This is a genomic window from Geodermatophilus sp. SYSU D00965 (assembly GCF_054050075.1).
In genome coordinates, this window is the sequence record NZ_JBJGYQ010000019.1 from 1 (window position 1) to 104,442 (window position 104,442).

Genomic DNA, 104,442 nt, shown 5'->3' on the forward strand with positions numbered 1-104,442 from the left:
GGCGACGACATAGCCACACTCGACCGACACAGATGCCGGCTCACCGCCGCCCGCCGCCGCGCGGCGCCCGCCGCGGGCCCCGCCCGCGCCCCCCCCCCCCCCCCCCCCCCCCCCCCCCCCCCCCCCCCCTCCGCTCGGGCTCAGCCGGTGGAGCGGGGCTGGGCCGGGTTGGTCGGGTCGCCCTGGGACGGCGGGTTCACCGGCGGGCCGGACGTCGCCTCGGAGACCTTGGAGCCGGCCGCGGCGTGCACCGGGTCGTCGGCGGCCGCGGCCGCCGGGTCCCCACCGGAGGGCTGGGCGCCCTCACGGAGGGAGGACAGCCGGTTCTCCATGATCGTCACAACCTGCAGCCGGTTGGCGTGGGCGCGCTCGTACTCGAGCAGCGTCTCCAGCCCGGCCGCGTCCAGCGTGCGGATCCGCGAGGTCAGGCCGTCGACCGGCAGGTGGTCGTAGTCGGGCAGCGGCAACTGGTCGTGCTCGGTCATGGGGCCCCGCCTACCCGTTCCCGCGGATCCGACACCGGGTGTGAGGCCACGGTCGGTGGGTAGGCGGGCGGAGGCGGGAGCGCCCACCACGGGCCCCGCCGTTCGTCATCGACAGTGATCGAGGAGTGGTCCCCACCTCATGGACGTGTCCTTCCTGGAGCCGGTCTTCAGCGCCTCCGGGCCCTACGCCACCGTGTGCGCCGACGTCACGCACACCACCGAGAACGCCGACACCGAGGTCGAGCTACGGGTCCGCGCCATCACCGAGCGGCTCAGCGAGCAGGGTGCGCCGGAGACGGTCGTCGAGGCCGTCCGCAGCCGGCTGCTCGAGGCGAACGACGGCGGGGAGATCGCCACCCTGCGGGGCCGTGCCCTCGTCGTGGCCGCCGACGGGACCGTCGTCCTGGACCAGCCGCTGGTCGACGTGCCGCGGCAGGAGGTCGCCGAGTACTCACCCGCGCCCGACCTCATGCCGGTGCTCCGGCAGCTGCCCGGCCGGGTGCCGCACATCGTCGTGGTCACCGACCGGGTCGGTGCCGACATCTCGGTGGCCAGCCTCGTCGGCCGGCCGGAGATCGAGGACGAGGTCGAGGGCGACAGCTTCCAGATCCGCAAGTTCCAGGGCGGCGGCTGGGCGCACCACCGCTACCAGCACAACGCCGAGAACAAGTGGGTCCACAACGCCGACAACGTCGCCGAGCGGATCGCCTCGCTGGTCCGCCGGCTGCACCCGCAGTTCGTCCTGGTCGCCGGCGACGTCCGGGCCCGGCAGATCCTCACCGACCGGGCCAGCGACCTGTGGTCGGACCTCGTGGTGTCCATGGACGAGGGCGGCCGCGCGGCCGGTGCCGACCGCGAGCCGGTGGACCGGCGGGCGGCCGAACTGGTCGCCGAGCACGAGGCCCGCGAGGAGGCCGACGCAGTCGAGAAGCTCGCCTCGGCCGGCGCCCACGGGCTGGCGGTCACGGGCAAGGCCTCGGTGGTCGAGGCGCTGCGCAAGGGCCAGGTCGAGACGCTCGTCCTCGCCGACCAGCAGGACGCCGACGACAGGCTGATCGTCGGGAACTCGCCGCTCGAGCTCGGTGTCGACCAGCACGACATGGACGCGCTGGGCACGCACGGCACCGTCGTCCCCGCTCAGGCCGGACTGCTGGCGGCCGCGGTGGCCAGCGCGGCCGGCGTCGTGGTCGTCCCCCGGGCGGCGATGCCGGGCGACATCCCGGTGGCCGCCGTCCTCCGCTACACCGACGAGTCCACGCCGCAGCCCCAGTGAGGAGCTCCTGATGACCGACCCGCACCAGCCCGCCACCTCTCCCGGCACCTCCACCGCTGACGTCGAGCACCGCGCGGCGATCGCCGAGGCCCTCGGCAAGGAGGTGTGGCCGGCCGACCGGGACACCCTCGTGGCCAAGGCGGAGGAGGCGAACGCGCCCGACCGGGTGCTCGGCGACCTGCGCCGGCTGCCCGCCGGGCAGCGGTTCGACAACGTGCAGGACGTCGCGCGGGCGCTCGGCATCGGCACCGAACAGGAGCGGTTCTGACATGACGACGCAGAAGAAGCCCAGCGACGAGGCGCTGGCCAACGTGACCGAGGACAACGTCCGCACCCGCTCGCAGCTGCTGCCCGAGGAGGAGGGGATGCAGGGCAGCGGCATGGAGGAGGTGGCGGCCGAGGTGATCCTGGCCGAGTCCGAGGAGCGGACCGTCCACGCCGACCCGGACGACGCGCAGGGGGCGCACCGGCGCTCCGAGGACACCGCGGACCTGCCCTGAGCGGGTTCTTCCCCGGCTTTCCCGAGCAGCGGGTCGACGTCGCCGACGGGGTGACGCTGCGGGTGCGCAGCGGCGGGTCGGGGCCGCCGGTCGTCCTACTGCACGGCCACCCGCGGACCCACACGACCTGGCACCGGGTCGCGCCGCGGCTGGCCGAGGCCGGGCACACCGTCGTCTGCCCCGACCTGCGCGGTTACGGGCAGTCCACGGCGCCGCCGCCGGCCGACGACCACGCGCAGGCCTCGAAGCGGGCGATGGCGAGCGACGTCGTCACGCTGATGCGCCGCCTCGGCCACGAGCGCTTCGCCGTGGTCGGGCACGACCGGGGCAGCTACGTGGCACTGCGGACGGCGCTGGACCACCCGGGGGTGACCACGCACCTGGCCGTGGTCGACTGCGTCCCGATCGTCGAGCACCTCGACCGCGCCGACGCCCGGTTCGCCGCCGCCTGGTGGCACTGGTTCTTCTTCGCCCAGCCCGACAAGCCCGAGCGGGCGATCACCGCCGACCCCGACGCCTGGTACGGGGCCCTCGACCCGGGCCGCGCCGAGCGCATGGGGCCGGAGAACCACGCCGACTTCCGCCGGGCCATTGCCGACCCCGGCACCGTCCGGGCCATGCTCGAGGACTACCGGGCCGGCCTGACCGTGGACCGCGCCGCCGAGGAGGCCGACCGCGCCGCCGGACGGCGGGTCGGCTGCCCGACGTTGGTGCTGTGGTCGGCCCGCGACGACCTCGAGGACCTGCACGGCGACCCGCGGGCGATCTGGGCGGCCTGGACCGCCGACCTGCGCGGCGGCGGGCCGATCGACAGCGGCCACCACGCGGCCGAGGAGGCGCCCGACGAGCTGGTCGCGGCCCTGGTCCCGTTCCTGCGCATGTGATCTTGAGGCCCCGCCGGGGTAGGGGCAGGCCATGCCGAAGACGACGAAGAGCGGGAAGGCGAAGAAGGACGAGATCCCGAGCACCCTGGAGCGGTCCGACGAGAAGGCGCAGCGGACCTTCGCCAAGGCGCACGACTCGGCGATGGACTCCTACGACGACGAGCGCCGGGCCAACCAGGTGGCGTGGGCCGCGGTGAAGCACACCCACGAGAAGGTCGGCGACCACTGGGAGCCGAAGGACCACAAGGGCCCCAGCGACCCGCAGGCCGAGGGCGGCCGGGACACGAACCGGGAGACCAAGGGTGGCGTCGACGCCAACGCCTCCAAGGAGCACCTCATGAAGATCGCGAAGGAGCTCGACGTCCCCGGTCGCTCCACGATGACCAAGGACGAGCTGGTCGACGCCATCCGCAAGGCCAACGACCGGGAGACGCGCAGGGCTCGCGAGAAGTGAGCCGGACGCGTTCCCTCCCGGCCCGGCGCGGGTAGCCGGGGCAGGTGACCGGATCCCCCCGCCCTGTCAGCGAGCAGGTGGTCGTCGTCCTCGGCGCCTCCAGCGGCATCGGCCGGGCGGTGGCCCTGGAGTTCGCCCGGCAGGGGGCGAGGCGGATCGTCGTCGCCTCCCGCGGCGAGGAGGCGCTCGGCACCCTCGTCGACGAGCTCACCCGGGCCGGGGCCGAGGCGGTCGCCGTCCCCACCGACATCACCGACGCCGCGGCCGTGCAGGCGCTGGTGGCGGCCACCGAGCGGCGCTTCGGCCGCATCGACACGTTCGTCACGGTGCCCGGCGTGGGGATCTGGGGCTCGGTGCAGCAGATCGACCTCGACGAGTTCCGCCGGGTCATGGAGGTCAACTTCCTCGGCCACGTCGCCGCCGCGCAGGCCGCCGTCCCGGCACTGGAGCGGGCCGGCGGAGGGGTGCTGATCGGCATCGGCTCCGTCGAGAGCTACCGGGCGGTCCCGCTGCACGCCCCGTACTCGGCGAGCAAGTTCGCCCTGCGGGCCTTCTACGACTGCCTGCGGATGGAGCTGGTCGAGGCCACCTCACCGGTCGCGGTGGCCACCGTGCTCCCGGCCGGCATCGCCACGCCGTTCTTCGAGCACGCGCGCACCAAGCTCGGCTCCATGCCCAAGCCCCCACCGCCGGTGTACGCACCGGAACTCGTGGCCGAGGCGATCGTGCGGGCCTCGACGCACCCGCGGCGGGAGATCCCGGTCGGCGACGCGGCGCTCGGCTTCCTCGCCGGCCAGCGGCTCAGCCCGGCGCTGACCGACGCCGTCCTGGCCGTCACCGGCCGGCAGCTGCAGACCACCGACCGGCCCGACACCGGCACAGACATCCTCGACACCCCGACGTCCGGGCCCGGGCGGGTGCGCGGCGAGTTCGCCGACCGCGTCCTCGAGTCCAGCCCGGTCACGCGGGTGGCCGGAGCGGTCGTGCGGCCAGGGGAGCTGCTGCTGCGGGCGATCCGGCGGCGTCCCTCGGCTGGCTCCGACGTCAGCGAGCGGGGATGAGGACCAGCTCGGTCTGCCGGTCGCCCAGGTACGTCACGCCCTCGTCGGTGAGCGCGATGCCCTCCTCCAGCGCCATCCGCACCGGCTGGCCGCCCCACTCGGGCACCGGCACGCGGACGCAGAGCTCCAGGGCGTAGACGGTGTCGGGGTGCAGCGCGCGGTCCCCGGCACCGGGGACGCCGCGCTGGTCGTCCCACATGCCGATCACCGGGCCGGCGCCGTGCCCGTGGAAACCCACCGGGTGGGAGTAGACGTCGCCGTCGATCCCCTCGGCCGCGGCGGCCGACCGCGCGGCGGCCAGCACCTCGTTGCCGGTGCGGCCGGTGACGAACTGCGCGGCGGTGAGGTCCTGCAGCCGGTTGCCCGTCGCCAGCGCCGTCCGCAGCCCCGCCGGGGCGTCGGTCTCGCCGGGCCGCAGGACGTAGCCGTTGCGCTGGCTGTCGGTCTTCAGCCCGAGGCTGGACACGCCGACGTCGCAGTGCACCAGGTCGCCGGCCTCGACCGGCACGTCGTAGGGGACGGCGGGCAGCAGCGCACCGCGCTCCGCGGCCGGCGGCACCCCGGCCCGCTGGAGGTCGACCACGGGGTGGAACCAGGGCCCGACGCCGAGGTCGGTGAACCGCTGCCGCAGCCACCAGGCCAGGTCGGTGGCGGTGGTCTCGCCCACGGTCAGGACGGCGGGGGAGAAGGCCTCCTCGACGACGGTGCGGACCAGCCGGTTGAGCCCGTCGAGCGCGGCGATCTCCTCCGGCAGCCGCGTCTCCAGCCAGCCGACCGCCAGGTCCTCGGCCGGCACCAGCCGCTCGGCGAAGGGGCCCAGCGCCTCGGTCAGCTGCCGGTGCTCGGTGTGCGAGAGGCCGTCGGCCAGCGCGAAGTCCGCCGACACGTCGATCCCGATCCGCCGGGGGTCGGCCTGCTCCACGAGGCGGCGCACCTCGGCCCACTGCGCCGCCTCGGTGGCCGGTGCACCGTCGTCCTCCGGGGACCAGGCGGGCAGGAACTGGCCGACGGGGTAGCGGGAGACCGCGACCGCGGTGACGCCGTCGTCGCTGCGGTGCAGCGCCAGGACCGTGCGGCGCCGCGCGGACAGCCAGGTCGCAGGCAGGAGCGTGGCCAGGACGGGGTCCTCGTTGTACTCCCGGCCGACCACCAGCCACAGGTCGATGCCGGCGCGGTCCATGAGTCCGGGCAGCAGGTCCAGCACCCGCTGGGTCAGCCACCGGTCGCGGACGTCGGCCTGCACCCGCAGCGGCAACGGCCCCGTGCGGAGCGGGTCCGGCGCGACGAGGGTCACGAGGACAGGGAACCAGACAACCGGCGTCCGCACCGGTCGAGCCGCACGACCCCGGCGGGGGCCTCCTTCAGGCCGGTTCGCCGGCGGGCGCGCCCTCCTGCGGGTGGTTGTCCCGCAGCCGCACGCTGCGCTGGCGGGGGAGGACGGCGACGACCCGGTCGCGCCCGGCCTGCTTGGCCTCGTACATGGCGCCGTCGGCCTGGTCGAGCAGCCGCCACATGGCGTCGGCGGCGTCCTCCCCGTCGCTCGGCCGGACCAGCGCGATGCCGATGGACGCCGTCACCGCGTGGCCGTCCACGGTGCGGCTGCGGGCCACCGCGCCGCGCAGCCGCTCGGCCAGCCGCGCGGCCTCGGCGGAGTCGCTGACCAGCCCGAGCACGACCAGTTCCTCCCCGCCGATGCGGGCCAGGACGTCGCTCGGCCTGACCGTGGCCGACAGGGACGCCGCGACCGCCTGCAGCACCGCGTCCCCGGCGGCGTGCCCGTGGCTGTCGTTGAGCTGCTTGAAGTGGTCGAGGTCGAGCACCATCGCCCCGACCCGGGAGCCCTCGCGGCGGGCCTGGCGCCACACGCGCGGCGCCTGCTCCACCAGCGAGCGCCGGTTGGCCAGTCCGGTGAGCGGGTCCAGGTTCGACAGCGCCTGGGTGGCCTCCAGCAGCCGCTGCACGCGGCGGCGCAGGACGTAGACGCCGAGCGAGGCGCCGTTGAGCGCCCCGGCGGTGACCGCCACCCCGACGAGCAGCCCCAGCAGGGACTCCGTCGCCTCGTGCACCAGCGCGATGCCGCTGGACAGGACGGTCATGAACATGCTGACGCCGACCATCCACGGCCCCAGGAACCAGGCCGCGACGAAGCACGGGAAGAGCAGCAGCAGGGGTGGCGCGTGCCGGGGCTCCTCGATGCTGAGGACGGAGACCACGTAGACGACGTGGCCGAGGAGCACCAGGCCGAAGGTGGCCCAGGGGCCGGCCCGCTGGCGCACCGCCAGCGGCAGCGAGACCGCCAGGCAGGACAGCATCACGACCGCGTACCAGATCCGGGCGGTCCCCGGGTGCACGGCGCCCTCGACCATCAGGGTCACGCAGCCGACGAGGCCGCCGAGGAAGGTGAGGATCGCGAGGGTCATGACGGCGACCCGGTGCTCCGGCCCGCGGCTGGCCGCCGTGCTCGGCGCGCTGCCCGGTGTGTCGGTCTCGTTGCGTCGCCGCACGGTCACGGTTGCAGGATGCCGTACCGGAGCGGCCAGCGGGAGGTGGTGCGCGGTGCGAGTCCGGCGAGTTCCGCGGGCGGCGGCTCCGGTCGACGCCGGCCGGACGCCGGTGCCAGGGTGGCGGTCATGTCGCACCCCGACCCCGGCCGGGTCGTCGTCCGCACGCTGACCGACCACCCGCTGGTCCCCAACGGGCCCACCAGCTCGCTGCGCATGGTCGCCCCCGGCTCGGAGACCGCCGGGCGCTACGGCCTGGTCGAGTACACCGTCGGGCCGCGCAGCGCCGGGGCCGCGCCGCACTACCACCAGACGTTCTCGGAGTCCTTCTACGTGCTCTCCGGGGAGCTGACCGTCTTCGCCGACGGCGCCTGGCGGCCGCACCGCCCCGGTGACTTCGCGCTGGTGCACGAGGGCGGCGTGCACGGCTTCCGCAACGACGGCGACGAGCCGACCTCGTTCCTCATCCTGTTCGCGCCCGGCATCGCCCGGGAGCAGTTCTTCGCCGAGATGGCCGAGCTGCGCCGCAGCGGGCGGCAGCTGTCGCCGGAGGAGATGACCGCGTTCTACGCGCGTCACGACCAGGTGATGGTCGACGTGTGAGGGTGGCAGGGTGAGCTGCCCAGCCCGCGATCGCGAGGAGGCGCACATGCCGCAGGGGCCGTGGTTCTACTGCCTCAAGCACCACACCGTCGAGGACCGGGACGGCTGCGCCGAGCGGCACCGGCTCGGTCCGTACGCCACCCGCGAGGAGGCCGAGCACGCGCTGCAGTCGGTGGCCGACCGGGAGGAGAAGCTGACCGCCGAGGACCGCGCCTGGGAAGGGGAGTGAGCGCAGAGCCCGGCGAGCGCCCCGGCATGATCGGCTGAGGGACGCCGGGCGGTCCGGCGGTGTGGGAGGTGGCCACGTGACGGACGGACGCTCGGTGGAGGACCTGGTCGTCGGGGTGGTCGGCGGCACCGGTCCGCAGGGCCGGGGGCTCGCCGTGCGGCTGGCCGCGGCCGGTCAGCGGGTGCTGCTGGGCTCGCGGGACGCCGAGCGGGCCGCCGCGGTGGCCGAGGAGGTCGCCGGCCGGGCCGCGGTGGCCGCCGGGGGCGTCGAGGTGTCGGTGCGGGGCGGGTCGAACGTCGACGTCGCGGGCGCGGCGGACCTGGTGATCGTCGCCGTGCCGTTCGCCGGGCACGCCGACACCCTCGCCGACCTGGCCACGCCGCTGGCGGGGAAGGTCGTCGTCGACTGCGTCGTCCCGATGGCGTTCGACGAGCTGGGGGCCTACGTCCTCGACGTGCCCGAGGGGTCGGTCGCCCAGCAGGCGGCGGCGCTGCTGCCCGACTCGCACGTCGTCGGCGCGTTCCACCACCTGTCCGCCGTCCTGCTCGAGGACCTCTCCCGGCCCACCCTCGACGGCGACGTCATGGTGGTCGGGGACGTGCGCGAGGCCACCGACACCGTGCAGGCGCTGGCCGGCCGGCTGCCCGGGATGCGCGGCGTCTACGCCGGCCGGCTGCGCAACGCCCGCCAGGTCGAGGCGCTGACGATCAACCTCGTCTCGGTCAACCGCCGGTACAAGGCGCACGCCGGCATCCGCGTCACCGACGTCTGAGCGAGCCCCCGGCCCCATCCCGTCGTGATGTCCCGACGAGTGGGGGCCGGAGGCCTCCGCGAGGAGGGACGCAGCGGCTCCGCGCAGCAGGGGACGGCCGTTGGCCGCGGTCGATCGTCCGGAGGACGATCAATCGAAGGAGTGCTCGGGGCCGGGGAAGGCGCCGCTGCGGACCTCGTCGGCGTACTCCCGCGCCGCCCGCAGCAGCTCGCCCCGCAGGTCGGCGTACTTCTTGACGAACCGCGGCACCCGCCCGCCGGTCATCCCCGCCATGTCCGGCCAGACCAGCACCTGGGCGTCGCAGTCGACGCCCGCGCCGATGCCGATCGTCGGGATGGCCAGCTCCTTGGTCACCTGCGCGGCCAGGGACGCCGGGACCATCTCCATGACCACGGCGAAGGCGCCGGCCTCCTGGACGGCGTGCGCGTCGGCGAGCAGCTGCTCGGCGCCCGCGCCACGACCCTGCACCCGGAAGCCGCCCAGGGCGTGCTCGCTCTGCGGCGTGAAGCCGATGTGCGCCATCACCGGGACGCCGTTCTCGGTCAGCGCCCGGATCTGCGGCGCGACCCGCGTCCCGCCCTCGAGCTTGACCGCCTGCGCGCCGCCCTCCTTCATCATCCGGACGGCGGTGGCCAGCGCCTGCTGCGGACCGGCCTCGTAGCTGCCGAACGGCAGGTCGGCGACGACCAGCGCCCGCTTCGTCGACCGGGTGACCGCCTTCGTCATGAGCAGGATGTCCTCGACGGTCACCGGGACCGTGCTGTCCAGGCCGAGGACGACGTTGCCGCCGGAGTCGCCGACCAGGAGCACCGGGATGCCGGCCTCCTCGAACACCGACGCGCTGACCGTGTCGTAGGCGGTGAGCATCGCCCACCTCTCGCCGCGCTCCTTGGCCTGCTGCAGGTGGTGCACGCGGACCCGGGCGGTCGACCCCCCGCCGTACAGGACGGATTCCGTCATGAGTGTGATGCCGCTCCCTCGCGGACGCTGGGCAGGCTCTCCCGCCAGCGGTTGGTGATCGGCAGACGCCGATCCCGGCCGAACGCCTTCAGGCTGATCTTCGTTCCCGGGGCCGACTGCCGGCGCTTGAACTCCGCGGCGTCCACCAGCCGCAGCACCCGCGCCACCACCTCCGGGTCGTGGCCGCGCTCCAGCAGCTGGGCCATCCCGAGGTCGCGGTCGACGTAGTCGGCGACGACCGCGTCGAGCTCCTCGTAGGAGGGCAGCGAGTCGGTGTCCACCTGACCGGGGGCCAGCTCGGCCGACGGCGGCTTGTCGATCGAGTTCTGCGGGATCGGCTCGGTCTCGCCGCGGTCGCGGGCGTACGCGTTGCGCCAGCGGGCCAGCTCCCACACGAGGGTCTTGGGCACGTCCTTGATCGGTGCGAAGCCGCCGGCCGAGTCGCCGTAGAGCGTCGAGTAGCCCACCGCGATCTCGCTCTTGTTGCCGGTCGTGAGCAGCAGGTGGCCGTGCTGGTTGGACAGCCCCATGAGCAGCGTGCCCCGCACCCGCGCCTGCAGGTTCTCCGCCGCGACGCCGGAGAGCTCCACCTGCGAGTGGTAGGCGTCGACCATCGGCGCGATCGGGACGACGGTGTAGTGCAGCCCCGTCCGCTTGGCGAGGTCCTCCGCGTCGGCCAGCGAGTGCTCGCTGGAGTACTTCGACGGCAGGCCCACGCCGAACACGCGGTCGGGGCCGAGGGCGTCGACGGCGAGCGCGGCGCACACCGCCGAGTCGATGCCGCCGGACAGGCCCAGCACGACCGAGGGCATGCCGTTCTTGTCGATGAAGTCGCGCAGGCCCAGAACCAGCGCCCGCCAGACCTCCTCGCAGTCCTCCAGCGGCGCCGCGATCGAGGCGGTGCGCGCGTCGAACGCGGGCACCGGCTGCTCGGAGACCACGTGCCGGGTGACCGTCATCGGCCCGATCCGGCCCTCGCGCCGCTCGGGGACCGAGGCCGGGTCGATGGTCAGGTCGGCGGTGAGCAGGTGCTCGACGAACTGCGGCGCCCGGCCCAGCAGCTCCCCGTCCGGCGCGACCACCATCGAGTCGCCGTCGAAGACCAGCTCGTCCTGGCCGCCGACCTGGTTGCAGTAGACGATGCTCGCTCGCGCCTCGGCGGCACGCCGGCGGACCAGCGGCAACCGCAGGTCGTCCTTGGCCCGCTCGTAGGGCGAGGCGTTGGGGGAGACGACCACGTCGACCCCGGCCTGCCCGGCCACGCCGCACGGGCCGCCCTCGACCCAGAGGTCCTCGCACACGGTGAGTGCCACGTCGACCCCGTGCAGGCGGACGACGGGCAGCTCGGTGCCGGGCACGAAGTACCGCGCCTCGTCGAAGACGCCGTAGTTGGGCAGGTGCCGCTTGTAGTAGCGGACGACGACCTCGCCGCCGTGCAGCAGCGCGGCGGCGTTGCGCGGGGCGCCGCGGCGCGGGTTGGCGTCGGCCGGGCGGTCGTCGTCCGTGGGCGGCTGGTCGACCGGCGCCGGTCCGCTGCCCTCGGTGTGCGCGAGGTAGCCGACGACGACGGCGGTCCCGCCCAGCCCCTGGTCGGCCAGCGACTCGGCCAGGTCGACGAGCGCGTGCTCGCTGGCGGTCGCGAAGGACTCCCGCAGCACGAGGTCCTCGGGCGGGTACCCGGTGAGGGTCATCTCGGGGAAGACGACGAGGTGCGCGCCGGCCGCGGCGGCCTGCGCCGTCCAGCGGGTCACCAGTTCGGCGTTGCCGGAGAGGTCCCCGACGCGGGTGTCGACCTGGGCCAGGGCCACCCGCAGCTGTACCTGCTGTCCAGTCACCCGGCCAGTCTGGTCGCCGTCCGGGGTGTCCGGCCACGCGGGGGAGGGGTCAGCCCGGCTCGGGCACCGTGGTCGACGGCCGGGGGGCGGGGACGCCGTTGACCGCGGCGGGCGCGGGACCCTCCGGCGTGGCCCGCTCGAGGAAGCGCAGCAGCTCCACGGGGAAGGGGAGCACGACCGTCGAGTTCTTCTCCGCCGCGACCTCCACCATCGTCTGCAGCAGCCGCAGCTGCAGCGCGGCGGGCTGGGTGCTCATCACCTGGGCCGCCTGGGCCAGCTTCTGCGAGGCCTGCAGCTCGCCCTCCGCGGTGATCACGCGGGACCGCCGCTCACGCTCGGCCTCGGCCTGCCGGGCGATCGACCGCTTCATCGTCTCGGGCAGCGCGACGTCCTTGATGTCGACCCGGTCGATGTGGATGCCCCAGTCGACGGCGGGGCTGTCCATCATCAGCTCCAGGCCCTGGTTGAGCCGCTCGCGGTTGGACAGCAGGTCGTCGAGGTCGCTCTTGCCGATGATCGAGCGCAGCGACGCCTGGGCGACCTGGCCGATCGCCGCCTGGTAGTTCTGCACGTCGATCACCACGCGGGCGGGGTCGAACACGCGCCAGTAGACGACCGCGTCGACCTTGACCGTCACGTTGTCGCGGGTGATGCCCTCCTGGGCCGGCACCGGCATGGTGACGATCTGCATGTTGACCTTGTGCATGCGGTCGACGGCCGGCCGGATGAAGGTCAGGCCCGGCGGCCGGGGTTCGCCCTGCAGCCGGCCGAAGCGGAGCACCACCCCCCGCTCGAACTGGGTGACGACCCGGACGCTCGCGCCCAGCAGCACGAGCAGCCCGACGACGACGATGACGAGGAGTCCCAGCACGGCGTCCATCTCGCCCTCCGCCGGCGGCGTCGGGGCCGGACGCGCAGGTCGCGCCCGTGGCCGCGGCGCCCTCGTGACGGCGACCACATGCTAGATCGCCGATCGCGGCGTGGCGGCCGCTCGCACGCGCGGATCAGTCGCCCATCGCCGCGGTGGTCCGCAGCACGAGGCCGTGGTGCTGCGGGCAGTAGGCGGTGACCGCGAGGTCGACGAACTCCCAGGCGGCGCCGACCGGCAGCCCGTGCGGCTGCTCCAGGTCGCCGGCCGCCCGCCAGACGGCGTCGGCGTCCCCCGCGGCCGCGATCGTGCCGCAGGTCTGCTGGGCGAGGGCCGGCACCTGCTCGGCCGGGAGGGCGTACCCCCGGACCTGCGCGGCGAGGGTGACGAACGCGGCGCGCACCTGGTCGTCGCTCATCGGCGCGGTCACCGTCACCGTCGCGGGGGACGGCGGCGGCGGGGACGGCGAGGTGGAGGCCGCGACCGGGGCGGCGTCCCGGCCGGTGGTCGACGTCAGCAGGTAGGCCAGCCCCGCGCCGAGGGCGAGCACGGCCAGGACGGCCGCGAGGCGGCGTGGCCAGGAGGGCTGGGAGGGCCGTTCGTGCGCGCCGCGTCGGGTCATGGCGGCCTCTCGAGCGAGGAGCCGGGACAGTGCGCGGGGCTGCGCCCGGCGACTGTAGTTCGGCGCGCTCGGCCGGTCGATGCGCCGCGTCGCGCCTCGCCCGACCCCGCCGGGCAGGGTCAGCCGCGCAGCAGGGCGGCCAGCTGGTCGGCGTGGTCGCGCTGGTGCGCGGGGAGGAACGCGACCAGGTCGCCGAGGGTCACCGGCCCGTCGACCTCGTGCACCCCGGCGCGGTCGAGGTCGGCCTCCGCGAGGCCGGCGACGCTGTCGAACAGTGCCGCCTGGGCCCGGCGCAGCTGTTCCAGCAGCTGCACCGGCGGCACGTCGCGGTAGCCGGCCACCCGCTGCGGCTGGTCGGGCACGAAGTCGGCCAGCAGCGGCTCGGCCTCCGTGCGCAGGCGGTAGATGCGCTCGGTGAACACCAGGGCGCTGTCCCGGAGGTGACCGGCGACCTCGCGCGGCGTCCAGTCCAGCTCGGAGGCGTACGCCGGGAAGTGCCCCTGGGCGACCAGCCGCTCGCGCTCGCCGGGGGACAGCCGCGCCCGCCACGCGTCGCCGGCGACCGCACGGGCCAGGAGGAGGTCGACGCGCGCCTGCTGGCGCGCGAGGCTGTCGGCTGCCGCGGCCGTGCGGCCCGGTACGAGGGTGGTCATGCCGCAGCCTGGCCCGGCGGCGCACCGCTGACCAGGGACCTTCTGCCGTGCGGGGCTGTGGGCCTCGTCTCACCCGGCCGGTGGTCCCCCGGGCGAGGGCCGGGCCCGCACCCTGCATCGCCCGACCGAGGAGGTGTCATGGGTATCCGGCTCGCCCGGGTGTACGACCCCGAAGCGGTCCACGGACCGCGCTTCCTCGTCGAGCGGCTGTGGCCGCGGGGCGTCCGGCGCGAGGACCTTCCGCTCGACGGCTGGCTGCGCGAGGTCGCGCCCAGTCCGGAGCTCCGCCGCTGGTTCGGTCACGACCCCCGGCGCTGGGCCGAGTTCCGCCGCCGGTACCTCGCCGAGCTCGCCGCGGCACCCGCGGAGGCGTGCCGGCCGCTGCTCGACGCCGCCCGCGCCGGGGCGGTCACGCTGCTCTACAGCGCCCGCGACCGCGAGCACAACAGCGCCGTGGTGCTGCGGGAACACCTGCTCGCCCTCCTGGCGGACGAGGACTCTTCCGCCAATGGGAGTCGGTCCTAGAATCTCGGGCATGGACGACCACGTCGCCGCGGTCGCCGCGCTGGCCGAGCCCACCCGCCGCCGGCTCTACGACCACGTCGTCCGGCAGCCGGCCCCGGTGAGCCGGGACGAGGCGGCGGCCGCCGTGGGCGTCCCGCGCGGCACGACGGCCTTCCACCTCGACCGCCTGGTGGCCGACGGGCTGCTCGACGTCCACTTCGAGCGACGGACCGGCCGCACCGGCCCCGGTGCCGGCCGCCCGGCCAAGCTCTACCGGCGGGCGGACTGCGCGGTCGAGGTCTCGCTGCCGGGCCGCCGCTACGACCTCGCCGGTGAGCTGCTCGCCGGGGCGCTCGAGGAGGCCGACGCCTCGGGGGAGTCCCCCCGCGAGGTGCTCGGCCGGCGGGCTCGGCTGCGCGGCCGGGACCTGGCCGAGGGGGCCGGCGCCGCCGGCGGGCGGGCCGACGACGAGGGCGGGCGGGCCGCCGTCCTGCGCGTCCTGGAGGAGCACGGCTTCGAGCCGCGGGCCGAGGACGACGGCGCCGTGGCGCTGGCCAACTGCCCGTTCCACGCGCTCGCGGCGACGCACACGGCCCTGGTCTGCGGCATGAACCTGGACCTGCTCGCCGGGCTGGTCGAGGCGGTCCCGGGGTCGGGGCTCGCCGTCCGGCTCGCGCCCGCGCCCGGCCGGTGCTGCGTGCGCCTGGAGACCGCGGCACCGCAACCGCCGCCGTTGACAGGGGTGTGACGCGGGTCTCTACTTCTAGCCACCGTTGGTTTTAGAAGGAGGGTTCCCATGACGACGCACCTCCCGCGGTCCCGGACCGACGCCGCGGTCGACCCGGCCCACCAGGCGTTCGTGCTGCTGAGGACCGTCTTCACCGTCGCACCGATCGCCTTCGGCCTGGACAAGTTCGCCAACCTGCTGACCGACTGGCCCGGCTACCTCGCGCCGTGGATCGACGGCCTGGTGCCCGGCACCGCGCAGCAGGCGATGTACGCCGTCGGCGTCGTCGAGATCGTCGCCGGTGTCGTGGTCGCCGTGGCGCCGCGGATCGGCGGCTGGCTGGTGGCGGCGTGGCTCGCCGGGATCATCGTGGACCTGCTGACCGTCCCCGGCTTCTACGACGTCGCGCTGCGCGACGTCGGGCTGCTCGTCGCGGCGGTCGCGCTCGCCCGGCTGGCGGCGCTGTACGCCCCGGCCCGCCGGCCGGGGGCCGGCGCGTGACGGCGGCGGAGGTCGTCGGGACCGGCCCGCAGCGGGACACCCCGCTGCGGGTGGTCCACCCGCGCGGGCAGGTCGACCTCCCGGCCGCGCGGGACGCGGTCGCCGCCCTGCTCCGGGCGCTGGGCCGCGACCCGTCGTCCCCGCACCTGGCCGGCACCCCGCGACGGGTGGCCGAGTCCCTCGCCGAGCTGCTCACCGGCCGGCCGTTCGAGCTGACCACCTTCCCGAACGACGAGGGCTACGACGAGCTGGTCATCGCCCGGGACATCCCGTTGCAGTCGCTGTGCGAGCACCACCTGCTGCCGTTCTCCGGGGTGGCCCACATCGGCTACCTGCCCGGCGAGCGGATCCTCGGGCTGTCCAAGCTGGCCCGCGTGCTGGAGCTGTTCGCCCGGGACCTGCAGGTGCAGGAGCGGCTGACCCAGCAGGTCGCCGACTGGCTGCAGGAGCACCTGGCGCCCCGCGGCGTCGGGGTGGTCATCGAGGCCGAGCACCTGTGCATGTCCCTGCGCGGCGTCCGCGCACCCGGCGCCCGCACCGTGACCTCCGCCCTGCACGGGGCGCTGCGCTCCGACGCGCGGTCCCGTGCCGAGTTCTTCGCGCTCACCGGAACGACCTGACCCCGCTCCCTGGAGGAGGACCCCGTGCCCGCACAGGACCCGTTCGTGATCGTCGGCGCCGGGCTGGCCGGCGCCAAGGCCGCCGAGACGCTGCGGGAGGAGGGCTTCGACGGGCCGGTCGTGCTCGTCGGCGCCGACCCCGAGCGCCCGTACGAGCGACCGCCGCTGTCCAAGCAGTACCTGCTCGGGCGCGCCGAGCGGGACACCGCCTTCGTCCACGACCAGGGCTGGTACGCCGCCCACGACGTCGAGCTGCGTACCGGCGTCCGGGCCACCGGGCTGGACCCGGCCGTGCACCGGCTGGCGCTGGACACGGGCGAGGAGCTGTCCTACGCCCGCCTGCTGCTGACCACCGGCGCGTCGCCGCGGCGGCTGCGGGTGCCCGGCGCCGACCTCGACGGCGTCCACTACCTGCGCACCCTCGCCGACAGCGACCGGCTCAAGGCCGACCTGACCCCGGGCGGGCGCCGCGTGGTGGTCGTCGGCGCCGGCTGGATCGGCATGGAGGTCGCCGCGGCGGCGCGGACCCACGGCAACGACGTCGTCGTGGTCGAGCCGCAGCCCGCGCCGCTGTTCGGCGTCCTGGGCCGCCGGATGGGGACCCACTTCTCCCGGCTGCACCGCAGCCACGGCGTGGACCTGTTCACCGAGGAGACGGTGCGCGAGCTGCGGGGGGAGGGGGGCCGGGTCACCTCCGTCGTCACCGACCGGCACGAGGGGCTGGCCGCGGACCTCGTCGTCGTGGGCATCGGCGTGGTGCCGGAGACCGGCCTGGCCGCCGCGGCCGGGCTGGAGGTGGACGACGGCGTGGTCACCGACGAGCGGCTGCGGACGTCGGCGCCGGACGTGTTCGCCGCCGGCGACGTGGCGCGGTGGTTCGCGCCGTTCTACGACCGGCACGTGCGGGTGGAGCACTGGGCCAACGCCCTCAACGGCGGCCCGGCCGCGGCGCGGTCCATGCTGGGCGGCGAGGCGGCCTACGACCGGCTGCCCTACTTCTTCACCGACCAGTACGACCTGGGCATGGAGTACTCCGGGCTGGCCTCGCCGGAGGACGACGTCGTCTGCCGCGGCGACCCCGAGGACGGCGCGTTCACCGCCTTCTGGACCGCCGATGGCCGGGTCACCGCCGCGATGACGGTGAACGTCTGGGACCTGACCGACGAGGTCCAGGCGCTGATCCGGTCCCGCCGCCCGGTGGACCCCGCCCGGCTGGCCGACCCCGACGTCCCGCTGCGGGAGCTCGCCGAGGCGGGCTGATCGCGATCTCGCGGAGGGAGGCGGGCGGGTCCTCGTGTCACCGTCGCCCCGAGGGGGCAGGCTTGGGGCGACGTCACACCCCGGAAACGACTGGACGCGATCATGGCGAGCATGGACCGACAGCAGGAGTTCGTCCTGCGCACCCTCGAGGAACGCGACATCCGCTTCGTGCGGCTGTGGTTCACCGACGTCTCCGGCTACCTCAAGGCCGTCGCCGTGGCGCCGGCCGAGATCGAGGCGGCCTTCGCCGAGGGCATCGGCTTCGACGGCTCGGCGATCGAGGGCTTCGCCCGCGTCTACGAGTCCGACATGCTGGCCAAGCCCGACCCCGCGACCTTCCAGGTCATGCCGGCCACCGAGGGGCGGCCCAGCGACACCGCACGGATGTTCTGCGACCTCACCCTCCCCGACGGCTCGCCGTCCTGGGCCGACCCGCGGCACGTGCTGCGCCGGGCGCTGTCCAAGGCCGCCGACATGGGGTTCACCTTCTACACCCACCCCGAGGTCGAGTTCTTCCTGCTCAAGGACCTCCCGACCGACGGCAGCCCGCCCGAGCCGGCCGACACCGGCGGCTACTTCGACCTGTCCACGCACAACGTGGCCCACGACTTCCGCCGCGAGGCGGTCTTCGCGCTGGAGGCGATGGGCATCTCGGTGGAGTTCAGCCACCACGAGGTGTCACCCGGCCAGCAGGAGATCGACCTGCGGTACGCCGACGCGCTGTCGATGGCCGACAACATCATGACGCTGCGGCACGTCGTCCGTGAGGTCGCGCTGGCCCAGGGCGTGCACGCCACGTTCATGCCCAAGCCGTTCACCGACCTGGCCGGCTCGGCGATGCACACCCACCTGTCGCTGTTCGAGGGCGACCGCAACGCCTTCCACGACCCGTCGGACCCGATGAAGCTGTCGGCGACCGGCAAGCAGTTCATCGCCGGCCTGCTCGCCCACGCCAGGGAGTTCACCGCCGTCACCAACCAGACGGTCAACTCCTACCGGCGGCTGCTCGCCGGCACCGAGGCCCCGACGGCGGTGACGTGGGGCCGGGCCAACCGGTCGGCGCTGGTGCGGCTGCCCTCCTACAAGCCGAGCAAGGCGCAGTCGGCGCGGGTGGAGGTCCGCTCGCCGGACTCCGCGTGCAACCCCTACCTCACCTTCGCCGTCCTGCTCGCCGCCGGGCTGCGCGGCATCGAGAAGGGCTACGAGCTCCCGCCCGAGGCCGAGGACGACGTCTGGTCGCTCACCGACACCGAGCGCCGGGCCGCCGGCTACGAGGACCTGCCGGTGTCCCTCGGCGAGGCGCTCACCGCGATGCAGGGCAGCGAGCTGGTCGCCGAGACCCTCGGCGAGCACGTGTTCGAGTTCTTCCTGCGCAACAAGTGGGAGGAGTTCAACGCCTACCGGCGCAACGTGACGCCGTGGGAGCTGACGACCTACCTGCCCGGCCTGTAGGAGCCGTTCCGGTGGGTTGCCGCGGAAACCGACGGGAGCGGACGGGTCACCCGGGGCCGCGAACTACGCTCGGCGGCGTGGCCCGCCTGCTCGTCGTCGTCCCGCACGAGACCGATCCGCCCGCCCGCCTCGCCGTGTGGTTGCGCGCGGCCGGGCTGGAGCTCGACGAGCGGCACCTCGGCACCGGCGACGACCTGCCCGAGACGCTCGACGCGGCCGACGGGCTGCTGGTGCTCGGCGGCCCGCAGTCGGCGATGGACGACGAGGCGACCAGCCCCGAGCTCGGCGGCGTCCGCCGGCTGCTGACCGAGGCGCTGCGGGCCGACGTCCCCACCCTGGCCGTCTGCCTCGGCGCGCAGCTGCTGGCCGAGGTCGGCGGCGGCAGTGTGCGCAAGGGCGTCGAGGGTCCCGAGGTCGGCGCCCTGCTGGTCGCCAAGCGCGACGCCGCCGACGCCGACCCGCTGTTCCGGCCGCTGCCGCTGAGCCCCGACGTGATCCAGTTCCACCACGACGAGATCGCCGAGCTGCCGACGGGCGCCACGCTGCTGGCCAGCAGCCCGGTGTACCCGCACCAGGCCTTCCGGGTGGGCCGGCACGTCTACGGCATCCAGTTCCACATCGAGACGACCCCGGAGATCGTCGCGGAGTGGGCGGAGCACGACGTGGTCGGCGTGGCCGCCAGCGGCCTGGACCGGGAGACCATCAGCGCCCGCGCCGCCGCGGTGCACCCCGACCTCGAGGAGGTCTGGGCGCCGTTCGCCGCGCGCTTCGCCGACCTGGTGCGCACCCGCGCTCGCGCGGCGGCCTGAGCCGGTGACGACCAGCGAGCAGCGGGAGGTCCCGCGCCGGGCGGTGGTCCGGCTGGTGCGGTTCGGCTTCCTCGACGGTGAGCGCGCCGCGCGGATCCTGTCCGAGCCCGAGATCGGCCTGTGGGACCTCGAGCGCAACGAGCCGGCCGACCCGGAGGCCGGACCGGTGGTCTCGGCCCTGGCCCGCAGCGGCGACCCCGACCTGGCGGTGCTCTCGCTGCACCGGCTGATCGAGGCCCTCGACCGGGCCGACCCCACCGGCGGTTCGGCCGCCACCCTGCTGGCCCGGCTGCGCGGCTCGGCGCTGCTGCGCGCCCGGCTGCTCGGCGTGCTCGGCGCCAGCTCCGGCCTGGCCGACCACCTCGCCGCGAACCCCGGCGACTGGACGGCCCTCGACGGCGACGGGCGGGGCTCGGCGCGACCGACCGCGCACGCACTGGAGCGGCAGATGCTCGTCGCCGTCGGCGCCGACCCCGACGACCCGCCCTGGGGCGTGCGGCTGGGCAAGGCCGCGCCGGACGCCTCCCCGAAGCGGGTGGCCGACCTGCGGCTGGCCTACCGCCGCGCGGTGCTCTCCGTGGCCGGCCGCGACCTCGGCGAGAGCCTGGCTGCCGAGGACGTCGCCGCGGAGCTGGCCGACATCGCCGCCGCCGTCATCACCGCGGCGATGGCGGTGGCCGTCGCCGAGCAGCCGGCCGACGCCGCGGCCTGCCGGCTGGCGGTCATCGGCCTGGGCAAGTGCGGCGGCCGGGAGCTCAACTACGTCAGCGACGTCGACGTGGTCTTCGTCGCCGAGGCGGTCGACCCCACCGACGAGGAGGGGCCGGCGATCCGCAGCGCCACCCGGGTGGCCGCCGCGCTCATGCGCATCTGCCACGAGGCCGCGTGGGAGGTCGACGCCGCGCTGCGGCCGGAGGGCAAGGCGGGGGCGCTGGTGCGCACCCTGAACGGGCACGCCGCCTACTACCGGCAGTGGGCCAGCACCTGGGAGTTCCAGGCGCTGCTCAAGATGCGCCCGGTCGCCGGCGACCCCGACCTCGGCCGCGCCTACGTCGAGGAGCTGTGGCCGCTGGTCTGGCAGGCCGGCGAGCGGCCCGGCTTCGTCGCCGAGGTGCAGGCGATGCGCCGCCGGGTGCTGGAGAACATCCCGCCGGCGCAGGCCGAGCGGGAGCTCAAGCTCGGCCGGGGCGGCCTGCGCGACGTGGAGTTCGCCGTCCAGCTGCTGCAGCTGGTGCACGGGCGGGTCGACGTCCGGCTGCGGGTGGGCGGCACGCTGCCGGCCCTCATGGCGCTGTCGGCCGGCGGCTACGTCGGCCGGGACGACGCCGCGACCCTCATCGCCTCGTACCGCTTCCTGCGCACGGTCGAGCACCGGCTGCAGCTGTTCCGGCTGCGCCGCACGCACCTGCTGCCCACCGACGACCAGCAGCGCCGCTGGCTGGCCCGCACGCTGGGCTACAAGCCCGACGCCCGCGGCGACGCCGCCGCCGTCCTCGACGCGGAGCTGGCCCTGCACACCCGCGAGGTGCGCCGGCTGCACGAGAAGCTGTTCTACCGGCCGCTGCTGTCGGCCGTGGCCAAGGTCCCCGCCGAGGCCGCGCAGCTGGGCTCCCAGGCCGCGGCCGACTGGCTGCGGGCCCTCGGCTTCGCCGACCCCGACGGCGCGCTGCGGCACATGGCCGCCCTCACCGGCGGGCTGTCCCGCTCGGCGGCCATGCAGAAGTACCTGCTGCCGGTCGTGCTGCAGACCCTCGCCGACTGCGCCGACCCCGACGCCGGCCTGCTGGCCTACCGCAAGGTCAGCGAGGCACTGGGCGGCAACCAGTGGTACCTGCGGCTGCTGCGCGACGAGGGCCAGGTCGCCGAGCGGCTGGCCCAGCTGCTGGGCTCCAGCCAGTACATCGCCTCGCTGCTCACCCGCACCCCGGAGGCGCTGCGGATCCTCGCCACCGACGACGAGCTGCGGCCGCGCAGCGCGGCGACGCTGGCCGGCGCGTGGCGGCAGGCGGCCGGGCGGGCGGCCGACCCGCAGGACGGCGTCCGGGTGCTGCGCGGCCTGCGCCGCTCGGAGCTGCTCCGCGTCGCCGCCGCCGACCTGCTGGGGATGCTCGACGTCGACCAGGTCGGCCGGGCGCTCACCGACATCGCCGTGGCCACCCTGCGGGTCGGCCTGGACGCGGCGGTCCGCGCGTACGCCGCCGAGCAGGGGATCGAGCCGGCCGACGTCCCGACCGACGTGGCGGTGATCGGCATGGGCCGGCTCGGCGGCGGCGAGATGGGCTACGGCTCCGACGCCGACGTCCTGTTCGTGCACCGGCCCCGGGAGGGGGCGGAGGACACGAGGGCGACCGCGGCGGCCAACGCGATCGCCCACACGCTGCGGCGCCTGCTCGGCGAGCCGGCGCCCGACCCGGCCTTCGAGGTCGACGCCGACCTGCGCCCGGAGGGGCGGCAGGGCGCGCTGGTCCGCAGCCTGGACTCCTACCGCGAGTACTACGAGCGGTGGATGTCGGTCTGGGAGGTGCAGGCGCTGCTGCGCGCGGTCCCGGTCGCAGGGGACGAGGCCCTCGGGACGGCGTTCGTCGAGCTCGTCGACCCGATCCGGTACCCGGCCGACGGGCTCGACGACGGGCAGGTCGCCGAGATCCGCCGGATCAAGGCCCGGGTGGAGCGGGAGCGGCTGCCGCGCGGCGCCGACCCGAAGACGCACACCAAGCTGGGCCGCGGCGGGCTCGCCGACGTCGAGTGGACCGTGCAGCTGCTCCAGCTGCAGCACGCCGCCGAGGTCCCTGCCCTGCAGGTGCCCTCCACCGTCGGCGCGCTCGAGGCGCTGCGGGAGGCCGGGCTGCTCGACGCCGACCAGGCCGACGCGCTGCGGACGGCGTGGGAGCTGGCCACCCGTGCGCGCAACGCGGTGTTCCTCGTCCGCGGCCGGCCCAGCGACCAGCTGCCGCGGCCGGGCACGGAGCTGTCCGGGGTCGCCCGCGCCAGCGGCTACGGCCCGGACGCCGACCCGGGGCAGTTCCTCGACGACTACGGCCGGGCGACGCGGCGCGCGCGGGGCGTCGTGGAGCGGGTGTTCTACGGGCAGGCGCCGGCCGGCTGACCCCCTACGGTGCCGGGTCCGCGCCGGGTGCCAGGAGCCGCTCGGACTCCGCCTGCAGCAGGTCGTAGCACTCGCAGGCGACCTCGTGGAGCCCGTCGGCGTCCACGACGGTGGTCCGTCCTCGGGTGTACCGGATCAGGGCGCGGACACCCCCGGCCGAGGCCGCGAGGACGACGACGTCGAACGGCGATCGGTTCCCGCCCGGCGCCGCCACGACGGCCGGGCCACGCCTGTGTCAGGTGCCTGACACATCAGCGACACGGCGGCCCGCCGAAGGGCCCTGGCGGTCGGGCACCCGACGGGCCAGCCTGGGACCGGAGCCCGCATCGCGGCCGCCACGGGGATGGCGCGGGGGAGCGGATGCGGTCGTCCCCGGAGGTCGTCCCGTGACCCCCACCCTCGCCCGGCAGGTGCTCGCGGAGTTCGTCGGCACCGCGGTGCTGGTCTTCGTCGCCGTCGGCTCGGCCGTCGCCGGGATCGACCAGCTCGGCCCGACCGGCGTGGCGCTGGCGTTCGGACTGGTCCTGCTGGGCCTGGCCTACGCCCTCGGCCCGGTGTCGGGCTGCCACGTCAACCCCGCGGTCACCCTCGCGGTGCTGCTCGCGCGCGGCATGACCGCGGCCGAGGCCGGCGCGTACTGGGTCGCCCAGTTCGCGGGCGGGATCGTCGGGGCCGCGCTGCTCGCCCTGCTCACCAGCGGCTTCGGCGGGCTGTTGGACCAGACCGGCGCGCTCGGCAGCAACGACTACGGGGCCACGATCAGCCTCGGCGGCGCCTTCGTCCTCGAGGTGCTGCTCACCGCGGTGTTCGTCCTGGTCATCCTGCTGGTGACCGGGCGGGCGGCCGCTCCGGGCTTCGCCGGCCTGGCGATCGGGCTCACGCTGACCGCCGTCCACCTGATCGGCATCCCGCTGACGGGGACGTCGGTCAACCCCGCGCGGTCGCTGGGGCCGGCGCTGTTCGCCGGCGGGGAGCCGCTGGCCCACGTCTGGCTGTTCATCCTGGCGCCCCTCGTCGGAGCCGTCCTGGCGGTGGGCTCCTCCCGGGTCCTCCCGCTGCCCGCGGAGGTCGAGGCGGCCGGGACGGCGGAGGCCGGAGCGGCGCCGGTGCCGGCCGACCGGACCGGCGTGGACCTGCCGCCGGAGACCGCACCCGCGCCGCGCCCGCCGTCCGGGGCGGAGCGGGCCGAGCACGGTTGACGACCGCGGTGCTTGCAGCCCGGCGAGGATCGGGCGGACCATCGGAGCAGGCCTCAGTGTCGGGAGGAGAGTGGGATGTCCGACCCCGTCCGACGTTCGCCGGAGCACCCGACGGACTACGTCGACATGTCCCCGGCGGAGAAGCTGATGTGCGAGTGGGAGGCCCGCCACGACGTGGCCGCCCGGGGCGGCCGGGTGGACCCCGCGGCGGCACTCCTGCACAACCTCAGCCACACCCGCCGGGAGGAGCTCCTGCACCACCACGACCACCCCGAGCGCCGGCAGCGGGAACGGGACGCGCGGGAGGCGTTCGCCACCGAGCACCCGTTCACGGCGTCGTGGGTGCGGTGGGGCGAGGACCCGCGCTCCGGTCACTGACCACCCCGCGGGGGAACGGGGTGTGCGCCCGGGTCGGGCGGGGCAGGGGAGGACCGTGTCCGCGATCCGCCCCGTCCCGGCCGACCCGTCATGCCCCGACGTGCCCGTCGACGGCACGCCGCAGGCCGAGCCGGCCGGAGGGGCCACGATCACCCCGTACCGGGACGGTCCGCTGATCGTGCGCGGCGACTTCCGCCTGGTCGACCAGGACGGCAACGAGATCGACCCCGGCCGGCAGACCGTCGCGCTGTGCCGGTGCGGGAAGTCCGGCATCAAGCCGTTCTGCGACGGCACGCACAAGCGGGCCGGGTTCTCCGCGCCCAGCGCACCCAGCCGCCCCCGGCCGGCCGCCCGCATCCTGCGGGACGGCCGCCCGGGGTCCACCGCCGGCTGACTCCGGGCGGCCCCGCCCCGGGGCCCTCGCTCAGCCGCGGCCCTCGAAGGCCTTGGCCATGCGCTCCTGCTCCTCGAGTGCCTCGCCGATCCGGGCCTGCACCGCGTCGAGCTGACCGATCACCTCGCTGGTCGCGTGGATGCCGGCCGACACCGAGTCGGTGCTGGTCTGGATGCCGGTGATCTGGGTCGACACCCGCTGGGTGGCGGCCGCCGTCTCGCGGGCGAGGTCCTTGACCTCCCCGGCGACCACGGCGAACCCGCGGCCCAGCTCACCGGCGCGGGCGGCCTCGATGGTCGCGTTCAGGGCCAGCAGGTTGGTCTGGTCGGCGATCGAGGAGATGATCCGGATGACGTCGCTGACCGACGCCGACGCCCGGCCCAGCGCCTCCACCTCCGCGGTCATCGACGAGGCCTTGGCGACGGCGCTCTCGGCGACCCGGCCGGCCTCGGCGGCGGCGTCGCGCAGCTCGGCCACGGTCTCCAGCAGCGCGCGGGAGTTGGCCGCGTCGGCCTCGGCGCGGCGCAGGATGTCCAGCCGCTGGCTGACCAGCTGCTGGACGTTGCGCAGCGCGGACGTGCGGGACTCCGACAGTTCGATCGTCTCGGTGACGAAGAAGTCCATCGTCCCGACGACGCGGCCCTCCGAGATGACCGGGAAGCAGACCCCCGAACGGACCCCGGCCCGCTGCGCGGCGGGCGCGCGGACGCAGTCGGTGACCTCGGCGAGGTCACGGACGAACACCAGGTCGCGGGCCCGCCAGGCGCGGCCGGAGAGGCCGACGCCCTCGGCGAAGCTGGCGGCCAGGGTCACCTGGCGGAACTCGTCGCCGGCCGAACCGGACTCGACGCTGAACCGCAGCACGTTCTCGGCCTCGTCCAGCGCCCAGTACGACCCGTAGGCCCAGCCGAAGGCCGAGCGCACCGTGTCCAGCGCGATCCGCAGCGCGGATGCCTCGTCCCGGGCCTCGCCGACCCGGCCGACGACGGTGGTGACCGCCTCGCGGTCGTCGAGGGTCTCCTTGAGCTGCGCGGCGGCCAGCGCCTGGCGCCGGGCGTGCGCGGCCACCCGCGAGATCGCCCGCCACTTCTCCGCCCGGCCACCGAAGAAGGGCAGGTCGCCGCGGGTGTAGTACTCCTGGACGGCGACCACCCGGCCGTCCTCGAGGACCGGGAGGAAGCAGCCGCGCCGCGCGCCCGCCGCCGCCGCCGTGGCCCAGCGGCCGCAGGAGCCGGTGGAGCTGGACCCGTCGCAGAGCACCTCGCGCTGCTGCCGCACCGCCTGCCCGCCGAAGCCGTCCCGGCTGGTCATGACGCTGTCGGCGGGCCAGCGGGCCGACATGGCCTGGCTGAGCTCGCCGATCTGGGCGGCCAGCCGGAAACCGTCGCCGTCCCGCAGCCACACCGCCCCGTAGGCCATGCCCAGGGCGCCGACCAGCGCGGTGACGACCTTGACGTGGGCGTCCCGCTCGCTGGTCACGCCCTGGTCCAGGACGCTGAGCACCTGCTCGAGCGCCTCGACGTCGCGGGGCATCTCGGCGGTCGACGGCGTGCCGGTCGGGATCGGGGGGTCGGTACGCCGCCACATGGGAGGGCCTCTCGCAGGTCGGGTGGGCCGGCGTGGAGCGCCCGCGACCGCCGGACCCGCCGACGTCCACCGCCCCACTCCGAGGTGTCGCGGAGAACATCGGCAGCGCACAACCGAAGTCCACTCGGACCCGACCCCAGGTCAGGCCGCGAGTGGCCGCTCCCCGCGCAGCCCGGAACGGCCCGCCTCCCAGGCCCCCAGCAGGTGCCGGGCGGCCAGCCCGTCGACGGCCAGCGCGCAGGCCGCGCCGAACAGGACGTCCCGGAGGAGGCGGGGGTCCTCCGCGACGAGGGACCCGCACATGTCCACCGCGGCGATCTGCTCGTGGACCGCGTCGGCCTCCACGTGCTCGTCGTAGAAGACGGTGGTGTCCGCGTCGAAGCCCAGCCGGCGCAGCCCGGCGGAGTAGCGGCGGGAGGGCTCGGAGGAGGTCATCTCCACGGCGGTCAGGTGACCGACCGCGGCCGCCCGCCAGCGCCGGTGCAGACCGAACAGCGACATGGTGTTCACCGACGCGAACGCGCAGGCGGGGGCGGCGTCCCACAGCGCGCCGTAGCCGGCGTCGAGCCCGAGGTCGCGCATCAGCCCGGCGAACAGCTCGCTGTGCATGCGCGCCGGCGCGCCGCCGCCGTACTCGTCGGCCTGGATCTCCACCATGGCCGCCTTGGCGCGGCCGGCCAGCCGCGGGACGGCGAAGGTGTGCGGGTCGCCCTCCTTGAGGTGGTACACCGAGCGCAGCGTCAGGTACTCCCGCCACTGCTCGAGGGTGCCGGTGCGGGCCAGGTACGACGACAGGGACGGCGAGTCGTCGGCGGCGATCAGCGCGGCGAGCTGCCGGTCGACCGGCGCGTCGGTCCCGGCGAGCTCCCCGGTCAGCGTGGTGAGCGCCTCGGTGTGCCGGCGCTCCAGGTGCGCGCGCAGGCCGATCAGACCCGGTTCCCACTCCCAGGTGTCGGCCACCCCGTCGAAGCCGCGGTAGTGCAGCTCGTAGCAGACGGCGAGGGCCAGCTGGAGGTCCTCGTCGCCGAGCGGGTCGGGGGAACCGGCCACCGTCCGGTGCGCCTGCTCGACGGTGTGCGGGGAGAGCGCGCCGCCGGCGAGGTCGGCGAACAGGGCGGACGTGAGGGGCCCCCGGGGCTCGGGCAACTGCATGCACCGGCCATGCCCAGCACCTGCGCGTTCGATGCGCGTGAGGAGTGTGCTGTCGCCCATGGGTAGGACACCACCATGTCGAGCACCCCCGACCGCGTCGTCCTCGTCACCGGCGGCAGCGCCGGCATCGGCCGCAGCACCGTCACCCGGCTGGCCCGGGGCGGAGCGCGGGTGGTCACCTGCGCCCGGGACGGCGACCGGCTGGCCGAGGCGCTCGACGGGCTGCCCGGGGTCACCGGCGTGGTGGCCGACGTCGCCGACGCCGGTGACCGTGCCCGCCTCGTGGAGCGGGTCCTCGACGAGCACGGCCGGCTCGACGCCGTCGTCCTCAACGCCGGGCTGGGCTGGGCCGGCCTGGTCGAGGACATGCCGGGCGAGGTCGTGGAGGGCATCGTCGCGCTCAACCTCACCGGGGTGATCGAGGTGACCCGGCTGGCCCTGCCGCACCTGCTGGCGGCGGCGGCCGAGCGGGGGCGGGGGGACGTCGTCACCATCGCGTCGGTCGCGGCCTGGTCGCAGGTGCCGCCGCTGACCGTCTACTCGGCGACCAAGGCCGGCGTGGGCGGCTTCGTGACGGGGCTGCGCCGCGAGGTGACCGCGCGCGGCGTGCGGGTGCACACGGTGAACCCCGGCCCGGTCGCCACCGAGTGGCTGGCCCGCGGGCACGGCTCCCCGCCGGCCTCGGACGCCGACGCGCCCGGCCGGCTCTCCCGCGGCATCGACCCGGACCGGGTGGCCGCCCAGGTCGAGCGGTGCCTCGCCGCGCCGCGGTCGCGGACGGTCGCCGTCCCTCGCTGGATGGGGCTGGCCCGGCTGGGCGAGGTGCCTCCGGTCGACCGGCTGCTGGACCTGGTGCTCTCCCGCCAGGCCGGCCGGATCCGGCGGATCGCGGCCCGATCGGTGCAGCGGCGGACCGGTCCTCGCGTTTGACGGGCCCGGGCGCAGACCCCACGGTGGGGTGTCCGGTCGGCTCCCCGGAGGGTCCGCATGCACCTCACCGCCCCGCGCCGCGCCGCCGTCCTCGCGGCCGCGACCTCGACCCTGGCCGCGCTCGGGGTCGGCGTCGTCGCCCCGGCCGGCGCCGCACCGCCGCCGGTGGAGGTGCAGCTGCTGGCGCTCAACGACTTCCACGGCAACCTCGAGCCGCCGTCCGGCTCCGGTGGCCGCGTCCAGACCGGGGTGAACGCCGACGGCACCCCGCAGACCGTGGACGCCGGTGGCGCGGAGTACCTCGCCACGCAGCTCGCCGACCTGGCCGAGCAGCAGCGCGAGGAGAACACGATCACCGTCGCCGCGGGGGACCTGATCGGCGCCTCCCCGCTGCTGTCGGCGGCCTTCCACGACGAGCCCACCATCGAGTCGCTCGGCCTGGCCGGGCTGGACTACGCCAGCGTCGGCAACCACGAGTTCGACGAGGGGCCGGCCGAGCTGCTGCGCATCCAGGACGGCGGCTGCCACCCCGTCGACGGCTGCGCGGACGGCACCCCCTACGAGGGCGCGGACTTCCGGTACCTGTCGGCCAACGCCTTCGTCACCGAGACCGGCGAGCCGCTGCTGCCGCCCTACGCGGTGCACCGGGTGCAGGGCGTCGACATCGGCTTCATCGGGATGACCCTGGAGGGCACCGGCGCGATCGTCAGCCGGGAGGGCACCGCCGGCCTGGAGTTCCGCGACGAGGTCGAGACGGCCAACCGGCTCGCCGCCGAGCTGCAGTCCCAGGGCGTCGAGGCGATCGTCGTGCTGCTCCACGAGGGCGGCGCGCAGACCGGCGAGAACGCCTGGGACGTCAACGGCTGCGCCGGCCTCACCGGGCCGGTCGTCGACATCGCCGCCGGCATGGACGACGCGATCGACGTCGTCCTCAGCGGCCACACCCACCAGGCCTACAACTGCGAGATCGACGGCAAGCTGGTGACCAGCGGCAGCTCGTTCGGGCGGCTGGTCACCGACGTCGACCTCACCCTCGACCGGGCCACCGGCGACGTCCTCACCGCGGCGGCCGAGAACGTGGTCGTCCGCCGGGACGTCGCGGCCGACCCCGCGCAGACCGCGCTCATCGCCCGCTACCGGGAGGCCCTCGGGCCGATCGCGAGCGAGGTCGTCGGGACCGCGGCGGTCGACCTGACCCGCACCCAGGAGCCGCTGCTCGACGGGGCGGAGTCCGCGCTCGGCAACGTCATCGCCGACGCGCAGCTCGCGGCCACCGACGACGAGGCCGGCGCGGTCGCCGCGTTCATGAACCCCGGCGGCGTGCGGGCGGACCTGCTGGCCGGCGAGGTCACCTACGAGGAGGCCTTCACCGTGCAGCCCTTCGCCAACAACCTGGTGACCCTCGACCTCACCGGCGCGCAGCTGCAGTGCCTGCTCGAGCAGCAGTTCCAGCTGGAGCGGGTGCTGTACCCGGCCGGGATCTCGTACCGGGTCGACCCCGCCGGGACCGCTGCGGCGGCCGGCGCCGACCCGTGCACCGGCACCCGGGTGCCGGACGGGTCGGTGCAGATCGGCGGTTCGCCCGTGACCGCCGACGCGACGTACCGGGTGACCGTCAACAACTTCCTGGCCGGGGGCGGGGACGGCTTCACCGTGCTGACCGGGGGCACGAACCCGGTGACCGGGCCGATCGACCTCGACGCGTTCACCGCGTACCTCGGCGCCTCCTCGCCGGTACCCGCGCCGGCCCTGGACCGCATCGCCCCGGTCTGACCGGCCCGGCGCCGGCCCGCCCGATCCGCGCCGGGCGGCCGGACACGCGCCGTCGTCGCCGTCCTCGCCGCACACCGCGAGGACGGCGACCACGGCGCGAGGTCGGTCCCTGAACGGGTGGCGGCGACGCTCCTTGTCACCGTCCGCGTCTCGCTGTTTCCTGCTCGTCACATCCCTCGTGCACAGTGCCGTGCACGCCGAGGGACAGCGAGGAGCGCCGATGGACTTCCTGCAGCCGACGACGTGGGCCGACGCGCTCGCCGCGCGCGCCGAGCGGCCGGACGCGCTGCCGATCGCGGGCGGCACCGACGTCATGGTCGAGCTCAACTTCGACCGGCGCCGTCCGGCGGCGCTGCTGGACCTCACCCGCGTGCCCGAGCTGCGCGAGTGGGGTCCCGAGGACGGTCGGGTCCGCCTCGGCGCCGGCGTCCCGTACGCGCGGGTGATCCGGGAGCTGGGGGCGCAGCTGCCCGGCCTGGCGATGGCCTCGCGCACCGTCGGGTCGCCGCAGATCCGGGTGCGCGGCACGGTCGGCGGCAACCTCGGCTCGGCCTCCCCGGCCGGGGACGCGCACCCGCCGCTGCTGGCCGCCGGCGCCGAGGTGGAGCTGGTGTCGGCCGCCCGGGGCGCCCGGCGGGTGCCGGTCGCGGACTTCTTCACCGGGGTCAAGCGCAGCGTGCTCGCGCCCGACGAGCTGATCGCCGCCGTCCTCGTGCCGCCGGCGACCGGGCCGCAGCAGTTCTGCAAGGTCGGCACCCGCAACGCCATGGTGATCGCGGTGTCCGCCTTCGCCCTGGCGCTGCACCCCGACCGCCAGACGGTGGGCACCGGCATCGGCTCGGCCGCGCCGACCCCGCGGCGGGCGCCGGAGGCGGAGGAGTTCCTGGCCGCGGAGCTGGACTGGGCGGCGCGCGGCCCGCTGCCGGAGGCGCTGGCCGCGGAGTTCGGGCAGCGGGTGGCCGCGGCGGCCGCGCCGATCGACGACGTCCGGGGGAGTGCGGCCTACCGGCGGCACTCGCTGGCGGTGCTGGCCCGCCGCGCCGCCACCTGGGCCTGGGACGACCTGAGGAGGGCAGCCTGATGCGCGTCACCACGACGGTCAACGGCACCGGACAGCAGGTGGACGACGTCTGGCCGGGGGAGAGCCTGCTGTACCTGCTGCGCGAGCGGCTCGGGCTCCCGGGCGCGAAGAACGCCTGCGAGCAGGGTGAGTGCGGGTCGTGCACGGTCTACCTCGACGGGGAGCCGGTGTGCGCCTGCCTGGTCGCGGCCGGCCAGGCGATCGGCCGGCAGGTGACCACGGTCGAGGGGCTGGCCGAGGAGGGCCGGCTGCACCCGGTGCAGGAGGCGTTCGTCGAGGCCGGCGCCGTGCAGTGCGGGTTCTGCACGCCCGGCCTGGTCGTCGCCGCGCACGACCTGCTGGCCCGGGTGCCGCGACCGAGCGACCCGGAGATCCGCGAGGCGCTGGCCGGCAACCTGTGCCGCTGCACCGGCTACGAGAAGATCCTCGACGCCGTCCGGTTGGCCGCGGAGCGCTCGGCATGACCGCCACCGAGGTCGGGGTCCGCAGCCCGGGCCGCATCGGCGAGAGCGCGCTGCGCCCCGACGGCACGCTCAAGGTCACCGGCGAGTTCGCCTACGCCAGCGACCTGTGGCACGACGACATGGTCTGGGGCGTCACGCTGCGCAGCCCGCACCCGTCGGCCCGTATCCGCCGGATCGACGTCTCCGAGGCGCTCACCGTCCCGGGCGTGACCGCCGTCCTCACCGCCGACGACGTGCCGGGGGAGAACGCCTTCGGGCTGGAGCACGCCGACCAGCCGGTGCTCGCCGCCGACGTCGTGCGCTACGAGGGCGAGCCGGTGGCGCTGGTCGCCGCCGACCACCCGGAGACCGCCCGCCGGGCGGCGGCCCGGATCCGGGTCGACTACGAGGTGCTGCCCGCGGTCACCGACCCCCGCCGCGCCCTGGACGACGACGCCCCGCGGGTGCAGCCGGGCGGCAACCTGGTGCGCCACCTGCGGCTGCGCCGCGGCGAGGAGCACCCGACGGCCCCGGTCGTCGTCTCCCTCGACTTCGAGGTCGGCATGCAGGACCAGGCGTTCCTCGGCCCCGAGTCCGGCCTCGCCGTCCCGGCCGAGGACGGCGGCGTCGACCTCTACGTCGCCACCCAGTGGCTGCACGTCGACCAGCGGCAGGTGTGCCTGGCGCTGGGCCTGCCGCCGGAGAAGGTGCGGCTGACCCTGGCCGGCGTGGGCGGCGCGTTCGGGGGCCGGGAGGACCTCTCGGTGCACGTGCACGCCTGCCTGCTGGCCCTGCGCACCGGCCGGCCGGTGAAGATGAGCTACGGCCGGGAGGAGTCCTTCTACGGCCACGTGCACCGGCACCCGGCGACGATGACCTACGAGTTCGGCGCCGAGCGCGACGGCACCCTGGTCTACGCGCGGGCCCGCGTGCTGCTCGACGGGGGCGCGTACGCCTCGTCCACCGCCGCGGTCGTGGGCAACGCCGGCCTGCTCGGGATGGGCCCCTACCGCATCCCGTCGGTGGCCGTCGACGCCTACGGGGTCTTCACCAACAACCCGCCGTGCGGCGCCATGCGCGGCTTCGGCTGCGTGCAGGCGGCCTTCGCCCACGAGGCGCTGATGGACGAGCTGGCCGCCGCGGTCGGCGTCGGCCCGGTCGAGATCCGGCAGCGCAACGGCCTGCGCGAGGGCGACCGCACCATCACCGGCCAGCTGGTCGACTCCGCCGCGCCGGTCGCCGAGCTGCTGCAGCGGGTCGCGGACCTGCCGCTGCCCCCGCCGGCGGACACCACCGACCTGCGGGCCCTGCCCGGTGCCGTGGGCAACACCACCCACGGCGAGGGCGTGCGGCGCGGCGTCGGCTACGCGGTCACCTACAAGAACATCGGCTTCTCCGAGGGCTTCGACGACTACTCCACCGCCCGGGTGCGGCTGCAGGTGACCGGTGGCGAGGCCGTCGCGACCGTGCACACCGCGGCCGCGGAGGTCGGCCAGGGGCTGGTCACCGTGCAGCAGCAGATAGCCCGCACCGAGCTCGGGGTGGAGCGGGTGGTCGTCGTCCCGGCCGACACCGCGGTCGGCTCGGCAGGGTCGACGTCGGCGTCCCGCCAGACCTACGTGACCGGCGGGGCGGTGAAGGCCGCGTGCGAGGCGGTCCGGACGGCGGTGCTGCAGCGGGCCGCGATCGCCCTCGGCCGGCCACTGGGCGCGCTGGGCCTGGAGGGGGACAAGGTGGTCGGGCCGGGTGGGGAGGTGCTCGCCGGCCTCGCCGAGGTCCTCGGGGACGACGCGGTGGAGGAGACCGTCGAGTGGCGGCACCGCCCGACCCACGCCGTCGACCCCGAGACCGGGCAGGGCGACGCGCACGTGCAGTTCGCCTTCTCCGCGCACCGCGCCGTCGTGGACGTCGACACCGAGCTGGGCCTGGTCAAGGTCGTCGCGCTGGACACCGCCCAGGACGTCGGCCGGGCGATCAACCCCGACGCGGTCGTCGGCCAGATCCACGGCGGGTCCGCGCAGGGCATGGGCCTGGCGCTGATGGAGGAGATCGTGGTGACCGACGGGCACGTGCGGAACCCGTCGTTCACCGACTACCTGCTGCCGACGATCCTCGACGTGCCGCCGATGCGGGTGGAGGTCCTCGAGTACGCCGACCCGCACGCGCCCTACGGCGTGCGCGGGGTGGGGGAGCCGCCGACGATCTCGTCGGGCCCGGCGGTGGCCGCCGCGGTGCGGGCCGCCTGCGGCAAGCCGCTGCGCCGGGTACCGATCCGCCCGGAGCACGTCACCGGGACCTGAGCCGCCGTGACCGCCACCGTGGACGTGCCCGTCCCCACGCTCGTCGGGCAGAGCGTGCTGGTCGCGCCCGACGCCGTGCGGATCCTCGACCGCCGCGTGTTCCCCTTCGAGCGCCGGTGGGTGACCTGCCGCGACCACGAGGAGGTCGCCACCGCCATCGAGCAGATGGTCACCCAGAGCCTCGGCCCGCTGTTCGCGGCGGCCGGCGGCATGACCCTCGCCGCCCGCGACGCCGACCGGCTGCCGACGAGCCGGGCGCGGCGGGAGTTCGTCCGCGCGGCCGGACGGCGGCTGGTCGCCACCCGGCCGACGAACAACGCGATCCGGGACGTCGTGGCCGAGCTGCTCGCCGTGGCGACGGCGGCCGCGGACGCCGGGGAGCCGGTGGGGCCCGCGGTCGGCGCGGCCGCCCGGGACCTCGCGGAGCGCACCCGGGTCGGCCACCGGCGGCTCGGCGAGCACGCCGCGGCGCTGGTCCCCGACGGCGCCACCGTGCTGACCCACTGCTGGGCCGAGACCTACCTGACCGAGACGGTGGCCGCCGTCCTGCGCGCGGGCCGGCGGATCGAGGCCGTCTGCACCGAGACCCGGCCCTACCTGCAGGGTGCCCGGCTGACCGCGGAGAGCCTGGCCGAGATGGGCGTGCCCACGCGGCTGATCACCGACGGCGCGGCGGCCCACCTGATGAGCCGCGGCGAGGTCACCGTCTTCATGACCGGGGCCGACCGGGTCACCATGGACGGCTGCGTCGTCAACAAGATCGGCACGCTGCAGATCGCCGTCTCGGCGCACGCGTTCGGCGTGCCGTTCGTGGCCCTGGTGCAGGCACCCGACCGGCAGGCGCCGGACGCGGCCGCCGTCGAGCTCGAGGACCGCGACGGCCGGGAGGTCCTGGACTGCCTCGGGCACCGCACCGCGTCGGAGCGGGTCACCGGCGTGTACCCGGCCTTCGACGTCACCCCGGCCCGCTTCGTCAGCGTCGTCGTCACCGACCGGGGGCGGTTCGCGCCGTCGGACCTGGCGTCCCACTTCTCCGCATGAGGGCGCCGGCCACCCTGGGCGAGGCGGTCGACCAGCTGGTCGAGGTGGGCCGGCTGGCCGTCGAGCGGGGGCTGGTCCTGGCCAGCGGCGGGAACCTCTCGGCGCGGCTGCCCGGGCAGCGCGAGTTCGTGGTGACCGCGGCCGGCACCTGGCTGGACCGGCTCGCGGCCACGGACTTCAGCGTGGTCACCCTGGACGGCGCGGTCGTGGGCGGCGCCGCGCGGCCGTCGAGCGAGTGGAAGCTGCACCAACGGACCTACCTGGCCCGGCCCGACGTCAACGCCGTGGTCCACCTGCACCCGCAGCACGCCGTCCTGGTCGACGCGCTGGGCCACCCGATCCGGCTGATCACCCTCGACCACGCCACGTACGTGCGGTCGGTCGGCGTCGTCCCGTACTTCCCCAACGGCTCCGACGAGCTGGCCGACGGCGCCGCCGAGCAGGCCCGGGAGCACGACTGCGTCGTGCTGGCTCACCACGGCTGCTCGGCGCTGGGGCCCGACGTCGGCATGGCCTTCCGCCGGGCGCTCAACCTGGAGGAGGCCGCGGCGGCGACCTACCGGGCGCTGCTGCTGGGCGACACGACCACCTGCTTCCCCCCAGACGCGCTGGCCGACCTGCGGCACGGCCCGCCCTAGCCGGGGGTCAGCCGCGGAGCGCCTCCGGGAAGTCCGGGTAGCCCGAGACGACGTCCTCCAGCTCGACGATGCGCGGGAAGTCGGGGACGCCCTGGTGGCGCAGCAGGAAGCTGACGGTCCGCCGGACCACCGTCTCCTCGTCCTCCCCGGCGATGCCGAGCCCGTCGAGCACCTCCGGGGTGACCTGCACCCAGGTCTCCACCTCCTCGCCCCCGCCCTCCAGGCGGACGAGGTACTGGTGGTCGCCCTGCGCTTCGATCTGGAACGGCTCGCTCATGGCACACGGCTACCCGGCAGCCGGGCCCGGACACGGCGAGTCGGCTCCCTGGTGCCGGTGCTGACACCATGCGGGCGTGCCGTTCGAGTCGACGTCGCTGGTGGTGCGGAGGGTGGACGCGCAGACCTGGGCGGTCGTCGACCCGCTGGTCTACCGCGGCAACCGGGACCGCTTCGTCGTCCCCGCCGGCTTCCGGACCGACTTCGCCACGGTCCCCCGTCTGGTCGTGTGGCTGGTGCCGCGGTTCGGCGCCTACACGCTGGCGGCGATCCTGCACGACTGGCTGTGCACCGAGGGCATCCGGTCGGGCGCGGTGACCTCGCGGGAGGCCGACGGGCTGTTCCGCCGGGTGATGCGGGAGAGCGGCGTGCCGGTGCTGCGCCGCTGGCTGATGTGGTGCGGCGTGCGGTGGGGCGCGCTGGTCGACCCGCTGCGGCGGCCCGGGTGGCTGGTCAGCGCCCCGGGGGTGCTGGCCATCTCGCTGCTCGCCGCGCCGCTCGTCGTCCCGCCCGCGGTGGTCATCGCCCCGGGGCTGCTGGTCTTCGCGCTGGCCGAGGCGGTGGTCGGGGTGTTCGTGCCGACCCGCGCCGAGCAGCTGGTCGTCCCGACGCCGCGGAGCTGAGGCGGCCGAACCCGTTTGTGGCGGCGGACAGAGCGGGCAGGCCGGGCTTGGTCTCCGCGCAGGTCGACGGCGGGGGAGGCCCTCGCTAGCGTCCGGCCAGCCCGCCGGCACCGGCGCGGGCGGGCCTGGCGAGCAGGAGCCGTGCATGACGATCACAGTGGCCAAGTTCCGGGACGTCGCCGACGGCACCCAGCCCGGGCAGTTCGAGGTCGGCGACCGCCACGCGGTGGACACCCTCGAGGACCTCGACCCGGTCTACAAGCAGCTCATCGACGAGCCGGTCACCGCCGTCGTGGCGGTCATGGGGTCGACCGGGCGGCCGAACCTGACCCCGGTCTGGTTCGACTACGAGGGCAACACCGTGCTGCTCAACCTGGCCACCCACCGCAAGAAGGTCGACTGGTTGCGGGCCAACCCGCAGGCGACCTTCCTGCTGGTGAACCCGGCCAACCCCTACCACTGGGTCAGCATCAAGGCCACGGTCACCCGCGAGGTCTCCGAGGACGACCCGGAGGAGGGGCCGCGGGTGACCGAGCAGCTCGACCGGATCTGGAAGAAGTACACCGGCGACGACGGCCACTACGCGCTGCGCGACCCCGGCCGCGACGAGCGCCGCGTGCTGTTCGAGCTGCAGGTGGACACGATCGCCACCTTCGGCCGGCCCTGAGCGAGGGGGCTGCGCGGCGGGGCCGGGGCGAGCAAGCTGTCGCCATGACCGACTCCTCCGGCCCGCCGTTCCGCGCCGACCACGTCGGCAGCCTCCTCCGCCCGCAGCGCCTGCTCGACGCCCGCGCCCGCGCCGCCGCCGGGGAGATCGACGCGGCGGAGCTGCGCGGCATCGAGGACGAGGCGATCGCCGACGTCGTCCGGCTGCAGGAGGACGTCGGCCTGCGCACCGCCACCGACGGCGAGTTCCGCCGGGCCACCTGGCACATGGACTTCATCTACGCCATCGGCGGGATCACCAAGGTCGAGGGGGAGGGCCGGCCGGTCCACTTCCGCAACGCCGACGGGTCGATGGACTGGACCCCGGCCGGGCTGCACGTCGACGGCCCGCTGCGCATCGACGAGCCGATCTTCGGGGCGGACTTCGGCTACCTGCAGTCGGTGGTCAGCGAGCGGCAGACGCCGAAGCTCACGATCCCCTCGCCGTCGATGGTCCACTACCGCGGCGGGGCGGCGGCCATCGACCCGGCGGTCTACCCGGACGAGGACGCCTTCTGGGACGCGCTGTCGGCGGCCTACGCCTCGCAGGTCCGGGGCATCGCCGCGCAGGGCTGCACCTATCTGCAGCTCGACGACACCAGCCTGGCCTACCTCAACGACCCCGCCCAGCGCGCCGAGCTGGCCGAGCAGGGCCGCGACGCCGAGCACCAGCACGAGCGCTACATCCGGCAGATCAACGCCGCGCTGGCCGGCCGGCCCGAGGGGCTGACCGTCACCACCCACATGTGCCGCGGCAACTTCCGTTCCTCGTGGGTGGCCGAGGGCGGCTACGACTTCGTCGCCGAGGCGCTGTTCGGCGGGCTGGAGGTCGACGGCTTCTTCCTCGAGTACGACGACGCCCGCTCGGGCGGCTTCGAGCCGCTGCGGTTCGTCCCGCCGGGCAAGCGGGTGGTGCTGGGTCTGGTGACCAGCAAGCGCCCGCAGCTGGAGGACAAGGACACCCTCAAGCGGCGCATCGACGAGGCGGCGGAGTACGTGCCGATGGAGCAGCTGTGCCTGTCGCCGCAGTGCGGCTTCTCCTCGACGGTCGAGGGCAACGCGCTCACCCGCGAGGACCAGATCGCCAAGCTGCGCCTCGTCGTCGAGACCGCCCAGGAGGTCTGGGGGTATGCGTAACAGGCCGGTCTCCCTCGGGTGGTGGGCTGGGCGCGGTCCTTGCATGCTCGACCCTGACGCGGGCGGCGTCGTCCGGGCGCTGCCCTGACCTGCTGGGAGGGCGCTCATGTCCACGACCGTCAGGACGGACGCCACCGGGGGCGGGCAGCCGCCGGGCGGAGGTGCCCGCCGCCGCCTGTCGGTGCGCAGCGTGGTGGTCTGGCTGGTGGTGTCGGTGGTGGGCGCGGTCGCCTGGACCGTGCTGGCCCTGGCCCGCGGCGAGACGGTCTCCGCGCTGTGGATCCTGTTCGCGGCGCTGTGCTCGTACGCCATCGCCTACCGCTTCTACGCGAAGTTCATCGCCCGCCGGGTGCTGCAGGTCGACGACCGGCGGGCCACCCCGGCCGAGCGTCTGCACAACGGCATCGACTTCGACGTGACCGACCGGCGGGTCCTCTTCGGGCACCACTTCGCCGCGATCGCCGGTGCCGGACCCCTGGTCGGGCCGGTGCTCGCCGCCCAGATGGGCTACCTGCCCGGCACGATCTGGATCATCGTCGGCGTCATCTTCGCCGGCGCGGTCCAGGACATGACGGTCCTGTTCTTCTCGATGCGCCGCAACGGCAAGAGCCTCGGCCAGATGGTCCGCGAGGAGATCGGGATCGTCGGGGGCATCGCGGCCCTGATCGCCGTCTTCGCGATCATGATCATCATCCTGGCGGTGCTGGCGTTGATCGTGGTCAACGCGCTGGCCGAGTCGCCGTGGGGTGTCTTCTCGATCGCGCTGACCATCCCGATCGCCCTGTTCATGGGCGTCTACCTGCGCACCATCCGGCCCGGCCGGGTGCTCGAGGCCACCGCGATCGGCGTCGTCCTGCTCCTGTTGGCCGTCATCGGCGGTGGGTGGATCGACGACACCGGGCTCGGCGAGGCGCTGACGCTGTCCAAGGAGTGGCTGGTCCTCGCCCTGGTGGTCTACGGGTTCGTCGCCTCGGTGCTGCCGGTGTGGCTGCTGCTCACCCCGCGCGACTACCTGTCGACGTTCATGAAGGTCGGCGTCATCGTCCTGCTCGCGATCGGGCTGCTGCTCGCCCGCCCGGTGCTGCAGGCCGACGCGGTGACCCAGTTCGCCCGCGAGGGCACCGGCCCGGTCTTCGCCGGGTCGCTGTTCCCGTTCGTGTTCATCACCATCGCCTGCGGCGCGCTGTCGGGCTTCCACGCCCTCATCTCGTCCGGGACGACGCCGAAGATGGTGGCCAAGGAGAGCCAGGTCCGCCTCATCGGCTACGGCGGCATGCTCATGGAGTCCTTCGTCGCGATCAGCGCGCTGATCGCGGCCGTGGTCATCGACCAGGGGCTGTACTTCGCGATGAACAGCCCGGCCGGCGTCACCGGGGGGACGGCGGAGACGGCGGCGGCCTACGTCAACGGCCTGGGCTTCCCGACCACGGCCCAGGACATCGCCGCGGCGTCCGCGGCGGTGCAGGAACCGAGCCTGGTCTCCCGCACCGGCGGGGCGCCCACGCTGGCCGTCGGCATCGCCAACATCCTGTCCGACGCGTTCGGAGCCGGGATGGCGGCCTTCTGGTACCACTTCGCGATCATGTTCGAGGCGCTGTTCATCCTCACCGCCGTCGACGCCGGCACCCGGGTGGGCCGGTTCATGCTGCAGGACACGATCGGCAACGTCTGGAAGAAGTTCGGCGACCTGTCCTGGCGGCCCGGCAACCTCATCGCCAGCGCGATCACCGTGGGCCTGTGGGGCTACATCCTCTACGTCGGGGTGACCGACCCCCTCGGCGGCGTCAACCAGCTCTTCCCGCTGTTCGGCATCGCCAACCAGCTGCTGGCGGCCATCGCCCTGACGCTGGTGACGGTGCTGCTGATCAAGCACGGCAAGCTGAAGTACGCGTGGGTCACCGCCGTCCCGCTGGTGTGGGACCTCGTGGTCACCATGACGGCGAGCTTCCAGAAGGTGTTCTCGTCCGACCCCGCGGTCGGGTACTTCGCGCAGCGCCAGCGCTACGCCGACGCGCAGGCGGCGGGGGAGCTGCTGGCGCCCGCCCAGGAACCCGCGCAGATGGACCAGATCATCTACAACTCGACGCTCAACGGGATCCTGCAGGCGGTGTTCGCACTCCTCACGCTGGTCGTGGTGGCCAACGCGGCGTACGTCATCGCCCGGGCCATCCGGTCCGGCGGGCTGCCGACCACCGAGGAACCGCCCGTGCCGTCGCAGCTCGTCGAGCCCTCCGGAATCTTCCCGACGGCCGAGGAGAAGCGGGCCATGGCCGAGCACGAGCGCCTGGTCGGCGCGGGCACCGGCCCGGGCGGCACCTTCTCCTCGCGGGACGAGCAGTGAGCGGCGACCTCGTCGTCCGGGCCTGGCGCGGGGTGCGGTGGTACCTGCGCGAGTTCACCGGCGAGGCGCGCTGGGACGACTACCTGCGGCACTGCGCCGAGCACGGGCACGAGCCGGTCAGCCGGCGGGTGTTCGAGCGGCGCCGCGCCGACCTCCGGGAGCGCACCCCCGTCAGCCGCTGCTGCTGAGACCGCCGGCGGCCCCGGTCCCGGCGCGGGACCGGGGCCCCCGGCGGGAGCGGCTCAGGAGCGCAGCCCCGGGAACTGGTCGTCGCGCCACTCGCCGGGGCGGGGGCCCTCGACGGCGGCGAGCTCCTGCTCGCGACCGCGCAGCTCGACCCGGCGGATCTTCCCGGAGATGGTCTTGGGCAGCTCGGCGAACTCGATGCGGCGCACCCGCTGGAAGGGCGCGAGGTGCTCGCGGGCGTACCGCAGGATCGCCTGCGCCGTCTCCGCGGTCGGCTCGTGCCCGGGGGCCAGCGCCACGTAGGCCTTCGGCACGGCCAGGCGCACCGCGTCCGGCGCGGGGACGACGGCGGCCTCGGCCACCGCGGGATGCTCGATGAGCACCGACTCGAGCTCGAACGGGCTGATCTTGTAGTCGCTGGCCTTGAACACGTCGTCGGTGCGGCCCACGTAGGTGATGTAGCCGTCGGCGTCCCGGCCGGCGATGTCCCCGGTGTGGTAGTAGCCGCCGGCCATCGCGCCCGCGTTGCGGTCGGGGTCGCCCTGGTAGCCGGTCATCAGCGGGAGCGGGGAGGCCGAGAGGTCCAGGCAGATCTCGCCCTCGCCGGGGCCCTCCACGGCGCGGCCGGTGAGCGGGTCGACCAGCGCCACCGGCACGCCGGGCAGCGGCCGGCCCATCGAGCCGGGCTTGACCACCGACTCGGGGGTGTTGCCGATCTGGGCGGTGGTCTCGGTCTGGCCGTAGCCGTCGCGGATGGTCAGGCCCCACGCCCGGCGGACCTGCTCGATGACCTCGGGGTTCAGCGGCTCCCCGGCGCCGATCACCTCGCGCAGCGCGCCGGGCCCGCCGGAGAGGTCGGCGTTGATGAGCATCCGCCACACCGTGGGCGGCGCGCAGAACGACGTCACCCCGTGCTCGCGGATGCGGTCGAGCAGGACGGCGGGGTCCAGCCGCTTGTAGTCGTGCAGGAAGACCGTCGCCTCGGCGATCCAGGGGGCGAAGAAGCAGGACCAGGCGTGCTTGGCCCAGCCGGGGGAGGAGACGTTGAGGTGGACGTCGCCGGGGCGCAGGCCCAGCCAGTGCATCGTGCTCAGGTGCCCGACCGGGTAGGAGACCTGGGTGTGCTCGACCAGCTTGGGCCGGGAGGTGGTGCCCGAGGTGAAGTACAGCAGCAGCGGGTCGCCCGGCGCGGTGCCCGGGTGCGGAGCCGGGGCGGCCTCGAGCCCCTCGGCCTCGTGCAGGTCGGCCCACCCGTCGGCGGGACCCACGCTGATCCGCGTGTAGTCGCCCGGGACGGCGTCGAACTTCGCGGTGTCGGCGGGGGTGCAGACGACGTGCCGGGCGCCGCCGCGCTCGACCCGGTCGGTGAGGTCGGCCGGCCCGAGCGCGGTGGTGGTCGGCATGATGACCGCGCCGAGCTTCATGATCGCCAGCATCGACTCCCACAGCTCGACCTGGTTGCCCAGCATGAGCAGCACCCGGTCGCCGCGGCGCACGCCGCGCTCGGCCAGCCACGCGGCGACCCGGTCGGAGCGGCGGGCCATCTCGTCGAAGGTCCGCGTCGTGGTGGCGCCGTCGTCCCCGGCGATGACCAGCGCGGGCCGGCCGTTGCCGCGGGCGACCGCGTCGAACCAGTCCACCGCCCAGTTGAACCGGTCCCCGAGGTCGGGCCAGCGGAACTCGGCGACCGCTCGCTCGTGCTGTCCCCGGAGGTCGAGCAGCTGGTCCCGGGCGGCGCGGTAGGCGTCGGTGGCGGTCATGGTCGGGCAGTCTCCTCCCCATCGGCGGGCAGCGGCACCCGGCCGGACACCGCCCGGACGGCGGTGGCGAGCAGCACCGCCAGGCCCAGCAGCAGCGAGGCGCCGACCAGCCACAGGCCCGCCAAGGGCATGCCCGCCCCGCCGCCGTGCACGTGCCCGGCCGGGGGCGCGTGCACGGCGAGCATGCCGAGGTCCAGGGCGACGGTCGTGCCCCACACCCCGGCGGACGGCGACCGCCACAGGTGCCAGGCGCAGGGCAGGCAGGCCAGCCCCAGCCCCGCCGTGGCGAGCGCGGTCAGCGACGCCGCGCTCACCCCGGCCAGGTGCACGACGGCCGAGCCGAGGGCGAGCAGCGCCGCTCCCCGCCCGGCCAGGACGACGGCGACGGCGAGGGTCCCGTTCACCCCGTTGATCATGGGGCTGTTGCCGCCGGTCCGGGCGGACACGCCGCGGCGTCCGGCAACAACCCCATGATCACGGCAGGGGGACGCCGTCACGACTCGTGCGCGCAGTGGGCCGACGTCGTCCTCGGCGTGCCCAGCGCCGGGTTGCGGTCGAAGAAGCCGACCGGCTTGAGGGTGAAGCCGGCGTAGTCGGTCGGCATGACCGGCCAGTCCTCCGGGCGCGGGAAGTGGGTCAGCCCGAAGGTGTGCCACAGGACGACGTCCTGCCCCTCCAGCGGCCGGTCGGCCCGCACGAACGCCGGCAGCCCCGCCGAGCCGGGGTGCTGGTTGACGAAGTCGCCGGCCGCGTAGCGCTCGGCCGGGTCGTACTGCGTCACCCACAGGCTCTTGGTGCCGAAGGTGGCGCGCTGGTGGATGGAGGAGGACTCGTCGGCCAGCATGAGCGGGAGGTTCTCCGGGTGCAGCGCGTAGCCCACCGGCTGGCCCAGCCGGTTGGTCCGCTCCGGGTTGACCACGTGCCAGACCCGGCCCACCGTCCCGTCGGTCACCCGGGCCGCCTCCGACTCCCGAGTGATCGGCGTGGACCGGCGGGTGAAGGCGTTGCCGTAGGGGTTGGCGTCGCTGACCGGCTGCCGGACGGCGTCCACCTCGTGCACGGTGTTGGTCAGCCCGTCGACGGCCATGTCCAGCCGGGCGGAGAACAGGTGCTGGTGGAACGGCGCACCCAGACCGGGCGCGACCTCCGTGGCGTACGGGTGCTCGTCGCCCCGGTAGGACGACGTGAACACGATGCCGGTGGCCTTGGACTCCAGCTGGATCGTGCCGTCGAGGTAGAGGTACCAGTAGAAGCCGTAGTCGTAGTTGCCGATCGTGGTGAAGAAGCTGATCACCAGGCGGCGGGAGCGCCGGGTCTCGGCCATCCCGTTGAACAGGTCGGTGTGCTTCCAGCCCACGCCGTAGTCCTCCTCGTGGAGGCAGATGGCGTTGCGCAGCACCCGCGGGGCGCCGTCCTCGTCGGCGATGGTGGCGTCGAAGTAGTGGATCTCGCCGAGGCAGTCGCAGCCGAGCTCGAGGGCGTTGGTGTACCGGGCGAACAGGTACTCGCCGGTGTCGAAGTAGTTCTGCCAGAACCGCACGGGCGACGGGTCGGCGTAGGGCACCACCATCTCCGAGATCGACGCCCGGTAGACCACCGACCGGCCGTCGACCGAGACCTGGTGCAGGGTGAGCCCCTCGCGGACGTCGAACCCGACCCGCACCTCCCAGCCGGCCCACCGCACGACGTCGTCCTCGACGGTGAAGCTCGGGCCCTCGGGCTGGGTGATCTCGATCGGCTTGAGGTCGCGCGCGGGGGAGCGGTGCGCCTCGCCGTCCCAGTCGCCGCGCTCGGCCGGCACCGGCAGGTCGTAGTGGTCGTGCACCGCGGTGGTCACCCCACGGGTGATGTCGACGTAGGCCACCACGCCGTCCACCGGGTGCGCCCACGGCAGGTCGTGCTCGTCGGCCTGGTGGAAGCCCAGGACGCGGACCACGCGGTGGCCGAACTCCTCGGGGAAGTACGACCCGGCCGACAGCGGCACGGCCCGCACGTTGGCCACGTCGAGCCCGCGCTTGGCCATGGCGGCGATCCACCTCTCGTCGGCGGCCAGGATCGGCTCGATCGCCTCGAACTCGGCGTCGAGGATCGGCACCTGCCCGTCGGCGACGCCGTCGATCTCGACGTCGGAGACGATCGACCGGCCGGTCACCGAGACGGTGAGGTCGCGGCCCCGGCCGGTGGCCCGGTCCAGCAGCAGGACGCGCAGCCGGCGCTCGACCGGCTGCCCGGGCTGCCACGCGAGGACCTCGCGCTTGTGCGGCTCGTCGAGGCCGACGTAGACGAACTTCGTGTTCTCGCCGAGCAGGCCGGCCGCCTCGACGACCTCCCGGGCGGCGGTGATCTCCTCGGCGGTCATCCGGGACAGCGGGTGGGTGGTGCTCGTGGTGGGGGCGGTGAGGGTCACGGCGTCTCCAAGGTGGGTGCGGACGACGGTCAGATCTGCGGGGCGGAGTCGGCGGGGGAGGCGGTGGTCAGGTCGCGGGCCGCCTGCGGGCGGGCCTTGGCCAGGGCCCAGCCCGCGGCCAGCGCGACGGCGAGCAGGACGCCGGCGCCGACGCCCAGGACGGTGGAGCCGCCCATGAGCAGCGGCAGGTTGTCGACGAGCAGGACGAGGATCGCGGCGAGCCCGAGCAGGCCGAGGACGGGCGCGACCAGCGTCTGCCACGGACGGCGGTCCACGCCGGTGCGGCGGAAGAACACGATGACCGCCAGGCAGGCCAGCAGCATGAGGACGACGATCCCGACGCTGGCGATGCCGGCCAGCCAGGTGAAGACCTCGAGGACCGGGTCCAGGCCGGCGATCACGCAGACGGCCATGACGAGCGCACCCACGCCCGAGGTCACCAGGGAGGCGACGTGCGGCGAGGCGTGGCGGGCGTGGCTGCGGCCGCAGGTGCCCGGCAGCACGCCGGTGTTGCCGAGGGAGAAGACGTAGCGGGCCAGCACGTTGTGGAACGCCAGGATCGCCGCGAACAGGCTGGTCACGAAGAGCACCTGCATGACGTCGGCGGCCGCCGGCCCGACGAACTGCTCGGCGGTCGCGACCACGATGCCGCCCGGGTCCGCGGCGGACTCCTCGACGATGCGGCTGTCGCCCCATGCGCTCACGATGGCCCATGCGGAGACGGTGTAGAAGACCGCGATGATGGCCAGTGCGGCGTAGGTGGCCCGCGGGACGGTCCGGTCGGGGTCGCGGGCCTCGTCGCGGAAGATCGCGGTCGCCTCGAAGCCGATGAACCCGGCGATGGCGAACATCAGCCCGATGCCGGGGGCGCCGGAGAGGACGTCGGCCGGGGTCAGCAGCGCGGTCGACAGGCCCTCGGGGCCGCCGCCCTGGCCGACGACGGCGGCGTCCAGGACCAGGACGATGCCCACCTCGGCGACCAGCAGGACGCCGAGCACCTTGCTGGACAGCTCGATGTGCCGGTACCCCAGCACCCCGGTGATCACGAGGACCACGGCGGTCCACAGCCACCACGGCAGGTCCGGCCCGCCGTAGCCGGTGACCAGGTCGTCGAGCAGGAACCCGATGTAGCCGTAGACGGCGCCCTGCACGGTGACGTAGCTGATGAGCGCGACCAGGGCGCTGCCGAGGCCCGCGCCGCGGCCGAGGCCGGTCCCGATGTAGGAGTAGAAGGCGCCGGCGTTCGGCACGTGCCTGGTCATCGCGGTGAACCCGACGGCGAAGAACAGCAGGACGACGGCGGCGACCACGTACATCGCCGGGTAGCCCGGGCCGTTCCCCGCCGCGATGCCGATGGGCACCGAGCCGGCGATCACCGTCAGCGGTGCGGCCGCGGCCACGACCATGAACACGATCGCGGCCGGGCCGAGGCGTCCCCGCAGCCGGTGGTCGGCGGCGGTCGGGCGCGCGGTGCCCGCGGCGGTGGGTGGCGGGTCGGAGACGGTGGCCATGCGGACCTCCGGGGTCGGGGACGACCCGCACACTGTGGCGTCGAACCCGACCTGCGCGGTCACACGCCCGTAACTTCACGGAAACGTCCGTGTAACCCCGAACGAGACGGCGGTCACACTTTTCTCATTCGAGAACGACCCCGCGGGCACGCCGCGTGGCTACGCTCGCCCACCGTCGACCGGAGTGCAGGGAGCGGGGGTTCCTCGCTCCCTGCACTCCGGTGCGGGAACCGGACGGAGGGCCATGGCGGAGCGCACCGGGGCGCGGCGGCCCGCCGCCGCCCGGTTGCCCCTCTCCTCGCCGGTCGCCGGGCTGCGCCGTCGGCGGTTGAGCTTCCTCGAGGTCCTGGCCCAGTCGGTCTCCGCGCTCGCACCGTCGGCGGCCATGGTCGTCGTCCCCTCGATCGTGCTGGTCGAGTCGGGGGCCGCGACGCTGCCGGCCTTCGTCGCCGCGACCGCCCTGGTCCTGCTGGTCGGCTGGTGCCTGGGCCAGTTCGGCCGGCGGATGGCCGCCGTGGGCGGGACGTACAGCTACACGGCCAAGGGTCTCGGGCCGGTCGGCGCGCTGGCCGGGGGCTGGGCCTCCCTGGTCGCCTACGCCGCCGTCGCGATGTCGGCGCTGGTGGGGGCGGCGATCTACCTCGCCGGCGTCGTGGGGCTGCGGCCCACGCCCCTGGTGGTGGCCGGCCTCGGCGCGGGCGTCGGGGCCCTGGCCACGCTGTTCACCGTCCGTGGCGTCCAGCTGTCGGCCCGGGTCGCGCTGGCCCTCGAGGTGCTCTCCATCGGGGTGGTGCTCGCCGTGCTCGCCGTGCTCCTGGTCGCGGACCGCGGCGACCCGGGCAGCGCGGCCGCGGTCGTGGACGCGCCGGTGCAGTGGGACGGCGTCGCGGTGGGCGTCGTCCTGGGCGTGACCGCGTTCATGGGGTTCGAGAGCGCGGCCACCCTCGGCGTGGAGGCCCGCCGTCCGCTGGTCGCCGTCCCCCGGGCGGTGCTGTGGACCCCCGCGGTCGCCGGCGTGCTGTTCGTCGTCGCGGCCGCCGCGCAGGTCGTGCTCCTGCGGGCCGCGCCGCTCGAGGTGCTCACCAGCCCCGTGCCGGTGGCCGAACTCGCCGAGGGGCAGGGCCTGGGCCCGCTGCGGCGGGTGCTGGACCTGGGCATCGCCGCGTCCTTCTTCGCCTGCGTCACCGGGTCGACCAACGCCCTGGGCCGGGTGCTGTTCTCGATGGGCCGGGAGGGCGTGCTGCCGCGGGCGCTGGGCCGCACCCACCCCCGCCACGAGACCCCGCACGTGGCGCTGGCCGTCGTCCTGCCGGCGGTGGTCGGCGTGCCTGTGGTCGCGCTGGCCGTCGGGGGCGGGCCGCGGGCGGTCCTCGCCGCCTCGCTGACCGTGTCCGCGTTCGGGTACGTCGTCGCCTACGTGCTCGCCTGCCTTGCCGTGCCTGCCTTCCTCCGCCGGATCGGCGAGCTGACGCCGGCCGCCGCGGTGGGCGGGCTGTGCGCCGGGGGAGTCGGCCTGGTCGCGCTGCTGGCCGCGATGGCGGGCGCCTTCTCGTCGGGCGGCCGGACCGTGGTCGTCGTCTTCCTGGCGGCCATGCTCCCGGGCCTGGCCTGGGCGGCGTGGCTGCGCGGGCGGCACCCGGAGCGGTTGACGGCCGTCGGGGTCTACGACCAGGCCACCGCGAGCAGCGTGCTGCCGGGCAGCGTCGGGTCGGCCCGATGACCCCCGCCGTCGACCGCGGCCTCACCGGACGCCAGCCCAAGGCCGTGCAGAGCGCGCTGGCCATCCTCGAGGCGGTGGCGCGGGCGGGCGCCGGGGTCACCGCCAAGGAGGTGGCCGAGGACGTCGGCCTCCCGCCGGCCACCGCCTACCGGCTGCTCAACCTGCTGGTGGGGGAGGAGTACCTGGTCCGGCTGCCCGACCTGCACGGGTTCGCGCTGGGCCGCAAGGTCGCGGGTCTGGCCGGCGGCGCCACCCCGCCACAGCTGCCCACGGCCGCGCGGGACGTCGTCGGCGAGCTGCGCCGGCAGGTGCGCTTCGGCGTGCACCTGGTCCTCTACGTCGGGCCGGTGCTGCGCTGCGCGGACGTCGACCCCGACCACCCGCTGCGCTCGACCGAGGAGGTGGAGCGGCACCTGCACGCCACCGCCGTCGGCAAGCTGCTGCTCGCCGAGCAGCCCGACTGGCGCGACGTCGTCCACCCCCGGCGGCTGCTGGCGCTCACCCCGCGCACCGTCACCCGACAGGCCGAGCTGGAGGCCGAGCTGCGCGGGATCGCCGAGCGGGGGACGGCGGCGCAGGCCGGCCAGTTGCACGAGGGCGTCTCCTGCGCGGCGGTGCCGGTGCGGGCGCCGTCCGGTGTGCTCGTGGGGGCTATCGCGGTGACCGGCGCCGGTGAGGACGAGGCGGTGGCCGCCGGCCGCGCCGCGTTCGCCGTCCCGTACGCCGACCGGCTGGGCCCGTTGCTCGGCTGAGCTCCCGCAACCGGGCGCCCGCCGCTGAGCCGCACGCCCGACGCGGGCGACCCCGGGTGCACCGCGGCCCCCGACCTCGGCTGAGGTCGGGGGCCGCAGGTCCCGCGGGGTGGATCAGATGTCGTAGTACATCGCGAACTCGTGCGGGTGCGGGCGCAGGCGGATCGGGTCGATCTCGTGCTCCCGCTTGTACTCGACCCACGTCTCGATCAGGTCGGGGGTGAACACCCCACCGTCGATCAGGTACTCGTGGTCGGACTCGAGGCTGTCGAGGACGGCGTCCAGCGAGGCCGGGACCTTCTCGATGCCCAGGGCCTCCTCGGGCGGCAGCTCGTAGAGGTCCTTGTCGACCGGCGCCGGCGGCTCGATCTTGTTCTTGATGCCGTCGAGGCCGGCCATGAGCATCGCCGAGAAGGCGAGGTAGGGGTTGGCCGACGGGTCGGGCACGCGGAACTCGATGCGCTTGGCCTTCGGGCTGTCACCGGAGATCGGGATGCGGCAGCAGGCCGAACGGTTGCGCGCCGAGTAGACGAGGTTGATCGGGGCCTCGTAGCCGGGCACCAGGCGGTGGTAGCTGTTGACCGTCGGGTTGGTGAAGGCCAGCAGCGACGGGGCGTGGGCCAGCAGGCCGCCGATGTAGTGGCGGGCGGTGTCGGACAGCCCCGCGTAACCGGTCTCGGCGTGGAAGAGCGGCTCGCCGTCCTTCCAGAGGCTCTGGTGGCAGTGCATGCCCGAGCCGTTGTCGCCGAACAGCGGCTTGGGCATGAAGGTCGCGGTCTTGCCGGCCTGCCAGGCGGTGTTCTTGATGATGTACTTGAACAGCATCAGGCTGTCGGCCGCGCGCAGCAGCGTGTCGAACTTGTAGTTGATCTCGGCCTGGCCGCCGGTGCCCACCTCGTGGTGGCCCCGCTCGAGCTCGAGGCCCGCCTGGGTCAGGTTGAGCATCATCTCGGCGCGCAGGTCGCTGTAGTGGTCGTAGGGCTCGACCGGGAAGTAGCCGCCCTTGGCGCGGGTCTTGTAGCCCAGGTTGGGGCCGCCGTTCTCGCCGGTCAGCGCGCCGGAGTTCCAGGACCCCTCGACCGAGTCGATGTGGTAGTAGCCCTCGTTGATGCCGGTGGAGTGCCGGATCGAGTCGAAGATGTAGAACTCCGCCTCGGGGCCGAAGTACGCGGTGTCGGCGATGCCGCTGCTGGCCAGGTACGCCTCGGCCTTCTTCGCCACGTTGCGCGGGTCGCGGCTGTAGGCCTCCCGCGTGATCGGGTCGTGGATGAAGAAGTTGACGTTGAGCGTCTTGTGCTTGCGGAACGGGTCCACGAAGGCGCTGTTGGCGTCGGGCAGCAGCAGCATGTCCGACTCGTTGATGGCCTGGAAGCCGCGGATCGAGGAACCGTCGAAGCCGAGCCCCTCGGAGAAGGTGTCCTCGCCGAAGGTCGACGCCGGGATGGTGAAGTGCTGCATGACGCCGGGCAGGTCGCAGAAACGGACGTCGACGAACTCGACGTCGTTGTCGCGGATGTAGGCGGCGACCTCGTCGGGACTGGTGAACATCGATCCTCCGGGATTGGGCGGATTGCTGAACCGCAAGCTACGAGCCGGGAGTTGCCCGGCAGTGTCTCCGGTGTTTCAGACCGGTAACAACGCCCCTGGGCGTGTCGCGGGAGCGCCTGACCGGTGTCGGAGAGGGGTGCGGCGGGCGGGTCCTACGCTGGCGGTCATGGTCAGGGACGCACGACAACCCTCTCAGGAGCGTCCCCGGGGCGCCGCGCTGGGGCTGCCCGCCGAGGGCCCCGGTTCGCTGGCGACCTTCACCAGCCGGGCCGGCGCGTTCGTCGTCGACGCGATCGCCGCCGCCCTGGTCGCCGGGCTGTTCACCGCGCCGGACCTGCCCGGCAACTGGAGCCTGCTGTCCTTCGGCCTGGTCACGGTGATCACCCTGGTGCTGTTCGGGCAGACGCCGGGGATGCGGCTGCTCGGGCTCCGGCTGGCCCACCCGCGCCCTGGGGCGAGGCTCGCGCTGTGGCGGGCCGTCGTCCGGACGGCGCTGCTCGTGCTGCTGCTGCCCGCCCTGGTGGTCGACGCCGACGGCCGCGGCCTGCACGACCGGCTCACCGACACCGCCGTCGTCCGCACCTGACGTTCCCGGAATGCAGCGGGCCCCCGTGCCGGTCGGCACGGGGGCTCGCTGCGTCTCCGGGCTACCTCCGGCGGACCTGCCGCTGGCTCACCGACATCTGCCGGCCACCGGGCAGCGGGCCGCCGGGGACCGGCATGCGCCCACCGCCGAGGGCCGCCAGCCGCTTGCGGAGTGCGTTGAGCTGGCCGCCGTCGAGGTTGCGGGGCAGCTTCATGACGTGCGCGCTGAGCTTGCGCAGGGGGACCTGCCCCTCCTGGTCGCCCACGAGGACGTCGTAGATGGGGGCGTCGCCCGCGACCCGCGCGATCTTCTTCTTCTCCTGCGCCAGCAGCGGGCGCACGCGGGAGGCAGCGCCCTCGCCGACCAGGATCACGCCGGGGCGGCCGAGCACCCGGTGGACGGCGTCGAGCTGGGTGGTGCCGGCGACGCCCGCGCTGACCTGCCAGTCGCCGCGCATGCCCTCCAGCACCCAGGCCGCCGCACCGGGCTGGCCCTCCACCTGCCGGTAGGCCGAGCCCTGGGCGCGCCGGCCGAAGACGATCAGCGCGGTCAGCGCGCCGAGGATGAGCGCCAGCGGGATGAAGAGGAACGGGGAGCCGAACAGGATGCCGATCAGCTCGACCACCGCGGCGACCGCCACGAAGGCGATCAGCATCACCCAGGGCAGCTTGGGGTCGTTCTTGCGGGTCAGCGAGTAGGCCTGCTTGATCATGCGGGCCTGGTTGCCGACCTTCTTGAGCCGGCCGACCTTCGGCTGCCCGTCCTTGCCGAGCTTCGGGGCCTTCCCGCCCGACGCCGACGCACCGGAGGCGCTCGCCCCCCGGTCGCGTCCGGAGGGACCCCGCCCGGCCTTGCCGGTGGGTGCGGGGGAGTCGGTGGACCTGCTGCGCGCCATGCCCTAGAGGATAGGGGCGTGCCGGGCCGGTCCCGGTGGACCGGCCCGGGCGACTCCCTCAGACGGTGCGGGTGAGACCGCGCGCCTCGACGGCCTGCTGGTAGAGCCGGCCGGCCCGGTAGGAGCTGCGGACCAGCGGACCGGCGAGCACCCCCGGGAAGCCGATCTCCTCGGCGGTCTTCTGGAACTCGACGAACTCGTCGGGCTTGACCCAGCGGATGACCGGGTGGTGCCGGGGCGAGGGGCGCAGGTACTGCGTGATGGTCAGCAGGTCGCAGCCGGCCTCGTGCAGGGCGTGCATCGTCTCGACGACCTCGTGCGGCTCCTCGCCCATGCCCAGGATCAGGTTGGACTTGGTGACCAGCCCGGCCTCGCGGGCGGCGGTGATGACCGACAGCGAGCGCTCGAAGCGGAAGCCGGGCCGGATCCGCTTGAAGATGCGCGGCACGGTCTCGACGTTGTGCGCGAGCACCTCGGGGCGGGCGGAGAACACCTCGGCCAGCTGGCCGGGGTCGGCGTTGAAGTCGGGGATGAGCAGCTCGACACCGCACCCGGGGACGGCGGCGTGGATCTGTCGCACGGTCTCGGCGTAGAGCCAGGCGCCGCCGTCGGGCAGGTCGTCGCGGGCGACGCCGGTCACCGTCGCGTACTTCAGCTGCATGGTGGCGACGCTCTCGGCCACCCGGCGCGGCTCGTCGGCGTCGAACTCGGCCGGCTTGCCGGTGTCGATCTGGCAGAAGTCGCACCGCCGGGTGCACTGGTCCCCGCCGATGAGGAAGGTGGCCTCGCGGTCCTCCCAGCACTCGTAGATGTTGGGGCAGCCGGCCTCTTCGCAGACGGTGTGCAGGCCCTCGCGGCGGACCAGCGACTTCAGCTCGGTGTACTCGGGGCCGGTCTTCAGCCGGGTCTTGATCCACTCGGGCTTGCGCTCGATCGGCACCTGGCTGTTGCGGACCTCCAGCCGCAGCAGCTTGCGGCCGGAGGGGGCGATCGGGGAGTCCGAGGAGGGGGTCGGGGCCACCGTCTCACTCATGATCGGCCACGGTACTCCGGACGCGGGCCGCCCCCGTCGCCGGAGCGACGGGGGCGGTGCGATCGGTGACGGGGTCAGGGCTGCTGGTCGCGCGGGCCCGCGGTCGGGCCCTGGCCCTGGGCGCCGCCGCCGGAGGTGTAGGGCTCCGGCGTGGTCTCCTCGGGCGGGGTCGGCAGGTCCGGGCCGTCGCCCTTGACGAGCTGGGCGTCGCGCATGCCCAGGTCGGACTCCTCGGGGGAGGCGTCGCCCGGCGCGCCCTGGGCGTCGGACACGGTCTTGCCGGAGTTGCTCGGTGAACTGGGCACGGGGTCCTCTCGGTAGCTGGGCACCGGACCGTCGCCGGTCGGCGCAGGGATCCACAGGTCGTCGTTCTTCTGGCGCCGCAGGACCGCGAAGGCCACCCCGCCGATCGCGAGCACGGCGAGCAGCCACGGCCAGCGGCGCGGAGCGGGCTCCAGGCCGACCGTCCGCTTGGCCTTCGTCGTCGACCTGGCCGCCTTCTTCTCCAGGGCGCGCCGCCTCTTGGCCGCCTGCTTCTTCGCCTTCGCCGTGCTGGCGGTGAGCTCCTCCCGTCGGGCGTCGAGCTGCTCGAGGGCGTTGTGCAGGCCGGCGGCGATGGACTCACGGGTGTGCTCCAGCGCCGGGGTGACCGACTCGCGGGCGGCCAGCACCTTCGGGGCGGCGTAGGCCAGCGCGGCCGCCTGGGCGGCGGTCAGCCGGGGGACGACGTCCTTCTCGAGCGTCTTCTGCGCGGCCTCGCGGGCCGCCTCCACCCGCGGGCCGAGGTCCGCCGCGGCCTTGGCCGCGGCCGCCTGCGCGGCGGCCACCGCGGAGGTCACGTGGGGGACGGCGGCCTCGTAGCGGGGCGTCAGAGCGTCACGCGCGGCCTCGACGCGGGGCGCGATGGCCTCGCGGGCGTTGAGCACGGCCGGTGCGGCGGCGGCCACGGCGGCGGCCACCTTGGGTGCGACGGCGAGCTTCGCGGCGTCCAGGGCCGGACCGGTCGCCTCCCGGGCGGCCTCGACGCGCGGTGCGAGCTGCTCCGCCGCCGCCCGGCCCGCCTCCGCCACCGCCGTCCCGATGTGGCTGAAGCCCTCCTGGAGCTCCTCGCCGATGATCTGGCCGTGCGTCTTCTTGCGGAACACGAGATGCACCTCCGGGTTGATCGTCTCGGCGGCCATCCTGCCCGCTCACCGCTCCGGGCACACCCCGGAGCGATCTCCGGGCGGCGGCCCGGGAGTGGCGCGGATAGCGTCGCCGGGTGCAGTTGCGCATCTTCACCGAGCCCCAGCAGGGGGCCACCTACGACGACCTGCTGGCCGTCGCCCGGCGGACCGAGGAGACCGGCTTCGACGCCTTCTTCCGCTCCGACCACTACCTGACGATGGGCGGGGACGGCCTGCCCGGCCCCACAGACGCCTGGGTGACCCTCGCCGGGCTGGCCCGGGAGACCAGCCGCATCCGGCTGGGCACGCTGATGTCGGCGGCGACCTTCCGCCTCCCCGGGCCCCTGGCCATCGCCGTGGCGCAGGTCGACCAGATGAGCGGCGGCCGGGTGGAGCTGGGCATCGGCGCCGGGTGGTACGAGGCCGAGCACCGCGCGTACGGCATCCCGTTCCCGGAGCTGGGGGAGCGGTTCGACCGGTACGAGGAGCAGCTCGCCGTCATCGCCGGGCTGTGGGGGACGCCGGTGGGGCAGACCTTCGACTTCGCCGGGCAGCACTACCAGGTCAGCGACTCGCCGGCGCTGCCCAAGCCGGTGCAGGAAGGCGGCGTCCCGATCCTGGTCGGCGGGCGGGGCAGGCGGCGCACGCCACGGCTGGCGGCCCGGTACGCCGCGGAGTTCAACGTGCCGTTCGCGTCGGTGGAGGAGAACGCCCAGCTGTTCACCGGGGTCCGCGAGGCCTGCGAGGAGGCCGGGCGGGACCCCGCCTCCGTGGTCTTCAGCTCGGCGCTGGTCCTGTGCGTCGGCCGCGACGAGGCCGAGCTGGCCCGTCGCGCGGCCGCCATCGGCCGTGGGGTGGAGGAGCTGCGCGCGCAGGGCGCGGCCGGCACCCCGGCCGAGGTCGTCGACGTCCTGGGGCGCTACGCCGAGGCCGACGCGAGCCGGTGCTACCTGCAGGTCCTCGACCTCGCCGACCTCGACCACCTGGACCTGGTGGCCGCGGAGGTGGCGCCGCAGCTGCGCTGACAGGTCAGCGGCTCCGGGGCTCGACCTCAGGTCGAGGTCGAGCCGGGAGGCTCGAGGAGAACGACCTGAGCTTCGCCTACTGGGAGTACCACGGCAGCCAGATGGGGATCCACCTGAGCCCGGAGGGGCCGCCCGGTGAGCTCAACACCGCGCTGCGGGACGTGCTGGAGCGCGAGCTGGCCTGACCGGGCCGGCCCGCATCAGCCGGCGACGGTCGCGTCCCGGAGCGGGGTGGGGTGCCGGTCCAGCCACCGCAGGAAGTCGGCGACGGGCATGGGCCGGGCCACCGCGTAGCCCTGGGCGACGTCGCAGCCCAGGTCCCGCAGCACGGCGCCGGTCGGCTCGTCCTCGACCCCCTCGGCCACCAGCCGCAGGCCCAGGTCGTGGGCCAGCGCGACGGTGTGCCGGACGATCGCGGCCGCCCGAGGGTCCCGGTCGCAGTCCACCGTGAGGCTGCGGTCGAGCTCGAGCTCGTCGGCGGGCAGGTGCCGCAGGTAGGCCAGCGAGCTGTAGCCGGTGCCGTAGTGGTCGATCGACGTCCGCGCGCCGAGCCGGCGCAGCTCGCCGAGCACCAGGCGGCCCCGCTCCGGGTCGGCCATGAGGGTGTCCTCGACCAGTTCCAGGGTCAGGGCGGCGGCGGGCAGGCCGTGGCGGGCGAGCGCCGCCTCGACCTTCCAGGGCAGGTCCAGGTCGCTGACGTTGGCCGCGGAGAGGTTCACCGAGACCGGCACGCCGTGCTCCGGCCACCAGCGGGCCGCGGCGGCCAGGGCGAGGTCGAGCACGCGGTCGGTGAGCGGGCGCAGCAGCCCCGCCTGCTCGGCTGCGGGCAGCAGGTCGGCGGGGTTGAGCAGGCCGCGGCGCGGATGACGCCAGCGGACCAGTGCCTCGGCGCCGATCACGCGGCCGTCGACGAGGTCGACCTGCGGCTGGAGGTGGACCTCCAGCTCGCCGGTCTCCAGCGCGGTGCGCAGGTCCTCCATCGTGCGCAGCCGGTCGCTGCCCCCGCCGTCGGGGTCGGGGACGTGGACACGCACCCCGGTCCGCGACGACTTGGCGGCGTACATGGCGACGTCCGCGCAGCGCAGCAGCTCCTCGACCGTGCCGGCCGGCCGGGGTGCCGTGGCGACGCCGATGCTGACCCCGGCGTGCAGGCGGATGCCCTCGACGGTGAACGGCTGCAGCAGCAGCTCCCGCAGCCGGACCGCGGTCCGCTGCGCCCGCTCCTCGTCGGTGCCCGACAGCAGGACGGCGAACTCGTCCCCGCCCAGGCGGGTCAGGACGTCGTCCGGGCGGAGCCCGCCGCGCAGCCGAGGGCCCACGAGCAGCCCACCCGGGTGCCGCCGCCGGCGACGACCACGGCGGGCGTCCGCGCCCGGGCGGCGGCGACCGCACCGAGGGCCACCCCGGTGAGCCAGGTGAGGTCCAGCGGCCCGCCGGGGACGTACCGGTCCTCGGCGCTCAGGTGCAGCAGGACGACGTCCCCGGCGAACGTGCAGACCATCGCCGCGGTGACGGTGACCAGCGTCCGGTCGAGGCGGACGCCGAGGATGGAGCCGACCGCCACCAGCAGCGCGGCCAGGAGGACGTCGGCCGCCGGCCAGACCAGCTGGAGGAGGGGCACGTCCCCTCCGGTCCGCTGCACGAGCGGCCCCACCAGGTAGGCGACGCCGACCGCCGTCGTGCCGAGGGCGCCGATGACCCCGTCCAGCCACGTGCCGGGGTGGAACCGCCGCACGCGCGGGCGGATGAGGCCCACCAGCGTGACGTACAGGCCGAGGTAGGCGACGAACGCGCAGACGTCGGCGAGCGCGGCGGTCCCGGTCGAGCGCAGCACGTTCGCGACCGCGCTGAGCACCAGCGATCCCGCGAGGGCGCCCCAGACGGCGCGCTCGGCGGGCACCCGCCGCGACGCCTGCCAGCAGGTCAGGGCCGCCGGCAGGTAGGCGGAGTTGTAGAGGACCACGTCGTAGACGACGTCCGCGAGGGCACCGCCGGTCGCCCGCCCATGCCGGTGGCGAACAGCGCGATGCAGCCGGCCACCGCCAGGAGGGAGGGTGCCGGCGACGCCGGGCGGGAGGGGGACTGCACGGGCCGGTCATCGGCCGTCGGGCCGGTCGGCTGCAGACGGCGCGGACCGCCCCTGCCCGAAGGGATGCGGCGCACCCCGCCGTCCGGCCCGTGCACGGCTCCGGCCCTGCGCGGACGCGCGGTAGGATCGGAGTCGTGACCGGCCGGCTCCTCCTTCTCCGGCCGTGCTGACCTGACCGTCTCGAGTCAGCACGGCGACCCCTCCTGTGTGAGGGGTTTTTTCATGTCCGCCGCCGGTACGAGCCCCCAGGAGCACGAACGATGAGCCAGACGGCCAGCCAGCCTGCGACCGACCCCGCCGGCGAGGGCGTCCCGCCGCACCGGTACACCCCGGCGCTGGCGCAGCAGATCGAGCTCGCCTGGCAGGACCGCTGGGAGGCCGAGGGGACGTTCCACACCCCGAACCCGACCGGCCGGCTCTCCGCGGGCTTCGAGCGGGTCGCCGACCGGCCCAAGTACTTCGTGATGGACATGTTCCCGTACCCCTCCGGTGCCGGCCTGCACGTCGGCCACCCCCTGGGCTACCTGGGCACCGACGTCACCAGCCGGTTCCGGCGCATGGACGGCGACAACGTGCTGCACCCGATGGGCTACGACGCCTTCGGCCTGCCCGCCGAGCAGTACGCCGTCCAGACCGGGCAGCACCCGCGGATCACCACCGAGGCCAACATCGCCGCGATCAAGGCGCAGCTGCGCCGGCTGGGCGTCGACCACGACGACCGCCGCAGCTTCGCCACGATCGACCCGGGCTACTACAAGTGGACCCAGTGGATCTTCCTGCAGATCTTCGGGTCGTGGTTCGACGAGTCGGCCGGGAAGGCGCGGCGGATCGAGGAGCTCGTCGCCGAGCTGGACGCCGGCACGCGGGAGCCGGCCCCGGGTACCAACGACACCGGCCGCCCCTGGGCCGAGCTGGACGAGGTCGAGAAGCGCAAGGTGGTCGACGCCCACCGCCTGGCGTACCTGCACGAGGCGCCGGTGAACTGGTGCCCGGGTCTGGGCACGGTGCTGTCCAACGAGGAGGTCACCCCGGACGGCCGGTCCGAGCGGGGCAACTTCCCGGTGTTCCGGCGTCCGCTGACCCAGTGGATGATGCGGATCACCGCCTACGCCGAGCGGCTGCTGGCCGACCTGGACCGGCTGGACTGGCCGGACTCGCTCAAGCAGATGCAGCGCAACTGGATCGGCCGCTCGACCGGCGCGCGGATCGGCTTCCGCTGCGGCGAGGAGGCCATCGAGGTCTTCACCACCCGCCCGGACACCCTGTTCGGCGCCACCTACATGGTGCTGGCGCCGGAGCACCCGCTGGTCGAGTCGCTGACCGCCGCCGCGTGGCCGGCCGGCACCGACCCGCGCTGGACCGCGGGCGCCGCGACCCCGCGGGAGGCGGTGCGGGAGTACCAGCGGCAGGCCTCCCGCCGCTCGGAGCTCGACCGGCAGAACGAAGCCCGGGAGAAGACCGGTGTGTGGCTGGGGGTCACCGCGGTCAACCCGGTCAACGGTCGCGAGCTGCCGGTGTTCATCGCGGACTACGTGCTGACCGGGTACGGCACCGGCGCGATCATGGCGGTGCCGGGGGAGGACGCCCGCGACTTCGAGTTCGCGCAGGTGTTCGGGCTGCCGGTGGTGCGGACCGTGCAGCCGCCGGAGGACTTCGAGGGCGGGGCGTACACCGGCGCCGGCCCGATGATCAACTCGGCCAACGACGAGATCTCGCTGAACGGCCTGGACAAGGCCACCGCGATCGCCCGGATCACCGGGTGGCTGGTCGAGCACGGGCACGGCGAGGCGACGACGACCTACAAGCTGCGCGACTGGCTGTTCAGCCGGCAGCGGTACTGGGGCGAGCCCTTCCCGATCGTCTACGACGAGAACGACCTGCCGGTCGCCGTCCCGACGTCGATGCTGCCGGTGCTGCTGCCCGAGGTCGACGACTACTCGCCGAAGACGTTCGACGACGACGACGCCGACTCCGCCCCCGAGCCGCCGCTGTCGCGCGCGACCGACTGGACGACGGTCGAGCTGGACCTGGGCGAGGGCCCGCGCAAGTACCGCCGCGAGACCAACACGATGCCCAACTGGGCCGGGTCGTGCTGGTACTACCTGCGCTACCTGGACCCGGCCGACGACGAGCGGATGGTCGACCCGGAGAACGAGCGCTACTGGCTGGGCCCGCGCGAGCCCGGGGACGTCGGCGGGGTGGACCTGTACGTCGGCGGCGTGGAGCACGCGGTGCTGCACCTGCTGTACGCCCGGTTCTGGCACAAGGTGCTGTTCGACCTGGGCTACGTGTCCAGCGAGGAGCCGTTCCGCCGGCTGGTCAACCAGGGCTACATCTCCGCCTACGCCTACACCGACGAGCGCGGCTTCTACGTGCCGGCCGCCGAGGTGGTGGAGCAGGACGGGCAGTTCCTCTTCGAGGGCAAGCTGGTCAACCGCGAGTACGGGAAGATCGGCAAGAGCCTGAAGAACATGGTCACGCCGGACGAGATGATCGGTCAGTACGGCGCCGACACCTTCCGGGTCTACGAGATGTCGACCGGCCCGCTCGAGCAGTCCCGGCCGTGGGAGACCAAGGCCGTGGTCGGCTCCCAGCGGCTGCTGCAGCGGATCTGGCGGGTGGTCGTCGACGAGGAGACCGGCGCGGTGCGGGCCGCGGACGACCTGACGCCCTCGGAGGAGACCCTCCGGGCGCTGCACCGGGCGATCGCCGGCGTGCGGGACGGCATGTCGACGCTGCGGTTCAACATCGCCATCGCCCGCATCACCGAGCTGACCAACCACCTGACGCAGGCCTACGGCGCCTCCTCGCCGGTGCCGCGCACGGTGGTCGAGCCGCTGGTGCTGATGGTGGCCCCGCTGGCGCCGCACATCGCCGAGGAGCTGTGGGCGCGGCTGGGCCACGACGAGTCGCTGGCGTGGGCGCCGTTCCCGGTCGCCGACGAGCGCTGGCTGGTCGAGGACACCGTGCAGGTCGCGGTCCAGGTGAACGGCAAGGTGCGCGCGCAGGTGACGGTCCCGGCCGACGCCGACGCCGCCGCGCTGGAGGCGGCCGCGCGGGACGACGAGAAGGTCGCCGGGCACCTGGCCGGCAAGACGGTGCGCCGGGTGATCGCCGTCCCCGGGCGGCTGGTCAACTTCGTCGTGGCGTGAACGCCGGTCGCCGGGTGACGGGCTCACCCGGCGACGCCGTTCGGCCGGGCCGGGCCGCCGCGGGCCGAAAGCGGTTGCCGCGGCCGGTAGAACCAGCAGGTGACCTCGACGTGCGCACACCTGGTGGAGCTGGACCCGGACGACGCCCGCTTTCCCGCGTGGTGCGCCGTCTGGGCGGCCGTCGAGAGCGCCGACCGTCCCGGTGAGCTGCCCCGGCCGGCGGTCGAGCACGTCGCCCTCGGCCGGCAGTTGGTCGCCCCCGGTGGCTCGCGCGATGGCACGCACCGGGCCGCGGTGGCCGGCGGGGACGTCGTCGGGGCGCTCCGGCTGCTCCTCCCGCTCCGCGAGAACACCACGGTCGCCGTGGTGGACCTCGCGGTGCACCCGGCGCACCGGAGGCAGGGCATCGGCGCCGCGCTGCTGGCCGAGGCCCTGCGGCTGGTCGCCGCGCACGGCCGGACGGAGCTGATCACCGAGATCGACGAGCCACGCCCCGGCACGCCGGGGCGTCGGTTCGCGCTGCGGCACGGCTGGACGTGCGACCTGGTCGAGACCCGCCGCGACCTGCCTCTGCCTCCGGACGAGGTTCGGCTGTCCGCCGTCGAGGCGCAGGCGCGGCAGGCCGCCCGGGGCTACGAGGTCGTCACCTGGCGGGACCGGGTCCCGGACGACCTGGTCGAGGACCGGGCGCTGCTGGAGGAACGGATGAGCACCGACGCCCCGCACGGCGAACTGCCGGTGGGGGAGGAGCGGTGGGACACCGAGCGGGTCCGCGAGCACGAGGCCGCGCAGGTGGCACGCGGGCGGACGGTGCTCTCGGCGGGCGCGGTGGCGGACGGCCGGCTGGTGGCCTTCACCGATCTGCAGGTCCTGCTGTCGCGGCCGCAGCGCGCCCAGCAGGCGGGGACGCTGGTGCTGCGGGAGCACCGCGGCCACCGGCTCGGAGCCCTGCTGAAGACGGCCGTGCTCCGGGAGCTGGCGGTGGCCTTCCCTCAGGTGGAGCGGATCAGCACGTACAACTCCAACGGCAACGTGCCGATGGTCGCCGTCAACCAGGCGCTGGGCTTCGAGCCGGCCGGGCAGCTTTCCACCTGGTCGCGGCACCTCGCGTCCGGCGCGTCGGACTGAGCCCGGAACGAGACGAGAGGCCCGGTGACCGACCGTGGCCGGGTGGTCCCGACACCGTGCAGGTCGCTGTCCGGGCGCACGGCGAGGTGCGCGCTCAGGCCGCGGAGACCTCGGCCGGGGCCAGCACCTGCCGCATCGCGGCCTCGACGGGGTCGATGACCTCGGCGACGGTGACGTCGCGGCCCAGTTCGGCGGTCAGCGACGTGGCGCCGGCGTCGACGATCCCGCACGGGATCATGTTCCCGAACGCGGCCATGTCCGGATCGCAGTTGAGGGCGAACCCGTGCATCGTCACGCCGCGCGCCACCCGGACGCCGATGGCCGCCACCTTGCGGTCGGGGCCACGCTCGTCGGCACGCACCCACACGCCACTGCGCCCCTCGACCTGCTCGGTGGCCAGGCCCAGACCGGCGCAGACCTCGATGAGAGCCGCCTCCAGCCGCCGGACGTGGGCCACCACGTCGACCGGGTCGGCCAGCCGGACGATGGGGTAGCCGACCAGCTGACCGGGACCGTGCCAGGTGATCTTGCCGCCGCGGTCGACGTCGATGACCGGCGTGCCGTCGAACGGCCGCTCGTGCGGCAACGTGCGCTTGCCGGCGGTGTAGACCGGCGGGTGCTCCAGCAGCAGCAGGGTGTCGGGGGCGGTGCCCTCCACGACGCGGGCGTGCAGCTCGCGCTGCTGCGCCCACGCCTCCTCGTAGTCGATCAGACCCAGCCGGAGGACCTCGAGCGCGCTCACGGCTCCCAGCGTAGTTGGCGGACCCTCCGGCCCCCCATCGCTCGCACGCCTGCTGCCGGCCCTGCGGGAGGCCCGTTCCTAGCGCAGTCGCCGGGGCTCGATGCGGGTCTCGACGGCGGCGCCGTCCGGCCCTCGCTCCACCCGGTAGGCGGCCTTGCCCGGACGGTCGGCGACCGCCTCCACCAGCTCGCTGCCCCGGTAGACCAGCCCCACCCCGTCGTCGGTCGCGTGGCCCGGCGGGAGCGTGCCGTCGGCCACCAGCCGGTGGTAGAGCGGCCGACGCTGCTCCTCGGTGTCGTAGTGCACCCCGTTGGAGGTCGGGATCAACCCCAGCCCGTTGGTGACCGGGCGCAGGTCGGGGCCGAAGGAGTCGGTGGTCCCGCCCACGTGCCAGCACAGCGAACCGGCCGACACCCCGCCCAGGACGACGCCGGCCTCCCACACCTCGCGGAACACCTCGTCCAGGCCGTGCACCCGCCACACCGCCAGCAGGTTGGCCACGCTGCCGCCGCCGACCCAGACGACGTCCTGGGAGAGGAGGTGGGCGCGCACGTCGGGCACCGTCGGCATGGTGAACAGGCTGAGGTGGCTGACCTCGACGCCGCTGCCCGCGAAGGCGCCGTAGACGCCGGCCAGCCGCACCGGGTCGTCCCCGGTGGCGGTGCCCAGGTAGCAGAGCCTCGGCCGCTCCGGCGCCCCGGCGAGCTCGACGGCGAGGTCGAAGACCGGTCCGGGGGCCCAGTCGTAGGGCCCTCTCCCGCGGGAGTCGAACCCGATGCTGGTGGCGAGGATGGTCGGCGCGGTGGCGGGCACGGTCGGGCAGCTCCTCGCGGGGACGGACGGCAGGGGGCGCCTGTCGAACCTAGGCCGTTCCGCCGTGGGGCACTCGGCGGGGCCGGTGGCTGTGGAGGGCCCACGGGCCTGTGGACAACGCCGGCGGGCACCGTGTCCGGCCGCCTACGGTGCCCGCCATGCCGACCCCCTCGTCCCTCCCCGCGCGCGGACCAGCAGACGCCCCGGTCGTCCCCGGGTACCGGCTCGAGCAGCTGCTGGGCCGCGGCGGGTCCGGCGAGGTGTGGCGGGCCGTACCGCGCAGCGGAGGTGACCCGGTCGCGGTGAAGGTCCTCGTCGCAGGTGACCCCGAGCGCCAGGCCCGCGAGGCCACCCTCCTGGGAGAGCTCGACCACCCGCACCTGGTCCGGCTGGTGGAGGTGGTGCACCAGCCCCGGCGCGGCGGCCAGCCCCGCGTGGCGCTCGTGCTCGACCTGCTCGCCGGGGGCAGCCTCGCCGCGCTCCTCGCCCGGCGGGGTCGGTTGCGCCCGGGGGAGGTGGTCACCGCGATCGCGCCGGTGGCGGCCGCGCTCGCGCACGCACACGACCGCGGGATCGTGCACGGCGACCTGTCACCCGGCAACATCGTCTTCACCGGTGAGGGCCGCCCGGTGCTCACCGACCTCGGGGTGGCGCGGGTCCTGGGAGAGGACGCCGCGGCCGAGGTGACGCCCGCCTACGTCGACCCCACCGTCGCCCGCGGTGGTGCACCGGGCCCGGCGTCGGACGTCTTCGGCGTGGCCGCGGCGGCGTTCCACGCGCTGACCGGCGTCGCCCCGTGGAACGCCGCCACCCCGGCCGACACGCTGCGGGTGGCCGCGACCGGCCGGCTGCCCGACCTCGACGAGCTGGCACCGGAGGCGCCGCCGGAGCTACGGGCGGTGATCGCACGAGGCCTGTCGGCCGAGCCGCACGAGCGCGGCTCGGCGGCGGCGTTCGCTCTCGACCTGCGGCACGCCTGCCGGCCGGAGCCGGTGCGGCTGCCGGCTCCCGGGGTCGCCGACGCGGACCTGGGACGGACCGGCCGGGGTCCGCGGACGGAGCTGACCCACCAGGTCCCCGGCCGGCACCGCCGTCCTCCCGAGCCGGAGGGGCGGTCGGGTCGGACGCGCTGCGCTCCGGGTGCCGCCGTCCGTGCGCGGCTGCGGTCCGGCGGCGCGACGGCACGCACGGCCGGGGGCGTGGCCGCCGTCGTCGCCGTCCTGGGCCTGGTGCTGTGGCTCGGCGGGTCGTGGGGCGAGCCCTCGGGTCCCTCGCCCGCCGCGGCCCCGGCCGAGCTCGCCGGCCGGGCGGCGACCTCGGACCCGACGGCCGGGCCCCCGACCGAGGGGGCCGCACCGGACGAGGGGACGGCGCGTCCGACGTCGGACGAGGAGTGGACCGAGGTGCTGGGCGGGCTCTACGCCGCCCGGGCCGCGGCGTTCCGGACGGGGTCGGCCGAGCTGCTCGACCGGGTCCACGTCGCCGGCAGCGCGCTGCTCACCACCGACCGCGACACCGTCACGGCCCTGGACGCCGCGGGGGAGCGGCTGCGCGGCTTCGCCCCGGTGGTGGTCCGGGCCTCGCTGGTGGAGGAGTCGGCGCAGGGCGCGGCGACGTTGGACGTCGTCGACCGGTGGCCGGCCTACGAGGTGGTCGCGGCCGGGGAGCAGGAGGGCCCGGCGCTGCGGACGGTGGAGGGCCGCGGTGAGGCGAGGGTGCGGATGGTCCTGCGGGAGACCGACGGGGGCTGGCGGATCGAGCGGGCGGAGCGGACCGCGTGAGCTCAGCCCCGGTCGAGGGCCGCGCGCAGCGCCGACTCGAGATCGCGGTGGGTCCACCGGAAACCGGCGGCCGTGAGCTTCGCGGGGACGGCTCGCTGGCCGGCCAGCACGCCGGTGCGGCCGAACTCGCCCAGCGCGAGGGAGAGCGCCAGGCGAGGGACCGGGAGCACCGCCGGCCGGTGGACCACGCGCGCCAGCTCCCGCACGAACTCGGCGTTGGTCACGGGAGTCGGGCCGGTGAGGTTGACCGGACCGGAGACGTCCGCCGTCAGCAGGAAGCGGATGGCCGCGACCTCGTCGGTCAGGCCGATCCACGGCCAGTACTGCCGACCCGAGCCCATCCGGCCGCCCAGCCCGGCCCGGAAGACCGTGCCGAGGATCCGCACCAGTGGAGCACCCCGGCCGACCACCAGGCCCGTGCGCAGCTGGGCCACGCGGACCCCGGCCTCGGCCGCGGGTGCCGTCGCCGCTTCCCACTCGACGCAGAGCCGGGCCAGGAAGTCGCTGCCCGCGGGCGCGTCCTCGTCGACGGTGCGGTCGCCGGTGTCGCCGTAGTAACCCACCCCGGACGCCGACAGCAACACCCGCGGTCGGCCCGGGTCGGCCGCGACGGCGTCGGCGAGGGCCCGGCTGACCGTGCTCGTGCTGTCCAGCCGGCTGGTCCGCAGCTGCTCCTTGTAGCCCGAGGTCCAAGGCCGGGGGCGGATCGGGGTGCCGGCGAGGTTCACCACGGCGTCGACGTCGGAGAGCAGCGCCGGGTCGATCCGCCGGTGCTGGGGGTCCCACCGGTGCTCGTCGGCGGTGCGTGGCGTGCGCCGGACCAGCCGCAGGACGTCGTGCCCGTCGGCGCGCAGGAGCGGGACCAGCTGGGAGCCGATCAGCCCGGAGGAGCCGGTGACCGCGACCTTCATCTGTCTCCTCCGCAGACGGTGCGGGAACGCGATCGGGGCCCCGGCGGTCGCCGGGGCCCCGATCGGGATGGATCAGGCGAGGCCGAGCTCGCCGTGGAACTGACCGGCCTCCAGCCGCTCCTTCACGGTGCCGAGGAAGCGGGCGGCGTCGGCGCCGTCGACGATCCGGTGGTCGTAGGTCAGCGCGAGGTAGACCATCGACCGGACCGCGATGACCTCACCGAGGTCGGGGTCCTGGACGACGACCGGGCGCTTCACCACGGTGCCGGTGCCGAGGATGGCGACCTGCGGCTGGTTGATGATCGGCGTGTCGAACAGCGCGCCCCGGCTGCCGGTGTTGGTCAACGTGAACGTGCCGCCGCCGAGCTCGTCCGGGGTGACCTTGTTGGTGCGCGTCCGCTCGGCCAGGTCGGCGATCTTGCGGGACAGGCCGCCGAGGCTGAGGTCACCGGCGTCCTTGATGACCGGCACCAGCAGGCCGCGCTCGGTGTCCACCGCGATGCCGAGGTTCTCGGAGTCGTGGTAGGTCACCGTGCCGGCCTCGAGGTCGATCGAGGAGTTCACGGCCGGGTGGGCCTTGAGCGCCTCGACCGCCGCCTTGGCGAAGAACGGCAGGAAGGACAGCTTGACGCCCTCGCGGGCCTCGAAGTCCCGCTTGGCCCGGTCCCGCAGCCGCGCGATGGCGGTGACGTCGGCCTCGACCACCGTGGTCAGCTGGGCGCTGACCGCCAGGGACTCGACCATCCGCCGGGCGATGACCGACCGCAGCCGGGAGAGCTTCTCGGTGCGGCCGCGCAGCGAGGTGTCCGGCATGGCCGCGGGCGACGGCTTGGGCGCGGCCCGGCCGGCCGCGGCCGGAGCGGCCTCGGGAGCCGGAGCGACGGCCTGCTCGGCCGCGGCGAGGACGTCCTGCTTGCGGATCCGGCCGCCCACGCCCGTCCCCGAGACCGAGGACAGGTCCACGCCACGCTCGGCGGCCAGGCGGCGCACCAGCGGGGTGACGTACTGGCCGCCACCGTCGCCACCGGCCGCCGGGGCTGCCGGCGCGGAGGCCGGGGCCTGGGGAGCGACCGCGGCCGCGGGGGAGGGAGCAGACGTCGGCGACTGCGCAGGCAGGGCACCGCTGGAGCCGTAGTCCGCACCCGGGGTCTCGGTGGCGGGCTTCGCCGTCTCGGGCTCCTGGGCCCGAGGCTGCGTCTGCTGGGGCTCCGGCTGCTGGGCGGGGGCCGCGGGCGCCGGGGCGGGAGCCCCGCCGCCGGAGGCGCCGGCCGACCCGATCACCGCGAGCTGGGCGCCGACCTCGACGGTCTCGTCCTCGTTGACCGAGATCGACAGCAGCGTGCCGGAGGTCGGGGCCGGGATCTCGGTGTCGACCTTGTCGGTCGACACCTCGAGCAGCGGCTCGTCCGCGGTGACCTCGTCACCGACGGACTTCAGCCAGCGGGTGACCGTGCCCTCGGTGACGCTCTCGCCGAGCGCCGGCATGGTCACCGGGGTGCCCTCACCGCCACCCTGACCGCCGTCGCCGGCAGCCTGGGCGGGCGCCGGCTCGGCCGGCTGGGACTCCGGCTCGGCAGCCGGGCCCGCGTCCTGGACCTGCTCGACGGGGGTCTGCGGCGTCGTGTCGGCGTCCTCGGCCGAGGCCGGGCCGCCGGACGCGGCACCGTCGCCGTCCCCGCCGATGATGGCCAGCTCGGCGCCGACCTCCACGGTCTCGTCCTCGGCGACCAGGATCTTGCTCAGCACGCCGGCGGCCGGCGACGGGATCTCGGTGTCGACCTTGTCGGTCGACACCTCGAGGAGGGGTTCGTCGGCCTCGACCTGCTCACCCTCCTGCTTGAGCCATCGAGTGACCGTGCCCTCGGTGACGCTCTCGCCCAGGGCGGGCATGGTGACGGACGTCGGCATCGGGGGAGGGCTCCTTCTCGCGCTGGGTGGGTGGGGTGTGGAACAGGGTCAGCCGTGCACGTGCAGGGGCTTGCCGGCCAGCGCGAGGTGCGCCTCACCGAGGGCCTCGCTCTGCGTCGGGTGCGGGTGGATGAGGCTGGCGACGTCGTCGGCCTCCGCCTCCCAGTTGTAGATCAGCTGGGCCTCCGCGATGAGCTCGCCCACCCGGCTGCCGACCATGTGCACGCCGAGGACCGGGCCGTCGACGGCCGCGACGAGCTTGACGGCACCGGCGGTCTTGAGGATCTGGCTGCGGCCGTTGCCGCCGAGGTCGTAGTTGAGGACCTTGACCTCGCCGTACTTCTCCTTGGCCTGCGCCTCGGTGAGGCCGACGGAGGCCACCTCCGGGTCGGAGTAGGTGATCCGCGGGACGCCGGCGTAGTCGATCGGCGCGGGGTTGAGCCCGGCCAGCCGCTCGGCGACGAGGATGCCCTCGGCGAAGCCGACGTGGGCCAGCTGGAGGGTCGGGATCAGGTCGCCGACGGCGGAGATCGTGGGCACGTTGGTGCGGCAGTACTCGTCGACGAGGACGTAGCCGCGCTCCATGGCCACGCCGGCCTCCTCGTAGCCGAGGCCCTGGCTGACCGGGCCGCGGCCGACGGCGACGAGCAGCAGCTCGGCCTCGAACTCCTTGCCGTTCTCCAGGGAGACCTTGACGCCGTTCTCGGTGTTCTGGACGCCGGAGAAGCGGCTGCCCAGCTCGAACCCGATCTTGCGGCGGCGGAAGGCACGCTCCAGCAGCTTGGAGGAGGCCTCGTCCTCGAGCGGGACCAGGTGGGGGAGGGCCTCGATGATGGTGACGTCGACGCCGAAGGACTTCCAGGCGCTGGCGAACTCGCAGCCGATGACGCCGCCGCCCAGGATGATCGCCGAGGCGGGCACCCGGTCCATGTTGAGGGCGTGGTCGCTGGTGATGACCCGGTTGCCGTCGATCTCGAGGCCGGGCAGCGAGCGCGCGTAGGAGCCGGTGGCGAGCAGGACGTGCTTGCCCTCGTAGCGCTGCCCGTTGGCCTCGACGGCGGTCGGCGAGACCAGCCGGCCCTCGCCCTCGACGTAGGTGATCTTGCGGCTCTTGATCAGGCCCTGCAGGCCCTTGTACAGCCGGGAGATGACCCCGTCCTTGTAGCTGTTGACGCCGTCCATGTCGATGCCAGCGAGGGAGGTCTTCACGCCGAACTGCTCGCCCTCGCGGGCCAGGTCGGCGACCTCACCGGCGTGCAGCAGCGCCTTGGTGGGGATGCAGCCCCGGTGGAGGCACGTGCCGCCGACCTTGTCGCGCTCGATGAGGACGACGGACATGCCGAGCTCGGCCGCACGCAACGCGGCGGCGTAGCCACCCGAGCCACCACCGAGGATGACCAGGTCGGCGGGCGAGGTGGGTGCGCTCACGAGATCTCCTCGAATGCTGGTGTCCCGGCCGTACACACGGACGGGGGATGGTCCGGGGCTCATCCTGCCACTCCGGGAACGCGGAGGCTGAGAGCACCGTTGCCAGCGCGGACGTCGCGGCACGAGGCGGGCCGCCTCGGGGCACGAGGAGGACGGATGGGGCTGTTCGGGCGGAAGCGCAACCGGGCACGGCGCAGCGACGGAGGCCGGCCCGCGACCCTGGACCGGGGCGCCGCGCGGGCGGACCTCGCCCACCTGGAGCAGTTCGTCGCCACCCGCCGCGGCGTGGAGGGCTACGTGGAGCCGCGCACCGCGGTCACCGAGACGACGATCGTGCTGGTCGCCGCCGACGGTGAGTGGACCCGGCGGCGGATCGACGGCCCCGACACCGCGCGCCGGCTGTCCCGCGACCTCGGCGTCCCGGTGTACGACGCCCAGGTCACCGGCTACCCGCAGCGCATGCGCGACTGGTCGTCCCGCCAGCGCGACGGCCGCGGCTGAGCGGCGGCACCGGCGGGGAGCGGGACCGGCCGCGGTCCGGGATCCCGGACCGCGGCCGGCGTCGTCACTCGGCGATGAGGTCCTCGATCGTCGCCAGCAGCGTGCGCACGGGGACGCCGGTGCCGCCCTTGGGCGTGTAGCCCCACGGCGCGCCGGTGTTGTAGCTGGGCCCGGCGATGTCGATGTGCGCCCACGGCAGCCCGGCCGGCACGAACTCGGCCAGGAAGTGGGCGCCGACCAGCATGCCGCCCATCCGGTCGAGGTTGGCGTTGACGAAGTCCGCGACGGGGGAGTCGATGCCCTTGCGCAGCTCGGCCGGCATCGGCATCGGCCACATCGGCTCACCGCTGCGGCGGCTGGCGGCCACGACGGCGTCGCGGAGGTCGTCGCTGCCCATGACGCCCGCGGTGCGGGTGCCGAGCGCGACCAGTTGCGCCCCGGTGAGGGTCGAGGTCTCCAGCAGGTGGTCGGGGGAGTCCTCGGCGGCGCGCGCGATCGCGTCGGCCAGGACGACGCGGCCCTCGGCGTCGGTGTTGGTGATCTCCGCCTTCTTGCCGTTGCGGAAGGTCACCACGTCGGCCGGGCGGTAGGCGGTGCCGCTGGGCAGGTTCTCGGCGATCGGCACGGTGGCGGTGACCTCGACCGGCAGGCCGAGCTCGGCGACCAGGCAGACGGTGGCGATCACGGCGGCGGCGCCGGCCATGTCGCTGGTCATGTGGTGCATGTTCAGCGCCGGCTTGATCGACAGGCCGCCGCTGTCGAAGGTGATGCCCTTGCCGATGAGGGCGATCTTCTTGCGCGCCTTCTTGCCGGTGTAGGTCAGCCGCAGCAGGCGGGGCTTGCGCACCGAGCCGCCACCGACGGCGAGGATGCCCCCGTAGCCCCCGGCCGTCAGAGCCTGCTCGTCGAGCACCTCGACCTTGAGCCCCGCCTTCTTCCCGGCGGCCGCGCCGCGGTCGGCGAGCTCGGCGGGGAAGAGGTCGTTCGGCGGGGTGTTGACCAGGTCGCGGACCAGGGTCACCGCGTCGGCGACGGCGCGGGCGCGGGCCAGCGCGGCCCGGGCCTCCCCGGCGTCGGGCACGACGACGGTGAACTCCCGCGGCGGGGTGGGCCGGCCGTCGAGGGCGGACTTGTAGGCGGTGAACTCGTAGGCCCCGAGGAGGTGGCCCTCCCCGACGGCGTGCAGGCGCATCTCGTCCGGCGTCCCCCCGACGGCGGCGAGCAGGCTGACGACCGAACCGCGGCCGGACAGGGCGCGGCTGGCCGCGCCCGCGGCCCGGCGGACCGCCTCGGCGGGGTAGCCCCCCGCGGCCTCGGGGGCGCCCAGGCCCACCGCGGCGACGACGGGGAACGAGCCCTGCCCGAGGGCGGCCACGCGGGTCACCTCGTCCTCCCCACCCCGGGCCCCGAGGTCGGCCAGCGCCGGCAGCAGCCGGCCACCGAGCAACCGGTCCACGGCCTCCGCACCGGGGGTGGGCAGCGGGCCGTCGGAGCCCTTGCCGACGCCGATGACGACGGCGTCGGCGGAGAGCTTCTCGAGCGGGCGGTCGGTGGCGGTGATCGTCGGCGGCACCGCTCGATCCTAGAAGGACCCCCGTGCCCCCCACGCCTCGCAGGCTCGGCGCGGGCCCCTGCACGGGGGCCGCGTGCCCCCCACGCCTCGCGGGCTCGGCGCGGGCCCCTGCACGGGGGCCGCGTGCCCCCCACGCCTCGCAGGCTCGGCGCGGGCCCCTGCACGGGGGCCGCGTGCCCCCCACGCCTCGCAGGCTCGGCGCGGGCCCCTGCACGGGGGCCGCCTGCCCTCCACGCCGCGCGGGGTCGGCGCGGACCCTGCGACAGGGGCCGCCCGGTACCCGTGACGGGCGCTAGCGTGCCGAGCGTGACCCCGCGGACCTCCCCCCTGCACGAGCGGCACCTCGCGGCCGGCGCCAAGATGGCCGACTTCGGTGGCTGGACCATGCCGATGGAGTACGCCGGCGGCGGTGTGCTGGCCGAGCACGAGGCGGTCCGGACCGGGGTCGGGCTGTTCGACGTCTCGCACCTGGGGACGGTCACCGTGCGCGGGGCGGGCGCGGCCGCCTTCGTGGACTCGTGCCTGACCAACGACCTGTCCCGCATCGGCCGGGGACAGGCGCAGTACACGATGTGCTGCCTGCCGGACGGCGACCCGCGGGCCGGCGGCGTCGTCGACGACCTGATCGCCTACCTGCACGGGCCCGACGACGTCCTGCTGGTGCCGAACGCCGCCAACGCCGCCGAGGTGGTGGCCCGGCTGACCGACGCCGCGCCCGCCGGGGTGACCGTCACCGACCGGCACACCGAGGTCGCCGTCCTGGCGGTGCAGGGTCCGAAGTCGGCGCAGGTGCTGTCCTTCCTCGGCCTGCCCGGCGAGCTGGCGTACATGTCCTTCGTGACCGGCACCGGCGGGGGGAAGGCCGAGGTGACCGTGTGCCGGACGGGCTACACCGGCGAGCACGGCTACGAGCTGCTGGTCTCCGCCGAGCGGGCCGGCGAGCTGTGGGACGTGCTGGTCGACGTCGGCCGGGACGAGGGCCTGCGGCTGTGCGGCCTCGGTGCACGCGACACCCTGCGCACGGAGATGGGGTACCCGCTGCACGGGCACGAGCTCTCGCTCGACATCACGCCCAGCCAGGCCCGCGCGGGCTGGGCGGTCGGGTGGCACAAGCCGGCGTTTTGGGGCCGCGAAGCGCTGGTGGCGGAGAAGGAGCGCGGGCCGGCGCGGCTGCTGTGGGGACTGCGCGCCACCGGACGGGGGATCCCGCGGCCGGGGATGGCGGTCCTCGACGCCGGTGGCGCGCGGGTCGGCGAGGTCACCAGCGGCACGTTCTCCCCGACGCTGCGGACCGGCATCGCCCTCGCCCTGCTGGACGCCGCCGCCGGGGTCGCCGAGGGCGCAGAGCTGGCCGTCGACGTGCGCGGGCGGCCGCAGGCCGTGGAGGTCGTGCGGCCGCCCTTCGTGCCCTCGCACGTGCGTTGAGCCAGGCCCCCGTCCAGAGGCTGGACGGGGGCGCCGGCTACCTGCGCGTCGGGTCCTTGTCCTCCTTGGTCGGCTCGGGCCGCTCGGGGAGGGTGTCGGCGACCACCGCGTCGCGCTCGCCCATCGGCCGCGGCTCCCCGGAGGTGGTGTCCTGCGCCGTCTGGTGCTCGGCCTCGGAGTTGATCTCCGCACCGAGCAGGACCAGGTAACAGGTGAGGTACAGCCACAGCATCAACACGATGACGCCGGCGATCGCACCGTAGGTCTTGTTGTAGGACCCGAAGTTGTCGACGTAGAAGCTGAACCCCACGCTGACGATCGCCCACACGATGGTGACGAAGATCGAGCCCAGGCTCACCCAGCGCAGCCGGGGCGCGTCGCGGTCGGGCGCGACCCGGTACACCACGGCCAACCCGCCGGCGAAGACGCCGAGCAGCAGCACCCACCGGACCACCTGGGCGAGGATCGTCCCCACCACCCCCAGGGGCAGCGCCTCGAGCACCGCCGGGACGACGGCGAGCAGCGCGAACGCGACCAGGACGAAGACGATGGCGCCGAAGGTCAGCAGGAGCGACACCGCCTTCTGCTTGACGAAGCCGCGGGTCTCCACCTCGTCGTAGGCCAGGTTCACCGCCGTCATCAGGTTGCCGACACCGCCGGAGGCGCTCCACAGCGCCGCGAGGATGGACACGATCAGCCCGACGGTCAGCGCGCCGCCGCTGTTCTGGACGACGGCGTTGAGCTGGGTCCCGATGGTGTCCGAGGCGCTCTCCGGCAACTGCGCCGAGAGGTCCTCGACCTGCTGGGCCACCGTCTCCGGAGAGGCGACCAGGCCGTACAGCGAGATCGCGGCGATCAGCGCGGGGAAGATCGCCAGGAAGCCGAAGAAGGCGACGCCGCCGGCGATGATCGGCATGTTGTCGGCCTTGTTCTCCGCCCAGGCCCGCTTGACGACCTGCTTCCAGCCGCGCAGCGGGATCTGGGTCGGCTTCTCTGCGTTGATGCCCGGCAGCGACCCCTCGTCGAGGCCACCGTGGACCCCGGGAGCGGGGTCGGGGCGGCCGCGCTCCCCGCTGCCCTGTCCGGTGCCCTGACGGGCGGCCTCGGCCGCGGCCGCTCGCCTGGCCGCCTTCTCCTCGACCCGCTGGCGGATGCGGTCGACGGCGCTGTCGTGTGATCGGGTGCCGGACACGTCAGTCGCCCGGCCAGCTGCCGGTCAGCTTGGTGAACCCGCGAGCACCGAGCCGGTCGATGGCGGCCTTGGTCGCTGCGAAGATCGCGCCCTGCAGGGCGGCGGCGAGCACGACCTCCCGCATCCGGTACTCGCTCTGCAGGGCGTCGGGTGCGTCCTCCTCGTGGGAGACCCGCTTCCACACCTGCTTGAAGATCGCGCCGGACACGACGCCGGCGAGGATGCCGCCGAGCAGGCCGATCGGGCGGTAGACGAGCTTGGCTCCCTTGCTGCTCACTTCGTCCTCCTCGCGGCCCGGCGGGCCTGCTGCACCTTGGCGGCCCGGCGGGCCTGCTTGGCCTTGGCGGCCCGGCGGGCCTGCTTGGCCTTGGCGGCCCGGCGGGCCTCCTTCGACCTCTTCGCCGCTGCCTTGCGAGCGGCCTTCTGAGCGGCGGCGCGGCGTGCGGCCACGGCCTTGACCTCACGCCTGGCCGCTCGCGCCGCCTTCCGGCGGTCCTTGGTCCTGCGGCGCCATAGGACGAGCCCGATGAGGGAGGCCAGGCCGGCGCCGGCGCCGATGACGGTGGGCGGGCTCTCGCGGTAGGTCTCGACGGCGGTGTCCCGGGCGCGGAAGGCGCCCTCCCGGGCTCGGGCCGGGACGTCGAGGCGGTGCGAGAGCTCGTCGACGGTGCGGCTGAGCTGCTCGCGGGTGGCCTCGATGTCGGCCTTGATGGCGTCGGGGTCGCGCGGAGCGGTGTCGTCCGCCCCGGAGCTGGTCGGGGTGCTCACCGGCGTGCACTCTCCTTCACCGTCGCGATGTCGGCCTTGGTGCTCGCGATCGCCTGGGTCGGCACCGGCGGCGCGGCCTTCTGCACGTCCTTCTTGCCGACCAGGGCCAGGACGCCGGCGACCAGGAACAGCACCACCGTGACGATCAGCGCCGCCGCCCAGGCCGGCAGCACGAGGTCCAGCAGGAGGATCGCGGTGGCGACCAGGGCGGCGGCGCCGAGGAAGGCGAACAGCCCGGCGCCGCCGAACAGGCCCGCGCCGACGCCCAGCCGCTTGGCCTTCTGCGTGACCTCGGCCTGTGCGAGCCGGGCCTCGTCGCGGACCAGCCGCGAGATCTGCTCGGTGAGCTGGCCGATGAGCTGGCCGGTCGAGGCGTCCTCGGGGGTGGGTGGGGGTGCGGTCGCGCGGGTCGCACCCGTGGCGGGCTGGGTCATCGGTCCTCCGGTCCTGGTCTGGACGGTCGATGACTCCACATGCCCGCGACGCTGGCCGGGGTAACCCGGGGTCGGGTCGCACTCCGGCAACGGCCGGCCGGGTCACTAGCCTCGGCGGCATGGGCTGGTACTGGCGGCTGGAGGACCCCTCGGGGGCGGAGGTCGACGCCGAGTCGGTGGGTGTCGTCGTCCCTGACTCGGAGAACCAGGGCGACGCGGAGTCGTGGCTGGGCGAGCACTGGCGGGTGCTGCTCGAGCGCGGCGTGGCCACGGTGACGCTCTTCGACGGCGACCAGGAGGTCTACGGCCCGATGGGGCTGGCCGCCACCTGATGCGGAGTGGGAGGGACGCGTGATCCGCGCCCTCCCACTCCGCGACGGCGTCAGCCGCGGGCGGTCTTGGTGGGGTCGCGCTCGACGACGTCGCCGAGCACCTCGTCGATCCGCGCCAGGACGTCGGCGTCCAGCCGCACCCCGGCCGCCTGGACGTTGTCCTGCACCTGCTCCGGCCGCGTGGCGCCGATGATCGCGGCGGCCACGTTCTCGTTCTGCAGCACCCAGGCCACCGCGAGCTGGGCCATGGACAGGCCCAGCTCCTCGGCGACCGGCCGAAGCTCCTGCACGCGGGTCAGGACGTCGTCCCGGAGGAACCGCTGCATCGACCCGCCGGCCTCCGCGTGCCCGCCACGGCTGTCGCTCGGGGGCTGCTGACCGGGCAGGTACTTGCCGGTGAGCACGCCCTGCGCCAGCGGCGACCACACGATCTGCGACAGCCCCTCCTCCTCGGAGGTGGGGACGACCTCGTCCTCGATGACCCGCCACAGCATCGAGTACTGCGGCTGGTTGCTGATCAGCTGGACGCCGAGGTCGCGCGCCAGGGCGGCACCCGCGGCGATCTCGTCGGCGCGCCACTCGGAGACGCCGATGTAGAGGACCTTGCCCGCCCGCACGAGGTCGGCGAAGGCGGTCATCGTCTCCTCCAGGGGCACCGTGGGGTCGTACCGGTGCGCCTGGTAGAGGTCCACGTAGTCGGTCTGCAGCCGGCGCAGCGACGCGTGGCAGCTCTCGACGATGTGCTTGCGGCTCAGCCCGCGGTCGTTCTGTCCGGGGCCGGTGGGCCAGTAGACCTTGGTGAAGACCTCCAGGCCCTCGCGGCGCTGACCGGCCAGCGCCCGGCCGAGCACCGACTCGGCGCGGGTGCCGGCGTAGACGTCGGCGGTGTCGAACGTGGTGATGCCGGCGTCGAGGGCGGCCCGCACGCAGGCGTGTGCGGCGTCCTCCTCGACCTGGCCGCCGTGCGTGAGCCAGTTGCCGTAGGCGATCGCGGAGATGGTCAGGCCGGAACGGCCCAGTCGTCGGAATTCCACGGATCCCGACGATAGGAGGACCCCGTCCGCCTCACGCCTCGCGGGGCCCGGCGCGAGCCTCCGGGCGGGGCCGTCACACGTCGGCGCCGAGTGCCACCTCGGGCTTGGGGAAGCGCCAGCGGCGGACCATCGTGGCCCGGCTGACGCCGTACCAGATCAGCCCACGCATCTTGTGGTCCTGGCCCGGGAACCGCTCGAGCACCTTCTTCTTGATCCGCCGGCCGAGGAAGACCGAGTCGACGATGATCACCAGGAAGAAGAGGAACCACACGAACACCGTGTAGCTCTGCACCGCGGGGTTGGGGATGAAGTAGCCCGCCAGCACGAGCGCGGCCACGACGAGGAAGAAGCTGCCGGCGTTGCGCCGGGCGTCGACGATGTCGCGTACGAGCTTGCGCACCGGACCGCGGTCGCGGACGGGCAGGTAGCTGTCGTCGCCGCGCAGCGCCCCGGAGCGGGCGGCGGTGCGCTGGGCGGCCTGCTGCTCGCGCATCCGCTTGTAGGCCTCCTTGCGCGTGGTGGGAGGCGGCGGGGGAGGCCCGGGACGGCGCCCCTGGGCCTCGCTGCGCTTGGGTGTGGGCCGGCCCTTGCCGGAGGCCTTCACCAGCTGGGTGGTGAGGTCGTCGTCGGCGGCGGGCGCGGTCTCGGCGCGGTCCTTGCGCCCGGGCAGGCGGAGCTTCACGCCCCGAGTCTACGTGTGACCTCCGTCGTCCCCGGTTCCTGCGGGCATCCGCGCCGTACAGTGGGAAGACGCTCCGCTCCGGCGGTGTTGACGTGCTGCAGGACGTGCCGCAGCAGGCACCCTCGAACGTGGGAGGACAACCAACATGACGGTGCAGGACACCGCAGCGACCGGCGTGATCCTGAGCGACCCCGCCGCCGCGAAGGTCAAGGCGCTGCTCGACCAGGAGGGCCGCGACGACCTGCGGCTGCGCATCGCCGTCCAGCCCGGCGGCTGCTCCGGCCTGCGCTACCAGCTCTTCTTCGACGAGCGGTACCTCGACGGCGACCAGACCTACGAGTTCGGTGGCGTCGAGGTCATCGTCGACCGGATGAGCGGCCCCTACCTCGGTGGCGCCGTGATCGACTTCGTCGACACGATCGAGAAGCAGGGCTTCACGATCGACAACCCGAACGCGCAGGGCTCCTGCGCCTGCGGCGACTCGTTCCACTGAGCCAGGACCCCCTGCGCCCCGCCACTCGCGAGCTCGCGGCGGGTCCCTGCAGGGGGCCGATGTGACAGTGCCCGGTCCCTCTCGAGGGACCGGGCACTGTCGTGTTCAGAGCCTGACCGGGTAGACGGTCTCGGGGATCTCCGGACGGATCCGCTCCTCGACGAAGATCCCGTGCCAGACCATGAAGACCAGCACCTCCCACACCTGGCGGGCGATGCGCTTGCTGGGCACCTCGGCCTGGCGCAGCCGGTCGAGCAGCCCGAGGACGTGCGCCCGGTCGAGCCACTCGTCGGTCTGGCTGGCGACGACGATCTCGCGCGCCCACTCGTGCAGGGGGCCGGCGAGGAAGTCCGCCGTCGGCACGGGGAAGCCGAGCTTGCGCCGGTGCAGGATCGACGGCGGGACGATCTGCTCCATCGCACGGCGCAGCGCGTACTTGGTGGCCCCCGCCCGGTCCCCGGAGCCGCCCCGCGGGACGCGCTCGTCCAGCGGGATGGTGCTGGCCAGCGCGAACACCTCGGGGTCGAGGAAGGGCACCCGCAGCTCGAGGGAGTTGGCCATGGTCATCTTGTCGGCCTTGACCAGGATGTCCCCGCGCAGCCAGGTGAACAGGTCGACGTACTGCATGGCCGTCACGTCGTCGTAGCCGGCCTCGCGGGTCTGCCGGTAGAGGTCCTCGGTGACCGTGACGTGGGACAGGTCCGCGTCGTGGCCGCGCATGAGTGCGGCCAGTTCGGCGGGGGAGAAGTTCCGCGCGTTGCCGTAGTAGCGCTCCTCCAGCGGGATCGACGCCCGGCGCAGCAGGTCCTTGCCGCGCATCCCCTCGGGCAGCCGCCCGGAGACGCCGGCCATCGCACGCTTGGCGAACCGCGGCAGCCGTTCGGCCCAGGCCAGGCTCAGCGGCTCCCGGTAGATCGTGTAGCCGCCGAAGAGCTCGTCGGCGCCCTCGCCGGAGAGCACCACCTTGACGTGCTTGCGGGCCTCGCGGGCCACGAAGTACAGCGGCACGAGCGCCGGGTCGGCGACCGGGTCGTCGAGGTACCAGACCACCTCGGGGATGGCCGCGGCGAACTGCTCGGCGTCGATGACCACCGGCACGTGCTTCACCCCGAGAGTGGCCGCGGACTCCGCGGCGATGTCCACCTCGGACGTCGACTCCCGCTCGAAGCCCACCGTGAAGGTGAGCAGGTCGGGGTTGTACCGGTGGGCCAGCGCCGCGATCGCGGTGGAGTCGATGCCGCTGGAGAGGAACGAGCCCACGGTGACGTCGGCGCGCATGTGCTTGGCGACCGACTCGTCGAGGGCCGCGGCGATGCGGTCGTAGAGGTCCTGCTCCCGGCCCTTGGTCACCGGCTGCGGGCGGAAGGCCGGGTGGAAGTAGCGGCTGGTGTGCAGCTCGCCGTCCACCACGGTGAAGCTGGTGCCGCTCTCGATGCGGCGGATGCCCCGGTGCAGCGTCGCCGGCTCGGGGACGTACTGCAGGGTCAGGTAGTGCTGCAGCGACGCCGGGTCCACCCCGCCGGCCGCCTCGCTGCCGCCCAGCATCTCCAGCACGGCCTTCTTCTCCGAGCTGAAGACCAGCCCGCCGTCGGCGAGCCGGGCGGTGAACAGCGGCTTGATGCCGAAGGGGTCGCGGGCACCGAACGCCGTCCGGGTGGAGGTGTCCCAGATGACGAAGGAGAACATGCCGCGCAGCTTGCGGACGACGTCCTGACCCCACAGGTGGTAGCCGGCGACGATGGTCTCGGTGTCGCCGTGCGTGGTGAGCTCCGCGCCGGCGGCGGCCAGCTCCTCGCGCAGCTCGAGGTAGTTGTAGATCTCGCCGTTGAACAGGATCCGGTAGCGGTCCCCGGCGTAGGGGAGCGGCTGCGGGCTGCCCTCGAGGTCGATGATCGACAGCCGGTTGAAGCCGAGCACCACGCGGGAGTCCGACCACACCGCGGTGTCGTCGGGCCCGCGGTGGTGCAGGCAGTGCAGGGCGTCCTGGACGCCCGTCACGTGGGAGTCGCCGACCCGGTCGGCGTCGGTGGACAGGTAGGCCAGCAGGCCGCACATGAGGCGCAGGTCTCCGGGGGGTCGGCTCGAGTCCCGGCCGCGGGGCCGGGACGGGGTCAGACGCGCTCGCCGGCGCGGGTCTTGCGGGTCGCGATCCGCTCGGCGACGAAGGACAGGATCGGGATGGTGCCCGCCAGCAGCACGAGCACCGAGCCCTTGAGCGTCCAGCGAGCGCGGAGGGCCAGGTCGCAGGCGGTCACGAAGAAGATGGCGTAGAGCCAGCCGTGCAGCGTCCCGATGACGGCGACCGGCTCGTCGACGCCGCCGAGGTACTTGATCGGCACCGCGACCAGGATCAGCGCGATCAGCAGCAGACCCACTACCCAGGCCATGACCCGGTAACGGAGGAGCGCGGCCGGGACGCCCTGCCCGACGCGGCGGGCCAGAGCGCGGGGGAGTGGGCTGGGCGAACGGGTCTGCTCAGCGGCCATCGGTGCTCCGCTGGCCCAGCGCCTTCGCGTTCAGCTCCGCGAGGTAGGCGTTGTACGCCGCCAGCTCCGGATCGCCGGTCGTGTCGATCCGGGGCCGCTGGTACAGGACCAGGGCGTTGCCCGGCTCGTCCTCGTCCGGGTCGCGCCGCAGCTCGTCCCGGACCATGCGGATGTAGAAGAACAGCCCCATGAACCCGTACAGCGGCCACTGCAGGGCGTAGCTCCAGTTCACCGCGCCGCCGCCCGCCTCGGCCTTGGTCAACTGCCAGTAGCCGAGGAAGAAGGTGGCCACGAACAGTGCGGCCACCAGCAGGTGCAGCAACACCCACCTGGGGGTCAGCAGCCGGGTCCACACGGCCTCGACTGTAACCGCCGCGACCCTGGCCGCGGGGTCGGCGGTGAGGGGGCTCACGGAGGTGTCGTCGGCGTCGGGAGGAGCCCCGCAGCAGCGCCGTCCGGCCCCCGGGCGGCGCGACCCGCCGGGACCCCGTCTCCGGTGGTCGGCCGCGCTGCGGGGTCGGATAGTCTCGCCGCAGACTGTGGTCGGCACAGGAGTCGTCCGCCGCGTACCGGTGGACGGTGGGCCGGGAGAGGCCGTCCCGGGAGTCGGGGCGGGGAACGAGGAGGCAGCGAGCAGTGGCTCGAGGCAGCAGGCTCGCGCGGGGCTCCGCGCTCGGTCTCCTGGGGGTGGCCACCCTCACCGGGTGCACGCCCAACAACGAGTTCTGGCGCTGGGGGTGGCCCAACGGGATCACCGACGAGGCCTTCGCGATGCGCGACCTGTGGATCTGGTCGGTCATCGCGGCGCTCGTCATCGGCATCGGCGTGTGGGCGCTCATCCTCTGGTCGGTCGTGGCGCATCGGAAGCGCAGCGACGAGCTCCCCAAGCAGACGGCGTACAACCTGCCACTGGAGATCGTCTACACGATCATCCCGTTCCTCATCATCGCCGGGCTGTTCTTCTTCACCGTGGTGACGCAGAACCGGGTCCAGGCGCGCAGCGACGACCCCGACGTGACCGTCGCGGTGAACGCCTTCAAGTGGAACTGGCAGTTCGTCTACCCCGAGACCACCGGGCAGGACGGCGAACCGGTCAACACGGTGGGCAGCACCGACGAGATCCCCATCCTCGTGCTGCCGACCGACGAGACCATCCGGTTCGAGGTCGCCTCGGCCGACGTCATCCACTCGTTCTGGGTGCCGGAGTTCCTCTTCAAGCTCGACGTCATCCCGGGCAACGAGAACGGCCGCGACAACGTCTTCGAGGTGACCATCCGCGAGGAGGGCGCCTTCGTCGGGCGCTGCGCCGAGCTGTGCGGCACCTACCACGCGTACATGAACTTCGAGGTGCGGGCCGTCTCGCCGGCGGACTACGACGCGTACCTCGCCGCCCGCGAGTCGGGGCTGAGCACCTTCGACGCGCTGGAGAGCATCGGCCAGCCCGGTGAGGCCCAGACGACCTCGGCCTGGGACACCGTCAACGACCCCCAGCGGGCCGATGGCTGACCGGCGCTCCCGCCAGGGCTCCACCACGCAGCAGGAGGGACGGCCGTGAAGGTCGAAGCGCTCATCTTCAACGTCATCGGGGTCTTCTGCATCGCGATGGCGGTCGTCTACGGGCTCTGGGCCCGCGAGCCCATCGGCACCACGGCGCTCGTGCTCTCCGGTGGCCTGACCTTCCTCATCGGCGGGTTCTTCTGGTTCGTCTCGCGCCGCATCGACGCCCGACCGGAGGACCGCAAGGACGCCGACATCGCCGACGGCGCCGGTGAGCTCGGCTTCTTCAGCCCCAGCAGCTACTGGCCCTTCGGCATCGCGCTGTCGGCCGGCCTGATGGGTGTCGCCCTGGCCTTCTTCTACGCCTGGCTCATCGCCATCGCAGCCGCAGCGCTGCTGATCACCATCGGCGGGCTGCTGTTCGAGTACTACGTCGGGCAGAACGCGCACGGCTGACGCTCCCCGCGCCTTCCACGAGGGCCCCTCTCCGCTCCGGCGGAGAGGGGCCCTCGTCGTTCCCGCGCGGCCCGATCCCCGGGATGGGGAGGACGCCACCCCCACCGGCGCGGGGACGCCACCGGACCGGCTGCCTCCGCGCCGACGACCGCGGCGGCGCGTGGACACGCCCCCCGTCGCCCGCTCCACCGCGTCCGGGACCTGGGAGCCGCCGCAGGGGGCCGCGGCGCGGCGTTGGTGGCCCAGGACCCGGCCGGTACGGCCCCGAGGCTTGCCAGGGGCGGGGCCGCCACCGGCTCGCTGGGCGCTCCCTGCCGGCGCTCGGCTCCGGGCTGCTCGCGAGGCCCGAGCAGTGCTCCCGAAGCGGTCGCGCCGGCGCCGCGCCGTCGCACCAGCGCCGTCGGTGGCCGGGCGAGCGGCTCCACAGGAGGGCCGGGCGACCGGCTGCACCGACAACGAGGCGTCGTGCCCGCCGGCGGCGCGGGAGATCCGTGGACCGGCGCGGGGTGGGGGAGCGGCTGACCGGGCCCCGGAGCCTGTCCGCCCACCAGGTACCCGGGAACGCGAAGGGCCCCGACGGGAGATCCGTCGGGGCCCTTCGTGGTGGTGCACTGGGGTCAGTCGCGCGGCTCCTGCGGCCGGCCGCCCTCGGAGGGACGCCCGGAGGCGGTGAGCTCCCGGTCGGCCTCGGCCGCCGCCAGGCCGTGCTCCTCGTGCTGCTGCTCGAGCTCGACCCGCGCCGGCTCCTCGATGGGGCGGAAGAAGCCGCGGATGGCCCGGCGGGCGCCACCGACCTGGTTCATCCGCTTGGGCACCGGAGCGCCGCCGTAGGCCAGCAGGCCGTGCCCGTGGTCGTCGACCGGACCGAGGGGCTGGTGCACCTCGATGAACTCACCGTGCGGCAGCCGCCGGATGACGCCCGTCTCGATGCCGTGCTCGAGCACCTCGCGGTCGTGCTGCTGCAGGCCGAGGCAGATCCGGTAAGTCAGCACGTACGCGATGGGCGGCAGGATGATGATGCCGATGCGGCCGGCCCAGGTCATCGCGTTCAGGCTGATGTCGAACTTGTCGGCGATGACGTCGTTGCCGCCCGAGAGCAGCAGCACCACGTAGAACGTGAGGGCCATGACGCCCAGCGAGGTCCGCACGGGCACGTCGCGGGGGCGCTGGAGCAGGTGGTGCGACGCGGTGTCCTTGGTGAGCGCGCGCTCGATCATCGGGTAGAGCGCCAGGACCGTGAAGATGATGCCCGCGACGACGACCGTCGGCCAGAACAGCGCCGGGATCGTGTAGTTCCCGGGGAGGTTGAGGTCCCAGGCCGGGAACAGCCGCGACGTCCCGTCCAGGAACATGACGTACCAGTCGGGCTGGGACGCCGAGGAGACCTGCGCCGGGTTGTACGGGCCCCACAGCCACACCGGGTTGATCTGCACGAGACCGCCGAGCGCGGCGCAGACACCGAACACGATGAAGAACAGGCCGGTCGCCTTGCCCGCGAAGGTCGGGAACAGCCGGTTGCCCACGACGTTGTGCTCGGTCCGGCCCGGGCCGGGGAACTGGGTGTGCTTCTGCTTGACCAGCACCAGCAGGTGGACCGCGATGAGCGCGAGCATGATCGCCGGGATGAGCAGCACGTGGGCGATGTAGAGCCGCCCGACGATGAACTCGCCGACGTAGTCGCCGTTGAAGACCGCCCAGTGCGCCCAGGTGCCGATCACCGGGATGGACAGGATGATCGCCGACATGATCCGCAGGCCGGTGCCGGACAGCAGGTCGTCGGGGATCGAGTAGCCGGCGAAGCCCTCGGCGATGGCCAGGATCAGCAGCACGACGCCGATCAGCCAGTTGGTCTCGCGCGGCCGGCGGAAGGCACCGGTGAAGAAGATGCGCAGCAGGTGCACGACGATCGCGGCGACGAAGAGCAGCGCCGCCCAGTGGTGCACCTGGCGGATGAAGAGCCCACCGCGGACGTCGAAGGACAGGCCCAGCGTCGACTCGTAGGCCGCCGACATCTCCACACCCCGCAGCGGCGCGTAGCTGCCCTCGTAGACGACCTCGCGCATGGAGGCGTCGAAGAAGAAGGTCAGGTACGTGCCGGTCAGGAGCAGGATGACGAACGCGTAGAGCGCGATCTCCCCGAGCAGGAACGACCAGTGGTCCGGGAAGACCTTGTTCAGGGTCCGGCGCAGCGGGCCGGCGACGATCAGGCGGTCGTCGAACTCGACGGCGGCCTTGCCGATCCGCGACGTGGGGAGACCCGGCGCGGTGGCGGTGCGAGCCATCAGATGCGCTCCCGGTTCCAGTAGGTGGGGCCTACAGCCTCAATGTAGTCACTGCGTGCCACGAAGAAGCCCTCGTCGTCGACCGTGATCGGCAGCTGGGGCAGCGGGCGGGTGGCCGGGCCGAAGACCGGCTTGGCGCCCTGCGTGATGTCGAACTGCGACTGGTGGCAGGGGCAGAGGATCCGGCTGGTCTCCTGCTCGTACAGGGACACCGGGCAGCCGGCGTGGGTGCAGATCTTGGAGTAGGCGACGTAGTCGCCGTAGCCGAAGTCGTCCTGCCCGGCACGCGGCCGGTCGACGGCCACCTGCTCCGGCCGGAGCCGGAAGAGCATCGTCGCGGCGTCGGACTCCCGGTTGCCGCCGGGGACCGCCGGGAAGACGGTCTCCATCGAGCCGGGCTGCTGGTCGCCGGGACGGATCGGGGTGCCGTCGTCGCGGACGAGGCGGACGCCCTGCGCCCAGCTCGTGGTGCCCAGCGGGTTGCCCTTGTTCGGGTTCTTGATCAGGCCGCCCAGGGGCATGAGCAGCATCAGGCCGAGACCGCCGCCCATGAACAGCAGCGAGCGGCTGATCAGCTTGCGGCGGGCCAGGCCGCTGTTGTGCAGGCCGCCGACGAGGGTGGCCGCGGTGGTGACCCGGTCGAAGTGGGACCCGTCGTGCTTGTCCTGCACCGCCGTCTCGTGCGGCAGCAGCTTCTTGGTGTAGAGGACCAGTCCGACGCCGACCAGCGCCAGGGACAGCCCCATGAGGGCACCCAGCAGCGGCGTGAACAGGACGCTCCAGCCGCGCTCGGTGATGTCCCAGTGCCAGTCGGGGAGGAACCACCCCGAGCCGACGTAGACGACCACGAAGAGGAGAGCGGCCACGCCGGCCAGTGCGAACGCGAGGCCGACCTGGCGGACGGCGCGGCGCTCCAGCGGCGAGCCGGGCTCGGGGCCCGGGTCGACGTGGAGCACCTGGACGCCGTCGTAGCTGGCGCCGAGGCGGTCGAGCTCCTCCCGCGGCATCGCCGCGAGCTGCTCGGGGGTGTAGTCGTCGTCCGGGCCGCCGACGTGCGGCCCGGGGGCGTCCGCGCCGCCGGTGGAACCGGGGCGGGTCTCGCGCGTGGTCACGCTTCCTCCTCGCCGTCCCCCGCAAGCGGGAGGTGCCCCCAACGGGGGGTCAGCGTTGGTTGGGTTGTGTTCGCTCGGGAGCGGGCGGGACCGGTCACGCCTTGCTCCCCATCCAGAAGATCCCGAAGAGCAGGACGCTGATGCCCACGACCCAGATGACCAGGCCCTCGGCCGCCGGGCCGAGCCGGCCGATGCCCGCGCCGCCGGGGTCGGCCTGGGCCTTGATGGTCTGGACGTAGTTGATGATCGACCGCTTCTCCTCCGGGGTGAGCTGGTTGTCCCCGAAGACCGGCATGTTCTCCGGCCCGGTCAGCATCGCCGTGTAGAGCTCCATGTCGGTCGTGTCGTTGAGGCTCGGCGCCCGCTTGCCGGACGAGAGCGCGCCGCCCTCGCCGACGAAGTTGTGGCAGGACGAGCAGTTGAGCCGGAAGAGCTCGCCGCCCTGGGCCAGGTCGCCGTCGCGCAGGTCGCCGGAGGGGAGGGTCGGGCCGCCGCCGTTGGCCTGGACGTAGGCCATCAGCTGGTCGATCTCCTCGTCGGTGAAGACGGCCGGCTTGTCGGGGGCCTGCGCCTCCTGGCGCACCAGCGGCATGCGCCCGGTGTGCACCTGGAAGTAGACGGCCGCCTCGCCGACGCCGATCAGCGACGGACCGCGGTTCTCCACGCCCTCGAGGTTCTCGCCGTGGCAGGTGATGCAGCTGCGCTCGTACAGCTCGCGGCCGGCCGCCTCGGCCGAGGACTCGCTGGCGGTGCCCTCGTCGCTCGCGTACGCCGGCGACAGCGCCGAGTACAGCGCGCCGGTCAGCACGAGGGCGGCCATGAGGCCGGCCACGTTGACCACGCGGCGGCGGTGCTTCGACCGGCGGCGGGCGCGGGCGGCGGCAGCGGGGGTGCCGTCAGCGGGACGTCGCGACCAGCGGGCGCGGCTGCGCGGCGCCTCGGCGTCGGGCTGGGCGTCGGACTGCGGGTTCGTGGAAGACACCGGTTCCCTAGCGGATCAGGTAGATCGTGGCGAAGAGCCCGACCCACACGACGTCGACGAAGTGCCAGTAGTAGGAGACCACGATGGCCGAGGTCGCCTGTGCCGGCGTGAACCGGCCCATGGTGGACCGGATGAGCATGTAGACGAAGGCGATGAGGCCGCCGATGACGTGCAGCGCGTGGAAGCCCGTCGTCAGGTAGAACACCGAGCCGTACGTCGAGCTGGAGATCGTCGTGGCGTGGTCGGTGACCAGGACCCGGTACTCGTTGGCCTGGCCGAGCACGAAGACCAGGCCCATGACGAAGGTGATCGTGAACCAGCGGCGCAGGCCGTAGACGTTGCCGTTCTCCGCCGCGAACACGCCGAGCTGGCAGGTGACCGAGGACGCCACGAGGATGATCGTGAAGACCAGCGCGTAGGGCAGGTTCAGCTCGGTCGGCTCCGGTGGCCATCCCTCGGTGGCCCGGGCGCGCGCGGTGAAGTACATGGCGAACAGCCCGGCGAAGAACATCAGCTCGCTCGAGAGCCAGATGATCGTGCCGACGCTGACCATGTTCGGTCGGGTCAGCGAGTGCACCCGGGAGGTGTCGAAGGTGCCGCTCGCCACGGGAGCCGTTGTCACGGGGTCATCATGGCATCGCCTCCGGCGACCCCACGACCGCGGGTGGCGGGTGTGGCGGCTCCGTGACCTCCCCGATACCTACGTCGCGAGGTCCCCGGGAGCGGTGCGACCTGCCACTAGGCTGCGGCCGTGAGCGACGCACCGGCAACCGTCCTCGTCTACAGCTCCCGGCCCGAGGTCCGGGCCGCCGTCCGCACCGCGGTGGGACGGCGGCCGGCGGCCGACGTCGGCCCGTTGACGTGGGTGGAGTGCGCCACCGGCGAGGAGGTCGTCGAGGCCGTGGACGGCGGCGGCGTCGACCTGTGCATCCTCGACGGCGAGGCGCAGCCGACCGGGGGACTGGCGCTGAGTCGCCAGTTGACCGTCGAGGTGGCCGACCGGCCCGCCGTCTGCGTGCTCATCGCCCGGCAGCCCGACCGCTGGCTGGCGCACTGGTCGCTGGCCGACGCGACGCTGCCGTTCCCGATCGACCCGCTGACCGCGCCGTCCGTCGTCGCCGACCTGCTGCGGGACCGGGTGGGACGCCGGCCGGCGACGCGCCCGTGACCGTCGGCACGCCCACCTGGCCCGCGCTGCTCACCCGGCTGCTGGCGGGCGAGGACCTCGGCGTCGACGAGGCGGCCTGGGCCATGCGCGAGGTCATGGCCGGTGAGGCCACCCCGGCGCAGATCGCCGCGTTCGCCATCGCGCTGCGCGCCAAGGGTGAGTCGCCCGAGGAGGTGGCCGGGCTGTCGGCCACCATGCTGGAGCGGGCCACCCCGGTGGACCTCCCGCTGGCGTGCGTGGACATCGTCGGCACCGGCGGGGACCAGGCGCACACCGTCAACATCTCCACGATGGCCGCGGTGGTGACGGCGGCGGCCGGGGTGCCGGTCGCCAAGCACGGCAACCGGGCGGCGTCGTCGTCGTCCGGGGCGGCGGACGTCCTCGAGGCGCTCGGGGTGGTGATCGACCTCCCGGCGGAGGCGGTGGCCGCCTGCGTGCGGGAGGCCGGGATCGGCTTCTTCTTCGCCCCCGTCTTCCACCCGGGGTTCCGGCACACGGCGGTCCCGCGCCGGGAGATGGGCGTCGGGACGGTCTTCAACTTCCTGGGCCCGCTGGCCAACCCGGCGCGGCCCGTGGCCGCCGCCATCGGCTGTGCCGACGCCCGGATGGCGCCGGTGCTGGCCGCCGTCCTGGCCGGGCGGGGGATGCGGGGCCTGGTGTTCCGGGGGGACGACGGCCTCGACGAGCTCACGACCACCACCACCTCGTCGGTGTGGGTGGTCCGCGACGGGCAGGTCGAGCCCGACCGGCTCGACCCCACGGCGCTGGGCATCGAGACCCCTCCGCCCGGGGCGCTTCGCGGCGGCGACCCGGCGTTCAACGCCGACGTCTTCCGGCGGGTGGTGGCCGGGGAGCGGGGGCCGGTCCGCGACGCGGTCCTGCTCAACGCCGCCGCCGCGCTGGCCTCGTTCGACGAGCGGGCCGGGCGGCTGCACGACGTCCTCGCGACCGGGGTGGAGCGGGCCGCGGCGGCGGTCGACGACGGGCGCGCGCAGGAGCAGCTCGAGCGCTGGGTGGGCGTCAGCCGGTCGCTGCGCGGCTGACGGCCCCGTCCCGAGGCTCGCGCCGAGCGGAGCGAGGCGTGAGGAGGACGGGGTCCTCAATCGGCGGAGTCGAAGCCGATGGAGAAGGCCGCCTCGAGGTCGTGCCGGCTGTACGCGCGGAACGCGATGTGCGTGCCGGTCTCCAGGACACCGGGGACCTTGTTGATGCGGCCGGCCACGACGTCGGCCACCTGCTCGAACTCGCGGACCCGCACCACGGCGATGAGGTCGACGTCCCCCGCGACCGAGTAGACCTCGCTGACGCCCTCGAGGTCGGCGACGGCCTCGGCCACCTCGGGGATCGAGTCGGTGGCCGCGTCGATCATGACGATGGCGGTGATCACGCCGGGGATGCTAGCCGGGCCCCGGTCCGTCCGACGGCGGCGCGCGAGCCGGGAGAGACCCGGTCGGGGCGGGCCCGCGTGCCCAGTGGCCGGCTGTCGGCGAACGGGTCGCGGTCGGCGTGGCCGGCCTCCACGCGGTCGAGGAACGCGGTGTAGCTCCCGGTGCCCGGGGCGGCGCAGGCGAGGGTGCCGGTGACCTGCACCAGCCGGGTGCCCGGCTTCTCCATCCAGCGCAGCACCAGCTCGGTCTCGTCGACGGAGGCGGCCAGCTCGTCGTCCGGACCCAGCGGTCTCTCGGCCGTGGCCAGCAGTCCGGCCAGGGTGGCCCGCACGGAGGCGCCCCGCGGCGCGCAGCCGGCGGCCACCAGGCGGCCCCGGCGGACGACGGACAGCTGCCAGCCGCCCTCGCCGTCCGGGCGGGCGAGGACCAGCTCGGCGACCGCGGCCAGCGACTCCAGCCGCTGGCGCCGGCGCACCGCCCGGACCAGCACCGCCACCCGGTCGCGGAGCACGGCGGCGTCCTCGTAGCGCTCCTGGGCGGCGAGCCTGTCGACGCGGGCCAGCAGTGGTGCGAGCAGGGCCTCGGGGTCGGCGGCGACCGCGGCGCGCAGCACGCCGGCGATCGCGGCGTACTCGTCGACCGACTGGGCGCCGGTGCAGGGCGCGCCGCAGCGGCCCATCCCGGCCAGCGCGCAGGCGGTGCCGAGCACCTTGAGCGACAGCCGGCCGGTGCACTGGCGCAACGGCAGCGACTCGTGGACGGCGGCGACGGCGGCGTCCGCGGCCCGCCGGTCGGGGAAGGGGCCGAGGAACACCCCGGCGCCGGGGCGCACCCGGCGGACCACCGACAGGCGCGGGAAGGGCTCGTCGGTGAGCCGCACCCACAGCGCCCGCTCGGGGAACCGGGAGCGCCGGTTGTAACGCGGCTTGTGCTCGGCGATGAGCCGCAGCTCCCGGACGGCGGCCTCGAGGTCGTGCGCGCAGGGGATCGCGTCGACCCGCCGGGCCAGCGCCACCATCTCGGTGATCCGGCTGCGCTGCTCGGCGGCGGTGAAGTAGCTGCGCACCCGGCTGCGCAGGTCGTTCGACGTCCCGACGTAGAGCGGCTCGTCCCGCGGGCCGCGGAACACGTAGACCCCCGGCCCGGTCGGGACGGCGTCGGCCAGGTGGCGCTTGCGCAGCCGCTCCGGGTCGACCTGGCGGCTGAGGGTGGTGAGCTCCTCCAGCGTGGTGATGCCGAGGGGACCCAGCCGCTCGAAGAGGCCGTGCAACACGTCGACCGTGGCGCGGGCGTCGGCCAGGGCGCGGTGGCACGGCTCGGCGTCGGCGCGGAAGAACGGCGCGAGGGTGGCCAGCTTGCAGTTGGGCACCTCGTCGCGGGTGAGCAGCCGGCGGGCCAGGACGGCGGTGTCGACCGAGGCCGCCGCGGGCCAGGGGATGCCGTTCTCCGCGCAGGCCGCCTTGAGGAAGCCCAGGTCGAACGGGGCGTTGTGGGCGACGAGGACGGCGCCCCGGGCGAACTCGAGGAAGCTGGGCAGCACCGCGCCGATGCGGGGGGCGGCCGCGACCATGGTCGTGGTGATGCCGGTCAGCACGCTGATGTAGGGCGGGATCGCGCAGCCCGGGTCGACGAGGGTCTGGAACTCGCCGAGGACCTGGCCGCCGCGGACCTTGACCGCGCCGATCTCGGTGATCGCGCTGTCCTTCGGGGAACCCCCGGTGGTCTCCAGGTCGACGACGACGAACGTCACCTCCGCGAGCGGGGTGCCCAGCTCGTCGATGGTGGCCTGCTCGTAGCGGGGGAGGCCCGCCGCGGCTCGCGCGGCCGTCCCGGCCAGGTGGGCGGGGGAGAGCGGCACCTGCCGGGGAAGGGAGGACGGCACGGGGCGGACGGTAGGTCGGGCCAGTGACAGTCCCGGGGACGCGCGCCGGGTCCCGGCCGGATCACCACTGCCCCGGGACGCCGCGCGGACGGCGGGCACCGCGCGGGCGCACGGAACTGTCGGTGGCCGTCCCTACCGTGCCAGCCGGACCGACCGAGGCCATGGAGGGCCTCCACGACCGGGGTCGGCCGGGTGAGGAGTGGGCCATGTTGATCGACTGCGAGACCTGCACCGTGCGGGGCACCGGCTGCGCCGACTGCGTCGTCACCGTGCTGCTGGGGGCGCCGCCGGGCTGGCGGACCGAGGACCCGACCGTCGTGCCGATGACCGCGCGGCGCGGCGCGGAGGCGACCGGGGACGGCGTCGTCCCGGGCCCGGGCGTCGTCGTGGAGTTCGACGAGGTGGAGCGCCGCGCCGTGCGGGCCCTCGCCGAGGGCGGTCTCGTGCCGCCGCTGCGGCACCAGGCCGAGCCGGAGCAGAGGTCGGGTGGGGCCGGGCGGGGCCGGTGGCGCACCGGGTGACCCGGTCCGTGCGGCCGGGTCGCCCGCAGGCGGGCGCGGGGTCCATCCCGGCGGCGTGTCGGGCCGGGCGATCCTGTGGATGTCCCCACAGTTCCCGCTGGCCCCATTTGTCACAACTTCATCACGCCCGTACGGTGAGCCGGTCCGACCGGGTGGTCGTCACCCGCAGAGAGGTGACCTCGGCCGGGCACCGCCGAATCGCCCGACGCGCCTCCGTGGCGCCGAGGGGGAACCGGGGACCCACCGCAGCACTGGGGTGAGTTCTCGCGTGCGCCGGTCCGCCGGGGCACACGCGCCGGCCCGCCGGCGCGCAGAGATAGGGCACGTCTTCCCAGCCCGAACCCGTCAGCTAACTCGGTAGGCGGTTGCTGAGGAAGAAACGGAGAGCCGCCGACCGTGGCGACCCCCCGCCCTGCCCTGGGGCATGCGCTCGACCAGATCGACTCCGACCTCCCGGTGGCCCTCCGCCGCCCGACGCTGCCCCGCCGCCTCGGCCGCGGGCTCGTCGTGGGCGCCACCGCGACCCTCGCCCTCACCCTCCTGCCGGGGACCGCCGCCGCGGATCCGGAGCGCGCCGCGAGCGCCGCCCAGGCGGCCCAGCTCGTCGCGCAGGCCGGACACGACCTCGAGGTCGTCACCGAGCAGGTCAACGACGCCCGCGAGGCGCTGGCCCAGCAGCAGGCCGCGGTCGAGGCCGCCGACCGGGCTGCCGCGGCGGCCCGCGAGCAGCTCGGCGCCCTCGACGGCCAGATCCGCCAGGTCGCCCGCACCGCGTTCACCAGCGGTGACGGGATGCACGAGCTGGACCTGCTGTTGACCAGCGAATCGCCCGAGGACTTCGTGTCGTCGCTGGCGACCCTCGACGCGATCGCCGGCCACACCAACGACGTCCTCGCCGACGTCGCGGAGAGCGCCGCCGCGGCCGAGCGGGCCCAGCAGGAGGCCGACGCCGCCCGGGCCCAGGCGCAGGCGTCCCTGGACGACGTGACCGCCCGCCAAGCGCAGCTGGAGGCGGACATCGCCGACTACCAGGCGCAGTACGCGGCGCTGTCGGTCCCGCAGCAGCAGGAGGTCGTCACGGCCCACGCCGGCCAGGCCGTGGCCGCGCCCGCGCCGGCGCCCGCCGCCAGCGGTTCGGCCCAGGCCGCCGTCGACACCGCGCTCGCCCAGGTCGGGGACCCCTACGTCTGGGGCGCCGGCGGGCCGAACGCCTTCGACTGCTCCGGCCTGACCCAGTACGCGTACGCCGCGGCGGGGATCAGCCTGCCGCACTCCAGCCGCATGCAGTCGACGATGGGCCGCGCGGTCTCCCGTGCCGACCTGCAGCCGGGCGACCTGATCTTCTACTACAGCCCGGTCAGCCACGTGGCGATGTACATCGGCAACGGCCAGATGGTGCACGCCTCCACGTCGGGCCAGCCGGTCAAGGTGGTCGGCGTGGACTCGATGGGCGGCATCACCGCCATGCGCCGCATCGCCTAGCGACCGGCGGCAGGGCAGCGGGCCGGTGACCTCCCGGAGGTCACCGGCCCGCTGCGCGTCCGGCGCCTGCCGGGCCGGGTGGCGGCCCGCCGCGAACCCCCGCGGCGCCCTGTCGGAACCCGGAAGGTGGCCCGCCCCGGACCCCGCGGCCCCCTGCAGGGACCCGCCGCGAGCCTGCGAGCGGTGGGGGGGACGGGGTCCTCCTAGGATCGGCCGGGTGAGCGCCCGCCGGGCCGCGCTGCTGGTCGCGGTGGTCCTCGGGGCGGCGCTCGTCGTCGTCATCGTCGTCCGGACGCCGTGGACGCTGCTGCCCGACCCGCCCGGGGGACGCACGCCGGTCCGCCCGGGGGCGGGCCTGCCGCCGGGGGTCGCCGAGCGGGCGGAGTCCTTCGCGGCGTCCCTCCGGCCGGCCTCCCTCGCCTCCCTGGTGCTGAGCCTGGTGGCGTCCGCGGTCCTGGCGCTGACCCCGCTGGGCCGCGGGCTGGTGACCGCGGTCGCGCGGCCGCTGGGCGGCGGCTGGGCCTGGCAGGTGCTGCTCGGCACGGTCGCCCTGGTGGTGGTCGGCCGCCTGGTCACCCTCGGGTTCGCCGCCTACGGCGAGACGGTGCGGCACCGGTACGGGCTGTCCACCCGCAGCTGGGCCCTGTGGTTCCGCGACGTCGCCGTCTCCACCGCGATCTCGGCCGCGGTCACCGCAGGGGTCCTGCTCGCACTGGTGTGGCTGGCCCGGCGCGCCCCCGGCACCTGGTGGGCCTGGGCGGCGCTGGTCGCGGCCGGGTTCGTCGTCGTCGGGTCCTTCCTCTACCCGGTGCTCATCGAGCCGGCGTTCAACCGGTTCGACCCGCTCCCGGCCGGGCAGCTGCGCACCGACCTGCTCGAGCTGGCGGAGGAGAACGGCACCCCGGTCGCGGACGTGCTCGTCGCCGACGCCTCCCGGCGGACCACGGCGCTCAACGCCTACGTCTCCGGCTTCGGCTCGACCCGGCGGATCGTCGTGTACGACACGGTGCTCGACCAGCTCCCCGACGCCGAGATCGAGTCGATCGTGGCCCACGAGCTCGGCCACGTCAGCGCCGACGACGTCCTCACCGGCACGCTGATGGGCGCGCTCGGCGCGGCCGCCTCGGTCGCGGCGCTGGGCTGGCTGCTGTCGTGGACCCCGCTGCTGCGCCTGGCGGGGGTGGACGGCCCCGGCGACCCGCGGGTGGTCCCGCTGGCGCTGCTGCTGGTGGCCGTGGGCTCGCTGGTCGCCACGCCGGTGCAGAACCTGGTCTCCCGGCACGTCGAGGCCCGCGCCGACCTGCACGCGCTCGACCTCACCGGGGACGCCGACGCCTTCGTCGCGATGCAGGACCGGCTGGCCGCCAGCAACCTCTCCGACCCCGACCCGCCCGCGGCCTGGCAGTGGTTCTTCGGCTCGCACCCCACCGGGCCGCAGCGGGTGGCGTTCGCCGGGGACTGGCAGCGCCTGCAGGAGGCCGGGTGAGGACGCTCGTCGTCACCAACGACTTCCCCCCGCGGCAGGGCGGGATCCAGACCTTCGTCGCGTCGCTGCTGGCCCGGCGGCCACCGGACTCCCTCGCCGTGCTCGCCTCCCGGTCGCCGGGGTGGGAGGAGTACGACGCCGCGCTGCCCTACCCGGTGGTCCGCCGGCCGACCGGGATGCTGCTGCCGACCCCCGGCGCGGCGCGGGCCGCGGCCGACCTGGCCCGGCGGTACGGCTGCGACACGGCCTTCTTCGGGGCCGCGGCGCCGCTCGGGCTGCTGGCCCCCGCGCTGCGGGCCGCCGGTGTCGGCCACCTGGTGGGAGCCACCCACGGCCACGAGACCGGCTGGGTGGCCCTGCCGGGGGCGCGGCAGGTGATGCAGCGGATCGCCGGCGGGCTCGACGTCCTCACCTACATCAGCGAGTACACCCACCAGCGGCTGGCGCCGGCGCTGGGCGGCGCGGTCCGCATGGCCCAGCTGTCGCCGGGGGTGGACGTCGACCTGTTCACCCCCGCCGCCGACGGCGCGGCGGTGCGGCAGCGGTACGGGCTGGGCGCGGCGCCGGTCGTCGTCTGCGTCTCCCGGCTGGTCGCCCGCAAGGGGCAGGACGTGCTGGTCGCCGGGTGGTCGCGGGTGCTGCAGCGCCACCCCGACGCCCGGCTGCTGCTCGTCGGCGGCGGGCCGCTGGAGGCCTCGCTGCGCCGGGCCGTCGCCGCGCGGGGACTCGGGGACTCCGTCGTCCTCACCGGGCCGGTGCCGCCGGACCGGCTGCCCGCGCACTACGCGGCCGGCGACGTCTTCGCCATGCCCTGCCGCACCCGCCGCGGCGGCCTGGACGTCGAGGGGCTGGGCATGGTCTACCTGGAGGCGGCCGCGTGCGGGCGGCCGGTCGTGGCCGGGACGTCCGGGGGCGCGCCGGAGACGGTGCGGGAGGGCGTGACCGGGCACGTGGTCGCCGACCCGCGGTCGCCGGAGGGGGTGGCGGCGACGATCGCCGGCCTGCTCGACGACCCCGACCGGGCCCGCCGGATGGGCGCGGCCGGCCGCGCGTGGGTGGAGGAGCGGTGGTCGTGGAAGACGATCGCCGACACGTTCGCCGCCCTGCTCCAGCCCGGACAGCGCTGAGCCCCGCCCTGCGCACGGCGGGACGGGGGTCAGCGGCGCTCAGCTCTGGTAGAGGGCCTCGACCTCGTCGTCGAACTCCTTCATGACCACGGCCCGCTTGAGCTTCAGGCTCGGGGTCAGCATCCCGTTGGCCTCGGTGAAGTCCGACGCCAGCACCCGGAACTTCTTGATCGACTCGGCCCTCGACACCGCCTTGTTGGCCTCGGCCACGGCGGTCTCGATCTCGGCGAGGACGTCGGCGTCCTGGGTGAGCGCCTCGGGCCTGGTGTCGGCCGGCTTGCCCTTGGACTCCAGCCAGCCGGGCAGCGCCTCCTCGTCGAGGGTGATCAGCGCGCCGATGAACGGCCGCTGGTCACCGACGACGATGCACTGGCTGATCAGCCGATGGGCGCGCATCCGGTCCTCGAGCACCGCCGGGGCGACGTTCTTGCCGCCCGCGGTCACCAGGATCTCCTTCTTGCGCCCGGTGATCCGGATGAAGCCGTCGCCGTCGATGTCGCCGAGGTCGCCGGAGTGGAACCAGCCGTCGGCGTCGATCGCCTCGGCGGTGGCCTGCTCGTTCTGCCAGTAGCCGCGCATCACGATCCCGCCACGGATGAGGATCTCCCCGTCGTCGGCGATCGCGGCCTCGACGCCGGGCAGCGGGCGCCCGACGGTGCCGATGCGGAACGCGGCGTCGTGGTTGACGGCGGCGGCCGCGGTGGTCTCGGTGAGGCCGTAGCCCTCGTAGACGGTGACCCCGATGCCGCGGAAGAAGTGGCCCAGCCGCTCGCCCAGCGGAGCGCCGCCGGAGACGGCCCCCATGCACCGGCCGCCGAGCGCCGCCCGCAGCTTGCCGTAGACCAGCTTGTCGAACACCGCGTGCTGGGCGCGCAGCGCCAGGCCCGGGCCGCCGGTGTCCTGGGCGCGGGACCAGGCGATGGCCACCTGGGCGGCCTTGTCGAAGATCTTGCCCTTGCCGTCGCCCTCCGCCTTGGCCTTGGCCTGGTTGTAGACCTTCTCGAACACCCGCGGGACGGCGAGCACGAAGGTCGGCCGGAAGGCGCCGAGGTCCTCGACGAGGTGGGACACGTCGGGGGTGTGGCCGATGACCGTGCGGGTCTTGACCGCCCCGACCTCCAGCACGCGGGCGAGCACGTGCGCCAGGGGGATGAACAGCAGCAGCGAGCCCTCCGCGTTGAGGAACCGGCTGAGCAGCGACATGCCGTTGCCGATCTCGAACAGGAAGTTCGCGTGGGTCAGCTCGCAGCCCTTGGGCCGGCCGGTGGTGCCGCTGGTGTAGATGATCGTGGCCAGGCTGGACGACCGCAGCGTCGCCCGCCGGGCACCGAGCTCGGCGTCGGGGACGTCGGCGCCGGCGGCGGTCAGCGCGCCCAGGGCGTCGTCGTCGATGACGAACACCGGGCCGAGCTCCGGGGCCTGGTCGCGGACCGACTCGACGGCCGCGGCGTGCTCGGGGCGCTCCACGACCGCGGCCCTGGCCCCGGAGTCGGCGAGGATCCAGGCGACCTGGTCGGGGCTGGAGGTCTCGTAGACCGGGACGACGACGGCGCCGGCGGTCCAGATGGCGAAGTCGAGGACGGTCCACTCGTAGCGCGTCTTGGCCTGCAGCGCGACGCGGTCGCCGGCCTGCACGCCGGAGGCCACCAGGCCCTTGGCGACGGCGGACACCTCGGCGCCGAACTGGCGCCACGTGACGTCCTGCCAGCGGCCCTCGCGGCGAACCCGGAGACCCACCTCGTCGCCGTGCTCGGCCACGTTGGTGGCGAGCAGGTCGGGGAGGGCCTCGTCGGGGCCCACCTCGGTCGTTGCCGGGACGCTGAACTCGCGCACGCCTGGTCCTCTCCTCCCGCCCGGCCACGGCACCGTCGCCTGCGGTCCGGGTCGCGGACGTGCGCCAAATCTATCCGCTGCCTGCTACCCGCGAGTAGCAGGCGCCCGTGCCACGAACGGGCGACACCACATGGACCGGTTAGCCTGCTGCGCATGGCCGAGCAGTCCACCCAGTCGATCTCCGTCGACGCCCCGGCGTCGGACGTCATGGCCGTCATCGCCGACTTCCCGGCCTATCCGCAGTGGGTGGCGGCGGCCAAGCAGGTCGAGGTGGTCGAGGCCGGGCCCGACGGCCGTGCCCGGCGCGTGCGCTTCGTGCTCGACGCGGGGATGGTCAAGGACGACTACGTCCTCGAGTACGAGTGGGACGACGACCGCCGGGTGTCCTGGCAGCTGGTGACCGGCCAGATGCAGAAGCGCCAGGAGGGCTCCTACACCCTCGACGAGCGCGACGGCCGGACCGAGGTCACCTACCGGATCACCATCGACACCCACCTGCCGCTGCTGGGCATGTTCAAGCGCAAGGCGGAGAAGGTCATCCTCGACACGGCTCTCAAGGAGCTCAAGAAGCGCGTCGAGGGCTGAACCGGCCGTGCGGACGCTGCTCCTCACCGGTCCCGGTGGGGCCGGTACCTCCACCCTCGCCGCGGCGGCCGCCGTGCGCGCCGCCCGCTCGGGGCGGCGCACCCTGCTGCTGGCCCGTCCCGGCGCCCGCCCGGTCGCTCCCGACGCCGTCCCCGGCCTCACCGTCGACCCGGTGGAGCCGCTGGGAGCCCTGGAGGGCCTGTGGTCGACGGTGGCCGCGCAGGTCGGCGACACCGTCCCCGGGGTGGCGCTGCCCCCGCCCAGCTCCGTGGTGCCCCTCCCGGGCGCCGGTGAGCTGGCCCTGCTGACCCGACTCGGCCGGGCCGTCCGCGCGGCCGAGGCCGACACCGTCGTCGTCGACGCCGGTCCGCTGCCCTCGGGCGCCGGGCTCGTCGCGCTCCCCGGCGTGCTGCGCTGGTGGCTGGACCAGGCGCTGCCGACGCGGCTGCGCGTGCTCGGCGCCGTCCGCACCGCCGCCGTCCGGTCGGGAGCGGTCAGGCGGGGGCCGGTGGACGCCGCCCTCGACGCGGTGCCGGTCCTCGAGGAGCTGCTCGCCGGGCTGGAGCTGACCGAGCCGGCCGTCACGGAGGTCCGCCTGGTGGCCACGGCGCGGCCCGAGGCCGTGGCGGCGCTGCGGTCGGCCGTCACGGCGCTGGCCCTGCACGGCCAGCGGCCGACCGCCGTCCTGGCCCGCGTGCTGCCCGCCGGCGGGGCGGGGGAGTGGTGGGCGCGCCGCGCCGCCGAGCAGGACGCCGCGCTCGCCGCCCTGGCCGAGCTCGCGCCCGTGCGGCGCATCGAGGAGTCCGCCGAGGCGCCGCGGGAGCCCGCCGCGCTCGCCGGCCTCCTCCCCGAGGACGACGACGCCGGACCGGCCGACCCGGTGACCCCCGTGACCGAGCGCGGGGAGGACGGCCGCAGGCTGGTGCTGCCGCTGCCCTTCGCCGAGCGCGCGGGCCTGGAACTGACCCGCTGGGAGGACGACCTCGTGGTCACCGTGGCGGGGGCGCGCCGGTCGATCCGGCTCGACGCCCTGCTGCGCCGCTGCCTGGTCACCGCCGCCACCCTGGAGGACGCCGGCACCGCGCGGGCGCGGCTCGCGGTCACCTTCACACCCGATCCACAGCAGTGGCCGGCCTCGCTGCTGGCCGCCGAGGGGAGCACGACATGAGCGACGGACCCGACTGGGTCGAGCAGGCCCGACGGCTGGTGTCCGGCCTGGGCGAGACCCTGGGCTCGACGCTGCGGGAGGGCGCCGGTGGCGCGGCGGACGGCCACCCGGCCGACTGCCGGTGGTGCCCGGTGTGCCAGGTCGCGGCCGTGGTGCGCGGCGAGCGGCCGGAGGTCACCGCCGCGCTGGCCGACGTCCTCGGCGCGGCGGCCGCCGCCCTGCGGTCGTTCAGCGAGGGCGGGCGGGAGGCTCCCGCGGAGGACCCCGGCGCGCAGCCGGGCACCGGGACGGCGGCGGAGACCGCGGCCGGGGCGGAGACGGGCACGGAGGCGGAGGCCGCGGCCGCGGCGGAGACGGGCACGGAGACGGCGGCTGGGACAGCGGCGGCACCGCCCCCGCCGCCCGCGGGGACGACCTCTCCGGTCCAGCGCGTCGAGATCGCCTGAGTGACCGCGCCCCGGACCCCGCGCGACCCGGCCGCCGCCGGCCTGCCCGCGCTGGGCATCGACATCGGCGGCACCAAGGTGGCCGGCGGTGTGGTGGCGCCCGACGGCACCGTCCTCGCCACCGCGCGCCGGGCGACCCCGGGGGCGTCGGTCAGCGAGACCGAGGACGCGATCGTCGCCGTGGTCGAGGAGCTCGCGCTGTGGCACGGCGGGCCGATCGTCGGCGTCGGCGTGGGGGCGGCCGGCTGGTTCGACCGCACCGGCGACACCGTGCTGTTCAGCCCCCACCTGGCCTGGCGGAACTCCACCCTGCGCAAGGACCTCGCCACGCGGCTGCAGCGGCCCATGTGGGTCGGCAACGACGCCGACGCCGCGGCCTGGGCCGAGTACCGCTTCGGCGCGGCCGCCGGCGCCGACCTCGCGCTGATGATCACCCTCGGCACCGGCATCGGCGGTGGGATCGTGATGGGCGGCCGGCTGCAGCGCGGGTCCCACGGGGTCGCGGGGGAGTGGGGGCACATGCGGGTGGTCCCCGACGGCCGGTTGTGCGCCTGCGGCAACCGCGGCTGCTGGGAGCAGTACGCGAGCGGGACCGCGCTCGGCCACACCGCGCGGGAGGTGGCCCGCAGCTCCCCGGCCGCGGCGGCGCTGCTGCTGGAGCGGGTGGACGGCGACGCCGACCGGCTGACCGGCGAGGACGTCGCCCGCGCCGCCGCCGAGGGTGACCCGCTGGCGCTCGAGCTGCTCGCCGAGGTGGGGCACTGGCTCGGGCAGGGGATCGCCGACCTGTCCGCCGTCCTGGACCCCGAGGTGGTGGTCATCGGCGGCGGGGTGAGCGTGCTGGGCGAGATGGTGCTCGGCCCGGCGCGCGAGCGGCTGGACCGGGCGCTGCCGGGCCGCGGTTTCCGCCCCGGGCCGCAGGTGGTCGCCGCCCGGCTGGGCGCCCAGGCCGGGCTGGTCGGCGCCGCCGACCTGGTGCGCCGCGCCGTCTCCGAGGGCGACGACTGACGTCGGCGGAGTGCCACGGCGCGGTTCCCGCGCCCCTGGCACTCCGCTCAGGTGAGCTCGCGGGCGAGCTGCTCGAGGAACAGACCGATGTCGGTGACGATGCCCATCGCCTGGGCGCTGCCGCGGTCGGCCAGCTTGGTCACCGTCGCCGGGTTGATGTCCACGCACACCAGCGGCACCGACGCCGGCAGGATGTTCCCGGTCGCGATCGCGTGCAGCATCGTCGCCACCATGATCGCGAAGCCGACATCGGGCAGCTCGGCGCGCATCGCCCGCTGACCCTCGACGACGTCGGTGTACACGTCGGGCAGCGGGCCGTCGTCGCGGACGGAGCCGACCAGCACGAACGGCTTGCCGGCCCGCACCATCGCGTGCATCACCCCACCGGTCAGGACGCCGGACTCCACGGCCGCCGCGATCGAGCCGGCCCGCCGGACGGTGTTGATGGCCCGGATGTGGTGCTCGTGCCCGTGCGGCACCCCGGAGCCCTTGGCCAGGTCGACGCCGAGGGAGGTGCCGTAGAGCGCGGACTCGATGTCGTGGGTGGCCAGCGCGTTGCCGGCGAACAGCACGTCGACGTAGCCGCCCTCCACCAGGCGGACCATCGCCGGCGCGGCACCGGTGTGGACGACGGCCGGCCCGCCAACCCACAGCACCTTGCGCCCGGCCGCCTTCACCTCGCGCATCCGCTCGGCGATCTGCCGCACCAGCACCACCTGCGGCTTCTCGCTCGACGCGATCGAGGACATGAAGCCGAAGGCCTCCTCGTCCCCGCGCGCCACGGCCGGGGGCATCTCCACCCGCACCCCGTGCGCCCCGCACACGACGGCGTCCCCCGCCCGCACGTCGCTCACCGGCACGGTGCGGACGACCGTGCGTCCGCCGGCCTCGGCGACCACCAGCCCGCAGTCCATCTCGGCGCGGTCCACCGGCAGCCACTCGCGGTCCAGCCGGACGAAGGTGTCCAGGTTGGTCGTCGAGTAGAAGTCCTCGGGGAAGACGCCGTCGGCCGGAGCCGGGCGCAGGGTGGCCGTCCCGGGGTCGACGGTGTTGGCCCCGTGGGTCTGCAGCCGCATGACGATGCGCTCGAGCAGGTCGGGGTCGGCGGCCTTGATCTCGACGGTGGCGCGGGACTCGTCCTCGTGCTGGCGGCCGAGGTCGAGGGCCTCGATGCGGTAGTCCCCGCCGTACTCGAGGACGTCGTCGAGGACCCGGGCCAGGATGCCGGTGTCCATCAGGTGGCCGGTCAGCCGGACGGTGGTGGAGTGCGGTGCGGCGCCCACCCGTCGCAGGTTAGCGGGAGGACCCCCTCCTCCCCGCCCCTCGCACGCTCGGGGCGGGACCCGGGAGGGGGCCGCTAGACGACGGCGCCGTCGTCCCCGTCGTCGGTCGTGCGGTCCCGCATCCGCGACACCAGCACCCCGACGCCGCCCACGACGGCGGCCACGCCGAGCACCAGGCCGACGTCGACCGACAGCCCGAGGGCCCGCGGCGCCACGATGAGCACCGCACCCGCGGCGATCAGCAGCACGGCGTACAGCGAGGCGGGCGCCGGAGCTGGCACCGGCGGGGCCGGCGGCGGCTCGAAGTGCTCGTCGGGCCGGTCGAGGACCTCCGGCTCGGCCGGCGCCGGCGGCGGGGCGGACGGCGGCTCCTCGTCGACCACCGTGCGGCCGTGCTCGGCCTCGAACGCGGCCACGATCCGGGCCCACTCGGCGTCCTCGTCGATGTCGCGCCGGGGAGCCCGCTGCGCGTGGGTCCGCTCCTGCACGTGCTCGTCGACGTGCTCCTCGACCAGGGCCCGGCCTTCGGCCGAGCGCGCCCGGTCCACGAAGATGCGGTCGGTGGGCGGGCTGGGCAGGGAGACCGAGCGCGTGTAGGGCTCGACGTCGGCCGAGGGCTCCAGGTAGGCGGCGATGCCGGCGTCCCGCAGCACGTCCAGCAGGTGCTCACCGACGCGCGGGTCGACGTCGCGCACCGGGGTCCACAGCGCGGCGTCCAGCCCGTTGTCGCGCCGTCCCCGCCGGCCGGTCACGCCCCGGCCTCCATCGCGGGCGTCCGCTCCCGGATCCAGTCCACCGAGCCGGCGAAGATGCGCGGGGCGTCGTTGTCGAGGGTGGCCACGTGGTAGCTGTCCTCGAGCAGCACCTCGGTGGTGTCGGTGCTGGCCACGCCGGCGAGGAGCACCCGCACGGACGCCGGCTCCACCACGTGGTCGGTGACGCTGCGGAACACCAGCAGGGGCGCGGTGACCCGGCCCAGGTCGGCGCGGGTCGCCGTCCACAGCCGCCGCAGCCCGAGCACCGCCCGGGTCGGCAGCTTCGGGTAGGCGCGCTCGTCGACCCCGGGCTTCTTGATGTCGTTGGCGATCGCCTTCCAGCTCGGCGTGAGCCGGGCCAGCACCGGGAGCAGCTTGGCGTCGAGGCGCTCGGTCAGCAGCGAGGGGTTGACCAGCACGAGGCCGGCCACCTCCTGCGGGCGCAGCTCGGCCAGCCGGATCGCCAGCGTCCCGCCCATGGACAGCCCAGCGACCACCACCCTGTCGCACTCGGCGGCCAGCTCGTCGAACGCCGCGGAGACGGCGGCCACCCACTCCTGCTCGGTGGTGAGGTTGCAGTCCTGCCAGCGGGTGCCGTGGCCGGGCAGCAGTGGCGCCCGGACGGCGAAGCCCTCCGCGGCCAGGTGCTCGCCCCAGGGCCGCACGCTGAACGGCGAGCCGGTGAAGCCGTGCACCAGCAGCACGCCCGTGCCGGCACCGCCCGGCCCGCCGGGGAGGGCGAACGGCTCGGCGCCGGGCCGCACCGCGGCGGGTGCCTCGTCAGTGGGCACGGCTGGTCCTCCTGGGGGCGTCGGCGGCACGGACCGACCGGCGGGGCGGGCAGAGCTGGACCGGCCGGGCGGACCTGCGATTGTCCATCCGCCACCGGGCTCCCTAGTCTGGCAGCCCCAGAGGGAGGCGTGTTGTTCTACTGGTTCCTCAAGTTCGTGGCGATCGGCCCGGTCGTGAAGCTGGTGTTCCGGCCGCAGGCCCGGGGGGTGGACAACGTCCCGCGCACGGGTGCGGCGATCCTCGCGAGCAACCACCTGTCGGCGGCGGACTGGGTGTTCATGCCGCTGTCGCTGCGCCGCCGGGTCACCTTCCTGGCCAAGTCGGAGTACTTCACCGGCACGGGGGTGAAGGGCTTCCTCCAGCGGGCCTTCTTCACCGGGGCCGGCCAGGTGCCGATCGACCGCACCAACGCGTCGGCCGCGGAGAACGCCATCCGCACCGGCCTGCGGATCCTGCGCGAGGGCAAGCTGCTCGGCATCTACCCGGAGGGCACCCGCTCGCCCGACGGGCGGCTGTTCCGCGGCAAGACCGGGGTGGCCCGGATGGCGCTGGAGACCGGTGTCCCGGTCGTGCCGGTGGCGATGGTCTACCGGCCCCGGCACCTGCCCCTGGTGGGCAAGCGGCTGCCCAAGGTCTGCGTCACCTTCGGCGCGCCGTTGGACTTCTCCCGCTACGAGGGGCTGGCCGGCGACCGGTTCGTCGAGCGGTCGATCACCGACGAGATCATGTACGAGATCATGACGCTGTCGGCGCAGGAGTACGTCGACGTCTACGGCGCCAAGGTGAAGAAGACGATGGACGCCACCGGGGCCAGCGCCTCGGAGGTGCTGCGCCGGATGGAGCCGCCCACCGACGAGGCCGGCGACCGCGAACCGGAGTCGCTGGCCGGCTGACGCGGGGTCCCGCGCCGCGCAGGCCCGGGGGAGCCGACCGGGCCGGCTCCCGGGCGTCGTGGGCACGACTGCTGTCCTCGGCGTGGGGGGGGGGGGGGGGGGGGGGGGGGGGGGGGGGGGGGGGGGGGGGGGGGGGGGGGGGGGGGGGGGGGGGGGGG

At 74.7% G+C, this 104,442-nt stretch carries 103 protein-coding genes and 1 riboswitch; of the genes, 56 read left to right on the top strand and 47 right to left on the bottom strand.

The features are described 5' to 3' along the window. Positions 1-140: 140 nt before the first annotated feature. Positions 141-485, bottom strand: a complete 345-nt coding sequence (locus ACI789_RS17600; RefSeq protein ID WP_457010666.1) for a hypothetical protein — start codon at positions 483-485, stop codon at positions 141-143. Positions 486-624: 139 nt separating this feature from the next. Between ACI789_RS17600 and ACI789_RS17605 the strand changes: the two genes are divergently transcribed. From ACI789_RS17605 to ACI789_RS17630, 6 genes are read left to right on the top strand one after another with little or no spacing between them, the layout of a single operon-like run. Beyond that, complete coding sequence (locus ACI789_RS17605; protein WP_457010667.1) at positions 625-1,758, top strand: baeRF2 domain-containing protein; 1,134 nt, start codon at positions 625-627, stop codon at positions 1,756-1,758. Between the two features lie 10 nt (positions 1,759-1,768). Continuing rightward, complete coding sequence (locus ACI789_RS17610; protein WP_457010668.1) at positions 1,769-2,026, top strand: DUF2795 domain-containing protein; 258 nt, start codon at positions 1,769-1,771, stop codon at positions 2,024-2,026. Between the two features lies 1 nt (position 2,027). Then, positions 2,028-2,258, top strand: coding sequence for a hypothetical protein (locus ACI789_RS17615; protein WP_457010669.1), 231 nt, complete (start codon positions 2,028-2,030; stop codon positions 2,256-2,258). A gap of 50 nt (positions 2,259-2,308) precedes the next feature. Continuing rightward, positions 2,309-3,142, top strand: a complete 834-nt coding sequence (locus ACI789_RS17620; protein ID WP_457010670.1) for an alpha/beta fold hydrolase — start codon at positions 2,309-2,311, stop codon at positions 3,140-3,142. 31 nt (positions 3,143-3,173) lie between these two features. Then, a complete protein-coding gene (locus ACI789_RS17625) occupies positions 3,174-3,596 on the top strand; it encodes a ChaB family protein (RefSeq protein ID WP_457010671.1) in 423 nt (140 codons plus the stop codon). A gap of 44 nt (positions 3,597-3,640) precedes the next feature. Beyond that, on the top strand, positions 3,641-4,657 hold the full coding sequence (locus tag ACI789_RS17630) for an SDR family oxidoreductase (protein ID WP_457010672.1): 1,017 nt from the start codon (positions 3,641-3,643) through the stop codon (positions 4,655-4,657). Here ACI789_RS17630 and ACI789_RS17635 read toward each other — a convergent pair. Then, positions 4,641-5,951 carry a M24 family metallopeptidase gene (locus tag ACI789_RS17635; protein ID WP_457010673.1) on the bottom strand — a complete coding sequence of 437 codons (1,311 nt, stop codon included), beginning with the start codon at positions 5,949-5,951 and terminating at the stop codon, positions 4,641-4,643. The two genes, ACI789_RS17630 and ACI789_RS17635, sit on opposite strands and share 17 nt — an antisense overlap. A 67-nt stretch (positions 5,952-6,018) precedes the next feature. After that, positions 6,019-7,167 (bottom strand): diguanylate cyclase domain-containing protein, encoded by a 1,149-nt coding sequence (locus tag ACI789_RS17640; RefSeq protein ID WP_457010674.1) that lies wholly within the window; start codon positions 7,165-7,167, stop codon positions 6,019-6,021. A gap of 120 nt (positions 7,168-7,287) precedes the next feature. On the opposite strand from ACI789_RS17640, the gene ACI789_RS17645 reads away from it, so the two are divergent. From ACI789_RS17645 to npdG, 3 genes are all read left to right on the top strand, one after another. Continuing rightward, positions 7,288-7,761 carry a cupin domain-containing protein gene (locus ACI789_RS17645; protein WP_457010675.1) on the top strand — a complete coding sequence of 158 codons (474 nt, stop codon included), beginning with the start codon at positions 7,288-7,290 and terminating at the stop codon, positions 7,759-7,761. Between the two features lie 46 nt (positions 7,762-7,807). Next, a complete protein-coding gene (locus ACI789_RS17650) occupies positions 7,808-7,990 on the top strand; it encodes a hypothetical protein (protein WP_456920887.1) in 183 nt (60 codons plus the stop codon). A gap of 76 nt (positions 7,991-8,066) precedes the next feature. Further along, positions 8,067-8,762, top strand: a complete 696-nt coding sequence (npdG, locus tag ACI789_RS17655) for an NADPH-dependent F420 reductase (protein ID WP_457010676.1) — start codon at positions 8,067-8,069, stop codon at positions 8,760-8,762. A gap of 129 nt (positions 8,763-8,891) precedes the next feature. Here npdG and panB read toward each other — a convergent pair whose 3' ends face one another. From panB to ACI789_RS17680, 5 genes are all read right to left on the bottom strand, one after another. Then, complete coding sequence (gene panB, locus ACI789_RS17660; RefSeq protein ID WP_457010678.1) at positions 8,892-9,722, bottom strand: 3-methyl-2-oxobutanoate hydroxymethyltransferase; 831 nt, start codon at positions 9,720-9,722, stop codon at positions 8,892-8,894. Continuing rightward, positions 9,719-11,557 carry an NAD+ synthase gene (locus ACI789_RS17665; RefSeq protein ID WP_457010679.1) on the bottom strand — a complete coding sequence of 613 codons (1,839 nt, stop codon included), beginning with the start codon at positions 11,555-11,557 and terminating at the stop codon, positions 9,719-9,721. The genes panB and ACI789_RS17665 overlap by 4 nt, the downstream gene beginning before the upstream one ends. A gap of 49 nt (positions 11,558-11,606) precedes the next feature. Next, a complete protein-coding gene (locus tag ACI789_RS17670; RefSeq protein ID WP_457010680.1) occupies positions 11,607-12,437 on the bottom strand; it encodes a slipin family protein in 831 nt (276 codons plus the stop codon). A gap of 124 nt (positions 12,438-12,561) precedes the next feature. Next, a complete protein-coding gene (locus ACI789_RS17675; protein WP_457010681.1) occupies positions 12,562-13,047 on the bottom strand; it encodes a DUF732 domain-containing protein in 486 nt (161 codons plus the stop codon). Positions 13,048-13,166: 119 nt separating this feature from the next. Continuing rightward, the gene (locus tag ACI789_RS17680) at positions 13,167-13,700 is read right to left on the bottom strand and encodes a DinB family protein (RefSeq protein ID WP_457010682.1); all 534 of its coding nucleotides are present in this window, start codon (positions 13,698-13,700) and stop codon (positions 13,167-13,169) included. A 138-nt stretch (positions 13,701-13,838) separates the two neighbouring features. Between ACI789_RS17680 and ACI789_RS17685 the strand changes: the two genes are divergently transcribed. The 8 genes from ACI789_RS17685 (at position 13,839) to ACI789_RS17720 (ending at position 22,679) form a co-directional block, all read left to right on the top strand. Beyond that, positions 13,839-14,225 (top strand): DUF488 domain-containing protein, encoded by a 387-nt coding sequence (locus ACI789_RS17685; RefSeq protein ID WP_457010683.1) that lies wholly within the window; start codon positions 13,839-13,841, stop codon positions 14,223-14,225. A 10-nt stretch (positions 14,226-14,235) separates the two neighbouring features. Continuing rightward, complete coding sequence (locus ACI789_RS17690; protein ID WP_457010684.1) at positions 14,236-14,952, top strand: helix-turn-helix transcriptional regulator; 717 nt, start codon at positions 14,236-14,238, stop codon at positions 14,950-14,952. Between the two features lie 48 nt (positions 14,953-15,000). After that, positions 15,001-15,432: a hypothetical protein gene (locus ACI789_RS17695; protein ID WP_457010685.1), complete on the top strand. Its 432-nt coding sequence runs from the start codon at positions 15,001-15,003 to the stop codon at positions 15,430-15,432. Beyond that, positions 15,429-16,052 (top strand): GTP cyclohydrolase I FolE, encoded by a 624-nt coding sequence (folE, locus tag ACI789_RS17700; RefSeq protein WP_457010686.1) that lies wholly within the window; start codon positions 15,429-15,431, stop codon positions 16,050-16,052. The genes ACI789_RS17695 and folE overlap by 4 nt, the downstream gene beginning before the upstream one ends. A gap of 24 nt (positions 16,053-16,076) precedes the next feature. Continuing rightward, on the top strand, positions 16,077-17,312 hold the full coding sequence (locus tag ACI789_RS17705) for an NAD(P)/FAD-dependent oxidoreductase (RefSeq protein ID WP_457010687.1): 1,236 nt from the start codon (positions 16,077-16,079) through the stop codon (positions 17,310-17,312). Between the two features lie 111 nt (positions 17,313-17,423). Then, on the top strand, positions 17,424-18,764 hold the full coding sequence (locus tag ACI789_RS17710; protein ID WP_456920875.1) for a glutamine synthetase family protein: 1,341 nt from the start codon (positions 17,424-17,426) through the stop codon (positions 18,762-18,764). A 77-nt stretch (positions 18,765-18,841) separates the two neighbouring features. Next, positions 18,842-19,573 carry a type 1 glutamine amidotransferase gene (locus ACI789_RS17715; RefSeq protein WP_457010688.1) on the top strand — a complete coding sequence of 244 codons (732 nt, stop codon included), beginning with the start codon at positions 18,842-18,844 and terminating at the stop codon, positions 19,571-19,573. A gap of 4 nt (positions 19,574-19,577) precedes the next feature. Next, positions 19,578-22,679 (top strand): bifunctional [glutamine synthetase] adenylyltransferase/[glutamine synthetase]-adenylyl-L-tyrosine phosphorylase, encoded by a 3,102-nt coding sequence (locus ACI789_RS17720; protein ID WP_457010689.1) that lies wholly within the window; start codon positions 19,578-19,580, stop codon positions 22,677-22,679. 4 nt (positions 22,680-22,683) lie between these two features. Here the strand turns inward: ACI789_RS17720 and ACI789_RS17725 are convergent, their stop codons facing one another. After that, entirely contained in the window at positions 22,684-22,893 is a 210-nt protein-coding gene (locus tag ACI789_RS17725) for a hypothetical protein (protein ID WP_457010690.1), read from the bottom strand. 172 nt (positions 22,894-23,065) lie between these two features. Here ACI789_RS17725 and ACI789_RS17730 point away from each other — a divergent pair, with 172 nt between their 5' ends. The 3 genes from ACI789_RS17730 to ACI789_RS17740 all read left to right on the top strand — a co-directional run bounded on the left by ACI789_RS17730 (position 23,066) and on the right by ACI789_RS17740 (position 24,650). Next, positions 23,066-23,878 carry an aquaporin gene (locus ACI789_RS17730; protein ID WP_457010691.1) on the top strand — a complete coding sequence of 271 codons (813 nt, stop codon included), beginning with the start codon at positions 23,066-23,068 and terminating at the stop codon, positions 23,876-23,878. Between the two features lie 75 nt (positions 23,879-23,953). Continuing rightward, on the top strand, positions 23,954-24,256 hold the full coding sequence (locus ACI789_RS17735) for a hypothetical protein (RefSeq protein ID WP_457010692.1): 303 nt from the start codon (positions 23,954-23,956) through the stop codon (positions 24,254-24,256). 55 nt (positions 24,257-24,311) lie between these two features. Continuing rightward, the gene (locus ACI789_RS17740) at positions 24,312-24,650 is read left to right on the top strand and encodes a CDGSH iron-sulfur domain-containing protein (RefSeq protein WP_457010693.1); all 339 of its coding nucleotides are present in this window, start codon (positions 24,312-24,314) and stop codon (positions 24,648-24,650) included. 30 nt (positions 24,651-24,680) lie between these two features. Here ACI789_RS17740 and ACI789_RS17745 read toward each other — a convergent pair whose 3' ends face one another. Both ACI789_RS17745 and ACI789_RS17750 read right to left on the bottom strand, forming a co-directional pair. Then, positions 24,681-26,183: a methyl-accepting chemotaxis protein gene (locus tag ACI789_RS17745; RefSeq protein WP_457010694.1), complete on the bottom strand. Its 1,503-nt coding sequence runs from the start codon at positions 26,181-26,183 to the stop codon at positions 24,681-24,683. Positions 26,184-26,378: 195 nt separating this feature from the next. Further along, complete coding sequence (locus ACI789_RS17750) at positions 26,379-27,389, bottom strand: iron-containing redox enzyme family protein (protein WP_457010695.1); 1,011 nt, start codon at positions 27,387-27,389, stop codon at positions 26,379-26,381. A 75-nt stretch (positions 27,390-27,464) separates the two neighbouring features. Between ACI789_RS17750 and ACI789_RS17755 the strand changes: the two genes are divergently transcribed. From ACI789_RS17755 to ACI789_RS17785, 7 genes are all read left to right on the top strand, one after another. After that, positions 27,465-28,319, top strand: coding sequence for an SDR family oxidoreductase (locus tag ACI789_RS17755; protein WP_457010696.1), 855 nt, complete (start codon positions 27,465-27,467; stop codon positions 28,317-28,319). A gap of 57 nt (positions 28,320-28,376) precedes the next feature. Continuing rightward, positions 28,377-30,092 (top strand): bifunctional metallophosphatase/5'-nucleotidase, encoded by a 1,716-nt coding sequence (locus tag ACI789_RS17760; protein ID WP_457010697.1) that lies wholly within the window; start codon positions 28,377-28,379, stop codon positions 30,090-30,092. Between the two features lie 220 nt (positions 30,093-30,312). Further along, entirely contained in the window at positions 30,313-31,173 is an 861-nt protein-coding gene (locus tag ACI789_RS17765; RefSeq protein ID WP_457010698.1) for an FAD binding domain-containing protein, read from the top strand. Beyond that, positions 31,173-31,637 carry a (2Fe-2S)-binding protein gene (locus tag ACI789_RS17770; protein ID WP_457010699.1) on the top strand — a complete coding sequence of 155 codons (465 nt, stop codon included), beginning with the start codon at positions 31,173-31,175 and terminating at the stop codon, positions 31,635-31,637. Before ACI789_RS17765 ends, ACI789_RS17770 begins: the two co-directional genes overlap by 1 nt. Then, the gene (pucD, locus tag ACI789_RS17775) at positions 31,634-33,916 is read left to right on the top strand and encodes a xanthine dehydrogenase subunit D (RefSeq protein ID WP_457010700.1); all 2,283 of its coding nucleotides are present in this window, start codon (positions 31,634-31,636) and stop codon (positions 33,914-33,916) included. The genes ACI789_RS17770 and pucD overlap by 4 nt, the downstream gene beginning before the upstream one ends. A gap of 6 nt (positions 33,917-33,922) precedes the next feature. Beyond that, on the top strand, positions 33,923-34,957 hold the full coding sequence (locus ACI789_RS17780) for a s-methyl-5-thioribose-1-phosphate isomerase (RefSeq protein ID WP_457010701.1): 1,035 nt from the start codon (positions 33,923-33,925) through the stop codon (positions 34,955-34,957). Further along, positions 34,954-35,595 (top strand): class II aldolase/adducin family protein, encoded by a 642-nt coding sequence (locus tag ACI789_RS17785; protein WP_457010702.1) that lies wholly within the window; start codon positions 34,954-34,956, stop codon positions 35,593-35,595. The genes ACI789_RS17780 and ACI789_RS17785 overlap by 4 nt, the downstream gene beginning before the upstream one ends. A gap of 7 nt (positions 35,596-35,602) precedes the next feature. Here ACI789_RS17785 and ACI789_RS17790 read toward each other — a convergent pair whose 3' ends face one another. Beyond that, complete coding sequence (locus ACI789_RS17790; protein ID WP_457010703.1) at positions 35,603-35,872, bottom strand: hypothetical protein; 270 nt, start codon at positions 35,870-35,872, stop codon at positions 35,603-35,605. A gap of 76 nt (positions 35,873-35,948) precedes the next feature. Here ACI789_RS17790 and ACI789_RS17795 point away from each other — a divergent pair, with 76 nt between their 5' ends. The 5 genes from ACI789_RS17795 (at position 35,949) to ACI789_RS17815 (ending at position 40,865) form a co-directional block, all read left to right on the top strand. Beyond that, positions 35,949-36,494, top strand: a complete 546-nt coding sequence (locus tag ACI789_RS17795; protein ID WP_457010704.1) for a DUF1353 domain-containing protein — start codon at positions 35,949-35,951, stop codon at positions 36,492-36,494. A gap of 145 nt (positions 36,495-36,639) precedes the next feature. Further along, the gene (locus tag ACI789_RS17800; protein WP_457010705.1) at positions 36,640-37,161 is read left to right on the top strand and encodes a TIGR03618 family F420-dependent PPOX class oxidoreductase; all 522 of its coding nucleotides are present in this window, start codon (positions 36,640-36,642) and stop codon (positions 37,159-37,161) included. 44 nt (positions 37,162-37,205) lie between these two features. Next, positions 37,206-38,336, top strand: a complete 1,131-nt coding sequence (locus ACI789_RS17805; protein WP_457010706.1) for a 5-methyltetrahydropteroyltriglutamate--homocysteine S-methyltransferase — start codon at positions 37,206-37,208, stop codon at positions 38,334-38,336. A 106-nt stretch (positions 38,337-38,442) separates the two neighbouring features. After that, on the top strand, positions 38,443-40,677 hold the full coding sequence (locus ACI789_RS17810; RefSeq protein ID WP_457010707.1) for a carbon starvation CstA family protein: 2,235 nt from the start codon (positions 38,443-38,445) through the stop codon (positions 40,675-40,677). Next, complete coding sequence (locus ACI789_RS17815) at positions 40,674-40,865, top strand: YbdD/YjiX family protein (RefSeq protein WP_457010708.1); 192 nt, start codon at positions 40,674-40,676, stop codon at positions 40,863-40,865. Before ACI789_RS17810 ends, ACI789_RS17815 begins: the two co-directional genes overlap by 4 nt. A gap of 54 nt (positions 40,866-40,919) precedes the next feature. Here the strand turns inward: ACI789_RS17815 and ACI789_RS17820 are convergent, their stop codons facing one another. Genes ACI789_RS17820 through ACI789_RS17835 form a run of 4 tightly spaced genes read right to left on the bottom strand, consistent with a single transcriptional unit; the run spans position 40,920 to position 46,541 of the window. Beyond that, positions 40,920-42,623 carry an AMP-binding protein gene (locus ACI789_RS17820; RefSeq protein ID WP_457010709.1) on the bottom strand — a complete coding sequence of 568 codons (1,704 nt, stop codon included), beginning with the start codon at positions 42,621-42,623 and terminating at the stop codon, positions 40,920-40,922. Further along, positions 42,620-43,069, bottom strand: coding sequence for a hypothetical protein (locus tag ACI789_RS17825; protein ID WP_457010710.1), 450 nt, complete (start codon positions 43,067-43,069; stop codon positions 42,620-42,622). Before ACI789_RS17825 ends, ACI789_RS17820 begins: the two co-directional genes overlap by 4 nt. A 47-nt stretch (positions 43,070-43,116) precedes the next feature. Continuing rightward, positions 43,117-45,030 (bottom strand): primary-amine oxidase, encoded by a 1,914-nt coding sequence (locus ACI789_RS17830; RefSeq protein WP_457010711.1) that lies wholly within the window; start codon positions 45,028-45,030, stop codon positions 43,117-43,119. A 29-nt stretch (positions 45,031-45,059) separates the two neighbouring features. After that, entirely contained in the window at positions 45,060-46,541 is a 1,482-nt protein-coding gene (locus tag ACI789_RS17835; RefSeq protein ID WP_457010712.1) for an APC family permease, read from the bottom strand. 244 nt (positions 46,542-46,785) lie between these two features. Here ACI789_RS17835 and ACI789_RS17840 point away from each other — a divergent pair, with 244 nt between their 5' ends. Further along, complete coding sequence (locus tag ACI789_RS17840) at positions 46,786-48,261, top strand: APC family permease (RefSeq protein ID WP_457010713.1); 1,476 nt, start codon at positions 46,786-46,788, stop codon at positions 48,259-48,261. Then, positions 48,258-49,013 (top strand): IclR family transcriptional regulator, encoded by a 756-nt coding sequence (locus ACI789_RS17845; protein WP_457010714.1) that lies wholly within the window; start codon positions 48,258-48,260, stop codon positions 49,011-49,013. Before ACI789_RS17840 ends, ACI789_RS17845 begins: the two co-directional genes overlap by 4 nt. A gap of 114 nt (positions 49,014-49,127) precedes the next feature. Here the strand turns inward: ACI789_RS17845 and glnA are convergent, their stop codons facing one another. Beyond that, positions 49,128-50,561, bottom strand: a complete 1,434-nt coding sequence (gene glnA / locus ACI789_RS17850) for a type I glutamate--ammonia ligase (RefSeq protein WP_456920385.1) — start codon at positions 50,559-50,561, stop codon at positions 49,128-49,130. A gap of 166 nt (positions 50,562-50,727) precedes the next feature. On the opposite strand from glnA, the gene ACI789_RS17855 reads away from it, so the two are divergent. Next, on the top strand, positions 50,728-51,147 hold the full coding sequence (locus ACI789_RS17855) for an RDD family protein (protein WP_457010715.1): 420 nt from the start codon (positions 50,728-50,730) through the stop codon (positions 51,145-51,147). 61 nt (positions 51,148-51,208) lie between these two features. On the opposite strand, the gene ACI789_RS17860 is transcribed toward ACI789_RS17855, so the two are convergent. The 3 genes from ACI789_RS17860 to ACI789_RS17870 form a co-directional block, all read right to left on the bottom strand. Beyond that, a complete protein-coding gene (locus ACI789_RS17860; protein ID WP_457010716.1) occupies positions 51,209-52,042 on the bottom strand; it encodes a DUF4191 domain-containing protein in 834 nt (277 codons plus the stop codon). A gap of 58 nt (positions 52,043-52,100) precedes the next feature. Then, a complete protein-coding gene (gene lipA, locus ACI789_RS17865; RefSeq protein WP_456920382.1) occupies positions 52,101-53,075 on the bottom strand; it encodes a lipoyl synthase in 975 nt (324 codons plus the stop codon). Positions 53,076-53,149: 74 nt separating this feature from the next. Next, entirely contained in the window at positions 53,150-54,256 is a 1,107-nt protein-coding gene (locus ACI789_RS17870; protein ID WP_457010717.1) for a hypothetical protein, read from the bottom strand. An 80-nt stretch (positions 54,257-54,336) separates the two neighbouring features. On the opposite strand from ACI789_RS17870, the gene ACI789_RS17875 reads away from it, so the two are divergent. Beyond that, positions 54,337-55,266: an LLM class F420-dependent oxidoreductase gene (locus tag ACI789_RS17875; protein WP_457010718.1), complete on the top strand. Its 930-nt coding sequence runs from the start codon at positions 54,337-54,339 to the stop codon at positions 55,264-55,266. Positions 55,267-55,466: 200 nt separating this feature from the next. On the opposite strand, the gene ACI789_RS17880 is transcribed toward ACI789_RS17875, so the two are convergent. Both ACI789_RS17880 and ACI789_RS17885 read right to left on the bottom strand, forming a co-directional pair. Next, positions 55,467-56,585 carry a putative bifunctional diguanylate cyclase/phosphodiesterase gene (locus tag ACI789_RS17880; RefSeq protein ID WP_457010719.1) on the bottom strand — a complete coding sequence of 373 codons (1,119 nt, stop codon included), beginning with the start codon at positions 56,583-56,585 and terminating at the stop codon, positions 55,467-55,469. Further along, complete coding sequence (locus ACI789_RS17885) at positions 56,540-57,229, bottom strand: hypothetical protein (protein WP_457010720.1); 690 nt, start codon at positions 57,227-57,229, stop codon at positions 56,540-56,542. Before ACI789_RS17885 ends, ACI789_RS17880 begins: the two co-directional genes overlap by 46 nt. A 386-nt stretch (positions 57,230-57,615) precedes the next feature. On the opposite strand from ACI789_RS17885, the gene leuS reads away from it, so the two are divergent. Both leuS and ACI789_RS17895 read left to right on the top strand, forming a co-directional pair. After that, positions 57,616-60,507, top strand: coding sequence for a leucine--tRNA ligase (gene leuS, locus ACI789_RS17890; protein WP_457010721.1), 2,892 nt, complete (start codon positions 57,616-57,618; stop codon positions 60,505-60,507). A 99-nt stretch (positions 60,508-60,606) separates the two neighbouring features. Further along, complete coding sequence (locus ACI789_RS17895; RefSeq protein WP_457010722.1) at positions 60,607-61,635, top strand: GNAT family N-acetyltransferase; 1,029 nt, start codon at positions 60,607-60,609, stop codon at positions 61,633-61,635. 94 nt (positions 61,636-61,729) lie between these two features. On the opposite strand, the gene lipB is transcribed toward ACI789_RS17895, so the two are convergent. Both lipB and ACI789_RS17905 read right to left on the bottom strand, forming a co-directional pair. Next, positions 61,730-62,377 (bottom strand): lipoyl(octanoyl) transferase LipB, encoded by a 648-nt coding sequence (lipB, locus tag ACI789_RS17900; protein WP_457010723.1) that lies wholly within the window; start codon positions 62,375-62,377, stop codon positions 61,730-61,732. 78 nt (positions 62,378-62,455) lie between these two features. Continuing rightward, positions 62,456-63,190, bottom strand: coding sequence for a Type 1 glutamine amidotransferase-like domain-containing protein (locus tag ACI789_RS17905; protein WP_457010724.1), 735 nt, complete (start codon positions 63,188-63,190; stop codon positions 62,456-62,458). 158 nt (positions 63,191-63,348) lie between these two features. On the opposite strand from ACI789_RS17905, the gene ACI789_RS17910 reads away from it, so the two are divergent. Continuing rightward, positions 63,349-64,971 (top strand): protein kinase domain-containing protein, encoded by a 1,623-nt coding sequence (locus ACI789_RS17910; RefSeq protein ID WP_457010725.1) that lies wholly within the window; start codon positions 63,349-63,351, stop codon positions 64,969-64,971. A 2-nt stretch (positions 64,972-64,973) separates the two neighbouring features. Here the strand turns inward: ACI789_RS17910 and ACI789_RS17915 are convergent, their stop codons facing one another. From ACI789_RS17915 to lpdA, 3 genes are all read right to left on the bottom strand, one after another. Continuing rightward, a complete protein-coding gene (locus ACI789_RS17915; protein ID WP_457010726.1) occupies positions 64,974-65,882 on the bottom strand; it encodes a TIGR01777 family oxidoreductase in 909 nt (302 codons plus the stop codon). A gap of 72 nt (positions 65,883-65,954) precedes the next feature. Further along, the gene (sucB, locus tag ACI789_RS17920; protein WP_457010727.1) at positions 65,955-67,790 is read right to left on the bottom strand and encodes a 2-oxoglutarate dehydrogenase, E2 component, dihydrolipoamide succinyltransferase; all 1,836 of its coding nucleotides are present in this window, start codon (positions 67,788-67,790) and stop codon (positions 65,955-65,957) included. A 48-nt stretch (positions 67,791-67,838) separates the two neighbouring features. Next, complete coding sequence (lpdA, locus tag ACI789_RS17925) at positions 67,839-69,218, bottom strand: dihydrolipoyl dehydrogenase (protein ID WP_456920369.1); 1,380 nt, start codon at positions 69,216-69,218, stop codon at positions 67,839-67,841. Positions 69,219-69,374: 156 nt separating this feature from the next. Here lpdA and ACI789_RS17930 point away from each other — a divergent pair, with 156 nt between their 5' ends. Further along, complete coding sequence (locus ACI789_RS17930) at positions 69,375-69,719, top strand: oxidoreductase (protein WP_456920368.1); 345 nt, start codon at positions 69,375-69,377, stop codon at positions 69,717-69,719. A gap of 64 nt (positions 69,720-69,783) precedes the next feature. Here ACI789_RS17930 and ACI789_RS17935 read toward each other — a convergent pair whose 3' ends face one another. After that, entirely contained in the window at positions 69,784-71,292 is a 1,509-nt protein-coding gene (locus ACI789_RS17935; RefSeq protein WP_457010728.1) for a leucyl aminopeptidase, read from the bottom strand. A 306-nt stretch (positions 71,293-71,598) separates the two neighbouring features. Between ACI789_RS17935 and gcvT the strand changes: the two genes are divergently transcribed. Beyond that, positions 71,599-72,717 (top strand): glycine cleavage system aminomethyltransferase GcvT, encoded by a 1,119-nt coding sequence (gcvT, locus tag ACI789_RS17940; protein WP_457010729.1) that lies wholly within the window; start codon positions 71,599-71,601, stop codon positions 72,715-72,717. A 37-nt stretch (positions 72,718-72,754) separates the two neighbouring features. On the opposite strand, the gene ACI789_RS17945 is transcribed toward gcvT, so the two are convergent. The 4 genes from ACI789_RS17945 to ACI789_RS17960 are packed head-to-tail and all read right to left on the bottom strand — an operon-like array spanning position 72,755 to position 75,111. Continuing rightward, a complete protein-coding gene (locus ACI789_RS17945) occupies positions 72,755-73,909 on the bottom strand; it encodes a YihY/virulence factor BrkB family protein (protein ID WP_457010730.1) in 1,155 nt (384 codons plus the stop codon). Position 73,910: 1 nt separating this feature from the next. After that, positions 73,911-74,186 carry a DUF4235 domain-containing protein gene (locus ACI789_RS17950; protein ID WP_456920363.1) on the bottom strand — a complete coding sequence of 92 codons (276 nt, stop codon included), beginning with the start codon at positions 74,184-74,186 and terminating at the stop codon, positions 73,911-73,913. Beyond that, the gene (locus tag ACI789_RS17955) at positions 74,183-74,677 is read right to left on the bottom strand and encodes a DUF3618 domain-containing protein (RefSeq protein ID WP_457010731.1); all 495 of its coding nucleotides are present in this window, start codon (positions 74,675-74,677) and stop codon (positions 74,183-74,185) included. The genes ACI789_RS17950 and ACI789_RS17955 overlap by 4 nt, the downstream gene beginning before the upstream one ends. After that, positions 74,674-75,111 (bottom strand): phage holin family protein, encoded by a 438-nt coding sequence (locus tag ACI789_RS17960; RefSeq protein WP_457010732.1) that lies wholly within the window; start codon positions 75,109-75,111, stop codon positions 74,674-74,676. The genes ACI789_RS17955 and ACI789_RS17960 overlap by 4 nt, the downstream gene beginning before the upstream one ends. 119 nt (positions 75,112-75,230) lie before the next feature. Between ACI789_RS17960 and ACI789_RS17965 the strand changes: the two genes are divergently transcribed. Then, the gene (locus ACI789_RS17965; RefSeq protein WP_456920360.1) at positions 75,231-75,443 is read left to right on the top strand and encodes a hypothetical protein; all 213 of its coding nucleotides are present in this window, start codon (positions 75,231-75,233) and stop codon (positions 75,441-75,443) included. Between the two features lie 50 nt (positions 75,444-75,493). Here the strand turns inward: ACI789_RS17965 and ACI789_RS17970 are convergent, their stop codons facing one another. Together ACI789_RS17970 and ACI789_RS17975 are read right to left on the bottom strand one after the other, a co-directional pair. Beyond that, entirely contained in the window at positions 75,494-76,477 is a 984-nt protein-coding gene (locus ACI789_RS17970) for an aldo/keto reductase family protein (protein WP_457010733.1), read from the bottom strand. A gap of 73 nt (positions 76,478-76,550) precedes the next feature. After that, on the bottom strand, positions 76,551-77,159 hold the full coding sequence (locus ACI789_RS17975) for a DUF3043 domain-containing protein (RefSeq protein ID WP_457010734.1): 609 nt from the start codon (positions 77,157-77,159) through the stop codon (positions 76,551-76,553). 145 nt (positions 77,160-77,304) lie between these two features. Between ACI789_RS17975 and ACI789_RS17980 the strand changes: the two genes are divergently transcribed. Further along, positions 77,305-77,652: a HesB/IscA family protein gene (locus ACI789_RS17980; protein ID WP_457010735.1), complete on the top strand. Its 348-nt coding sequence runs from the start codon at positions 77,305-77,307 to the stop codon at positions 77,650-77,652. Between the two features lie 105 nt (positions 77,653-77,757). Here the strand turns inward: ACI789_RS17980 and asnB are convergent, their stop codons facing one another. Genes asnB through ACI789_RS17995 form a run of 3 tightly spaced genes read right to left on the bottom strand, consistent with a single transcriptional unit; the run spans position 77,758 to position 80,493 of the window. After that, on the bottom strand, positions 77,758-79,707 hold the full coding sequence (gene asnB, locus ACI789_RS17985; RefSeq protein WP_457010736.1) for an asparagine synthase (glutamine-hydrolyzing): 1,950 nt from the start codon (positions 79,705-79,707) through the stop codon (positions 77,758-77,760). A gap of 56 nt (positions 79,708-79,763) precedes the next feature. Next, positions 79,764-80,138, bottom strand: coding sequence for a DUF3817 domain-containing protein (locus tag ACI789_RS17990; protein WP_457010737.1), 375 nt, complete (start codon positions 80,136-80,138; stop codon positions 79,764-79,766). Next, a complete protein-coding gene (locus ACI789_RS17995; RefSeq protein ID WP_456920353.1) occupies positions 80,128-80,493 on the bottom strand; it encodes a metalloprotease in 366 nt (121 codons plus the stop codon). Before ACI789_RS17995 ends, ACI789_RS17990 begins: the two co-directional genes overlap by 11 nt. A gap of 281 nt (positions 80,494-80,774) precedes the next feature. Here ACI789_RS17995 and ctaC point away from each other — a divergent pair, with 281 nt between their 5' ends. Together ctaC and ACI789_RS18005 are read left to right on the top strand one after the other, a co-directional pair. Further along, on the top strand, positions 80,775-81,644 hold the full coding sequence (gene ctaC / locus ACI789_RS18000) for an aa3-type cytochrome oxidase subunit II (RefSeq protein WP_457010738.1): 870 nt from the start codon (positions 80,775-80,777) through the stop codon (positions 81,642-81,644). 45 nt (positions 81,645-81,689) lie between these two features. Beyond that, positions 81,690-82,091, top strand: coding sequence for a cytochrome c oxidase subunit 4 (locus ACI789_RS18005; protein WP_457010739.1), 402 nt, complete (start codon positions 81,690-81,692; stop codon positions 82,089-82,091). Between the two features lie 617 nt (positions 82,092-82,708). On the opposite strand, the gene qcrB is transcribed toward ACI789_RS18005, so the two are convergent. The 4 genes from qcrB to ctaE all read right to left on the bottom strand — a co-directional run bounded on the left by qcrB (position 82,709) and on the right by ctaE (position 87,089). Further along, positions 82,709-84,373, bottom strand: a complete 1,665-nt coding sequence (gene qcrB, locus ACI789_RS18010) for a cytochrome bc1 complex cytochrome b subunit (RefSeq protein ID WP_456920350.1) — start codon at positions 84,371-84,373, stop codon at positions 82,709-82,711. Beyond that, complete coding sequence (gene qcrA / locus ACI789_RS18015) at positions 84,373-85,485, bottom strand: cytochrome bc1 complex Rieske iron-sulfur subunit (RefSeq protein ID WP_457010740.1); 1,113 nt, start codon at positions 85,483-85,485, stop codon at positions 84,373-84,375. The genes qcrB and qcrA overlap by 1 nt, the downstream gene beginning before the upstream one ends. Positions 85,486-85,579: 94 nt before the next feature. After that, the gene (gene qcrC, locus ACI789_RS18020; protein WP_457010741.1) at positions 85,580-86,467 is read right to left on the bottom strand and encodes a cytochrome bc1 complex diheme cytochrome c subunit; all 888 of its coding nucleotides are present in this window, start codon (positions 86,465-86,467) and stop codon (positions 85,580-85,582) included. Between the two features lie 7 nt (positions 86,468-86,474). Further along, the gene (gene ctaE / locus ACI789_RS18025) at positions 86,475-87,089 is read right to left on the bottom strand and encodes an aa3-type cytochrome oxidase subunit III (protein ID WP_457010742.1); all 615 of its coding nucleotides are present in this window, start codon (positions 87,087-87,089) and stop codon (positions 86,475-86,477) included. A gap of 129 nt (positions 87,090-87,218) precedes the next feature. Here ctaE and ACI789_RS18030 point away from each other — a divergent pair, with 129 nt between their 5' ends. Together ACI789_RS18030 and trpD are read left to right on the top strand one after the other, a co-directional pair. Then, positions 87,219-87,635 carry a hypothetical protein gene (locus ACI789_RS18030; protein ID WP_457010743.1) on the top strand — a complete coding sequence of 139 codons (417 nt, stop codon included), beginning with the start codon at positions 87,219-87,221 and terminating at the stop codon, positions 87,633-87,635. Beyond that, on the top strand, positions 87,632-88,678 hold the full coding sequence (trpD, locus tag ACI789_RS18035; protein ID WP_457010744.1) for an anthranilate phosphoribosyltransferase: 1,047 nt from the start codon (positions 87,632-87,634) through the stop codon (positions 88,676-88,678). The genes ACI789_RS18030 and trpD overlap by 4 nt, the downstream gene beginning before the upstream one ends. A 56-nt stretch (positions 88,679-88,734) precedes the next feature. Here the strand turns inward: trpD and ACI789_RS18040 are convergent, their stop codons facing one another. Together ACI789_RS18040 and ACI789_RS18045 are read right to left on the bottom strand one after the other, a co-directional pair. Beyond that, entirely contained in the window at positions 88,735-89,022 is a 288-nt protein-coding gene (locus ACI789_RS18040) for an Lrp/AsnC family transcriptional regulator (RefSeq protein ID WP_456920343.1), read from the bottom strand. Next, positions 89,019-90,905: a DEDD exonuclease domain-containing protein gene (locus ACI789_RS18045; protein ID WP_457010745.1), complete on the bottom strand. Its 1,887-nt coding sequence runs from the start codon at positions 90,903-90,905 to the stop codon at positions 89,019-89,021. Before ACI789_RS18045 ends, ACI789_RS18040 begins: the two co-directional genes overlap by 4 nt. A 206-nt stretch (positions 90,906-91,111) precedes the next feature. Here ACI789_RS18045 and ACI789_RS18050 point away from each other — a divergent pair, with 206 nt between their 5' ends. The 4 genes from ACI789_RS18050 (at position 91,112) to ACI789_RS18065 (ending at position 95,521) form a co-directional block, all read left to right on the top strand. Next, on the top strand, positions 91,112-91,426 hold the full coding sequence (locus tag ACI789_RS18050; RefSeq protein ID WP_457010746.1) for a hypothetical protein: 315 nt from the start codon (positions 91,112-91,114) through the stop codon (positions 91,424-91,426). 209 nt (positions 91,427-91,635) lie between these two features. Beyond that, positions 91,636-91,806: riboswitch (cyclic di-AMP (ydaO/yuaA leader) on the top strand. Positions 91,807-91,822: 16 nt separating this feature from the next. Beyond that, on the top strand, positions 91,823-92,908 hold the full coding sequence (locus tag ACI789_RS18055; RefSeq protein WP_457010747.1) for a C40 family peptidase: 1,086 nt from the start codon (positions 91,823-91,825) through the stop codon (positions 92,906-92,908). Positions 92,909-93,125: 217 nt separating this feature from the next. Next, positions 93,126-94,394, top strand: a complete 1,269-nt coding sequence (locus ACI789_RS18060) for a M48 family metallopeptidase (protein WP_457010748.1) — start codon at positions 93,126-93,128, stop codon at positions 94,392-94,394. Beyond that, complete coding sequence (locus ACI789_RS18065) at positions 94,391-95,521, top strand: glycosyltransferase family 4 protein (protein WP_457010749.1); 1,131 nt, start codon at positions 94,391-94,393, stop codon at positions 95,519-95,521. The genes ACI789_RS18060 and ACI789_RS18065 overlap by 4 nt, the downstream gene beginning before the upstream one ends. 39 nt (positions 95,522-95,560) lie before the next feature. Here ACI789_RS18065 and ACI789_RS18070 read toward each other — a convergent pair whose 3' ends face one another. After that, positions 95,561-97,354, bottom strand: a complete 1,794-nt coding sequence (locus ACI789_RS18070) for an AMP-dependent synthetase/ligase (RefSeq protein WP_457010750.1) — start codon at positions 97,352-97,354, stop codon at positions 95,561-95,563. Positions 97,355-97,507: 153 nt separating this feature from the next. Between ACI789_RS18070 and ACI789_RS18075 the strand changes: the two genes are divergently transcribed. The 4 genes from ACI789_RS18075 to ACI789_RS18090 are packed head-to-tail and all read left to right on the top strand — an operon-like array spanning position 97,508 to position 100,561. After that, positions 97,508-97,939, top strand: coding sequence for an SRPBCC family protein (locus tag ACI789_RS18075; protein ID WP_457010751.1), 432 nt, complete (start codon positions 97,508-97,510; stop codon positions 97,937-97,939). Between the two features lie 7 nt (positions 97,940-97,946). Next, the gene (locus ACI789_RS18080) at positions 97,947-99,107 is read left to right on the top strand and encodes an ArsA-related P-loop ATPase (RefSeq protein ID WP_457010752.1); all 1,161 of its coding nucleotides are present in this window, start codon (positions 97,947-97,949) and stop codon (positions 99,105-99,107) included. Continuing rightward, entirely contained in the window at positions 99,104-99,553 is a 450-nt protein-coding gene (locus ACI789_RS18085) for a hypothetical protein (RefSeq protein WP_457010753.1), read from the top strand. Before ACI789_RS18080 ends, ACI789_RS18085 begins: the two co-directional genes overlap by 4 nt. After that, complete coding sequence (locus ACI789_RS18090; RefSeq protein WP_457010754.1) at positions 99,554-100,561, top strand: ROK family glucokinase; 1,008 nt, start codon at positions 99,554-99,556, stop codon at positions 100,559-100,561. It abuts the gene before it with no gap. A 47-nt stretch (positions 100,562-100,608) separates the two neighbouring features. On the opposite strand, the gene ACI789_RS18095 is transcribed toward ACI789_RS18090, so the two are convergent. The 3 genes from ACI789_RS18095 to ACI789_RS18105 form a co-directional block, all read right to left on the bottom strand. Then, complete coding sequence (locus ACI789_RS18095; RefSeq protein ID WP_457010755.1) at positions 100,609-101,844, bottom strand: ornithine cyclodeaminase, nickel-pincer nucleotide-dependent; 1,236 nt, start codon at positions 101,842-101,844, stop codon at positions 100,609-100,611. Between the two features lie 74 nt (positions 101,845-101,918). After that, positions 101,919-102,596: a hypothetical protein gene (locus tag ACI789_RS18100; protein WP_457010756.1), complete on the bottom strand. Its 678-nt coding sequence runs from the start codon at positions 102,594-102,596 to the stop codon at positions 101,919-101,921. After that, on the bottom strand, positions 102,593-103,390 hold the full coding sequence (locus ACI789_RS18105) for an alpha/beta hydrolase (protein ID WP_457010757.1): 798 nt from the start codon (positions 103,388-103,390) through the stop codon (positions 102,593-102,595). Before ACI789_RS18105 ends, ACI789_RS18100 begins: the two co-directional genes overlap by 4 nt. A 129-nt stretch (positions 103,391-103,519) precedes the next feature. Between ACI789_RS18105 and ACI789_RS18110 the strand changes: the two genes are divergently transcribed. After that, on the top strand, positions 103,520-104,284 hold the full coding sequence (locus ACI789_RS18110; RefSeq protein ID WP_457010758.1) for a lysophospholipid acyltransferase family protein: 765 nt from the start codon (positions 103,520-103,522) through the stop codon (positions 104,282-104,284). Positions 104,285-104,442 lie beyond the last annotated feature (158 nt).

Coding starts and splice junctions, on each gene's coding strand:
- ACI789_RS17600 (WP_457010666.1), bottom strand. CDS start 485: ATGACCGAGCACGACCAGTTGCCGCTGCCCGACTACGACCACCTGCCG.
- ACI789_RS17605 (WP_457010667.1), top strand. CDS start 625: ATGGACGTGTCCTTCCTGGAGCCGGTCTTCAGCGCCTCCGGGCCCTAC.
- ACI789_RS17610 (WP_457010668.1), top strand. CDS start 1,769: ATGACCGACCCGCACCAGCCCGCCACCTCTCCCGGCACCTCCACCGCT.
- ACI789_RS17615 (WP_457010669.1), top strand. CDS start 2,028: ATGACGACGCAGAAGAAGCCCAGCGACGAGGCGCTGGCCAACGTGACC.
- ACI789_RS17625 (WP_457010671.1), top strand. CDS start 3,174: ATGCCGAAGACGACGAAGAGCGGGAAGGCGAAGAAGGACGAGATCCCG.
- ACI789_RS17645 (WP_457010675.1), top strand. CDS start 7,288: ATGTCGCACCCCGACCCCGGCCGGGTCGTCGTCCGCACGCTGACCGAC.
- ACI789_RS17650 (WP_456920887.1), top strand. CDS start 7,808: ATGCCGCAGGGGCCGTGGTTCTACTGCCTCAAGCACCACACCGTCGAG.
- panB (WP_457010678.1), bottom strand. CDS start 9,722: ATGACGGAATCCGTCCTGTACGGCGGGGGGTCGACCGCCCGGGTCCGC.
- ACI789_RS17670 (WP_457010680.1), bottom strand. CDS start 12,437: ATGGACGCCGTGCTGGGACTCCTCGTCATCGTCGTCGTCGGGCTGCTC.
- ACI789_RS17675 (WP_457010681.1), bottom strand. CDS start 13,047: ATGACCCGACGCGGCGCGCACGAACGGCCCTCCCAGCCCTCCTGGCCA.
- ACI789_RS17680 (WP_457010682.1), bottom strand. CDS start 13,700: ATGACCACCCTCGTACCGGGCCGCACGGCCGCGGCAGCCGACAGCCTC.
- ACI789_RS17685 (WP_457010683.1), top strand. CDS start 13,839: ATGGGTATCCGGCTCGCCCGGGTGTACGACCCCGAAGCGGTCCACGGA.
- ACI789_RS17690 (WP_457010684.1), top strand. CDS start 14,236: ATGGACGACCACGTCGCCGCGGTCGCCGCGCTGGCCGAGCCCACCCGC.
- ACI789_RS17695 (WP_457010685.1), top strand. CDS start 15,001: ATGACGACGCACCTCCCGCGGTCCCGGACCGACGCCGCGGTCGACCCG.
- ACI789_RS17710 (WP_456920875.1), top strand. CDS start 17,424: ATGGACCGACAGCAGGAGTTCGTCCTGCGCACCCTCGAGGAACGCGAC.
- ACI789_RS17735 (WP_457010692.1), top strand. CDS start 23,954: ATGTCCGACCCCGTCCGACGTTCGCCGGAGCACCCGACGGACTACGTC.
- ACI789_RS17745 (WP_457010694.1), bottom strand. CDS start 26,183: ATGCCCCGCGACGTCGAGGCGCTCGAGCAGGTGCTCAGCGTCCTGGAC.
- ACI789_RS17750 (WP_457010695.1), bottom strand. CDS start 27,389: ATGCAGTTGCCCGAGCCCCGGGGGCCCCTCACGTCCGCCCTGTTCGCC.
- ACI789_RS17755 (WP_457010696.1), top strand. CDS start 27,465: ATGTCGAGCACCCCCGACCGCGTCGTCCTCGTCACCGGCGGCAGCGCC.
- ACI789_RS17760 (WP_457010697.1), top strand. CDS start 28,377: ATGCACCTCACCGCCCCGCGCCGCGCCGCCGTCCTCGCGGCCGCGACC.
- ACI789_RS17765 (WP_457010698.1), top strand. CDS start 30,313: ATGGACTTCCTGCAGCCGACGACGTGGGCCGACGCGCTCGCCGCGCGC.
- ACI789_RS17770 (WP_457010699.1), top strand. CDS start 31,173: ATGCGCGTCACCACGACGGTCAACGGCACCGGACAGCAGGTGGACGAC.
- pucD (WP_457010700.1), top strand. CDS start 31,634: ATGACCGCCACCGAGGTCGGGGTCCGCAGCCCGGGCCGCATCGGCGAG.
- ACI789_RS17785 (WP_457010702.1), top strand. CDS start 34,954: ATGAGGGCGCCGGCCACCCTGGGCGAGGCGGTCGACCAGCTGGTCGAG.
- ACI789_RS17790 (WP_457010703.1), bottom strand. CDS start 35,872: ATGAGCGAGCCGTTCCAGATCGAAGCGCAGGGCGACCACCAGTACCTC.
- ACI789_RS17800 (WP_457010705.1), top strand. CDS start 36,640: ATGACGATCACAGTGGCCAAGTTCCGGGACGTCGCCGACGGCACCCAG.
- ACI789_RS17805 (WP_457010706.1), top strand. CDS start 37,206: ATGACCGACTCCTCCGGCCCGCCGTTCCGCGCCGACCACGTCGGCAGC.
- ACI789_RS17810 (WP_457010707.1), top strand. CDS start 38,443: ATGTCCACGACCGTCAGGACGGACGCCACCGGGGGCGGGCAGCCGCCG.
- ACI789_RS17820 (WP_457010709.1), bottom strand. CDS start 42,623: ATGACCGCCACCGACGCCTACCGCGCCGCCCGGGACCAGCTGCTCGAC.
- ACI789_RS17835 (WP_457010712.1), bottom strand. CDS start 46,541: ATGGCCACCGTCTCCGACCCGCCACCCACCGCCGCGGGCACCGCGCGC.
- ACI789_RS17840 (WP_457010713.1), top strand. CDS start 46,786: ATGGCGGAGCGCACCGGGGCGCGGCGGCCCGCCGCCGCCCGGTTGCCC.
- ACI789_RS17845 (WP_457010714.1), top strand. CDS start 48,258: ATGACCCCCGCCGTCGACCGCGGCCTCACCGGACGCCAGCCCAAGGCC.
- glnA (WP_456920385.1), bottom strand. CDS start 50,561: ATGTTCACCAGTCCCGACGAGGTCGCCGCCTACATCCGCGACAACGAC.
- ACI789_RS17855 (WP_457010715.1), top strand. CDS start 50,728: ATGGTCAGGGACGCACGACAACCCTCTCAGGAGCGTCCCCGGGGCGCC.
- ACI789_RS17860 (WP_457010716.1), bottom strand. CDS start 52,042: ATGGCGCGCAGCAGGTCCACCGACTCCCCCGCACCCACCGGCAAGGCC.
- lipA (WP_456920382.1), bottom strand. CDS start 53,075: ATGAGTGAGACGGTGGCCCCGACCCCCTCCTCGGACTCCCCGATCGCC.
- ACI789_RS17870 (WP_457010717.1), bottom strand. CDS start 54,256: ATGGCCGCCGAGACGATCAACCCGGAGGTGCATCTCGTGTTCCGCAAG.
- leuS (WP_457010721.1), top strand. CDS start 57,616: ATGAGCCAGACGGCCAGCCAGCCTGCGACCGACCCCGCCGGCGAGGGC.
- ACI789_RS17910 (WP_457010725.1), top strand. CDS start 63,349: ATGCCGACCCCCTCGTCCCTCCCCGCGCGCGGACCAGCAGACGCCCCG.
- ACI789_RS17915 (WP_457010726.1), bottom strand. CDS start 65,882: ATGAAGGTCGCGGTCACCGGCTCCTCCGGGCTGATCGGCTCCCAGCTG.
- sucB (WP_457010727.1), bottom strand. CDS start 67,790: ATGCCGACGTCCGTCACCATGCCCGCCCTGGGCGAGAGCGTCACCGAG.
- ACI789_RS17930 (WP_456920368.1), top strand. CDS start 69,375: ATGGGGCTGTTCGGGCGGAAGCGCAACCGGGCACGGCGCAGCGACGGA.
- ACI789_RS17960 (WP_457010732.1), bottom strand. CDS start 75,111: ATGACCCAGCCCGCCACGGGTGCGACCCGCGCGACCGCACCCCCACCC.
- ACI789_RS17965 (WP_456920360.1), top strand. CDS start 75,231: ATGGGCTGGTACTGGCGGCTGGAGGACCCCTCGGGGGCGGAGGTCGAC.
- ACI789_RS17980 (WP_457010735.1), top strand. CDS start 77,305: ATGACGGTGCAGGACACCGCAGCGACCGGCGTGATCCTGAGCGACCCC.
- asnB (WP_457010736.1), bottom strand. CDS start 79,707: ATGTGCGGCCTGCTGGCCTACCTGTCCACCGACGCCGACCGGGTCGGC.
- ACI789_RS17990 (WP_457010737.1), bottom strand. CDS start 80,138: ATGGCCGCTGAGCAGACCCGTTCGCCCAGCCCACTCCCCCGCGCTCTG.
- qcrB (WP_456920350.1), bottom strand. CDS start 84,373: ATGGCTCGCACCGCCACCGCGCCGGGTCTCCCCACGTCGCGGATCGGC.
- ACI789_RS18050 (WP_457010746.1), top strand. CDS start 91,112: ATGTTGATCGACTGCGAGACCTGCACCGTGCGGGGCACCGGCTGCGCC.
- ACI789_RS18075 (WP_457010751.1), top strand. CDS start 97,508: ATGGCCGAGCAGTCCACCCAGTCGATCTCCGTCGACGCCCCGGCGTCG.
- ACI789_RS18085 (WP_457010753.1), top strand. CDS start 99,104: ATGAGCGACGGACCCGACTGGGTCGAGCAGGCCCGACGGCTGGTGTCC.